The 109569-nt window shown below is 71.8% G+C and carries 112 protein-coding genes, 8 tRNA genes and 1 other RNA gene (2 of these 121 running past the window's edge); 49 read left to right on the top strand and 72 right to left on the bottom strand.

Features of this window, described 5'->3' with window-relative positions:
* A protein-coding gene (locus tag ACFWUY_RS03975; protein WP_384101700.1) for an aminopeptidase P family protein crosses the window boundary here: on the bottom strand, nt 1-1393 show its 5' portion. 68 nt of this gene lie to the left of the window's left edge; 1393 of the gene's 1461 nt are visible here — the first part of the coding sequence; its start codon is at nt 1391-1393; its stop codon lies beyond the left edge, outside the window.
* A 103-nt stretch (nt 1394-1496) separates the two neighbouring features.
* Nucleotides 1497-2948, bottom strand: a complete 1452-nt coding sequence (locus tag ACFWUY_RS03970) for a PP2C family protein-serine/threonine phosphatase (protein WP_384101698.1) — start codon at nt 2946-2948, stop codon at nt 1497-1499.
* Between the two features lie 568 nt (nt 2949-3516).
* On the opposite strand from ACFWUY_RS03970, the gene ACFWUY_RS03965 reads away from it, so the two are divergent.
* Together ACFWUY_RS03965 and ACFWUY_RS03960 are read left to right on the top strand one after the other, a co-directional pair.
* Nucleotides 3517-4197: a bifunctional DNA primase/polymerase gene (locus ACFWUY_RS03965; protein ID WP_384101696.1), complete on the top strand. Its 681-nt coding sequence runs from the start codon at nt 3517-3519 to the stop codon at nt 4195-4197.
* A gap of 187 nt (nt 4198-4384) precedes the next feature.
* Nucleotides 4385-5098, top strand: coding sequence for a hypothetical protein (locus tag ACFWUY_RS03960; protein WP_384101694.1), 714 nt, complete (start codon nt 4385-4387; stop codon nt 5096-5098).
* Between the two features lie 220 nt (nt 5099-5318).
* Here the strand turns inward: ACFWUY_RS03960 and ACFWUY_RS03955 are convergent, their stop codons facing one another.
* From ACFWUY_RS03955 to ACFWUY_RS03945, 3 genes are all read right to left on the bottom strand, one after another.
* Nucleotides 5319-6296 (bottom strand): DUF5926 family protein, encoded by a 978-nt coding sequence (locus ACFWUY_RS03955; RefSeq protein ID WP_384101692.1) that lies wholly within the window; start codon nt 6294-6296, stop codon nt 5319-5321.
* A 202-nt stretch (nt 6297-6498) separates the two neighbouring features.
* Nucleotides 6499-7149 carry an ATP-binding protein gene (locus ACFWUY_RS03950; protein WP_384101690.1) on the bottom strand — a complete coding sequence of 217 codons (651 nt, stop codon included), beginning with the start codon at nt 7147-7149 and terminating at the stop codon, nt 6499-6501.
* A gap of 55 nt (nt 7150-7204) precedes the next feature.
* Nucleotides 7205-8026 carry a glycerophosphodiester phosphodiesterase gene (locus ACFWUY_RS03945; protein WP_384101688.1) on the bottom strand — a complete coding sequence of 274 codons (822 nt, stop codon included), beginning with the start codon at nt 8024-8026 and terminating at the stop codon, nt 7205-7207.
* A gap of 212 nt (nt 8027-8238) precedes the next feature.
* Between ACFWUY_RS03945 and ACFWUY_RS03940 the strand changes: the two genes are divergently transcribed.
* The gene (locus ACFWUY_RS03940; protein WP_384101686.1) at nt 8239-9714 is read left to right on the top strand and encodes a S1C family serine protease; all 1476 of its coding nucleotides are present in this window, start codon (nt 8239-8241) and stop codon (nt 9712-9714) included.
* Nucleotides 9715-9760: 46 nt separating this feature from the next.
* A tRNA-Ser gene (locus ACFWUY_RS03935) sits at nt 9761-9845 on the top strand.
* A gap of 439 nt (nt 9846-10284) precedes the next feature.
* Here the strand turns inward: ACFWUY_RS03935 and ACFWUY_RS03930 are convergent.
* Complete coding sequence (locus tag ACFWUY_RS03930) at nt 10285-11520, bottom strand: hypothetical protein (RefSeq protein ID WP_384101684.1); 1236 nt, start codon at nt 11518-11520, stop codon at nt 10285-10287.
* A gap of 556 nt (nt 11521-12076) precedes the next feature.
* On the opposite strand from ACFWUY_RS03930, the gene ACFWUY_RS03925 reads away from it, so the two are divergent.
* The 11 genes from ACFWUY_RS03925 to ACFWUY_RS03875 all read left to right on the top strand — a co-directional run bounded on the left by ACFWUY_RS03925 (nt 12077) and on the right by ACFWUY_RS03875 (nt 22143).
* Nucleotides 12077-12289 (top strand): antitoxin, encoded by a 213-nt coding sequence (locus ACFWUY_RS03925; protein ID WP_384101682.1) that lies wholly within the window; start codon nt 12077-12079, stop codon nt 12287-12289.
* A 136-nt stretch (nt 12290-12425) separates the two neighbouring features.
* The gene (locus tag ACFWUY_RS03920; RefSeq protein ID WP_384101680.1) at nt 12426-12950 is read left to right on the top strand and encodes an O-acetyl-ADP-ribose deacetylase; all 525 of its coding nucleotides are present in this window, start codon (nt 12426-12428) and stop codon (nt 12948-12950) included.
* Nucleotides 12951-13362: 412 nt separating this feature from the next.
* Nucleotides 13363-13668 carry a hypothetical protein gene (locus ACFWUY_RS03915; RefSeq protein WP_384101678.1) on the top strand — a complete coding sequence of 102 codons (306 nt, stop codon included), beginning with the start codon at nt 13363-13365 and terminating at the stop codon, nt 13666-13668.
* Nucleotides 13669-13865: 197 nt separating this feature from the next.
* A complete protein-coding gene (locus ACFWUY_RS03910) occupies nt 13866-15032 on the top strand; it encodes an acyl-CoA dehydrogenase family protein (protein WP_384101676.1) in 1167 nt (388 codons plus the stop codon).
* Nucleotides 15029-16069: a bifunctional MaoC family dehydratase N-terminal/OB-fold nucleic acid binding domain-containing protein gene (locus tag ACFWUY_RS03905; protein ID WP_384101674.1), complete on the top strand. Its 1041-nt coding sequence runs from the start codon at nt 15029-15031 to the stop codon at nt 16067-16069. The genes ACFWUY_RS03910 and ACFWUY_RS03905 overlap by 4 nt, the downstream gene beginning before the upstream one ends.
* A gap of 1 nt (nt 16070) precedes the next feature.
* Nucleotides 16071-17099: an acyl-CoA dehydrogenase family protein gene (locus ACFWUY_RS03900; protein WP_384101672.1), complete on the top strand. Its 1029-nt coding sequence runs from the start codon at nt 16071-16073 to the stop codon at nt 17097-17099.
* A complete protein-coding gene (locus ACFWUY_RS03895; RefSeq protein ID WP_384101670.1) occupies nt 17096-17479 on the top strand; it encodes a MaoC family dehydratase in 384 nt (127 codons plus the stop codon). Before ACFWUY_RS03900 ends, ACFWUY_RS03895 begins: the two co-directional genes overlap by 4 nt.
* Entirely contained in the window at nt 17476-18642 is a 1167-nt protein-coding gene (locus ACFWUY_RS03890; protein ID WP_384101668.1) for a lipid-transfer protein, read from the top strand. The genes ACFWUY_RS03895 and ACFWUY_RS03890 overlap by 4 nt, the downstream gene beginning before the upstream one ends.
* A 16-nt stretch (nt 18643-18658) precedes the next feature.
* Nucleotides 18659-19669: a DUF1906 domain-containing protein gene (locus tag ACFWUY_RS03885; RefSeq protein WP_384101666.1), complete on the top strand. Its 1011-nt coding sequence runs from the start codon at nt 18659-18661 to the stop codon at nt 19667-19669.
* Nucleotides 19670-19807: 138 nt separating this feature from the next.
* The gene (locus tag ACFWUY_RS03880; protein WP_384101664.1) at nt 19808-20353 is read left to right on the top strand and encodes a SigE family RNA polymerase sigma factor; all 546 of its coding nucleotides are present in this window, start codon (nt 19808-19810) and stop codon (nt 20351-20353) included.
* Between the two features lie 137 nt (nt 20354-20490).
* Entirely contained in the window at nt 20491-22143 is a 1653-nt protein-coding gene (locus tag ACFWUY_RS03875; protein ID WP_384101662.1) for a long-chain fatty acid--CoA ligase, read from the top strand.
* A 49-nt stretch (nt 22144-22192) separates the two neighbouring features.
* Here the strand turns inward: ACFWUY_RS03875 and ACFWUY_RS03870 are convergent, their stop codons facing one another.
* A complete protein-coding gene (locus ACFWUY_RS03870) occupies nt 22193-26047 on the bottom strand; it encodes a PAS domain-containing protein (protein WP_384101660.1) in 3855 nt (1284 codons plus the stop codon).
* A gap of 191 nt (nt 26048-26238) precedes the next feature.
* Nucleotides 26239-26664: an SSI family serine proteinase inhibitor gene (locus ACFWUY_RS03865; protein WP_384101658.1), complete on the bottom strand. Its 426-nt coding sequence runs from the start codon at nt 26662-26664 to the stop codon at nt 26239-26241.
* Between the two features lie 278 nt (nt 26665-26942).
* Between ACFWUY_RS03865 and ACFWUY_RS03860 the strand changes: the two genes are divergently transcribed.
* Nucleotides 26943-27033: transfer RNA gene (locus ACFWUY_RS03860), tRNA-Ser, on the top strand.
* Nucleotides 27034-27338: 305 nt separating this feature from the next.
* A tRNA-Arg gene (locus tag ACFWUY_RS03855) sits at nt 27339-27411 on the top strand.
* A gap of 99 nt (nt 27412-27510) precedes the next feature.
* Here ACFWUY_RS03855 and ACFWUY_RS03850 read toward each other — a convergent pair.
* The 12 genes from ACFWUY_RS03850 to ACFWUY_RS03795 form a co-directional block, all read right to left on the bottom strand.
* Nucleotides 27511-28677 carry a tyrosine-type recombinase/integrase gene (locus tag ACFWUY_RS03850; protein WP_384101656.1) on the bottom strand — a complete coding sequence of 389 codons (1167 nt, stop codon included), beginning with the start codon at nt 28675-28677 and terminating at the stop codon, nt 27511-27513.
* A gap of 416 nt (nt 28678-29093) precedes the next feature.
* Entirely contained in the window at nt 29094-29480 is a 387-nt protein-coding gene (locus ACFWUY_RS03845) for a hypothetical protein (protein ID WP_384101654.1), read from the bottom strand.
* A gap of 513 nt (nt 29481-29993) precedes the next feature.
* On the bottom strand, nt 29994-30833 hold the full coding sequence (locus ACFWUY_RS03840) for a hypothetical protein (protein ID WP_384101652.1): 840 nt from the start codon (nt 30831-30833) through the stop codon (nt 29994-29996).
* Nucleotides 30830-31408, bottom strand: a complete 579-nt coding sequence (locus ACFWUY_RS03835) for a hypothetical protein (RefSeq protein WP_384101650.1) — start codon at nt 31406-31408, stop codon at nt 30830-30832. Before ACFWUY_RS03835 ends, ACFWUY_RS03840 begins: the two co-directional genes overlap by 4 nt.
* Nucleotides 31405-31608: a hypothetical protein gene (locus ACFWUY_RS03830; RefSeq protein WP_384101648.1), complete on the bottom strand. Its 204-nt coding sequence runs from the start codon at nt 31606-31608 to the stop codon at nt 31405-31407. Before ACFWUY_RS03830 ends, ACFWUY_RS03835 begins: the two co-directional genes overlap by 4 nt.
* Nucleotides 31605-31763: a hypothetical protein gene (locus ACFWUY_RS03825; RefSeq protein ID WP_384101646.1), complete on the bottom strand. Its 159-nt coding sequence runs from the start codon at nt 31761-31763 to the stop codon at nt 31605-31607. The genes ACFWUY_RS03830 and ACFWUY_RS03825 overlap by 4 nt, the downstream gene beginning before the upstream one ends.
* A gap of 181 nt (nt 31764-31944) precedes the next feature.
* Nucleotides 31945-33354 carry a phage/plasmid primase, P4 family gene (locus ACFWUY_RS03820; protein ID WP_384101644.1) on the bottom strand — a complete coding sequence of 470 codons (1410 nt, stop codon included), beginning with the start codon at nt 33352-33354 and terminating at the stop codon, nt 31945-31947.
* Nucleotides 33351-34226: a bifunctional DNA primase/polymerase gene (locus tag ACFWUY_RS03815; protein ID WP_384101642.1), complete on the bottom strand. Its 876-nt coding sequence runs from the start codon at nt 34224-34226 to the stop codon at nt 33351-33353. The genes ACFWUY_RS03820 and ACFWUY_RS03815 overlap by 4 nt, the downstream gene beginning before the upstream one ends.
* A complete protein-coding gene (locus ACFWUY_RS03810; RefSeq protein WP_384101640.1) occupies nt 34223-34468 on the bottom strand; it encodes a hypothetical protein in 246 nt (81 codons plus the stop codon). The genes ACFWUY_RS03815 and ACFWUY_RS03810 overlap by 4 nt, the downstream gene beginning before the upstream one ends.
* Nucleotides 34465-34716, bottom strand: a complete 252-nt coding sequence (locus ACFWUY_RS03805; RefSeq protein WP_384101638.1) for a hypothetical protein — start codon at nt 34714-34716, stop codon at nt 34465-34467. Before ACFWUY_RS03805 ends, ACFWUY_RS03810 begins: the two co-directional genes overlap by 4 nt.
* The gene (locus ACFWUY_RS03800; protein ID WP_384101636.1) at nt 34713-34952 is read right to left on the bottom strand and encodes a helix-turn-helix transcriptional regulator; all 240 of its coding nucleotides are present in this window, start codon (nt 34950-34952) and stop codon (nt 34713-34715) included. Before ACFWUY_RS03800 ends, ACFWUY_RS03805 begins: the two co-directional genes overlap by 4 nt.
* Nucleotides 34949-35155, bottom strand: coding sequence for a helix-turn-helix domain-containing protein (locus tag ACFWUY_RS03795; RefSeq protein WP_384101634.1), 207 nt, complete (start codon nt 35153-35155; stop codon nt 34949-34951). The genes ACFWUY_RS03800 and ACFWUY_RS03795 overlap by 4 nt, the downstream gene beginning before the upstream one ends.
* A gap of 96 nt (nt 35156-35251) precedes the next feature.
* Here ACFWUY_RS03795 and ACFWUY_RS03790 point away from each other — a divergent pair, with 96 nt between their 5' ends.
* Nucleotides 35252-35686 carry a helix-turn-helix domain-containing protein gene (locus tag ACFWUY_RS03790; protein WP_384101632.1) on the top strand — a complete coding sequence of 145 codons (435 nt, stop codon included), beginning with the start codon at nt 35252-35254 and terminating at the stop codon, nt 35684-35686.
* 209 nt (nt 35687-35895) lie between these two features.
* Here the strand turns inward: ACFWUY_RS03790 and ACFWUY_RS03785 are convergent, their stop codons facing one another.
* From ACFWUY_RS03785 to ACFWUY_RS03740, 10 genes are all read right to left on the bottom strand, one after another.
* Nucleotides 35896-38058, bottom strand: coding sequence for a cell division protein FtsK (locus ACFWUY_RS03785; protein ID WP_384101630.1), 2163 nt, complete (start codon nt 38056-38058; stop codon nt 35896-35898).
* Nucleotides 38059-38145: 87 nt separating this feature from the next.
* Nucleotides 38146-38337, bottom strand: coding sequence for a DUF6257 family protein (locus ACFWUY_RS03780; protein ID WP_384101628.1), 192 nt, complete (start codon nt 38335-38337; stop codon nt 38146-38148).
* A gap of 25 nt (nt 38338-38362) precedes the next feature.
* On the bottom strand, nt 38363-38581 hold the full coding sequence (locus ACFWUY_RS03775) for a hypothetical protein (RefSeq protein ID WP_384101626.1): 219 nt from the start codon (nt 38579-38581) through the stop codon (nt 38363-38365).
* Between the two features lie 73 nt (nt 38582-38654).
* A complete protein-coding gene (locus ACFWUY_RS03770) occupies nt 38655-39032 on the bottom strand; it encodes a DUF6251 family protein (protein ID WP_384101624.1) in 378 nt (125 codons plus the stop codon).
* Nucleotides 39032-40189, bottom strand: a complete 1158-nt coding sequence (locus tag ACFWUY_RS03765) for a hypothetical protein (protein WP_384101622.1) — start codon at nt 40187-40189, stop codon at nt 39032-39034. Before ACFWUY_RS03765 ends, ACFWUY_RS03770 begins: the two co-directional genes overlap by 1 nt.
* On the bottom strand, nt 40186-40386 hold the full coding sequence (locus tag ACFWUY_RS03760; RefSeq protein WP_384101620.1) for a hypothetical protein: 201 nt from the start codon (nt 40384-40386) through the stop codon (nt 40186-40188). Before ACFWUY_RS03760 ends, ACFWUY_RS03765 begins: the two co-directional genes overlap by 4 nt.
* The gene (locus ACFWUY_RS03755) at nt 40383-40970 is read right to left on the bottom strand and encodes a DUF6907 domain-containing protein (protein ID WP_384101618.1); all 588 of its coding nucleotides are present in this window, start codon (nt 40968-40970) and stop codon (nt 40383-40385) included. The genes ACFWUY_RS03760 and ACFWUY_RS03755 overlap by 4 nt, the downstream gene beginning before the upstream one ends.
* Entirely contained in the window at nt 40967-41182 is a 216-nt protein-coding gene (locus ACFWUY_RS03750; RefSeq protein WP_384101616.1) for a hypothetical protein, read from the bottom strand. The genes ACFWUY_RS03755 and ACFWUY_RS03750 overlap by 4 nt, the downstream gene beginning before the upstream one ends.
* Nucleotides 41179-41922, bottom strand: a complete 744-nt coding sequence (locus ACFWUY_RS03745) for a DUF6907 domain-containing protein (RefSeq protein ID WP_384101614.1) — start codon at nt 41920-41922, stop codon at nt 41179-41181. The genes ACFWUY_RS03750 and ACFWUY_RS03745 overlap by 4 nt, the downstream gene beginning before the upstream one ends.
* Nucleotides 41919-42152, bottom strand: a complete 234-nt coding sequence (locus tag ACFWUY_RS03740; protein WP_384101612.1) for a helix-turn-helix domain-containing protein — start codon at nt 42150-42152, stop codon at nt 41919-41921. Before ACFWUY_RS03740 ends, ACFWUY_RS03745 begins: the two co-directional genes overlap by 4 nt.
* Nucleotides 42153-42344: 192 nt before the next feature.
* Here ACFWUY_RS03740 and ACFWUY_RS03735 point away from each other — a divergent pair, with 192 nt between their 5' ends.
* The gene (locus ACFWUY_RS03735) at nt 42345-43082 is read left to right on the top strand and encodes a GntR family transcriptional regulator (protein ID WP_384101610.1); all 738 of its coding nucleotides are present in this window, start codon (nt 42345-42347) and stop codon (nt 43080-43082) included.
* A gap of 339 nt (nt 43083-43421) precedes the next feature.
* Here ACFWUY_RS03735 and ACFWUY_RS03730 read toward each other — a convergent pair whose 3' ends face one another.
* The 3 genes from ACFWUY_RS03730 to ACFWUY_RS03720 all read right to left on the bottom strand — a co-directional run bounded on the left by ACFWUY_RS03730 (nt 43422) and on the right by ACFWUY_RS03720 (nt 46778).
* Entirely contained in the window at nt 43422-44333 is a 912-nt protein-coding gene (locus tag ACFWUY_RS03730; RefSeq protein WP_384101608.1) for a hypothetical protein, read from the bottom strand.
* A gap of 204 nt (nt 44334-44537) precedes the next feature.
* Nucleotides 44538-45740, bottom strand: a complete 1203-nt coding sequence (locus tag ACFWUY_RS03725; protein WP_384101606.1) for an NAD(P)/FAD-dependent oxidoreductase — start codon at nt 45738-45740, stop codon at nt 44538-44540.
* A 93-nt stretch (nt 45741-45833) separates the two neighbouring features.
* On the bottom strand, nt 45834-46778 hold the full coding sequence (locus tag ACFWUY_RS03720) for an RNA polymerase sigma-70 factor (protein ID WP_384101604.1): 945 nt from the start codon (nt 46776-46778) through the stop codon (nt 45834-45836).
* Between the two features lie 242 nt (nt 46779-47020).
* Here ACFWUY_RS03720 and ACFWUY_RS03715 point away from each other — a divergent pair, with 242 nt between their 5' ends.
* The 11 genes from ACFWUY_RS03715 to ACFWUY_RS03665 all read left to right on the top strand — a co-directional run bounded on the left by ACFWUY_RS03715 (nt 47021) and on the right by ACFWUY_RS03665 (nt 59067).
* Complete coding sequence (locus tag ACFWUY_RS03715) at nt 47021-47386, top strand: PH domain-containing protein (protein WP_017240499.1); 366 nt, start codon at nt 47021-47023, stop codon at nt 47384-47386.
* Nucleotides 47387-47526: 140 nt separating this feature from the next.
* Nucleotides 47527-48351, top strand: coding sequence for a BRO family protein (locus ACFWUY_RS03710; RefSeq protein ID WP_384101602.1), 825 nt, complete (start codon nt 47527-47529; stop codon nt 48349-48351).
* Between the two features lie 146 nt (nt 48352-48497).
* Nucleotides 48498-49391, top strand: coding sequence for a DUF2797 domain-containing protein (locus tag ACFWUY_RS03705; protein WP_384101600.1), 894 nt, complete (start codon nt 48498-48500; stop codon nt 49389-49391).
* A gap of 85 nt (nt 49392-49476) precedes the next feature.
* The gene (locus ACFWUY_RS03700; RefSeq protein WP_384101598.1) at nt 49477-49812 is read left to right on the top strand and encodes an antibiotic biosynthesis monooxygenase family protein; all 336 of its coding nucleotides are present in this window, start codon (nt 49477-49479) and stop codon (nt 49810-49812) included.
* Nucleotides 49799-50722 (top strand): amidohydrolase family protein, encoded by a 924-nt coding sequence (locus ACFWUY_RS03695; RefSeq protein WP_384101596.1) that lies wholly within the window; start codon nt 49799-49801, stop codon nt 50720-50722. Before ACFWUY_RS03700 ends, ACFWUY_RS03695 begins: the two co-directional genes overlap by 14 nt.
* A 115-nt stretch (nt 50723-50837) precedes the next feature.
* Nucleotides 50838-51581 (top strand): response regulator transcription factor, encoded by a 744-nt coding sequence (locus ACFWUY_RS03690; RefSeq protein ID WP_384101594.1) that lies wholly within the window; start codon nt 50838-50840, stop codon nt 51579-51581.
* Between the two features lie 6 nt (nt 51582-51587).
* Nucleotides 51588-53162, top strand: coding sequence for a sensor histidine kinase (locus tag ACFWUY_RS03685; RefSeq protein WP_384101592.1), 1575 nt, complete (start codon nt 51588-51590; stop codon nt 53160-53162).
* A 26-nt stretch (nt 53163-53188) separates the two neighbouring features.
* Complete coding sequence (locus ACFWUY_RS03680; protein WP_384101590.1) at nt 53189-54478, top strand: glycosyltransferase; 1290 nt, start codon at nt 53189-53191, stop codon at nt 54476-54478.
* Entirely contained in the window at nt 54475-56640 is a 2166-nt protein-coding gene (locus ACFWUY_RS03675; RefSeq protein WP_384101588.1) for an ArnT family glycosyltransferase, read from the top strand. The genes ACFWUY_RS03680 and ACFWUY_RS03675 overlap by 4 nt, the downstream gene beginning before the upstream one ends.
* Before the next feature lie 76 nt (nt 56641-56716).
* On the top strand, nt 56717-58243 hold the full coding sequence (locus ACFWUY_RS03670; protein ID WP_384101586.1) for an MFS transporter: 1527 nt from the start codon (nt 56717-56719) through the stop codon (nt 58241-58243).
* Between the two features lie 35 nt (nt 58244-58278).
* Complete coding sequence (locus tag ACFWUY_RS03665) at nt 58279-59067, top strand: TetR/AcrR family transcriptional regulator (RefSeq protein ID WP_384101584.1); 789 nt, start codon at nt 58279-58281, stop codon at nt 59065-59067.
* Between the two features lie 81 nt (nt 59068-59148).
* On the opposite strand, the gene ACFWUY_RS03660 is transcribed toward ACFWUY_RS03665, so the two are convergent.
* Both ACFWUY_RS03660 and ACFWUY_RS03655 read right to left on the bottom strand, forming a co-directional pair.
* A complete protein-coding gene (locus ACFWUY_RS03660) occupies nt 59149-60759 on the bottom strand; it encodes an MDR family MFS transporter (protein ID WP_384101582.1) in 1611 nt (536 codons plus the stop codon).
* 15 nt (nt 60760-60774) lie between these two features.
* Entirely contained in the window at nt 60775-61218 is a 444-nt protein-coding gene (locus ACFWUY_RS03655; RefSeq protein WP_384101580.1) for a MarR family winged helix-turn-helix transcriptional regulator, read from the bottom strand.
* 160 nt (nt 61219-61378) lie between these two features.
* Between ACFWUY_RS03655 and ACFWUY_RS03650 the strand changes: the two genes are divergently transcribed.
* Nucleotides 61379-61615, top strand: coding sequence for a hypothetical protein (locus tag ACFWUY_RS03650; protein WP_384101578.1), 237 nt, complete (start codon nt 61379-61381; stop codon nt 61613-61615).
* A gap of 143 nt (nt 61616-61758) precedes the next feature.
* On the opposite strand, the gene ACFWUY_RS03645 is transcribed toward ACFWUY_RS03650, so the two are convergent.
* Nucleotides 61759-62379, bottom strand: coding sequence for a TetR family transcriptional regulator (locus ACFWUY_RS03645; RefSeq protein WP_384101576.1), 621 nt, complete (start codon nt 62377-62379; stop codon nt 61759-61761).
* Between the two features lie 81 nt (nt 62380-62460).
* Here ACFWUY_RS03645 and ACFWUY_RS03640 point away from each other — a divergent pair, with 81 nt between their 5' ends.
* The gene (locus ACFWUY_RS03640) at nt 62461-63417 is read left to right on the top strand and encodes an oxidoreductase (RefSeq protein ID WP_384101574.1); all 957 of its coding nucleotides are present in this window, start codon (nt 62461-62463) and stop codon (nt 63415-63417) included.
* Here ACFWUY_RS03640 and ACFWUY_RS03635 read toward each other — a convergent pair.
* The 9 genes from ACFWUY_RS03635 to ACFWUY_RS03595 all read right to left on the bottom strand — a co-directional run bounded on the left by ACFWUY_RS03635 (nt 63398) and on the right by ACFWUY_RS03595 (nt 69136).
* On the bottom strand, nt 63398-64192 hold the full coding sequence (locus tag ACFWUY_RS03635) for a hypothetical protein (RefSeq protein ID WP_384101572.1): 795 nt from the start codon (nt 64190-64192) through the stop codon (nt 63398-63400). The two genes, ACFWUY_RS03640 and ACFWUY_RS03635, sit on opposite strands and share 20 nt — an antisense overlap.
* A gap of 63 nt (nt 64193-64255) precedes the next feature.
* The gene (locus tag ACFWUY_RS03630; RefSeq protein WP_384101570.1) at nt 64256-65170 is read right to left on the bottom strand and encodes an RNA polymerase sigma factor SigF; all 915 of its coding nucleotides are present in this window, start codon (nt 65168-65170) and stop codon (nt 64256-64258) included.
* A gap of 235 nt (nt 65171-65405) precedes the next feature.
* On the bottom strand, nt 65406-66266 hold the full coding sequence (locus ACFWUY_RS03625) for an RNA polymerase sigma factor SigF (protein WP_384101568.1): 861 nt from the start codon (nt 66264-66266) through the stop codon (nt 65406-65408).
* A 224-nt stretch (nt 66267-66490) separates the two neighbouring features.
* On the bottom strand, nt 66491-66784 hold the full coding sequence (locus ACFWUY_RS03620) for a Dabb family protein (RefSeq protein ID WP_384101566.1): 294 nt from the start codon (nt 66782-66784) through the stop codon (nt 66491-66493).
* 10 nt (nt 66785-66794) lie between these two features.
* Nucleotides 66795-66959 carry a hypothetical protein gene (locus ACFWUY_RS03615; RefSeq protein WP_384101564.1) on the bottom strand — a complete coding sequence of 55 codons (165 nt, stop codon included), beginning with the start codon at nt 66957-66959 and terminating at the stop codon, nt 66795-66797.
* Nucleotides 66960-67366: 407 nt separating this feature from the next.
* Nucleotides 67367-67451 (bottom strand) — tRNA-Ser (locus ACFWUY_RS03610).
* Between the two features lie 101 nt (nt 67452-67552).
* Complete coding sequence (tadA, locus tag ACFWUY_RS03605; RefSeq protein ID WP_384101934.1) at nt 67553-67981, bottom strand: tRNA adenosine(34) deaminase TadA; 429 nt, start codon at nt 67979-67981, stop codon at nt 67553-67555.
* 173 nt (nt 67982-68154) lie between these two features.
* On the bottom strand, nt 68155-68688 hold the full coding sequence (locus tag ACFWUY_RS03600; RefSeq protein ID WP_384101932.1) for a hypothetical protein: 534 nt from the start codon (nt 68686-68688) through the stop codon (nt 68155-68157).
* Nucleotides 68689-68938: 250 nt separating this feature from the next.
* The gene (locus tag ACFWUY_RS03595) at nt 68939-69136 is read right to left on the bottom strand and encodes a hypothetical protein (RefSeq protein WP_384101562.1); all 198 of its coding nucleotides are present in this window, start codon (nt 69134-69136) and stop codon (nt 68939-68941) included.
* A 93-nt stretch (nt 69137-69229) separates the two neighbouring features.
* Here ACFWUY_RS03595 and upp point away from each other — a divergent pair, with 93 nt between their 5' ends.
* On the top strand, nt 69230-69865 hold the full coding sequence (gene upp, locus ACFWUY_RS03590; RefSeq protein WP_266894353.1) for a uracil phosphoribosyltransferase: 636 nt from the start codon (nt 69230-69232) through the stop codon (nt 69863-69865).
* A 90-nt stretch (nt 69866-69955) separates the two neighbouring features.
* Here upp and ACFWUY_RS03585 read toward each other — a convergent pair whose 3' ends face one another.
* Nucleotides 69956-70594 carry a LytR C-terminal domain-containing protein gene (locus tag ACFWUY_RS03585; RefSeq protein WP_384101560.1) on the bottom strand — a complete coding sequence of 213 codons (639 nt, stop codon included), beginning with the start codon at nt 70592-70594 and terminating at the stop codon, nt 69956-69958.
* Nucleotides 70595-70701: 107 nt separating this feature from the next.
* Nucleotides 70702-70998, bottom strand: a complete 297-nt coding sequence (locus ACFWUY_RS03580; RefSeq protein ID WP_015034993.1) for a type II toxin-antitoxin system VapB family antitoxin — start codon at nt 70996-70998, stop codon at nt 70702-70704.
* 97 nt (nt 70999-71095) lie between these two features.
* Between ACFWUY_RS03580 and ACFWUY_RS03575 the strand changes: the two genes are divergently transcribed.
* Complete coding sequence (locus ACFWUY_RS03575) at nt 71096-72760, top strand: helicase HerA-like domain-containing protein (RefSeq protein WP_384101557.1); 1665 nt, start codon at nt 71096-71098, stop codon at nt 72758-72760.
* Here the strand turns inward: ACFWUY_RS03575 and ACFWUY_RS03570 are convergent, their stop codons facing one another.
* The 4 genes from ACFWUY_RS03570 to ACFWUY_RS03555 all read right to left on the bottom strand — a co-directional run bounded on the left by ACFWUY_RS03570 (nt 72761) and on the right by ACFWUY_RS03555 (nt 78841).
* Nucleotides 72761-74314: a M28 family metallopeptidase gene (locus tag ACFWUY_RS03570; RefSeq protein WP_384101555.1), complete on the bottom strand. Its 1554-nt coding sequence runs from the start codon at nt 74312-74314 to the stop codon at nt 72761-72763. It lies immediately after the preceding gene.
* Nucleotides 74315-74585: 271 nt separating this feature from the next.
* On the bottom strand, nt 74586-75641 hold the full coding sequence (locus ACFWUY_RS03565) for an alpha/beta fold hydrolase (RefSeq protein ID WP_384101553.1): 1056 nt from the start codon (nt 75639-75641) through the stop codon (nt 74586-74588).
* 152 nt (nt 75642-75793) lie between these two features.
* Nucleotides 75794-76366, bottom strand: a complete 573-nt coding sequence (locus ACFWUY_RS03560) for an RBBP9/YdeN family alpha/beta hydrolase (RefSeq protein ID WP_384101551.1) — start codon at nt 76364-76366, stop codon at nt 75794-75796.
* 195 nt (nt 76367-76561) lie between these two features.
* Nucleotides 76562-78841, bottom strand: coding sequence for an ATP-binding cassette domain-containing protein (locus ACFWUY_RS03555; RefSeq protein WP_384101549.1), 2280 nt, complete (start codon nt 78839-78841; stop codon nt 76562-76564).
* A 100-nt stretch (nt 78842-78941) separates the two neighbouring features.
* Between ACFWUY_RS03555 and ACFWUY_RS03550 the strand changes: the two genes are divergently transcribed.
* The gene (locus tag ACFWUY_RS03550; RefSeq protein ID WP_384101547.1) at nt 78942-79736 is read left to right on the top strand and encodes a TetR/AcrR family transcriptional regulator; all 795 of its coding nucleotides are present in this window, start codon (nt 78942-78944) and stop codon (nt 79734-79736) included.
* A gap of 87 nt (nt 79737-79823) precedes the next feature.
* Here ACFWUY_RS03550 and ACFWUY_RS03545 read toward each other — a convergent pair whose 3' ends face one another.
* Nucleotides 79824-80459: a TetR/AcrR family transcriptional regulator gene (locus ACFWUY_RS03545; RefSeq protein ID WP_384101545.1), complete on the bottom strand. Its 636-nt coding sequence runs from the start codon at nt 80457-80459 to the stop codon at nt 79824-79826.
* Nucleotides 80460-80675: 216 nt separating this feature from the next.
* A complete protein-coding gene (locus ACFWUY_RS03540; protein WP_384101543.1) occupies nt 80676-80963 on the bottom strand; it encodes a metal-sensitive transcriptional regulator in 288 nt (95 codons plus the stop codon).
* 78 nt (nt 80964-81041) lie between these two features.
* Between ACFWUY_RS03540 and ACFWUY_RS03535 the strand changes: the two genes are divergently transcribed.
* A complete protein-coding gene (locus tag ACFWUY_RS03535; RefSeq protein WP_384101541.1) occupies nt 81042-81644 on the top strand; it encodes a rhodanese-like domain-containing protein in 603 nt (200 codons plus the stop codon).
* Here ACFWUY_RS03535 and ACFWUY_RS03530 read toward each other — a convergent pair.
* The gene (locus ACFWUY_RS03530) at nt 81620-82288 is read right to left on the bottom strand and encodes a TetR/AcrR family transcriptional regulator (protein WP_384101539.1); all 669 of its coding nucleotides are present in this window, start codon (nt 82286-82288) and stop codon (nt 81620-81622) included. The two genes, ACFWUY_RS03535 and ACFWUY_RS03530, sit on opposite strands and share 25 nt — an antisense overlap.
* Before the next feature lie 64 nt (nt 82289-82352).
* Between ACFWUY_RS03530 and ACFWUY_RS03525 the strand changes: the two genes are divergently transcribed.
* Nucleotides 82353-83867 (top strand): DHA2 family efflux MFS transporter permease subunit, encoded by a 1515-nt coding sequence (locus tag ACFWUY_RS03525; RefSeq protein ID WP_384101537.1) that lies wholly within the window; start codon nt 82353-82355, stop codon nt 83865-83867.
* A 91-nt stretch (nt 83868-83958) separates the two neighbouring features.
* On the opposite strand, the gene ACFWUY_RS03520 is transcribed toward ACFWUY_RS03525, so the two are convergent.
* From ACFWUY_RS03520 to ACFWUY_RS03510, 3 genes are all read right to left on the bottom strand, one after another.
* The gene (locus ACFWUY_RS03520) at nt 83959-84501 is read right to left on the bottom strand and encodes a GNAT family N-acetyltransferase (RefSeq protein WP_384101535.1); all 543 of its coding nucleotides are present in this window, start codon (nt 84499-84501) and stop codon (nt 83959-83961) included.
* 62 nt (nt 84502-84563) lie between these two features.
* Entirely contained in the window at nt 84564-84980 is a 417-nt protein-coding gene (locus ACFWUY_RS03515; RefSeq protein ID WP_384101533.1) for a YciI family protein, read from the bottom strand.
* 180 nt (nt 84981-85160) lie between these two features.
* A complete protein-coding gene (locus tag ACFWUY_RS03510) occupies nt 85161-85961 on the bottom strand; it encodes an alpha/beta fold hydrolase (protein WP_384101531.1) in 801 nt (266 codons plus the stop codon).
* 358 nt (nt 85962-86319) lie between these two features.
* Here ACFWUY_RS03510 and ACFWUY_RS03505 point away from each other — a divergent pair, with 358 nt between their 5' ends.
* Nucleotides 86320-87177, top strand: a complete 858-nt coding sequence (locus ACFWUY_RS03505) for a helix-turn-helix transcriptional regulator (protein WP_384101529.1) — start codon at nt 86320-86322, stop codon at nt 87175-87177.
* A 102-nt stretch (nt 87178-87279) separates the two neighbouring features.
* On the opposite strand, the gene ACFWUY_RS03500 is transcribed toward ACFWUY_RS03505, so the two are convergent.
* From ACFWUY_RS03500 to ACFWUY_RS03490, 3 genes are all read right to left on the bottom strand, one after another.
* The gene (locus ACFWUY_RS03500) at nt 87280-88338 is read right to left on the bottom strand and encodes an aldo/keto reductase (protein ID WP_384101527.1); all 1059 of its coding nucleotides are present in this window, start codon (nt 88336-88338) and stop codon (nt 87280-87282) included.
* A 116-nt stretch (nt 88339-88454) separates the two neighbouring features.
* Nucleotides 88455-89306: an alpha/beta fold hydrolase gene (locus ACFWUY_RS03495; RefSeq protein WP_384101526.1), complete on the bottom strand. Its 852-nt coding sequence runs from the start codon at nt 89304-89306 to the stop codon at nt 88455-88457.
* Nucleotides 89307-89338: 32 nt separating this feature from the next.
* Entirely contained in the window at nt 89339-90319 is a 981-nt protein-coding gene (locus ACFWUY_RS03490; RefSeq protein ID WP_384101525.1) for a DUF5937 family protein, read from the bottom strand.
* 125 nt (nt 90320-90444) lie between these two features.
* Here ACFWUY_RS03490 and ACFWUY_RS03485 point away from each other — a divergent pair, with 125 nt between their 5' ends.
* Nucleotides 90445-91689 (top strand): MFS transporter, encoded by a 1245-nt coding sequence (locus ACFWUY_RS03485; protein WP_384101523.1) that lies wholly within the window; start codon nt 90445-90447, stop codon nt 91687-91689.
* Nucleotides 91690-91699: 10 nt separating this feature from the next.
* Here ACFWUY_RS03485 and ACFWUY_RS03480 read toward each other — a convergent pair whose 3' ends face one another.
* From ACFWUY_RS03480 to ACFWUY_RS03460, 5 genes are all read right to left on the bottom strand, one after another.
* The gene (locus ACFWUY_RS03480; RefSeq protein ID WP_384101521.1) at nt 91700-91909 is read right to left on the bottom strand and encodes a DUF4287 domain-containing protein; all 210 of its coding nucleotides are present in this window, start codon (nt 91907-91909) and stop codon (nt 91700-91702) included.
* A gap of 95 nt (nt 91910-92004) precedes the next feature.
* Complete coding sequence (locus ACFWUY_RS03475) at nt 92005-94257, bottom strand: FtsX-like permease family protein (protein WP_384101519.1); 2253 nt, start codon at nt 94255-94257, stop codon at nt 92005-92007.
* On the bottom strand, nt 94254-94928 hold the full coding sequence (locus tag ACFWUY_RS03470; RefSeq protein ID WP_384101517.1) for an ABC transporter ATP-binding protein: 675 nt from the start codon (nt 94926-94928) through the stop codon (nt 94254-94256). The genes ACFWUY_RS03475 and ACFWUY_RS03470 overlap by 4 nt, the downstream gene beginning before the upstream one ends.
* 64 nt (nt 94929-94992) lie before the next feature.
* Nucleotides 94993-95406, bottom strand: a complete 414-nt coding sequence (locus tag ACFWUY_RS03465) for a hypothetical protein (RefSeq protein WP_384101515.1) — start codon at nt 95404-95406, stop codon at nt 94993-94995.
* Nucleotides 95407-95870: 464 nt separating this feature from the next.
* Nucleotides 95871-95993 (bottom strand): hypothetical protein, encoded by a 123-nt coding sequence (locus ACFWUY_RS03460; RefSeq protein WP_384101513.1) that lies wholly within the window; start codon nt 95991-95993, stop codon nt 95871-95873.
* Nucleotides 95994-96071: 78 nt separating this feature from the next.
* Between ACFWUY_RS03460 and ACFWUY_RS03455 the strand changes: the two genes are divergently transcribed.
* Nucleotides 96072-96647 carry a hypothetical protein gene (locus ACFWUY_RS03455; protein ID WP_384101511.1) on the top strand — a complete coding sequence of 192 codons (576 nt, stop codon included), beginning with the start codon at nt 96072-96074 and terminating at the stop codon, nt 96645-96647.
* 106 nt (nt 96648-96753) lie between these two features.
* Here the strand turns inward: ACFWUY_RS03455 and ACFWUY_RS03450 are convergent, their stop codons facing one another.
* Together ACFWUY_RS03450 and ACFWUY_RS03445 are read right to left on the bottom strand one after the other, a co-directional pair.
* On the bottom strand, nt 96754-97155 hold the full coding sequence (locus ACFWUY_RS03450; RefSeq protein ID WP_384101509.1) for a VOC family protein: 402 nt from the start codon (nt 97153-97155) through the stop codon (nt 96754-96756).
* A gap of 154 nt (nt 97156-97309) precedes the next feature.
* Complete coding sequence (locus ACFWUY_RS03445) at nt 97310-97531, bottom strand: hypothetical protein (protein ID WP_384101507.1); 222 nt, start codon at nt 97529-97531, stop codon at nt 97310-97312.
* Nucleotides 97532-97641: 110 nt separating this feature from the next.
* Between ACFWUY_RS03445 and ACFWUY_RS03440 the strand changes: the two genes are divergently transcribed.
* A complete protein-coding gene (locus ACFWUY_RS03440; protein WP_384101505.1) occupies nt 97642-98286 on the top strand; it encodes a TetR/AcrR family transcriptional regulator in 645 nt (214 codons plus the stop codon).
* Between the two features lie 239 nt (nt 98287-98525).
* Here the strand turns inward: ACFWUY_RS03440 and ACFWUY_RS03435 are convergent.
* Nucleotides 98526-98613: transfer RNA gene (locus tag ACFWUY_RS03435), tRNA-Ser, on the bottom strand.
* 107 nt (nt 98614-98720) lie between these two features.
* Between ACFWUY_RS03435 and ffs the strand changes: the two genes are divergently transcribed.
* The 6 genes from ffs (at nt 98721) to ACFWUY_RS03405 (ending at nt 107468) form a co-directional block, all read left to right on the top strand.
* Nucleotides 98721-98819, top strand: an RNA gene (gene ffs / locus ACFWUY_RS03430) — signal recognition particle sRNA small type.
* Between the two features lie 113 nt (nt 98820-98932).
* A complete protein-coding gene (locus tag ACFWUY_RS03425; protein WP_384101503.1) occupies nt 98933-101107 on the top strand; it encodes a DNA polymerase III subunit gamma and tau in 2175 nt (724 codons plus the stop codon).
* Nucleotides 101108-101168: 61 nt separating this feature from the next.
* Complete coding sequence (gene purD, locus ACFWUY_RS03420; RefSeq protein WP_384101501.1) at nt 101169-102419, top strand: phosphoribosylamine--glycine ligase; 1251 nt, start codon at nt 101169-101171, stop codon at nt 102417-102419.
* Nucleotides 102420-102670: 251 nt separating this feature from the next.
* Entirely contained in the window at nt 102671-104761 is a 2091-nt protein-coding gene (locus tag ACFWUY_RS03415; RefSeq protein ID WP_384101499.1) for a hypothetical protein, read from the top strand.
* Nucleotides 104762-105012: 251 nt separating this feature from the next.
* Nucleotides 105013-106473: a N,N-dimethylformamidase beta subunit family domain-containing protein gene (locus tag ACFWUY_RS03410; protein ID WP_384101497.1), complete on the top strand. Its 1461-nt coding sequence runs from the start codon at nt 105013-105015 to the stop codon at nt 106471-106473.
* Between the two features lie 86 nt (nt 106474-106559).
* Nucleotides 106560-107468 carry a phosphoribosylaminoimidazolesuccinocarboxamide synthase gene (locus ACFWUY_RS03405; protein WP_384101495.1) on the top strand — a complete coding sequence of 303 codons (909 nt, stop codon included), beginning with the start codon at nt 106560-106562 and terminating at the stop codon, nt 107466-107468.
* A 56-nt stretch (nt 107469-107524) separates the two neighbouring features.
* Here the strand turns inward: ACFWUY_RS03405 and ACFWUY_RS03400 are convergent.
* The 4 genes from ACFWUY_RS03400 to ACFWUY_RS03385 form a co-directional block, all read right to left on the bottom strand.
* Nucleotides 107525-107600, bottom strand: a tRNA-Gly gene (locus ACFWUY_RS03400).
* 180 nt (nt 107601-107780) lie between these two features.
* A tRNA-Gly gene (locus ACFWUY_RS03395) sits at nt 107781-107853 on the bottom strand.
* A gap of 80 nt (nt 107854-107933) precedes the next feature.
* Nucleotides 107934-108005: transfer RNA gene (locus ACFWUY_RS03390), tRNA-Gly, on the bottom strand.
* A 155-nt stretch (nt 108006-108160) separates the two neighbouring features.
* Nucleotides 108161-108502 carry an Lsr2 family protein gene (locus ACFWUY_RS03385; RefSeq protein ID WP_384101493.1) on the bottom strand — a complete coding sequence of 114 codons (342 nt, stop codon included), beginning with the start codon at nt 108500-108502 and terminating at the stop codon, nt 108161-108163.
* Between the two features lie 364 nt (nt 108503-108866).
* Here ACFWUY_RS03385 and purS point away from each other — a divergent pair, with 364 nt between their 5' ends.
* Together purS and purQ are read left to right on the top strand one after the other, a co-directional pair.
* A complete protein-coding gene (gene purS, locus ACFWUY_RS03380) occupies nt 108867-109112 on the top strand; it encodes a phosphoribosylformylglycinamidine synthase subunit PurS (RefSeq protein ID WP_015035032.1) in 246 nt (81 codons plus the stop codon).
* Nucleotides 109109-109569, top strand: the 5' portion of a protein-coding gene (gene purQ / locus ACFWUY_RS03375; RefSeq protein WP_327163303.1) for a phosphoribosylformylglycinamidine synthase subunit PurQ. 220 nt of this gene lie beyond the right edge of the window; only the first 461 of its 681 coding nucleotides appear in the window; the start codon lies at nt 109109-109111; its stop codon lies beyond the right edge, outside the window. Before purS ends, purQ begins: the two co-directional genes overlap by 4 nt.

The following is a 109569-nucleotide window of genomic DNA, read 5'->3' as shown; positions in this document are numbered from 1 at the left end:
TCCGGTTGCCGTCCTCGGTGACGAGGATGTCGTCCTCGATCCGGACGCCGATGCCGCGGTACTCCTCGGGCACGGTCAGGTCGTCGGCCTGGAAGTACAGGCCCGGCTCGACGGTCAGGCACATGCCCGGCGCGAGGGTCGTGTCGACATAGGCCTCGGTGCGCGCGGCGGCGCAGTCGTGGACGTCCATGCCGAGCATGTGACCGGTGCCGTGGAGGGTCCAGCGGCGCTGGAGGCCGAGCTCCAGGACGCGCTCGACCGGGCCCTCGACGAGGCCCCACTCGACGAGCTTCTCGGCGAGGACGCGCTGGGCGGCGTCGTGGAAGTCGCGGTAGGCGGCGCCGGGCTTCACCGCGGCGATGCCGGCCTCCTGCGCCTCGTACACGGCGTCGTAGATCTTGCGCTGGAGCTCGGTGTACCGGCCGTTGATCGGCAGGGTGCGGGTGATGTCGGCGGTGTAGAGCTCGGTGGTCTCCACGCCGGCGTCGAGCAGCAGCAGGTCGCCGGAGCGCACGTCGCCGTCGTTGCGCACCCAGTGCAGGGTGGTGGCGTGCGGTCCCGCGGCGCAGATGGAGCCGTAGCCGATGTCGTTGCCCTCGACGCGGGCGCGCAGGAAGAAGGTGCCCTCGATGTAGCGCTCGCTGGTGGCCTCGGCCTTGTCGAGGACCTTGACGACGTCCTCGAAGCCGCGGGCGGTGGCGGCGCAGGCCTTCTCCAGCTCGGCGATCTCGAAGGAGTCCTTGACGAGGCGGGCCTCGGAGAGGTGGACGCGGAGTTCCTCGTCGCGCTCGGCGGTGACCTTGTCGGTCAGCGCGGCCTCGATGCCGGCGTCGTGGCCGCGGACGGCACGGACGGGGCCGGTGGCCTCCTTGAGCGCGGCGGCGAGCTCGCGGACGTCCTTCGCGGGGATGCCGAGGAGCTGCTCGGCCTCGGTGAGGGAGTGGCGGCGGCCGACCCACAGCTCGCCCTGGCCGTCGAGCCAGAACTCGCCGTTCTCGCGGTCGGAGCGCGGCAGCAGGTAGATCGTCGCCTCGTGGCCGTCGGCCGTGGGCTCCAGGACGAGGACGCCGTCCTGGGTCTGGTCGCCGGTGAGGTACGCGTACTCGGTGGAGGCGCGGAAGCTGTACTCGGTGTCGTTCGACCGGGTCTTCAGGTTGCCGGCGGGGATCACCAGGCGCTCGCCCGGGAAGCGGGCGGACAGCGCGGCGCGGCGCGCGGCGGTCTTGTCGGCCTGCGCGATCGGTGCCAGATCACGCAGCTCGGTGTCGGCCCAGCCGGACTTCATGTTCTCGGCCAGCTCGTCGGACACGCCCGGGTACAGGCCGTTCTTCCGCTGCTTGATCGCCTGCTCTTCGGTCTCTTCCGGGGTCTCCGGCGTGAGCTCCTCGGCCACGGGTCTGCCTCCTCTTGGTACGACACTGAACCCCCACCATCGTACGGTCGTACGGAAGGGGGCACAGGGCCGGAAGACCCATTACCGCTGTGTCACCCGCCGGTCACTCGAAGCGGGCGGCGAGCAGGACCACGTCCTCCTCGTCGGCGGCGGTGCCGAGGCCCTCGGGCAGCAGCGTCCGCAGGACGTGGTCGGCGACGGCGCCCGGGTCGCCCCGTTCGGCCTTCGGCACGCTCGCGGCCGCCGCGTGGAGCCGGGCGAAGGCGCGGTCCATGGCGTCACCGGTACGGCGCAGCAGCCCGTCCGTGTAGAGAAGCACCGTTTCTCCGGGTGCCGGGGACAGCTCCACGCTCGGCGCCTCCCAGCAGGAGAGCATCCCGAGCGGGGCGGAGAGCGAGGTCTCGACGAACTCGGTGCGCCGTTCGCCGACGACCAGCGGCGGGGCGTGCCCCGCTCCGGCGAGGACGATCCGGCGCCGCGCGGGTTCGGCGTACGCGAAGAGCGCGGTCGCCGAGCGGGCGGGTTCGGTGATCCGGAGCAGGAGTTCCAGGTCGGAGAGGACGGCGACGGGGTCCTCGCCCTCCATCACCGCGTACGCCCGGAGGGAGGCGCGCAGCCGGCCCATGGCGGCGAGCGCGCTGGGTCCGGTCCCGGAGACGGAGCCGACGGAGAGGCCGAGGGCGCCGTCGGGCAGCGGCAGCGCGTCGTACCAGTCGCCGCCGCCGCGCGGGCCGGTGCGGTGGCGGGCGGCGAGCTGGACGCCGGGGACGCGGGGGAGGCGGCTGGGGAGCAGCTCCTCGGCGATGGTGGCGATCCGGACGCGGGCGCGCTCGACCTGGAGGAGACGGGCGAGGTGTTCGGTGGCGAAGCGGCCGTAGAGCCCGATGAGGTGGCGCTGGCGGTCGGTGGGTTCGGCGGGCTCGTCGTAGAACCAGACGGCCGCGCCGAGCCGGCCGGCCTCCTCGGTGGCGAGGGGGAGGGCGTAGCTGGCGGCGTAGCCGAGGCGGGCGGCGACCTCGCGGTGGCGCGGGTCGAGGCCCTCCTCGGTGCGTACGTCGCGGATGGCGATCGGGTCGGGGACGCGCTCGGGACGGCCCGGGTCGGGGAGGCCGTCGAGGAGCCGGCCGTAGCTGCTGGTGTCGCGCGGGACGGTCTCGATGGTGCCGAGGTCGGAGTGGGCGAGGCCGAGGCCGATGGTGGCGGTGGGGCCGAGTCCGTCGGCGGGTTCGAGAACGGCCATGCCGCGGCGGGCGCCGACGAGGGCGGCGCCGGCGCCGAGCGTCTCGCGGAGGGCCTCGTCGAGGGAGGCGGTCTTGACGAGGCGCTCGGTGAGTTCCTGGAAGGTGGTGAGGTCGGAGACCCAGGCGGCGAGCCTGTCCTGGATCAGCGCTCCGGGCGGTGGGACCGGGTCGGAGGGCGCCGCCGCCGCGGGTACTCCGGGGTGGGGCGCCGTAGTGTGCGGGGGCCCGGGAGCTGTGGAATCGATTCCAGCCACTTTCGGCATGTGTGGGGCGCTCATCTCAGTCGGCTTTCCGACCGGTGCGTTTGACGCCATAGCATCGCAAACCCCCATGTCATTCTGAGCCGCTCGATGCATCCACATGTACACGCACAAGAGGAACGATGTCCAGCATTGTCCCCACGGGACTTGTGGTGTCCGAGAGGTCGTGCGCAAGGGTTGAAGTGCGGGCGAAGTTGGCCGAAAATTGTCCCCGGTGTGCACCTTTTGCGGTCGACTGGCGTCGTTTGAAAGCGCGTCATTCCGAGCGTGCTGGGTACGTAATCGGTGACTGGCAGGGGCAGTTGGAGCTGCCTCGGAACGCGACGCGGAACCCCGGCGTCTTCCATGCCGCAGGCCGCGGCCCGTCACCGAGTGGCGGGGAACGTGTTCTGACCCGCCCTGGTTCCGACCCGGCTCCCTCTCGTTCTGACCTGGCTCCACCTGGTTCCGGTCCCGCTCCATCCGGCCCGGCTCCGCGTGGCTCCACCTGATGACGGCCCGGCCGGCCCCGCACCGACGGGGGCCGCACCCCGCCGACCCGGTACGCGCTGATACGCACGGTGAGAAGTCCTGCACATGATGTGAAGTGGATTCGGCGTTCAACGGAAAGGAACGAGCGCTCATGCGCGAGATCCTCGGAAGGCGACGCAGGCTGCGGTTCCGGCGCAAGGCGAGGACCGCCCGGCTCGATGCGGCGGTCACCTTCGCCGTCGAGTGGAACTGGCCCGTCCTGCCCGGAGCAGGCCTGAGAGCGACGACCCGTACGGCCGTCGGGGCCGCCTGTCGCTGCCCCGACCCCGACTGCGTGGTGCCCGGCGCCCACCCCTACGACCCCGGGCTGCTCGCGGCCACCACGGACGAGCGGATGATCCGCTGGTGGTGGACCCGGCGCCCGGACGCCCCGGTGGTCCTCGCCACGGGCGGCGACGCGCCCTGCGCGGTCAGCCTGCCCGCGGTGGCGGGGGTCCGGGCGCTCGCCGCGCTCGACGCGACCGGTATGCGGCTCGGCCCGGTGGTGGCGACCCCGACCCGGTGGTCGATCCTCGTCGCCCCCTACGGCCTCGAACGGCTCGGTGAGCTCCTGTACGCGAAGGACAGCGTGCCGAGCTCGCTGCGGTTCCACGGCGAGGGCGGCTACCTGCTGCTGCCACCGTCGGTCGCCGGCACCGGTCAGGTGCGGTGGGAGCGGGCGCCGCTCGCGGGCTCGGCCCGGCCGTGGCTGCCGGACGTGGAGGCGGTGGTCGACGCCCTGGTGGAGGCGAGCACGAGCGCGCCGGGCGGCGGAAGCCGACTCGCGTACTGACGGACGAGGGCGCCGGGGCGCCGGGGCTCCGAGGCTCCGGCCGTTCACCCGAACGGGTGTGTCGTGGTCCCACTTCTCCGGGAAACGGGCGCGCGACCGGCCGGGCGCCCGCCGTCCGCCGTTATGTTCACCCCACCGTTCGACATCTCCGGCGACATCTCCGGCCGAGCAGGAACAGGTGGGGCGCATGAGTCCGGTGAACCTCCGCGTGGTCGGTCTCGGGGTCGCCGTCACGGTCGCCGTCCTGCTGCCGCTCGTCGCGACGGCGGGGCAGACGGGCGATCCCGTACGACCGGCCGGGACGGCGGGCGACGTGGGCGGCGTGATCGGCGCGGGTGATGCCGGTGACGCGGGCGACGCGGGTGACGCCAAGCCCGGGGACCCGCTGACGGGGCTCGGCCCGGTCCCCCGTACGCCGACGTCCCCGGCCCGCACCGCCGCTCCGGCCGCTCGGCCCGCCCCGCCCGCTCGGCCCGTTCCGGCCGCCACGCCTGCCCGGCCCGTCCCGTCCGCCCCGGCCGCCGTCCCCGCTGCCCCGGTGTCGCCGGAACGGGTCTCCCGCTGTGGGCCGGAACTCGCCTCCCCCGAGGGGGTCGAGGCGCAGACCTGTGTGCTGGCCGAGGGACCCGACACCTGGGCGCGTACGTACTACCGGAATGCCACCGGCCAGGAACTCGACGCGTTTCTGACCCTCATGGCCCCCGGCGGGCGGACCGTGCAAGTCCGTTGCCCGGTTCCGGCGCAGGACGAACCGGGGACCTGTGAAACGCCCGTGGAGCGCGGTCGGGGTGAGGTCACGGCGTATACGGCGGTCGCGGAATTCGCGGGCGCGGGCGAGGGTGACAGCACTCCGCTGCTGCTGCGGGCCGGTAGCAACACGGCGGAGCCAGAAGGAAGTTGAGCGTCGACGCCCCGGAGGCCACCGGAAGCGGACATGGAAAGGCCCGATCGCTGGCGACGGGGGATGCACCAGCGACCGGGCTTCCAGAACGGTAACAAGAGATCTGCTGTTCGCAAATTCGATCTCGGTTATTCGGACAGGGATTTACCCGCCCGCGGACCCTGCTGTGGCGGAAGTCACCGACCAGTCGGTCTGCCGGTCACCGGTACCGCCTGGGGTATCAGCTGAGAGTGACCTGACGGTTCGTGAGGCCGCCGCGCGCCCGCCGCTCCTCCGCGGTGAGCGGGGCGTCCGAGGCGAGCGCCCCGGCCAGCCGCTCGGCGAACTCGGCGGCCGGCTTCTCGCACTCCTCGGCGGTCATCGACGTCGGCAGGTCCCAGACCGGCACCATCAGACCGTGGGCGCGGAACGAACCGACGAGCCGGGTGTCCTGGCCGAGAGAGGTGCCTTCGCCGGCCTGGAGGCGGGCGAGCGCGTCGAGGAGCTTCTCCTCCGGGTGCGGCATGACCCAGCGCAGGTGGTTCTTGTCCGGGGTCTCGCACCAGTACGCGGAGTCGACGCCCGCCAGCTTCACGGTCGGGATCGCGGCCGCGTTGGCCCGCTCCAGGGAGGCGGCGACCTCCGGGTCGGCACCGTCCGCGGACTGCGGGATCCAGAACTCGAAGCCCGAGTGGACCTCCGGGGCGAACGGGGCGTCCGGGTCGAGCAGGTCCTGGAGGCGCGGGCCCTCGGCCGGCACGCGGCGCGCGGGGACCGGGGTGCCCGGCTCGGTCTCCAGGGCGCGCTGGAGGGTGTCGGCGAGGTCGCGGGCGAGGTCGCCCGAGGTGGAGTCGTTCTGCAGGGCGAGCAGGACGGAGCCGTCGTCACGGCGCAGCGCCGGCCACGCCATCGGCAGCACGGTCGCGAGCGTCACGGACGGAACGCCCTCCGGGAGCCCGCCCTTCAGGGTGAGCGGCACGGTCGCGGCGGGCACCAGCTCGCGCAGCGCGACCCAGTCGCACTCGCCCGGCAGGCCCTCGAAGGGGCGCTGGACGAGCTCGGTCACGGCGTGCGAGGCGGCCCGGCCGTGACACGCCTTGTAGCGGCGGCCCGAGCCGCACGGGCAGGGCTCGCGCGCGCCGACGACCGGGATCTCCCCGCTCGTGACCTGTGCCTGGCCGGCCTTGCCGGCCTTCGTCTGGGGGCGCTTCTTGGCCATGGTGTGGCTTTCTCCCGATCGCGGCGGTGCGGTGCTTGTTCCGGGCGCGAGCCTAGCCGCCCCGGACACCGACACCCCTCAGCCGGGCCGCGCCGCCCCACGGGGGCCACGCGACCCCGGCACCCGGCCCACCCCATGGACGCGGCCCCGCGCACCGCGCGGGGCCCGCCGTCCACCGCACCGGCCGAGGCCGTCGTACGCGTCAGTCGAGATCGTCGTACGCGTCCAGGATGTCGAAGCGCGAGCCGCCGCCGACGCGGGCCGCGAAGTCCTCGCCGCGGTGTCCCTCGGTGACCACCACCCAGACCGTGACCTCGCCGGTCGCGCTGTCCCGTACCCCCCAGTCCTGGGCCAGCGCGCTGATGATGTTCAGCCCGCGGCCTCCCCGTGCGGTGACCGAGGGCGTCGACGGAACGGGCCGTGTCGGCCCACCGCCGTCCGTGACCTCGACCCGGAGGCCTCCCGCGGAGTCCACCCGCCAGGCCGCCCGTACATCTCCGTCTCCCCGATCCGCCCGTCCCAGCGGCCTGCCGTACCGGCAGGCATTGCTGAGCAGCTCCGAAAGGATCAGTACCGCGTCGTCGACGACCGAGTCGGACACCCCGCTGCGGTACAGCTCGTCCCGCATCCGGTGTCTCGCCTCACCCACGCCCGCAGGGCCATGGGGTACGGCCATGCTCGACGACGTGGGCACCTCCTGTGCCACCACCAACGCCACCCCCGAGACCTCCTTTGCCCCACGCCACCGTGTGGATGCCCCAATGGCCTGGACCGGAAACCGGCCAATCCGCGTTCGATGAGGCACTCGTGACGATCGCGTAGGTACGGAACGCGCCGGTGCACGCCCCGTCATCCCCGTAAACCCTTGTGACGTAAGGGAAAGGAGGGGTTCAGGGGGCGGAGAGGGATCAGCCGCGGCCCAGCTGGGCGAGCACCTGCTTGGGGCGGTTCGTGATGATCGCGTCCACGCCGAGGCGCTCGCAGAGTTCGACGTCCTCGGCCTCGTCCACGGTCCAGACGTGGACCTGGTGCCCGGCCTTCCGGAGCCGGAGGATCACGGCGGGGTGGTGCCGGACGATCCGGATCGAGGGGCCCGCGATGCGCGCGCCCGCGGGAAGCCGTCCGTCGCGCAGCCTCGGCGAGACGAACTGGGCGAGGGAGACGGTGGGCAGCGTCGGCGCCGCCAAGGCGATCCGCTGCAGGGAGCGGGCGGAGAAGCTCATGACGCGTACGGGGGAGTCGTCGGGGGACGCGGGCGCGTCGAGGCCGAACCGCTTGAGGAGCTGGAGGAGCCGTTCCTCGACCTGGCCCGCCCAGCGGGTGGGGTGCTTGGTCTCGATGGCCAGCTCGACCCGGCGCCCGGCGTCGGAGACCAGCTCCAGGAGGCGCTCGAGGGTGAGGACGGAGGTGTACCCGGGGTCCCGCCAGTCGGGGACCTCACCGGACTCGTCGCGGCCCTTCCAGGTGCCGAAGTCGAGGGCGGTGAGATGGGCGAGTTCGAGGGCGGACACCGCTCCGCGGCCGTTCGAGGTGCGGTCGACGCGGCGGTCGTGGACACACACCAGATGACCGTCGGCGGTGAGCCGGACGTCGCACTCCAGGGCGTCGGCGCCGTCCTCGATGGCCTTCACATAGGCGGCCAGGGTGTGTTCCGGTGCGTCCTCGGATGCTCCACGGTGAGCGACGACCTGGAGGGGGACGCGGTTCGGGTGCTGCCGTGCGTGAGTCACGGCGTCATGGTGCCATTGGCGGGGCGCGGCGGGCACACCGGAAGGAGTCCGTTGTGTCCGTATATAAAGGAAAGAGCGCGAACGCACAGCTCCGCCTTACAGCGGCCTGACGTCCGGTGGGAAAAGCTGGTGGAGCACCCTGGACCCAGTAGGTGATCCTTAGGCACCCCTTAGGCACCACCATCCCGCGCAGTCAACGAGGAGAGCGAGCTGTGAGCACCGAGAACGAGGGCACGGCGGTTCCGGCGGACCCGACTGCCCCGTCCGCCCCGCCGACACCTCCCTCGACGACGACCCCGTCCCCGGCCCGGGAACCGGCGACGCCCCCGACCTCCCCTCCGCCCCCGACCGACGACGCCCCGACGGTGGCCCAGGCACCCACCCCGGAGCCGGCGCCGGTCGCTGCCACCCCGGCCGCCCCGGCCGCTCCTGCCCACGCGCACACCCCCGCCCCGGCCCCCGCCGGCGCGGCGGGTGGCTGGCCTCCTCCTCCGCCGGCCGTGCCGGCCTGGGGCGCCCCGCCGCCGCCCGCGCACCCCGCTCCCGCGGCACCGCGCGGGCGGGCCGGCGGCCTCGTGGCATCCGTGCTCGCCGCGGCGCTCGTCGCGGGCGGCATCGGCGGCGGCATCGGCTACTGGGCGGCCCAGCGCGGCGACGAAGGCGTCAGCTCGACGACGGTCTCCTCGGGCGAGGCCCCAACGGCCTTCAAGCGGGACCCGGGCACGGTCGCCGCGGTCGCCGCGCAGGCGCTGCCGAGCGTGGTCACGATCCAGGCGAAGTCCGGCGCTTCGCAGGGCGAGGGCGAGGGCGAGGGCGGCACGGGCACCGGCTTCGTGTACGACCAGGAGGGCCACATCGTCACCAACAACCACGTGGTGGCGTCGGCGGCGGACGGCGGCACGCTCTCCGTCACCTTCCCGGACGGCAAGTCGTACGACGCGGAGGTCGTCGGCCGGGCCGAGGGCTACGACGTGGCCGTGCTGAAGCTCACGAACGCGCCGAAGAGCCTGAAGCCGCTGCCGCTCGGAGACTCCGACAAGGTGGCGGTCGGCGACTCGACGATCGCGATCGGCGCGCCCTTCGGCCTGTCGAACACGGTGACGACGGGCATCATCAGCGCCAAGAACCGCCCGGTCGCCTCGGGCGACGGCTCCGGCGGCGGCAACTCGTACATGAGCGCGCTGCAGACGGACGCGTCGATCAACCCGGGCAACTCCGGCGGCCCGCTGCTCGACGCGAGCGGCGCGGTGATCGGCATCAACTCGGCCATCCAGTCCGCGGGGAACGGCTTCGGCCAGTCCCAGGCGGGCTCGATCGGCCTGGGCTTCGCGATCCCGGTGAACCAGGCGAAGAACGTGGCCCAGCAGCTGATCAAGACGGGCAAGCCGGTCTACCCGGTGATCGGCGCGACGGTGAACATGAACGAGCGGGGCGAGGGCGCCACGATCGCCGCCCAGGGCTCCGGCGGCACCCCCTCGGTCGTCCCCGACGGCCCCGCGGCGAAGGCGGGCCTGAAGGCCGGCGACGTGATCACGGGCTTCGGCGCCCGCCAGATCGACAGCGGCCCGACGCTGATCAGCGAGATCTGGACCCACCAGCCGGGCGACACCGTCAAGATCACCTACGAGCGCGACGGCAAGACCTCCACGGCCACGGTCACCCTCGGCGAGCGCACCGGCGACAGCTGACCGGCTAGGCTGTCCCCCGCGCGCCCGTGGACACACCGGCGCGCGGGGTGGGTTGCCCGAGCGGCCTAAGGGAACGGTCTTGAAAACCGTCGTGGCGAGAGTCACCGTGGGTTCAAATCCCACACCCACCGCGTATGGGAAAGGCCCCTGACCAGGTCATACGGTCAGGGGCCTTTCCCATGCGCGATGCCCGTCGGCCGGGCACGGAAGGGCGCGCGGGGTGGGCGGTCGCGGTGCTCCACGGAGGCAGGGGCCGGCGGGGCCGGTCGGTGATCGTCGGTGTCACCGCACGGCGGCGGCCACGGCAGGGGAGGGGCGTCACCGACGCGCCTCGCTCCTTGAACCCCTGCCCGTGCCCACGCGGTGCGTGGAGCGGTCCGGAAGGGCCTGCCGCTCTTCCTTCAGCGCGTACACACAGGCAGCGCGTACGGAGGCAGCGCGTGCACAGGGCTCCGCGCGGGGAGGAGCCGGCCGGGGAGCGGGAAGCGGAGGATCCCGAGCGGGCCGGTGGGCGTGAGCGCACGGGTGCGCACGGGCGCGCCGGGCCGGGAGCGTTCGCGTACGGCCGGGTCAGGAGCGTTCGCGGGCGGCCGGGTTGTTGAGGCAGAGCGCGATGTTCCGGACCGCGGCGGTGAGTTCCTCGATCACCCGGGCCGCCTGCTCGGCGTTGTGGAAGGCCGGCCGTTCCGCCAGGGCGAGGCCCAGTTCCTGGGCGGACCGGAGAGCCGGTTCGACGACCTCCGCGTGAGCGGAGGGCGTGGGGGCGGGGGCGGGGGCGGGCGTCTCGGCCGCCGGGAGGAGCCACGACCCCGCGGGGTCCGCCGCCGGCGCCCCGGAGGCCGCGGGCGCCGGCTGGTACGCCGGGTCGGGAACGGCCTTCGCCGGTGCGGCGGTTGTCGGCGCGGTGGTCCCCGGCGTCTCACGGTGCCCGGTCTCGCGATGCCCGGTCTCACGGTGTCCGAGCTCACGGTGCCCGGTCTCCCGGTGCCCGTCGAACCGGGTGTGGGCGGCGCCGAAGTCACCCGTCGTGGAGGCGCATTCCTCCTCCGGCCGTGTCGACGCGCTCGGCAGGGACTGCCCGGGGCGGGGGTCCCGGGAGGGCCGCTGGAGGTGCGGGGGCGCGTCCTGCGCCTGCCGCGTCCGGGGGAGCACGAAGTGCTCGAAACCCGGGAACGCGGAAGCGTTGGGGGGCGCGGAGGAACGCGGGTTGTACTCGGTCTGCCACTGCATGCGGTAGCAGTCGACCTGGTCGGCGCAGGAGGCGCGGGCGTGGAAGACGGCCGTGTCCTCCCCCAGGTCCGGGTACCAGAGGTTGGGGCCGGGGAAGCGCACGGTCCGCACCCGCGGCCTGATCGACTCGGCGCATCCCATGCAGCAGTCCTCCGGCACCATGAGCGGGATGCCGCCGTTCTGCTCCGGCCAGCGGGGGCCGCCCTCCCAGCGGTACTCCCCGTGGCGGCAGGGCGGCAGTTCGCCGCAGGCGCGGCAGACGGCGTGGTGCTCGGGGAGCACCTGCCAGTCGTGGCTCGCGGGAGCGCACCAGTGCTTCGGCGAGGAGCGGGGCAGGTTCTCGTTGCGCAGCACCAGGACCACCGGACGCTTGTAGAACTCGGCGCGTTCGGGGGCCGGGTTGGCCGTCTGGTTGTTGGCCCGCCGGAGTTCGTTGGCGTGCCACCACAGCTCCACGTGGTCGCGCCACGCCTTCTCGTAGGAGTCCGGCCACCGGTCGCTCGGGTACCCGTTGATTTCCAGGATCCGCCATGCCTGCCGGTCGAGTACCACGATGGAGCCGGCTCGCAGTTGCATGTGCGTTCCGTTGTCCCCCTCGTCCGGCCAGTCGTGTCGGCCGATACGAGTGGGCTGGTCTGGGAGCCACCTGCGAACCTGCATGTCATGCTCCTCGGCAAGGAAACTTCATCATTCCAACGGGGCAGTTGGGAACATTCTGAACAATCGGGATGTTTAGGTCGGCGTAGACACGCGCACGTTGCTGACCGAAGGTGATCGGAAACGCCTTCCGTGTCACCGCTCCCTTTCACACGCAGCGCCGCTGCCAGGGCTTTTGATCCCGAGAACGGTCGGCTGACCCGGTTTTCCAGCGGCGCGTGGACAGCCGCTTCGTACCCTGCTGACCAGGCCCGACACTCACCCGCACGTGTGATGTCGTGTGTCAGGGCACCAATCCGTACGTGTGCATCGGCTCGCGCGCCGACCGGAAGGGGCGCTCCGACGCCCGCCCCGTCCCTTCGCCGTAAGCACGGGCTCCAGCACGGGCTCCGACGGCGTCCGGCAGGACTCGGGATGCGCTCCTCGGGCGGTGCCGTGATGCTGGAAGGGCTGGAACAGCCGCTAGGAGGGCCAGATGTCTATGTTGGACAAGCTCAAGGGGATGCTGAAGGGCCACGAGGATCAGGCCTCCAAGGGCGTCGACAAGGCCGGTGACTACGTCGACGGAAGGACCCAGGGCAAGTACAGCGGCCACGTCGACACCGCCCAGGAGAAGCTCAGGCAGCAGCTGGGTGACACGGGCCAGGGGCCGGCCTCTCCCCCGCCGGACTCTCCGCCCCAGCGGTAGCGCGGAGGCGCGTACCGCCGGTCAGGGGCGCCCCGGAGTCATATCCGGTGGCGCCCCTTCGGTTCGTCGCGTTTCCATGGCCTCCCGGGGGGTTTCCACGGCCTCCTGGGAAGGCGACCGGAGAAAGGGTTCTGCCGTGGTGCGGATCGTGCTCGTGCAGGGGGACATCACCGCCGAGCCGGCGGACGCGATCGTCAACGCCGCGAACTCCTCGCTCCTCGGCGGCGGCGGAGTCGACGGAGCCGTCCACCGGAAGGGCGGTCCCGAGATCCTCGCCGCCTGTCAGGACCTGCGCCGCTCGCACTACGGCAAGGGGCTGCCGACCGGGCGGGCCGTGGCGACCACGGCGGGGCGGCTGCCGGCCCGGCACGTGATCCACACGGTGGGGCCGGTCTGGTCGCGGGAGGTGGACCGCTCGGAGTCGCTGGCCTCCTGCTACCGGGAATCGCTCCGGGTCGCCGACGAGCTGGGCGACCGTACGGTCGCGTTCCCCGCCATCAGTACCGGGATCTACGGCTGGCCGATGGAGGACGGCGCCCGGATCGCCGTGGAGACGGTACGGGCGACCCGTACCGAGGTGGTGGAGGAGGTGCGGTTCGTGCTGTTCGACGCGCACGCGTACGCGGCCTTCGAGACGGCTGTGGGGCAGGAGAGCCCGTAAGGGACAGCCCTCGATCGAACTCTTCTTCCCTTCCGTTCGCGTGTTCGGCCGCCGTGCCGGGGGGCTCGCCGTCACGATCTTCCGAGGGAGGGATGGGCGGAAAATCTGCCGGAACGCTTCCTCCCTTGGGGCGCAACGGCTCTGCCTGCCCTGAACCCGCCCCGTCGGGTGAGCTGGGCCTTTCCTCGTACTGACCGGGTTTATCTGCTTGTCCTCACGCTTGCGAGGGAATCAGCCGCTCCGGTGTGGTTCGCCGGGGATTCGGTGGGCAATTCTGGATTCGCGACGTCGAGCAGAACAACCGGGGCGGTCGGCCAACCGCCTTGGGAGCGGCCGTACTTCAGATCACTTCTGAGTGGTTCAGAGCAGTTCCGTGCACCAGCACCAGCTTTCAGTTCCCGGAGGAACACACATGGCAAGCATCCGTACCGCCCGCGTCCTCGCCGTCGCCGCCGCCCTGCCCCTCGCCGCCGCGCTCTTCACCGGGGTGGCCCAGGCCGACAACGGCGGGTTCGCGGACGACGGATCGAACACGAGCGTCGCCACGATCATCGGCAGCGGCGTGGGCGGGGACAACTACGGCAACTCGACCACGACGCAACAGGTGGCGACCGGTTCCGGTGCCTCGAACCAGAACAACACGGCCAGCGTGAACGGCTCCGCCTTCACGCACATCGCCCAGAACAACGCGGTCGTCAACTTCAACCCGTGGTGGTGACCGACAGCACGGCAGCCGGCCCGACGGGGGGCGTGACCACAGTGTGAACGACGGCCCGCGCGCCGGTACTTCGGTACCGGCGCGCGGGCCCTCACGCGTTCGCGCGCCGGGGCGCGTGAACGGTCGTCGACCTTGACAGGGGCACCGAATCTGACGGACAGTCAGAAATCTCAGTCGTCCCACGGGAGGCCGTCGCCGTGCACCTCGCCCCGACCGAGCGGCAGCTGCGGCTGCGCGCCGAACTCCGCGCTTACTTCCGGGACGTGATGCCCGAAGGCCCGCCACCCGCCACCGACGCCGCCGCCCAGCGCCGACTGCTCCGCCGGATCGGCGCGGACGGGCTCCTCGGACTCGGCTGGCCCGAGGAGTACGGCGGACAGGGGCGCGGCCCCGACGAGCAGTTCGTCTTCTTCGACGAGGCGTACCGCGCGGGCGCCCCCGTCTCGATGGTCACGCTCAACACCGTCGGACCCACCCTCATGGCCCACGGGACCGAGGAGCAGAAGGCTTTCTTCCTGCCCCGGATCCTGCGCGGGGAGACCGTCTTCGCCATCGGGTACAGCGAGCCCGAGGCCGGTACGGACCTCGCCTCCCTCCGGACGCGGGCGGTCCGGGACGGGGACTCCTGGCGGATCGACGGCCAGAAGGTCTTCACCTCCAACGCCCAGAACGCCGACTGGATCTGGCTCGCCTGCCGCACCGACCCCGACGCGCCCCCGCACCGGGGCATCTCGATCGTCCTCGTGCCCACCGACGCCCCGGGTTTCTCCTGGACCCCGATCGCGACCGTGGGCGGGCTGACGACGACGGCCACCCACTACGACGGGATACGGGTGCCGGCCGGCCATCTCGTCGGCCCGGAGCACGGCGGCTGGGGGCTCATCACCAGCCAGCTCAACCACGAGCGGGTCGCGCTCGCCGCGATCGGCATGCAGGCCGAGGACTTCTTCGCGGCCGTGCTCGACCGGGCCCGTACCCCCGATCCGGTGACGGGAAAGCGCCGCGTTGACGAGCCGTGGGTACGGATCCGAGCCGCCGAAGCGCACGCCCGGCTGGCCGCGACACGCCTGCTGAACTGGCGTTTGGTGGGGGACGTGGGGGCCGGCCGACTGGCCCCGGGGGACGCGAGCGGCGTGAAGTTCATGGGAACCGAATCGGCGGTGGAGGTGTATCGAATATGTCAGGAGATCGCGGGCGGGGCGGGGACGGTGCGAGCGGGATCGCCGGGGGAGTTCGACGGCGGTGAGCTGGAGCGCATGAACCGGGCCGCGCAGATCAACACCTTCGGGGGAGGGGTGAGCGAGGTGCAGCGCGAGATCGTCGCGAGGATGCGGCTCGGCATGAAGGGGAGGGGGCGGCGATGACCCTCACGGAGCGGAACGACACGGCGGGGAAGCCGGTGGGGGAGCCGGCGGGAGCGGGGAAGGCGGTGGGGGAGCCGGGCGTGTCAGGCGCGCCGGGCGCCCCGGGCGCCCTGGACGAGCGGCTCGCGGGGTTCGCGGGGCGGGCCGCCGCCACCACGGGCCTCGGCAAGGACCCGGTCAACCTGCCCATGATCCGGCACTGGTGCGAGGCCATGGGCGACGCCCACCCCGCCTACCGGGGGCCGGAGGCCGTAGCGCCGCCGACGATGCTCCAGGCCTGGACGATGGGCGGGCTCTCGGGGCACACCGGCCGCTCCTCCGCGTACGAGGAGCTGTTCGCCCTGCTCGACGGCGCGGGATACACCTCCGTGGTCGCGACCGACTGCGAGCAGGAGTACCTGCGGCCGCTGCGGCCCGGCGACGAGATCACCTTCGACACCGTCATCGAGTCCGTGTCGGCGCGCAAGACCACCAAGCTCGGGACGGGGCACTTCGTCACCACCAGGACGGACGTCCGCGCCGGCGGCGAGCCGGCCGGCACCCACCGCTTCCGCATCCTCAAGTACGCGCCGGCCGCCAGGCCCCCGAAGCCCGCCGCACAGGAGTCCGCCGCCCCGGAGCCCACCGACCAGACCCCCAGGCGGTCCCGTCCCGTGATCAACCGGGACAATGCCGGGTTCTGGGACGGGGTGGCCGCGCACCGGCTGCTCATCCAGCGCTGCGGGGAGTGCTCCGCCCTCCGCTTCCCCTGGCTGCCGGGGTGCGCCGACTGCGGCTCGCCGGAGTGGGACACGGTCGAGGCGAGCGGCGCCGGGACGGTCTTCTCGTACGTGGTGATGCACCACCCTCCCTTCCCGGCCCACGACCCGCCGTACGCGGTCGGGCTCATCGAACTCGCCGAGGGGGTACGGATGATCAGCAACGTGGTGGGGGTCCCGTACGACAAGGTGCGGATCGGGATGCCGGTGCGGCTGGAGTTCCTGCGGGCCGACGAGGAGCTCGAGCTTCCCGTCTTCCGCGCGGGAGGGGAGGACTGACATGGACTTCACCCCCACCGAGGAGCAGGCGGCCGCCCGCGAGCTGGCCGCCCGGATCTTCACGGACCTCGCCACCCACGAGCGGCTCAGGGCGGCCGGCACCGGCACCGACGCCGAGCTCTGGAAGGCGCTCTGCGCCGCCGGCCTCCCCGGCGCGGTCGAGGAGACGGGCCTGCTCGGCCTGGTCCTCCTCCTGGAGGAGCAGGGGCGCGTGACGGCCCAGGTGCCCTTCGCCACGAGCTGTGCGTACGGGATCCTCGCCGTCGCCCGGCACGGTACGGACGAGCAGCGGGCCCGGCTGCTTCCGGGCCTCCGCGACGGCACGACGGTGGTGGCCGGGGCGTTCCCGGCGCCCGGCACGGTCTCCTCGCGCGACGGGCGGCTCGCCGGGACCGTGGACTGGGTGCCGTGGCTGAGGGACGCCACCCACGTCCTCGTACCGGACGGGGACCACGCCCTGTGGCTGGTCCGGGCCGAGGACGCCGCCCGCGTCGATCCCGTCGAGCTCACCGCGCCCTGGTCCGCCGGCCGGCTCGTCCTCGACGGGGCGGCGGGCGAGCGGCTCGGGGAGCGCGGGGCCTACGAGGACGTGCTCGCCGCCGCCCGGATCGCCTTCGCCGGCCTGCAGGCGGGGGTCTGTGCCGGATCCCTTGCCAGGGCCGTGGAGTACACCGCCGTACGGGAGCAGTTCGGCCGCCCGCTCTCCACCCACCAGGCCGTGCAACTGCGCGCTGCCGACGCCCACATGGACACGGAGGCCATCCGGGTCACCGCCTACGAGGCCGCCTGGCGCCTCGACGAGGGCCTGGACGCCGCCGGGGCCGCCCTGACGGCCGCCTGGTGGGCCTCCGAGGCGGGGAAACGGGTCGTGCACGCGGGCCAGCATCTGCACGGCGGCCTGGGCGCGGACCTGGACCACCCCGTCCACCGGCACTTCCTGTGGGGCCGCCAGCTCGACGCCTACCTCGGCGCCGGCACCGAACTCCTCGCCGAACTCGGCGGACTGCTCGCGGAAGGAGACCTGTCATGAAGCCCGGGGACGAGCTGCCGCCGCTGACGATTCCGATCACCCGCACCCTGATCGTCGCCGGGGCCGTCGCCTCCCGCGACTACCAGGACGTCCACCACGACGCCGAGCTGGCCCGGGAGAAGGGCTCCCCGGACATCTTCATGAACATCCTCACCACCAACGGACTCGTCGGCCGCTACATCACCGACCACTTCGGCCCCCGCGCGGTCCTCCGCAGGGTCGCCATCCGGCTCGGCGCCCCCAACCACCCCGGCGACACCATGGTCCTGACCGGCACGGTCACCGAGGTGGCGGGGGACACGGCGCACGTCCGGGTCGTCGGCGCCAACGGACTCGGACACCACGTCACCGGGACCGTCACCGTGGAGGTGCCCCGATGAGCCTCCGCGAGCGGGACGGACTCGGCGGCCGGGCGGCCGTCGTGGGCATCGGCGCGACCGAGTTCTCCAAGGACTCGGGCCGCAGCGAACTCTCCCTCGCCGCCGAGGCCGTGCGCGCGGCCCTCGACGACGCCGGACTCGCCCCCGCCGACGTCGACGGTCTGGTCACCTTCACCATGGACACCAACCCGGAGATCACCGTCGCCCAGGCCTCCGGCATCGGCGAACTGTCGTTCTTCTCCCGCGTGCACTACGGGGGCGGCGCCGCCTGCGCCACCGTGCAGCAGGCCGCGCTCGCCGTGGCCACCGGGATCGCCGAGGTCGTCGTCTGCTACCGCGCGTTCAACGAGCGCTCCGGGCGCCGCTTCGGCTCCGGTGTCACGCGGCGCGAGCCCTCCGCCGAGGGCGCCGCGCTCGGCTGGCAGCTGCCCTTCGGGCTGCTCACCCCGGCCTCCTGGGTCGCCATGGCCGCCCAGCGGTACCTGCACACCTACGGGTTGACCCCGGACGCCTTCGGTCATGTCGCCGTCACCGACCGGCGTCACGCGGCCCGCAACCCCGCCGCGTACTTCCACGGGAAGCCGATCACCCTCGCCGACCACGCCGCCTCCCGCTGGATCGTCGAACCGCTCCGGCTGCTCGACTGCTGCCAGGAGACCGACGGCGGTCAGGCGATCGTGGTCACCACCGTCGAGCGCGCCCGCGACCTGCCGAACCCGCCCGCCGTGATCCTGGCGGCGGCGCAGGGCGCCGGGCGGAAGCAGGAGGCCATGACCAGCTTCTACCGGGACGGGCTGACCGGGCTTCCGGAGATGGGCGTGGTGGCCCGGCAGCTCTGGCGTACCTCCGGGCTCGCACCGTCCGACATCGACGTGGGCGTCCTCTACGACCACTTCACCCCGTTCGTGCTCATGCAGTTGGAGGAGTTCGGGTTCTGCGGCCCGGGGGAGGCGGCCGACTTCGTCGCGGCCGACGCGCTCCCGCTGAACACGCACGGAGGGCAGCTCGGCGAGGCCTATCTGCACGGCATGAACGGCATAGCGGAGGCGGTACGGCAGCTGCGCGGGACCTCGGTGAACCAGGTACCCGGCGCGGAGCGGAGCCTGGTCACGGCGGGCACCGGGGTTCCCACGTCCGGGTTGATCCTGGGCACGGACGGCTGAGGCGACGGCCCCAGCGGTGGCCGGGCGCGCCGGGCGGACCTTCACTCGCGCCATGAGCACACACGCGTCACCCGTACCCGGACCCGTACGCCCCTCTCCGTCCACGCCCACGCCCACATCCCCGTCCCCGGCGCCCACGAGCGCGCGGTCGCGGTCCGCGCCGCCTCCCGGGGTGCGGGCCGTGGTCGCCGTCCTGGCGGCCGTACTGGCGGGGGCGGTCCTGCTCACCGCCCCCGTCCCGGCGTCGGCGGCCCGGCCGGCCGGCGGCGACCCGGCCGTGCCCACCGCCCCCACCGCCCCCGCGCGCTTCACCGGACGGGCCTTCGACACCTGCGACGCCCCCTCCCTCGCGGTGATGAAGGCCTGGCGCAGTTCCCCGTACGGGGCCGTCGGGATCTACTTCGGCGGCCGGGGCCGGGGCTGCCCCGTCCAACGGGAGCTGAACCCCGCCTGGGTCGCTTCCGCGCACGCCATGGGCTGGCGGCTGCTGCCCCTCTTCGTCGGCTCCCAGGCGCCGTGCGTCCTCTCCCCCGCGAAGCGGCCCTTCGCCATCGGCAGCAGCCCCTGGAGCCAGGGCACCCGGGAGGGCGGCGAGGCGGTACGGGCGGCGCGGGCCCTCGGCCTCGACGCGAGCAGCCCGCTCTACCTCGACATCGAGGCGTACCGGTCCGGTGACGCGCGCTGCGCCGCGACCACCCTCTCCTTCGTCCGGGCCTGGAACCGGGAGGTACGGCGGCTCGGCTACGTCCCGGGCTTCTACAGCAGCGTCGACACGGGGGTGCGGGACATCGAGGCGCAGCGGCGGGCGGGTACGGAGGACCTGCCGGCCGTGATGTGGTTCGCGCGCTGGAGCGGGAGGCCCGGGCTGTACTCCGAGTCGGTGCTGCACCCGGAGGCGTGGATGCCGCACGGCCGGATCCACCAGTACAGGGGCAACGTCGCCGAGTCGTACGGCGGGCACCGGCTCCTCATCGACCGGAACGCGATGGACGCGCCCGTCGCCCGCGTCACGACCGCGACAGGGTGACGGCCGACCCTGAGCCGTCCCCGACGGGTCTCCACCCAGAGGAGGTGGAGCGGTCCCCACCCCTACAACCTGAGGCGGACGGCGGGTCGGGACCTGGGGCCGATCCGCCGGGTGTCCCTCCCCTCCTAGCGTGGAGTCATGACTCCGCCACCCTCTGGCCCCGTCTGTGCCGGTGCCTCGCAGTACGCGTCGTACTCGACCTTCTCGTCGTACGTACGGGCCCGTGGGCCCGTGCTCCTGCGCACCGCGCGCTCCCTGACCGCCAACCCCTGCGACGCCGAGGACCTGCTCCAGACGGCGTTGGCCAAGACCTTCATGGCCTGGGAGCGCATCGAGGACCACCGCGCCCTGGACGGCTACGTCCGCCGCGCGCTGCTGAACACCCGGACGTCCCAGTGGCGCAAGCGCAAGGTCGACGAGTTCGCCTGCGAGGAGCTGCCCGAGCCCGCCGGTCTCCCCGAGCCGGACCCGGCCGAGCGGCAGGTGCTGCACGACGCGATGTGGCGCGCGGTGATGAACCTGCCGGAGCGGCAGCGTCAGATGGTGGTCCTCAGGTACTACGAGGACCTCAGCGAGGCGCAGACCGCCGAGGTGCTCGGGGTGTCGGTCGGTACGGTGAAGAGCGCGGTGTCCAGGGCGCTCGGCAAGCTCCGCGAGGACCCGGAACTGACCCCCGTACGGTAGGCGAACCGGGACAGAGCGGCCCCCGCGCCAGTGAACACTGGCAATTTCCCTACCCCTGGGTAGTGACATACCGCGCGGTACGTGCGCAGAATCTCCACACCCTTTCTGCCACGTAGCGCCCACCGGGAGGACGCCCCGTGTACAGCACCATGCAGGACGTACAGCTGACCGTGAGCCGCATCCTCAAGCACGGGATGACGATCCACGGAAAGTCCATCATCACCACCTGGACGGGCGAGCCCGAGCCGCACCGCCGCACCTTCGCGGAGGCCGGAGCACGCGCGCACCAGCTGGCCAACGCCCTGCGCGACGAACTCGGGGTCACCGGCGACCAGCGCGTCGCCACGCTCATGTGGAACAACTCCGAGCACGTCGAGGCGTACTTCGCGATCCCCTCCATGGGCGCGGTGCTCCACACCCTCAACCTCCGACTGCCCCCCGAGCAGCTGGTGTGGATCGTCAACCACGCCGCCGACCGGGTCGTGCTCGTCAACGGCTCGCTGCTCCCCCTCCTCGCCCCGCTGCTTCCGCACCTGCCGACGATCGAGCACATCGTGGTGGCGGGCCCCGGTGACCGTTCCGTCCTGGACGGCGCGGCCCCGCGCGTGCACGACTACGAGGAGCTGATCGCCGGCCGTCCGACCACGTACGACTGGCCCGAGCTCGACGAGCGTTCGGCCGCCGCCATGTGCTACACCTCCGGCACCACCGGTGACCCGAAGGGCGTCGTCTACTCCCACCGCTCGATCTACCTGCACTCGATGCAGGTGAACATGGCCGAGTCGATGGGCCTCACCGCCAAGGACACGACCCTCGTCGTCGTCCCGCAGTTCCACGTCAACGCCTGGGGCCTGCCGCACGCCACCTTCATGACCGGCATCAACATGCTCATGCCGGACCGTTTCCTCCAGCCGGCCCCGCTCGCCGACATGATCGAGCGCGAGAAGCCGACCCACGCGGCCGCCGTCCCCACCATCTGGCAGGGCCTGCTCGCCGAGGTCACCGCCAACCCCCGCGACCTCTCCTCGATGGCCCAGGTCACCATCGGCGGCGCGGCCTGTCCGCCCTCCCTCATGGAGGCGTACGACCGGCTCGGCGTCCGCCTCTGCCACGCCTGGGGCATGACCGAGACCTCCCCGCTCGGCACGATGGCCCACCCGCCGGCCGGTCTGACCGCCGAGGAGGAGTGGCCGTACCGGATCACGCAGGGCCGCTTCCCGGCCGGCGTCGAGGCGCGCCTGGTCGGCCCCGGCGGCGACCACCTGCCCTGGGACGGCGAGTCGGCCGGTGAGCTGGAGGTGCGCGGCACCTGGATCGCGGGCTCGTACTTCGGCGGCGTCGACGGCGAGGCCATCCGCCCGGCCGACAAGTTCAGCGAGGACGGCTGGCTCAAGACCGGTGACGTCGGCGTGATCAGCCCCGACGGCTTCCTGACCCTCACCGACCGCGCCAAGGACGTCATCAAGTCGGGCGGTGAGTGGATCTCCAGCGTCGAGCTGGAGAACGCGCTGATGGCGCACCCCGAGGTCGCCGAGGCCGCCGTCGTCGCCGTGCCGGACGAGAAGTGGGGCGAGCGCCCGCTGGCGACCGTCGTGCTCAAGGAGGGGGCGACGGCGGACTACGAGACGCTGAAGGCCTTCCTCGCCGACGAGGGCGGCATCGCCAAGTGGCAGCTGCCGGAGCGCTGGGCGATCGTGCCGGCGGTGCCGAAGACCAGCGTCGGCAAGTTCGACAAGAAGGTCATCCGCAAGCAGTACGCGGAGGGCGAGCTCGACGTGACCCAGCTCTGACCCACCGGCAACGACCACCAGTCGGCACCGACCGGCCCTGCGAAAGGGGCTAGTTGGTGCCGATCTTCGCGAGCAGGTCGACGATCCGGGCCTGGACCTCGGGGCTGTTCGACCGCTCGGCGAGGAAGAGGACCGTCTCGCCGGAGGACAGCTTCGGCAGCTCCTCCTCGACGAGGTCGGCCGAGGTGTAGACGACGAGCGGGGTGCGGTTGAGCTGCCCGTTCGCCCGCAGCCAGTCGATGATCCCGGCCCGGCGGCGGCGCACCTGCATCAGGTCCATCACGACCAGGTTCGGCCTCGTCCGGGTGGCGAGCGCGACCGCTTCCGTGTCCGTGGCCGCCCGCTCGACGTGCATCCCGCGCCGCTCCAGGGTGGCCGCGAGCGCCTCCGCGATGTCCTCGTTCTCCTCGATCAGCAGGACCCGTGACGGGTGCTGCTCGCTGTCGCGCGGCGCGAGCGCCTTGAGGAGTACGGCCGGATCGGCGCCGTACGCGGCCTCCCGGGTCGCCTGCCCGAGCCCGGCCGCGAGCAGCACGGGCACCTCGGCGGCGACGGCGGCCTGGCGCAGCGACTGGAGCGCGGTACGGGTGATGGGGCCGGTCAGCGGGTCGACGAAGAGCGCGGCCGGGAAGGCGGCGATCTGGGCGTCGACCTCCTCACGGGAGTGCACGATCACCGGCCGGTAGCCCCGGTCGCTCAGCGCCTGCTGGGTCGAGACGTCGGGCGCGGGCCAGACGAGCAGCCTGCGCGGGTTGTCGAGGGGCTCGGGGGGCAGTTCGTCGTCGACCGGGCGCGGGGCGGGCCGGTTGGCGACCTCGACGGCTCCGCCGGGCCCGTCGAGCGGCTCGGGGCCCTCGGCCGAGCCCTCCGCGGGCGCTCCTATGGCGTACGAGCGGCCTTCGGAGGCGGCGGGGACGAGCCCGAGCGCGGCCTCGGACTGCGCGGACGCTTCTGCCTGCTGCGGGTGCGGCCCGGCCTCGCCCGCGGTGGGTGCGGGGAGCGCGGCGGAGGCCGGCGGGTCGACCTCCGGCGGGGCGGCGAGCTTACGCCGCCGACCGGAACCGTTGGAGGGCGTCGCACCCGGAGGCACCGGGCCTGCCGGGGCCTGCGGGACAACCGGTGTCTGCGGGACCACCGGGGCCGGGGAGACCACCGGGGCCGGGGGGACGAAGGGAACGCCCTGTCCGAGGGTACGGACGCTGAACGCCCGCCCCTGGGTGGAGTCCTTGGACATCGGCAACTCGGGCGGAAGCGGTACGGAACCGGTACCGGTTCCGGAACCCGTGCTGTTGCGGGGTCCGGGCTGCGGCTGCGGGTGGACGCCCGGCTCCGACGGAGGCGTGACGGCCCGGCGCCGCCCGGTCGGTTCGGCCGGCGGTACGGCAGTGGGCGCGACCGGGGGGACGGCGGACGGGACAGGCCCCTGCGGCTGCGCGTGCGGATGAGGCTGCGGAGGCGTGTGGTCGGCGCCCGGGACACCTCCTCGTACGGCCTCGTGCTGTCCCTCGTCGGAGACCGGCAGCGGCCCGGCGAACGGAGCACCCGCGGAAGCGCCGTCCGGCGTGGCGACCGGCTCGGGGCGGTCGGCGTCGGCGGGCGGGAGCGCGAACGGCGTCCGCGGACCGGCCTCGGCCGCGGCCGCCCGCTCCTGGGCGGCGGCCAGCGCACGACGACGGCGCCCGCTCGGCCGCGCCTCCGGCACCCCCTCACCGGGAACGGAACCGGAAGCGACGGCAGGCAGGGCACGGGCGAGGGCGGGAGCGCCCGAGGGCTCGACGGCGACACCCTGCGGCGGCACGGCGGCGCCGAGCGCGGCCCGCCCCTGCGCGCCCTCGGCGGCGGTCACCACGGACCCCTCGGCCGGCCGACCACGCCGACGCCCGGTCGGCTCGACGCCAGGGGCACCAGGGGCGCCAGGGACACCGGACATGCTGGAGACGCCGGACACGGACGTCACAGCGGCGGCAGGGGGCGCAGGAGACACCGGAGGCGCAGGGGGGACGTCGACGGCCGTGTTCTGCTGGGCCGGGATCAGCTCGGCGGCACCGGTGGCCTCCCCCGTACGGGCACGGCGGCGCCCACGGGGCTCCGCACCGCCGCCCTCGGGGGCGACCGAGCTCTCCAGGAAGGCGTCCGTGGACCCGCGCCGGGCCCGGCGCCTTCCCCCGCCGGAGGTCTCCCCGCCGGAGGTCTCCAGGGCGTCCGCCGGAGCCGCCGTGACGGGCGCGACGGGCGCGCCGGCCTGCGCGGGCAGCGCGAGGGCCTCGCGGCCACCGCCGGCCGGTGCCGCTGTCCTGGTCTCCGCCGCGGGGACGGTGCCCCGCCCGGCGCCGACGGGGACCTCGAGGACGTACGCGCCGCCGCTCGTCCCCGGTACCTCGTGGGTCTGCACGACACCGCCGTGCGCCGCCACGATCCCGCGCACCACGGGTCCGTGGACGGGGCCGCCACCGGCGTACGGGCCGCGGACCTCGATCCGGACGACGTCACCGCGCTGGGCGGCGGCGACCACGATCGTGGAGTCGGCGGGCGCGGAGCCCGGGGCGGTGGCCCGGTTCTTGCCGGTCGCGTCGACGCCGGCGACGTCCGCGACGAGGTGCGCGAGCGCCGTCGCGAGCCGGGCCGCGTCGACCTCGGCCTCGATGGGCGGGGCGTGCACGGCGAACTGGGCGCGGCCGGGCCCGATCAGCTCGACGGCCGCGTCGATGCCGGCCGTCACGACCCCGTCGAGGAGCGCGACGCGCTTGTCGAGCCGCTCCGCGCCGGCGTCCAGGCGCTGGTAGCCCAGGACGTTGTCGACGAGCGCCGTCATCCGGGCGTACCCGGCGGCCAGGTGGTGCAGGACCCGGTTGGCCTCGGGCCACAGCTGGCCGGCGTCGTCGGCGGCGAGGACGCCCAGCTGGGTGCGCAACTCCTCCAAGGGGCCGCGCAGGGACTCGGCGAGGACGGCCGTGAGCTGTTCGTGCCGGGCGGCGAGGGAGGCGTACCGCTCCTGCTGCACCTCCCGCTCGGCCGCGTTCCGCTCGGCGCGGTCGGCGAGCTCGGCGGCGTTCCGCTCCGTGATTTCGGCGAGTTCGGCGGCGTGCTGCTCTTCGAGCTGCTCGTACGGCCTGCGGTCGGTGAAGGTCATGACGGCGCCGACGAGCTGGTCGCCGTCGCGCACCGGGGCGGTCGTCAGGTCGACGGGGACCCGCTCGCCCTTCTTCGACCACAGGACCTGCCCGCGCACGCGGTGCTTGCGGCCCGACTTGAGGGTGTCGGCGAGCGGCGACCCCTCGTACGGGAAGGGTTCGCCGTCGGCCCGCTTGGCGAGGATCAGCGGGTGCAGTTCCTGGCCGCCGAGTTCGCCGGCGCGGTAGCCGAGGATCTGTGCGGCGGCGGGGTTGACCAGGACGACCCGGCCGTCGGTGTCCGTGCCGACGACGCCCTCGGCCGCCGCGCGCAGGATCATCTCGGTCTGCCGTCGCGAGCGGGCGAGCTCGGCCTCGGTGTCGAGGGTGCCGGTGAGGTCCCGCACGACCAGCATGAGCAGCTCGTCGCCGGTGTAGCCGCTGTACGAGTCGTAGGCCTCGCGCCCGTCCTCCAGGCTGGCGCTGGTCACCTCGACGGGGAACTCGCCGCCGTCCGTACGGCGGGCGATCATCCGGGTCGGCTTGGTGCGGCCGCGCTCGTCGGTGCCCTCGGGGCGGCGCATCGAGCCGGGGATGAGGCGCGAGTCGAAGCCGGGCAGCAGGTCGAGCAGGCCGCGCCCGACGAGTGCGGTGCCCGGCGTCTCGAACATGCCGAGGGCGATGGTGTTGGCGTTGACGACCGTGCCGTTGCAGTTGACGAGCACGAGGCCGTCGGGGAGGGCGTCGAGTATGGCTGCGAGGCGAGCAGCGCCTCGGGATGGCCTGCTGCTCACGAGACGCTTCCTCCCTGACCCACTGCACTTGCCTGTCGCACTTGCCTATCGGCCGGCCGGTCCCATCTTGCCCCTCGGGCCGCAGCCTGTCACTGAGGGGAGTCTAAGGGAGCCTCCGGGGGTGCTTCCTGCCTCCGCCCCTGCCTCGTCCCCTCTCCATCCCTCCCCGTCCATCCCTCCCCATCTCCTCCTCATCCCCCGAGGAGGGGAAGGACGGGCTCCAGGTTCTCCCAGCGGTCGATCTCGCAGCCGTCGGCCCGGGAGAAGCGGGCGTCGACCTCGCGGCCCTGCCAGGTGCCGGTGATGTGCGCGACGGCGGGTCCGCCGTACACCTGGGTGCAGAACCGGTCCTCGGGAACGGGCAGGAACGGGTTCCCGCCCGCCTCCGCGAGCCGGTCGAGCCGCTCGCAGGCGCTCTCACGGTCCGGATGGTTCCCGCCGGCCCGGCCGTCGCAGGTCAGCTCGAAGGTGCCGTCGGCGTCCGGACGGCCGCTCTCGGCGACCGTCACGGTCAGGGTGCCCGGCGAGGAGAGCAGGGGCGGCGACGGCAGCGGGCCGAGCCCGGCGGCGCCGGCGGCGGCGGTGGCGAGGGTCGCGAGGACGAGGCTGCGCAGCATGGGGATCTCCCGGAGCGGTGGCGGAACGGCGGTGGGGCGGCGGGGCACGACGTGCGCGGGCGCACGTCGTGCCCCGCCTCCTCTAACGCTCCGGGCGCCACGGCGTTGCGCAACCGGGGTACGCCGGGCGGCGGCTTCGGTGGACGCGCGGGACGGCGCGGCCGCCCTCGGGCTTTGCCCTCGACCCCGGAGGGCTAGTACGGTGAGAATCAATTGGTGACAGCAGGTTCGCCTGTGTCATCATCTGCACGCACCACTCGCGTATGCGCGGGGTGCATGGAGGCGTCGCCTAGTCCGGTCTATGGCGCCGCACTGCTAATGCGGTTTGGGTCTTAAAGCCCATCGAGGGTTCAAATCCCTCCGCCTCCGCCCCTACCGAAGCCCCGGCCCCAGGCCGGGGCTTCGGCCGTTCCGGCCCGGCTTCACCCCTCGGCTTTTTCATGCGCCCCGGGTTTCGTGTGACCCCGGTCTCTTTCCGCGCCCCACCGCCCGCACGAGCCCCCTCGACGCGACTCCGCCGCCGACTCCCCGGGAACCCCTCGCAGAGCGTTTTCGCAGGTCACAAGGGGTGGGGGGAATGGATTTCACATGGCGGCGGCAGTCATGTAATGTTCTTCCTGTCGCCGCGAGCGGGCCGAAAGGCCGGGGAGCGAAGGCAAGAAACAAAAGAACAAGCACTCGTAGCTTAACGGATAGAGCATCTGACTACGGATCAGAAGGTTGCAGGTTCGAATCCTGCCGAGTGCACAGCAAAGTAGCAGCTCAGGGCCCATGTCTCACCTCGTGTGAGACGGGGCCCTGACTGCTTTCTCTCACGTTTTCTCACGGCCGCACGGTATGGCCACCTCACCCGAGCAGCTCGCCCAGCTTCTCCGAACCAGCCCTCAGCGCGTCCGGATCGCTGTGGACATAGATTCGCTTCGTGAAGCCGAGGTCGGCGTGTCCGGCCCATGCACTGACGACGACGTCCGGCACTCCGTTGTTCGCCATCCAGGACAGGCAGGCGTGCCGCGCGTCGTACAGCCTCACCTTCCGTACCTCGGCCGTCGCCATCGCCTTGTACGCCCGACGCCGCAGCCAATCCGTCTTCACCGCCTGGCCCAGCTCGTCGCACGCGACCCGCCCGGAGTTGTGCCACCCCTCGCCAGCCTCCAACTGCTCCTTGATCTGGCGCCGGCGGAAGGCCCGGAGTGCCTGCCGGACGATCTCGGGCAGCGGCAGGCCGCGCTCACCCGCGCCCGACTTGGCGTCCTTCTCCACCACGACGCCAGCGACCATGGTGCGGGTCGTCTCCACCCGCAGCGTGCCGGCCTCGAGGTCGACGTCAATCCAGCGAAGGCCTGCTACTTCGGCCGGGCGCAAGCCGATCAGAGACAGCAGCCACACGGCGTACAGCCGGTCCGTGGCGACGTGTCCGAGGAACTGCTGCACCTCCTGCTGAGTCCACGGGATGTACGTCTTCTTCCTGGCCTTCGCCTCCTTCCTCGCCGCCCGGGGGATCGTGACGTGCTCGGCAACGTTCCGCGTCACCAGCTGGCGGCGGACGGCCAGAGTCAGCGCGGCACGCAGACGGCCGAGCGTGAGGCTCACGGTGCGCTCACCAACCCCGGTGCCCGGCTTCCCGCCGCGACGCCGGGCGCTGGTCAGCATCCAGTCGATAAGCCCCTCGATGTCCTCCTCGGTGAGCTCCTGCAGCCGCTTCCCGCCGAGGAAGGTCTGCACGTACCGCATGGCGTCCTCGTAAGAACGCTTCGTCGCCGCCTCGACGTCGCGGGTCGCAGAGTTCAGCCAGGTGTCCACCAGGTCGTTCACAGTGAGCTTGTTCGGTGGCACAAGGGTGCCGGCGCTCCGCTGGTGCAGGATGCGGGCCCGCTCGTCGACGACCTCCTTGCGGGTGTCCTTCGTGATGGTCAGCTGCTTACGCCTACCGTGTGCGTCCCTGCCGACGTCCACGACGGTGCGGTATCGCACCTTGCCGTTCTGCAGGGTGATCCGCTTGATCGAATCCGTCATTGCGTGCCTATCTCTCGTGTAGCGCTACCGCGGGTTCCGGTGCGCCTCAGTGGTTGTCATGTCGCCCCTTTCAGGCAGTCCTGGCGCGGGCCCTTGAAAGGTCAGACGGTGGTGCGGGCGGTTCTACAGCAGGCCGGGATGTCCCTCGGCCGGCCGCCTACGTCCCGGTCTCTGGGCGGCCGTAGACGTATTGACGCTGGCTTCTTGTACGGGACTGGGGATCTGGATCTTCGGCGGCATCAGAACCCCGCGAGTCCATGCCTCGCGGGCCGCCTGCCAGTCGGACAGGCCCAGGTACCACGTCCTGTACTCCGGGAACGGATCGTCCGGCGCGGCTGGCTCTCTCCACTCGCGCCAGTCGTACCGGGCCAGGTGCGAGGGAAGTTCGCCGCGTGCCCGGCTCCGCCTCGGTCGGCTCATCCGGCACCATGCCAGCGCGTCACGGCGGCCCGCCTCGCCTGGCTCTGACGAGCACGGGCATCACGCTCCTCGTCCTCGTCGTCCCGCAGCTTCAACGATGCGAGCAGGCGGGCGACCAGGCCGCGGTGCTGCCGGAGTTCCTGGACGAGCGGGTTCGCGACGTCCTGACCCATCGAGCCCTTCACCACCAGCGGCGCGTTCTGCAGCTCGAGGTGCATCCGCTCGATGAGGTCGATCTCCCGGCAGGCGTCCTCGAGGATGCGGAGCTCATCGGAACGCAAGTCCTGCTCGTCGACAATGTCCTGCCACAGCTGCGCGGCCTGCCGGCCAAGCCCCTCGGGTGGTTCCGGGGGCGGCACGAAGGCTCCTTCCAGCACTTCCATGATCACTTCCTAGGGGTTGAAAAACACAGGGCGCCGAGCACGCAGACAGTCAGGTGCTATACGGCCCCGATAGCCCGACGGCGGGGGGAGGGGAGGGGGTGCCAGGGTGCCGACCATCCTCGGGGTGTCGACTGAGCCGTCCGCCCGGCCCGCTGGCCGGAGTGACAGCGGCCGATGGAGAGGACTCGGCTGGCCGTCGCGTCTGCTGCTCGTCTCGCTCGATGCTGTTGTTGATGTTGCTTTGCTTCGTTGATCAATCAAGTTGTTGAACTCGAACTTCGATCTTCGATCTTCGATCTTTGATCTTTGTTCTTTGTCTTGTCTCTGCCCTTGCCCCCACCCCCCGGGGGGGAGGGGGTGGGGTGAGGGGTGGCCCCGGCCGGCGGACGTGGGGTGCGCCTGGCCGGGACCGTCGGCGCTGGCGCGTGAGGCTGGCTGCTGCCCCTCGCACCATCGGTCTGCTGCTCGCCCATGAGCCATCGAGAGCAGTGCCGTTGACGCCGAGCCTGTGGGTCATGCGGTCTCTGCGAGGTACTGCTCGGCAGCTGCCTCGCCGCCTTGAAGGGTCATCGCCGACCGCCGTGCGTGGCCCGCGTCCCTCCACCGTTCGACCTGTGCCGACCGCTGCCTCACCTCACCCGGTGTGGCCAGCGACAGCGACAGGTCTGTCTGCCTGACCAGGTACACCCATCGTGCGACCGGTGCCTGCCTGAACTCACGCCACCGCGAGATGGCAGGAGACAGGCGGGCCCAGTCGTCCGCCATGACCCCGGCGATGGTGGGTTCGGGTACGGCGGCGACAGCGAACAGAGCGTTGTCCCTGCCCCCGTCGCTACCCGCCACCTTCACGATGTCGTCCCGGTCGTGGATGAGCTGCTCGAGCTGGGCGACCGCACCTTCGGCCTTGTTGTAGGCCGTCGCGTGGACCGGGTTGTTCCAGTCCAGCCGGCCGGAGTCGACGAGGTCGAGGGACTCGGGCAGCTTGGCCGCGGCCTTGGTGACGACGCCGACGAGGGTGGCGAACTCCTTCTGCAGTGCGGCGATCCAGGCGGGGACGGCGGCGCGGGCGGCGTCCACGTACCGCTGGTCGGCCTCGTCCGTGAACAGACTGGCGGCCCTGCGGGTGACGTCGGCGAGGCGGAGCGCTTCGGCGTGCTGTCGGATGACCTGCTCGGTCTCGGCGGCCAGGTCGGGCAGGTCGGGCCGTTCGGGGTCGGGCATGTGGCTGGTGTCGAAGACGGCGCCCCGGATCTTCCGGGCCTCTCTCACGCCGTCGGGGACGGGGAGCTTGCGCCGCTCGGCCGCGGTGACGGCCTTCTCGGCGTCGGACACGTGGACTCCGAAGTGCATCACGCTGCCTCCAGGTCCTGCTCGGCGAGGCCGGAGATGTGCGTCGTCGACAGGTTGCCGAGAATGCCGGGGGTGGGAACGACGTGGGCGAAGCCGTGACTGATGCTCCATTGCGTGGCCTGGTCGGGGTCGGGGAGTTCGTTGTACTCGGTGACGTGGTCGCGGAAGCCGGGCTGGTAGTCGGCGTAGGCCTCGAGGACGCCGTCCCACTGCATGCTGGCGGCGTGCTGGGCGAGGGCCTGGGCCATGGTGTGGTCGCCCTGGCGGATGGCGTCGCGCAGCTGGTCGGCGGCGACGCGCGGGTTGTCAAGCTTGGCGACGCGGTCGTTGGCGTCGCGGCGGGCGATGACGGTCTGGGCGTCGGCGGCGTTCTCGCGGCCGAACATCTTGCGCTGCAGCTGCTCGCGCCGGCCCCGGATGGCGTCGACTTCGCCCTGTCGGAGCTTCTCCATCTCGCTCTGGGCGGCCTTCCATGTCTTGGCGGCCATGACCTGCTTGGCGTGGCTGCTGTAGACGTTGCTGCCCTCGATGCGGGCGATCTCCTGCTGGTAGCGGACCATGATCTGTTCGCGGTTCATGGGGTTCCTCCGGTGGTGGTGAGGGTGAAGCCCTGTAGGGGCTCGAACTTGGGGCACTGTCCGGCGTGGAGGTCGGTGCAGCGCGGGATGTGGGGCTTGCGGCAGAGGCGGGCGCCGCAGTCGGCGACGCACAGCCGGTAGCGGCCTCGGGGCAGACACCGGTCACAGGCGGCGCAGCGGGGTCGCGGGCGGGCTGTCACCGCTGGTCCTTGTTCCAGCGGCGCATCTTGGCCGCATGCCTGGCCTGCAGCCCGTACTTACGGCGTTCCGCCAGTTCCTCCCGGCGACGCTTCCGCTGCTCGTCCTTCCGCTTCGCCGCCGCTATGCGCTCCTGCACGATGTCGTCGACGTTCATTGGCGTGTCCTCCTGGTCTGTGGCTGGTGTCTGAGACGGACATCAGCGGGCGATCCGGCGGGGTCTTGAAGGCCCGCTGCCGGGCGGAAGTGGAGGGTTGTGGAGGGTTTTCCGAAACTCCCTACACGTGTGCGCATGGAGAGAAATCGGGAGACCCTCCACAACCCTCCACTTCCGCAGGTCAGGGGCTTTCGTCCTCCTCGCTTCCGGCGAGCATCAGGCCGAGATAGACGCGCCCGATGTTGCGGTCCTTCTTGTCGAAGCCGCGGGTCTTCATCGAGGCCGCGAACGAGACCTCAGAACCGATCTCCTCGGTCTTGAGCCCGTTGGCGTGGCACCAGTTGGACCAGGCGGTGAAGAGCTCCCGAGCCTTGACGACGCCGTGTCGGTTTTCGATGGCCCGTTCCTTCAGGAAGCGGCCGAGTGCGTCGCTTTCCTCGCGGTACTCCTCGGTCTTCGCGCGAACGGCGGGCGGCGGGTTGAGCCCCTGCTGCTGGTAGTCCTGCCACCCCTCGTAGGCCCACGCGAGGATGGCCGGCGCGGCAGCCTTCAGGCGTCCGGGCAGTCCGCCGTCGCGCTCCTTTTCCGGGATCACCACGTCGAAGGGGACGACGAGGATGCGGCGCCACACAGCGGGGTCGTCGCCGCTGACCGCCGGGAGGTGGTTGGTCAGCATGATGAGCGTGTGGGACGGGTCGAACGTGATGGGGTTCTTGTGCATGTAGTTCGCCTCGATGGGGTCGCCACCGACGAGCCGCTTCATGGTGGCCTCGGCGAACTTGCGGCCCTTCTCGGTCTCCGAGCAGAAGGCCAGTCGGGCGCCCCGTAGGCGCATCTTGAACGCCCCGTGCTTTTCGTGCTTGGACTCCATGAGCAAGGAGGGGTCGACCTCGATGGCGTAGTCCCCGTAGGCGTGCATTACCGCGTCGCGGATGGTGCCCTTACCGTTGGCGCCGGTGCCGGTGAAGATCGGCATGACGTGCTCGGTCTGCTTGCCGAGCATGGCGTAGCCGAAGAGCCGTCGGACGAAGTCGCGAACGTCGGGGTCGGGCAGGATCCGCTCGAGGAACTTCTCCCACTCGGCGTTCAGCTCCTCGCCGATCGGTCCGCCGGCCACCTTGGTGATGAGGTCGGCCCGGTCGTTCTCGCCGATGGTGCCTTCGCGGAGGTCGACGGTTCCGGCCGGCGTGTTGAACAGGTACGGGTCGGCGTCCAGTGCCCGGGAGGCGACGGAGATCGGCTTGAGCGCGGATGCCAGCTTGAGCATCCCGTCGATGCCGGACGCGCTCTCGGACTTCCGGACGTCGGCGTACAGCTCGTCGCGTTCCTTGGTGCTGGGCATGTTGAGGACGTCGGCGAGGGCCTTCTTGGTGGTCGCGATGGCGGCCTCGATGTCGACGCGCTCCTCGTCGGCCTTCCAGCGGGCGCCGTCCCAGTGGTGCCAGCCGATGCCGTGGACGTGTCGCAGGCTGTCTGCGTGGTCCTCGACGAACCGCTCGGCCATGCGCAGGTGCCCGCGGTGGGAGTTGCGGGGCAGGGGGACGACCCGCAGCTTCGGTGCCGGGGCCGGCGTGATGGCGGGTTCGGTCACGCTCCCGCTCCCTTCTGTGCTGAGGCGACCGTGCGCCGCGCTTCGTTCTCGCCCAGTCCCGTGCCGACGGCCGCCGAAACCAGGGCAGGCTCGACGTCGCTGGCCGCGAGATGTCCGTCCCTTACGTGAGCCCACGCCTTTGCTGCGGCCCAGAACAAGCGGTCGTTCCGGCTGCCTTCGGCCGAGGTGGTGACGACGCGCACCAGGCCGTCGAGGACGCGGCCGTTCTGGCTGGAGTTCGGCGAGGGGCGGGCGGCGGGGCGGGGTTCGGTCTTCGGCGGTGCGAGCAGCCGGAGTAGCTGCCCGGGGATGGGGTGAACGGTCGGGTCGGTGATGCCGGGGTGGATGGTGTACTCGCCGGTCTTGCCACGGCTGCCGGGGCCGACGAGGTAGCCGCGGGTGCCGCGCACGTCGATGCCGGGACCGACACGTCCGACGCTGTTGGAGATGTGGGCGCCAGCGGGTCCGGTGAACCAGAGGTGGAAGCCGCCGGAGGGGGTACATACGGTCACGGTGCGGGGGATGGTGAACCCGTGCCGGTCGGCCAGCTGGTTGAGGGTGGCACAGCCGTCGACGCCGTTCTTGCGGTCGAGGTCGAGGCCGATGAGCGGCAGGGTTCCGGCGCCGCACGCGATGCCGTATCCGGCGGCGTGCGGGGCCTGGTCGAATCCGGCGCGGATGGTGTCGGGGTCGTTGCTGGCGTCACCGACGCCGTGCCCGAAGCTGCCGCACTGGGTGAGGCCGGTGCAGCGGTGCCCCTTGTCGTGGGGTGAGGGGATGGCGGGCACCTTGTTGCGTGACAGGGGGAAGACGGCGAAACCACGGGCCGCGGCCTGGAGGGCGTTGTCGAGGGCGTTGTCCCAGCGGTTCATTCGTCCCCCTTCAGCCACGATGCGGCGGTGATGATGGCGGCGAGGACGGGTTCGTCGTCATCGCGGTGCAGGTCGCCGAGGGCGGCGATGTACTCGGCGCGGTTGGGGTTGTTGTCGCGCCAGCAGAGCGCGGTGATGAGGTGGCTCAGCGCCTTGTGGCCGTGGTGGGTGATGGATTCCTCGGCGTGTTCAGGGCCGAGGGCTTCCTGCAGCAGGTCGAGGACGTGGCGGTCGTCGCTCATGCCGCCCTCCTGATCTGAGCCCTCGGCTCGAGGCGGTAGACGGTGCCGCAGGGGCCGGTGACCTTGCCGAGGTGAACGTGTCGGTGCCAGTCGCCGCAGTGCGGACAGTGGGCCAGGAACTCGACGCGTCCTCGGGTGACGAGGACGAGGGGCCGCGCTACGCTGGGCTTGTTCTCGTCGCTAGCAGCAAAGAGGACTTCCTGAGGGGCCCCGGGTCGCATCCGGGGCTTCTTTGCGTTCTGGGTCATGCCGCTGCCTCACTCCTCGTGGCGCTCGGCTCTCCAGACAGCAGCCGGACGAGGTCGGCGGTGATGACGACGTGCCGGGCGCCGAGCGGGATGGTCTTGACCGGTGCCGCGCCGCGCCTGACCAGTTCGTAAAGGTGGCTCTTGCTGCAGCCGATTGCAGCGGCGGCCTGCGGGACGCTGACGGTGGCCGGCCACTTACGGACGTCGGCGAGCGTGGGCTGAACGAGCTTCTTCACGCGGCACGCTCGCTCTCGTTCTGCGGCGTGTCCCACTGGTCCAGCAGGTCGGGGTCGTACAGCCACTTCCGCCCACGCTTGACGCCCTCGGGGATGTAGCCGATGTGGCGCCAGTAGCGGACGGTGCCGGGCGCGACGCGGTAGCGCCTGGCCACTTCCTCGGTTGTCAGGTACTTGTCGATCTTGGAAGCGAGAGAGTCCATGATCTTCCTTCTTCAGGTGAAGGTGTCGCCTTCACGTGACGATGATTGGAAGTTACCACTGTTGAAGTCGTGAGGGGAAGTCGCTACCTTCATCTCATGAAGTTTGAAGACGTTGGGCAGTCATTCGGAGCGCTAGTTCGTTCGGCGCGAGAGAACCGGCAGTGGACGCAGGCAGACCTGGCCAAGCGCCTCGGTGCCCTGATGGGCAAGGAGGTCAACCCGCTCGCCGTCACGAGGACGGAGACCGGCAAGCGGCCGGTGCCGTTCGACGAGGTTGCGGCGCTCGCGCAGCTGCTGAACCTGCAGCTGGACCCTCTGCTGAATCCGTCCCCGACGAGCGGTTCGGCTGACGAGCTTCAGCAGCGGGCCGCCGACCTTCGTAGGCAGATCGACGAGAGCTACCAGAGGGAAGTGCAGTTGATGGCCACCTACGCGTCTGTGAGCCAGCAACTGCAGTCCACCCGCACACGAAAGGACGAGCTTGAGCGTGAACTGCAGGCCGTCGAACGGGCGGCGAAGAACGCCGAGTAGGTTCACGCGAGGACGGCGCGAGCACCCTCTGCGCGGCCTCCCCGACCGCCCGGACGCCCCCCTTTACCCGCACTACCTTGCAGGTCAGGGCCCTTTACCCCCCTCTCTACCGGGGTAAAGGGCCCCCGCTACTTTCGGGCCCTCCGGCGAAGTGGCGAAGGAGCCGTAGCGGGGGGTGCGGAACGGGGGCGGGTAGGGGGACTCCCCCTCTACCCCGGCTGCTCGGTGAAGGGGACGGCGCCTTCAATATCGCGCCGCTGGTAGCCGGCCCCGTTCTCGCCGTTGATCTTCACCTGCTTGCTGGAGCGCTTCACGCCGGCCAGCTCCAGTTCCTTGGCGAGCTTCTCGGCGTCCCAGTCGCCGTAGGTGTCCTCGTCGATGGCGACGAGCCGCTGCAGCAGGTCACGGGTGAACATGCGCGGGGCGTGCCGCATGGCCTCCATGACGTCGGAGAGGACGGCCGGGATGCGGTGCCCGTGCTCGGCGGCCTCGGTGACGACGTCGCCGGCCGCGTCGCCGGTGAGCTGTCCGGCTTCCTTGCGCAGGGCCCGGCCCTTGGCGCACAGTGCGTTGAACTCGGCGGTGGTCAGCAAGTCGTTCTTGACGGTGGCGAATGACGCCGGGCCGGTGACGAGAACGACGACACCCTTGTGGTCCTCGGACAGCACGGACGCGTCGGCGCCCATGGCGGCCTTGCCCTTGCCGAGCACCATGTCGGAGGACGTCTGGTCGGTGACCTGCGTGCACGCCCGGATGGTGATGATCTCCCGCAGCTTCGTCGGCACCGACTCCGCGTCGGGGCGCTGGGAGGCGTAGTTGGAGACGAACCCGGCGGCCGGCCCGCGGCGGGCGATGCGCGCCATGTCGTCGATGATGGCCTTGCGCTCCTTCTCCTCGGACACGGCGATGAAGCATTCCTGCAGCTCATCGACCGTGAAGAAGATGAACGGCATGTTGTAGCGGGTCACGATCTCCGGGGTCAGCTTCCCCTCCGGGCAGATGGACGTCGGCAGCTCCCGCAGGATCGCGAACCGGCGCTCCATCTCCCGCAGCAGCTCATCGAGCATGGCCTTGAACGCCTCGATGGCGTCATCCTCGGCACCGAGGACGAGCCGGTGGGCGACCTGCCGCATCTGCATCCAGTCCTGCCCGCCCTTGAAGTCGGCGACGTAGTGCCGCACGTAGGGGTCGAGCAGGCCGGCCGCGGTCATGAGCCGCTGCGTGAACGTCTTGCCCCGGCGCGGGAGCCCGCCGAAGAACATCGACTGCCACACGACCGGCACGGCGATCCGGTTGCCGCGCGCGTCGTGCCCGAACGGGATCGGGTCCCAGATGGAGAACCGCTCCATCTTCGCCAGCGGGGAGGGCACCGGGTCGGCCAGGTACGGGTCATCGTCGGCGACCCACATCGACACCCGGGACGCGTTGCCTCCCTGCGCGGCCCGGACGCGGGACATGACGACCTGGATCTCATCTACGCCGAGCTCGGCGGCGATGGTGGTCCGCTTCGCCAGGACGTCGGCAGCAGTCTTTCCACCGCCCTTCGGCAGGTCGAAGACCACCGCCCAGCCGCGGCCGTCACGGACGGGGCCCATGACGCAAGTGACCTTCGGTCCTTCGTCGTCGCCCTTGCCGCTTTTCAGGAGGCCAGAGGCGCGCAACGCGTCGTTGAGCTGCTGCGCGGACATGTCGACGCGGATCGGCGGCGCGGCGTGGTCGAGCAGCTGGACGTTCTCACCGCGGCCGAGGTAGGCCAGCGGGGCGGCGATGGCCCCGGTGATGCCGGTCTGCAGCAGCGGAGGGGCCAGGTAGATGCCCAGGGCGGCGGTGGCGACGCCGACGGCGGCCGCGCCGAACCGCCAGCGCCGGGTCTGGGTACGGGCGGCGTGCGCGGCCTGCAGCCGCACGGCCAGGTCGACATCCTCCGGCTTGGCCTTGCTCTGCGCCTTGAGCGCTTCGACGGCCGCCGTGTGGTCCTGCGCGGACAGGGTCGGCCACAGACCCATGGCTGCCCGGTAGAACCCGCGGGCGGCCAGCCACACTGTCTTCACCGCGTACTTCGGCACCCGGATGCCGTGGAAACGGGTGTGCCACCAGCACAGGCGGCCGAGCGCGACCGTGTTGGCCTTGAGCAGGGCGGGGGTGCGGGCCCACACGGGCAGCACGGGAATGTCGGGGACGGTCAGCCAGTCGGCGAGCGGGTTGTCCTCGCGGTCGACGGCCTCAACGACGTCGGCCTCGGTGGTCTCGGGGTCCGCGACGGCCGGCGCTTCGGTCGGCTGCTCGGCGGTCACGGTGTACTGCGGTTTCAGCAGGTTCGCGACGGTGGGGACCGGGTGCCCGTTGACGGGCCGGTCGACGATCTCGGTCATGATGGGTACTCCTTGCTGCTCTGAGAGCGGTCAGGGGACCCGGGGCGGCCGGTTGTCTTGGCGGATTGCGGCCGCCCCGGGGCGTAGCTACTTGCTCTTCTCGGCCCGCTTACGGGCGCCGTCGATGATCCGGTCGACTTTGGCCTCCAAGTCGCCCTGGTAGACGGTCTCGCCGGCGATTCCCCGCTTTGCCATGCGGACCACGTTCCACGCGATCCGGGCGTGCTCGCCGGCGGTAAGTGGGGGGTAGTTCGGGTCGTACTCGGTGTTCTTGGCCATGGGATTCCTCCTGGGAAAGGGGCGGTTAGAGGTCGTTGGGCTCGAGCGAGAAGAACAGGACGCTGGCGCGGGCCAGCTGCGGGTGCTGCTCGATGAAGCTCTCCCGGATGACCGTGAAGGCGTCGTGCCGGGTGGTGTTGGGCAGCGGGGTGTAGGTGCCGAAGTCGGTGACCCTCACCGAGTTGGGGAGGTCGAGCGTCAGCACCCAGTGGTGGGTGCCCTGCTGCGGGATCTGGCTCTCCATGGCTGTCCTCTCCGGCCGGGACTGTCCCGGCTCCCCTTGGCCCCTGTGCGAGACAGGGGCCGCGGGCAGCCGGTCAGCTGCGGCGCTTGCGGGCCTTGGCCAGGGTGTTGGCGGCGGCCTTGCCGTCCGTGCCGCCGACCGACTTCACGACGCTCACGACGCCCCAGGCCATGACAGCGGCGAGGAACGCCAGCAGGGCGAGGTTCGCGGCGATCGCGGTGAGCGCGCCGACGAGCAGCGGGCCGAAGTAAACCCCCGCCGCGACGGTGCCGGCGCCGATGCCGGAGCCGAGCGCGATCCGCTGTACGGTGCGGTCCGGCGGCGCCTGATGGATGTGGACAACCTGCGGCGCGGTCTGCGCGGCCGGAACAGCCGGCGCCTGCTCGACGTAGGCCCACGTGCCATCCGGAAGCTGGGTCACGGTCTGGAGAGCGGGCAGGCGTTCGGCCATCACAGGGCTCCTTCAGTCTTCGCGGTGACGACGGACCGGCGGGCGGTCTCGGCGGCGGCGACGCGGGCAGCGGCGCTGTAGCGGGGGGTGTCGCCCTTGCGCCGTCGCGGCGGAGACGGGCGCTTGACGGGGGCCGTGCGGGTCTTACCGGGGGCGGGGGGCATTTGGGCGTCCACCTGCGCCGATCCGCGCCGGATCGGCACCACAGTGGCGTCGGTCGGCAGCACCCAGTCGACGTCGCGGAACCCTGCGGAGATACGCTCCCGGATGTCGTCGGCGCCAGGGCGGCGGGCGGCGGCGAGCGCCGTCGCGGACTTCACCGCGTACCGGTGCAGCTTCGGCGTCATGCCGGGTTCCTCGGTGCCGTGGACGATCCCCCACGCGCGCGCCCACGCATCCTCGGTGGTGAGGCTGCCGAGCGGCGCGGCGGACAAGAGGCGGTCGGCCAACTTGGCGACGGTGCGGTGGTCGCGGCGGCGGCGGCGAGCGTGACGGCGCTGTTCCCGCTGCTCCCCACCCCCGGCCGTCGCGGACAGGGTGCTCACCCACTGGCGGACCTCGAAAAGCAGGGGGCCGAGCAGGGTCACGGCGGCGAGTCCGATACCGGCAGTCTGCGCGTCGGCCGGGGAAAGGCCCGCGGCCTCGAGGCCGCGGCCGTACCCGTAGTTGATGAACGCGGCGAACCCGGCGGCGACGGCGACCAGTCCCCGGAGCAGCCACCGCACCCATCCGGGCAGCTGCCGCTCGTCGGCGAACGCAACTCCGGCAGCCATCACCCAGGCGGCGCCCTCAATGGCGAGCGGGAGGGGGAGCAGCATCGGGCTGATATGGACGAAGTGGAGGACCTGCGCGGGCAGGGAGCCGAGCGCGGACGCGGCGACCAGGGCGAGCGTCCCCTTGCGGTACACGTTCCCCGCGGTGAGCGCTACGCTCCGGCGGGCGGCCCGCTCGGTGCGCCGGCGCTCCTTCTCGATGCGCTGCTGCTCGGTCACCTGCTGCTGCTCGGCCCGCTGCTGCTCGCGGAGTCGGGCGGCGCGCTCGTCGGCGGTCCGCTCCCGCTCGGCACGGCGCTGGTCGGCAGCGGCACGGTCGATGCGGCGCTGCTCGGCGGCTGCGGCCTGGTCGGCGCGACGCTCGGCCGCACGGTCGATGCTCACTGCTCGCCCACCTTTCCAAGGGCCACGCGCGCAGCACGGTGCGCGCAGAGATTGACGCCGTGCCTGTCGCCCAGATGGTTGGCGGTGAGGAGATCGGCGAGGACCACCTGGATCGGTGGGACGGGCCGGGACCCGAGGTCCGTCGCGCGGATGGCGGCGGCCTCGGTCGGCCGGGGGATAGGCCACTTGGAGGTCATCGGGGCACCTCCAGCGCAGCAAGCTTGCGGGCCAGGTGCCGCAGCTGCGCGGCGTGCTCGACGAGGATTCCCGCCGCCACGTCAAGGCCGGCCGAGTTCAGGGCGTGCATGTCCTCCGACATGTTCAGCACCGCGTGCACCCGCGGCTCCGACGGGGAGAACGGCCGCTGGACCAGCTGTACGGCCAGCACGTCCGCCGGACCGTGGCACAGCGTGGGGATCGTCGCGGCCAGCTCGGCGCCCTGGTGCTCGATGTCCTCCCGGTACGGCTCCGCCGCCTTGTGCCCGGTGCACCAGGTCGGCTCCGGCAGCGTCACGGCCCCGTGGTCGCCGGTCTTCACCGTCACCATGCCGTCGACCACCGGCGCCCGGTGCGCCACCGCGAGACGCCCCTCGAACGCGAACGGCCACGTGCGGCCGAGGACGTCCTCGTGGACCTCGTGGAAGAACTTCGGGCGCAGGCAGGGGAAGCCGGGCTGTCCGGGCTGCTCGTCGGCGCACACGGCCGGGTCCCGGTCCAGCGCGCCCTGGTGCCAGGCGAGGCGGTCGGGGCTGATGCCCTCGAGCGGGTCACGGTCGCTCATCGCTGCACCTGCTCGGCGTCGAGGGCGGCAACAAGGCCGCGGAGGCGCATCTCGAGGGAGATGGCCGCTCGGATCATCTCGTTGTGGTCGTGGATGTTCGCGCTGGCGTACTCCTCGAGGACTTCGCGGGCCCTCTGGATCGCGGAGTCGACGGGCTGGACGAGAGACGCAGGGTCACGTTCGGGGTCGTACAAGGGGCTGCAGGCGCTCATCGCTGGCCCCCGCCCTGGTTGAAGCGGCGGGCGATGGCCGCCTGCTCGCGGAGTCGGGCGGCGAGGGTGATCAGCTCGTCGGCCGCCTCGTCCGCCAGGTCGGGCGTGAGGACTGCCGAGCCAGCGATACCGCCGAGCTCGATGTGCGCGGCCCGCCGATCCGCGTCGGCCGACGCCGGGTCGGCGCTCAGGGTGGCGGTCAGCTCCGGCATGTCGCCGTCCAGCGTCTCCAGTTCGGCCGCGCACTGGTACGAGGCGTGCATCAGGTCGTCGAGCGATCCGATCCGCTTGCTGTGATCGACGGTGCACCACCACGGGCATTCGGCGTGCACGGTCTGAACGCGGCCGCGGGGCCCGACCTTGGCCGGGACCAGACGGATGCGGGCCCGGTTGGCGGAGTGCCCGGGGTTCTGCCCCACCGGCGGAACGTTGTGGTTCGTGATGAAGGTACGGACGGCCTGCAGGGCTTCGGACAGGTCCGCGTCCGGCCCCAGGTACAGGGCGTGGTCGCCGAGGAAGTTGGTGGCGGTGGCGATGTAGTCGGGCTCCCGGCGGTGCCCCATGCGCTGCAGCTCGATGCCGTACTCGTCGAGCAGGGCCAGCAGCTCGGCCTCGACGGTGGACGGCTTGGTCAGGCTGACCGGGGAACTGCTGCGGTCGGCGGCCGTGGGCTGGGACGGAACGGCCTGCAGCTTCGCCGGCCGGAACGCGGACGGCAGGAAGGCGGGGAGCGCGCTCACAGCTCCACCCCCAGCGTCTCGGCGGGGATGCCACGCTCGGCGGCGTAGGACTTGAGGGCGGAGCGAGGGATCCGGATGGTGCCGCGGCCGGCGCCGACCCGGAACGAGCCGAGAAGGCCGGTCCGCACGGCCACGTAGACGGTGGAGGCGTCGACGCCGAGGGCGACGGCCACGTCCTTCACCTTGAGGGGGGAGCCCAACGGGCTCCTGAGGGTAGAGTTCTCCTGCATCGGTTTCCTCCAAGTCACCTGATGCGCGGCCCTGACGGGCTCGGTGTTGACGCACCGAGACACCCCCGTCGGGGCCTTAGTCATGTCTGACTTGTACCGACCTGTCTTTCCGGTGGGCACGGGACTACGATGTCTTAAGACACTTGGTGAGTCAAGGGAAATCACTAAGACCCTTAAGACGGGAGAGTTTGGATGGTTGGGGACCCTCGGCGTCTGCCCGCATACAGGCAGGTCGCGAACGAGATCATCGAGCGCATCGAGCGTGGAGAACTCCGCCCAGGGGATCGCATTCCCTCGGCCCGCGAGATCGTCGAGCAGAAGGGCATCAGCAGCGCTACGGCAGCGCGCGTGCTCGGCACCCTGCGCGACGAGGGGTGGGCGGACACCTCCCCCGGGAGGTTCACGGTCGTTCGTGAGCGATCCCCGCTAACACAGGGGTCCAGCCGGATCGGCATGGTTCGCCGCGGTGGCTCGGGCCTCCTCGACGGTGAGACGGTCGAGTTCGTCGAGGCCCGCACCGAGCTGGCCGCCCAGGAGGTAGCCGACGCCCTCGGCATCGAGGCGGGCGAGGAAGTCGTCCTGCGCCGACGCCGCTACCTTGACGCGGCCGGCGTCTCGGTCGTCTCCACCACGTGGGTCACCGCTGCCCTGGCCGAGCGCCTGCCCGCCTTCACACAGCCGGAGAAGCTGCCCAAGATGTCGATGGGCTACATCGAGGACCAGACCGGCAGGAAGGCGACCCGGCAGCGCGCGACGCACTCCGTCGGAACCGTCCCCGAGGGCATCGCCACGCAGCTCGGTGTCGAGGCCGGCACCCCCGCCCTGAAGGTCACCAACCGATACCTCGACCAGGACGGCGAGCCCACGGAGTACGCCGTCGACTGGCACGCCCCGGGCCGGAGCTGGGTCGAAGAGAGTTCGGTCGACTGAGGCGGCGGGCAGATGAGGGAACCTGCGCCGCACGCACAGAAGGCCCCGCCGGGCATCCGGCGGGGCCTTCGTCATGTGCATCCGTCTCACCGACGTCTCACAGGCCGTGTGAATCGGGATGCGCCGTAGGCCGCTGACCTGCTTTCTACGGCCTTTCTCCGCACCGTATGGACGCTGTGGACGCCGTTCAGATCACTACGGATCAGAAGGTTGCAGGTTCGAATCCTGCCGAGTGCACACAGACGAGAGGCCCGGACGAGAGTCCGGGCCTCTCGCGTTGTCGGGGCGTACAGCGGCGACGTGCGGCGACCGTGCCCGGTCGCCGTCGGCCGGTGGTGGTCATCCCTGTTTCGCCGGGTCGACTCCGTGGAGGGCGGAGGCGGCCACGGCCTGCTGGACGCCGCACGTCTCCTGTTCGTCGGCCGGGGCGGCCCACAGCGGTATCAGGCGTGACGCGGTGGGCGAGGGGTCCATCCGCAGGTAGTGGCAGGCGCCGTTGACGCGCAGGGCGAGGACGTACACGCCACCGCTGCCGGCCTTGCCGGAGACCACGCTCACCGTGTCCCCGGTGGCGACCAGACGTTTGCCCTTCAGGAAATCCACGGCGCCCCGCGGGGTGTGCGCGTATCCCGTGGTCGCCATCGGCCGGTGGGCGAACGCGCCGGTGGGCCGCTGCGAGAGCAGCACGCCCATCTGCGCCGTGAGGCTGCCGGGCCTGCCGTCGGTCCGCGAAGCCGGACACGTCGTGCCGGACTGTTTCACGCTGTGCGTACCGATGCCGAACGTGTAGCGGTAGCAGCGGACCGGATAGGCGTCCGCGGCGACGGCCTCCGTGCCCGGTGGCACCAACCCCAGCATCACCTCTGCCGTGTGGACGTTTCCGGCGGCCTGGTTCCGCTCGGTGTCGGCGCTCAGCAGTACTCCGCCGCGGGCCTCGACCTGGGCGACGAGCGTGCCCTCGGTGAACTGGCCCCCGTAGGGCTGACCCCCCGAGTAGAAGCCCGCGTTCAGATCTCCACGCAGGTCCTCGGCGATCCCGGCGGCCTGGGCGTCGACCGCGGACGTGTCCGGGGCGGTGGTCCTCTGGTGGAGCAAGGTGCCGGCCACTCCCGCGGCTCCGGCGACGAGTGCGGTCGCCGCGAGCAGCAGGATCCGCGACCCGGCGCCGCGTTCCCGTTTCTGTCCGGAACCGGGCCGTCGGCCCTGCCGGCCCTGCTGGTCCTGTTGAGCTTTGGTGACCGGCATCGTCATGTCTTCTCCCGTCGGCAGGACACCTCCGGATGTTTCCGGGCCGCCGATGTCCGCATCCCTGTGCTGTTCGACGTCGTGCCGCCCACCGTGCCCGAGCGCCCGACGCGTGCCGCCCGATCCTACGGATCGGAAGGCCGCGCGTTCGAATTCCTCCGGGCGTCCATGGGCGAGAGGCCCCGGGCGAGGGTGGCGGGGCCTCCCGCGTCAGGCCGGGACCTGGGCGGGGGCGTCCGTTCGGGGCCGGTCGCGCAGGACGGGGCGGCGGCGGGTCGGGAGGCCGAGGGTGGGCTTGCCGACGCTCCAGGCCGCGCCCTTGCAGACCAGTTCCTTGTAGGTGGCGGCGAGCCGGCCCGTCAGGGCCGATCGGACGGCGCGGTCGTCGGCGGTGACGTACTGGATCAGGCCGTCCTTGCGGCCGAGCGAGATGCACTGGTTGAAGTAGCGGAGCGGCACCGTCGGGATCTTGCCACCGGTCAGGCGGGCCGCGATGGCGTCGGCCGCCTGCCAGGCCATGGGGCTGCCCGTGGCGCAGCACATCCGCAGCGGCTTGTCGCCGGGGCCCATGGCCATGGCGGCGTCACCTGCGGCGTACACGTCGGGGTGCGAGACCGAGCGCATGGTCCCGTCGACCACGATCTGGCCGGTGTCGGTGACCTCCAGGGCGGTGGACCGCGCGATCGGGTGGACCGCGAAGCCGGTGGTCCACACGGTGGCCTCGGCCGGCAGGGACGTGCCGTCGGCGGTCATGACCCGGTCGGCCGACACACCGGTGACGGCGGCCCGCTCGTGCACGGTGATCCCGAGCCCGTCGACGACCTTCCGCAGATGCCGGCGGCCCTTGGGGGAGAGCCAGTCGCCGAGGTCCCCGCGGACGGCGAGGGAGACGTCGAGGTCAGGGCGGGCCTCGGCGATCTCGGTGACGGCCTCCACGCCGGTGAGACCGCCGCCGACCACGACCACGTGCTGTCCGGCGCCCAGCCGCGCCAGGCGGTCGCGCAGCCGGAGCGCTCCGGGGCGGCCGGCGATCTCATGGGCGTGTTCGGCGGTGCCGGGGACGCCCTGGCTGTTCCAGCCGCTGCCGAGGGCGTACACGAGGGTGTCGTAGGTGAGTTCCTCCGCCTGCTCGCCCCCCGTGGTGGTGACGGTGACGGTCTTGCGGTCCACGTCGACGCCGGTGACCTTCGCGATCTTCAGTTCGACGCCGGTGCCCGCGAACATCTCGCCGAGGGGCCGGGGCGCGAGGTCCTGGCCGACCGCCAGCTGGTGCATCCGGACGCGCTCGACGAAGTCCGGTTCGGCGTTGACCAGGGTGATGGCGACGTCCTCGCGGCGCAGCCGCTTGGCGAGGCGCCCGGCGGCGATGGTTCCGGCGTATCCGGCTCCGAGAACGATGATGCGGTGCTGCATGTCCGTGCTCCTGTCTTCCGCGGGTTCGCCACCTGAACCGGGTAGCCCGAGGATTCCTGACAGGAGTCCGGTGTGAAGCAGGTCACATCGCGATCAGAAGGCCGTGAACAGGGGCTTTCCGTGGTCGGTGGCAGCCCACTGGCGGGTCGCGCGGACGAGTTTGTCGGGGTTGACCTGGTTGCGGAAGGCGACGATGCCCTCGGCGTCGATCTCCGGGCACATGACGCCGACCACCCGGCCGTCGACGACGGCCACCACGGCGGGGGCGCCGTTGGCGGTGGTGGTGTGGATCTCGGCCGAGCCGCCGACGAGGGCCCGCTTCGCCGGACCGGGCCGGAACAGGCCCCGCATGAACTTGGCGACCGCGACGGCGCCCTCGAACGCCTTGGCGCGGGCCGGGACCTTCCCGCCGCCGTCGCCGATCGAGACGGCGTCCGCGGTGAGCATCCGTACGAGTGCGTCGGTCTGCCCGCTGGTGGCCGCCGCGAGGAACTCCTCGACGATCCGCCGGGCCGCCGCCTCGTCGATCTCGGTGCGGGACCTCCCGTCCGCGACGTGCTTCTTGGCGCGGTGGAAGATCTGCTGGCTGGCCGCCTCCGTGAGGTCGAGGATCTCGGCGATCTCCCGGTGCGGGTAGCCGAAGGCCTCCCGCAGGACGTACACCGCCCGCTCGTTGGGAGAGAGGCGTTCGAGCAGGGTGAGCACCGCGTACGAGACCGATTCGCGCTGCTCGGCGGTCTCGGCGGGGCCGAGCATCGGGTCGCCGGCGAGCAGCGGCTCGGGGAGCCACTGGCCCACGTAGCTCTCGCGCCGCGCGCGGGCGGAGGTGAGCTGGTTGAGGCACAGATTGGTGAGGACCTTCGTCAGCCAGGCCTCGGGGACCTCGATGCGGTCCACGTCGGCGGCCTGCCAGCGCAGGAACGTCTCCTGCACGGCGTCCTCCGCCTCGCTCGCGGAACCGAGGAGGCGGTAGGCGATGGCCTCCAGGCGAGGCCTGGAGGCGGTGAACAGGTCCACGTCGTTCACGGTCAGGGCCATGCTCAGGATCCTAGCTCCCGTCCTCGCCGCCGGGCCGGTCGGCGCCTGACCCGTCGGCGGCTGACCGGGCGGGCGGCTGACCGGGCGGCGTCTGACGGCCGCCGCCGACCGGTCGCAGCCCGACCGGCGGGCACGCGGCCGGAGTTGTTCCGTCGGTGCGTCATGTGTCGGACGGGCGCCTTGCCTTGACGAGCCTCGGAGTCGGATGATCGTTCTTTCACTTCGAACGTGGGGGTTGGGGCATGGCACTCTTCGGGAACGCGCACGCGATCGATCCGGCGCAGGCGCAGCAGGACTTCGCGCGGCTGCTCGGCCAGGGGGAGCAGGTGCACGCCGCGTACCTGCTGATCCGCGACACGATCTTCTTCACCGACCGGCGGCTCGTGCTGGTCGACAAGCAGGGGATCACCGGCAAGAAGGTCGAGTACCACTCGATCCCGTACCGGAGCATCACGCACTTCGCCGTCGAGACCGCCGGCACCTTCGATCTGGACGCCGAACTGAAGATCTGGATCTCGGGCAGCCAGCTGCCCGTGCAGAAGACCTTCACCAAGGGCGTCGACATCTACGAGGTGCAGGCGATCCTGACGCAGTTCGTCGCGAAGTAGGCGTACGCGCAGGACGCACGCGCGGGGGAGGGGGTCTCGGGGAAATCCTGAGAACCCCTCCCCTTTTGGGTGAACCTGTCTGATTTGCATGTCAGTTGAATATGCCTTCGGCCTAACTTGCGTGGCGGAGGTGATGATCGATGGACGCGATCGACATCGATGACTTGGTGCACGCCGCCACCGGTACGCCCCTGCGGCGGCTGACCGCCCCCGACGGGACCCACTGGTTCCCGGTGGTGGACGTGGCGAGACGGCTGGGATACGCGGGGACCCGGCAGGTCCTGCGGACGGTGGAGCTGCCCGACGCGTGCCTGGCGTCCGCGCGGGAGCTCGCCGGAGGCGAGGAGTTCCCCGGCCGGAACGGGATCAGGGCGTCGACGCGGATGGTGAGCCTCCAGGGGCTCGTCCAGCTCGTCGGCGCGTGCCGGAGACCGGAGGCCGGGCCCTTCCGGGCGTGGGTGGCGGAGGTCGTGGCGGCGGTCCAGCGGTACGGCGGATACGGCCTCGAACCCTCCCCCGTGCACGCCGGGTTCGTCCTCCCGCCGGAGCTCGTCGACGTCCTCGTACGGCTTGAGGGGCGGTTCGACGAGCGGGCCCCCGCGTACGCCGAGCACACCGAGTACGCGGAGCTGCTCCGCGAGACCCGGCGGAGCCTCTCAAGGGTCGCCGACTCCCTTGAGCGGCTTTCCGTGCCCCGCCAGCGCACCGGCGCCGCCGTCGCGCTCACCCCGCAGGCGCTCGTCGAGTCCTGGGCCATCACCGGGGACGCGCGGACGGTCGCCGACTTCCTCGCGCCCGCCCTGATCCGGGGCGGGGTCCGCTACCGGACCCAGGACGTCACCCGGCGCACGGGTCTGTCCTGCGAGCGCGTCCGGGACTGCGTACGCCTCCTCATCGAGCGCGGCTGCATACGGGAGGTCGGCGGCCCGGACGCGGACGGGGCGCGGATCTACGTCCTGCCGTGAGGCACCCGCCGGTCCGGTGGCGCCCCCGGAGGCACCGTCCCGGGGGCGGGAGCGGATGTGGCGGAGACTGGACGGTGGCGGGGGAGCTCGCGTGGAGGCGGCTCGCACCGGAAGCGCCCGAGGAGCGGGTGCGGAGGAGGAGCGGCGTGGAGTGGCGGTGCCGGGGGATCACCTGGAACGGCGGGACACCCGGGCTGCGGTGGCAGGGCGGGAAGGTCAGCCCCCTCTCGTACGGGCAGGGGCTCGCCTTCCGGGCCGTGGGGACGCGGCGGTGCCCCGGCGCCCGGGGCAACCCCTGCCCGCTGGAGGCCGTCGTGCCCGGCCGGGTCACCGGCGGGCGGTGCGCGGAGTGCGCGCGGCTCGACCGGGCCCACTCGGTCGCCGCCGACACCTTCCTGGACGATCCGCAGCCGTACCGCGTGTACCTCGCCTGGTTCGGGCCCGGCATGGCCAAGGTGGGCATCACCGCCGAAGCCCGGGGCGCGGCCCGGCTCCTCGAACAGGGCGCCGTCACGTTCAGCTGGCTCGGGCGGGGTCCGCTGATGGCCGCCCGGCGGACCGAGGAGGTGCTGCGGCAGACGCTGGGGATCCCCGACCGGGTGGCGTACGAGCGGAAGCGGGCCGCCCGGCACGCCCTGCCGCCGGCCCCGGTCCGGGCCGGGGAGGTCGAGGAGCTGCACCGGCGCGCTCGGGCGGTCGGCGGCTGGACGGAGACCCTGAAGCCGCTGGAGTTCGCCCCGCGCGACCACGTCGAAGCCTTCGGCCTCGACGGGCTCCCGCCGCTCGCCGGCACCGTCACCGAACTGGTCGACGGGGGTGCCGTCAGCGGGCGGCTGCTCGCCGCCGCCGGACCCGATCTGCACCTGCTCGACCCCGGCGGGCGCTGTCTCGCCCTCGACACCCGGCTGATGGGCGGGTGGGTGCTCCAGGGAGCCGGGACAGGAACCGGGACAGGAGCCGGGGCGGAGGCGGAGTTCTCGGTGCCCGTGACGCCGGTGACGGCGGCAGAGCCCGAGAGCACCCAGGGGGAGCTCTTCTGAAGGCCGGCGAGCCCTTCGTAAAGTCTTGGATCCCTTTCCCCTGCGGCCGTGGACAGCCCGGCCCGGCCCCAGCGAGGGTGATCACATGACCCCGAAGCTGGTGGCGGGCATCGAACCGCCCTACTACACGGCCCTGTTCACATCCGTACGCCCCGAGGCGCCCGAGGGATACGCCGAGACCTCCTCCCGCATGCAGGAGATCGTCAAGGAGATCCCCGGCTTCCTCGGCTACGAGAGCGCCCGCACCCCCGGCGGCATCGGCATCACCGTCGCCTACTTCCGTGACCTGGAGTCCCTCGACGCCTGGCGCCTCGACACGGAGCACCAGGCCGCGAAGGCGTACGGACGGGAGCACTGGTACGAGAGCTACAGCGTCCACATCGGCAAGGTCGAACGGAGCTACAGCTATGAGCGGGAGTGACACCCCAACGGACACCGCAGTGGACACCCCGGCCGACACCACGACGGACATCGCCGCGCTGCTCGCGCGCCTCGGGATTCCCGGGCTCGTCGACGTGCACACGCACTTCATGCCGCAGAACGTCCTCGACAAGGTCTGGGCCTACTTCGACGCCGTCGGCCCCCTGACCGGCCTGGAGTGGCCCATCACCTACCGCGAGGAGGAGGAACGCCGGCTCGCCCTCCTGCGCGGCTTCGGGGCGGTCGCCTTCACCGCGATGCTCTACCCGCACAAGCCCGGCATGGCCGCCTGGCTGAACTCCTGGGCCGTCGACTTCGCCGCCCGTACCCCCGACTGTCTCCACACGGCGACCTTCTTCCCCGAGCCGGAAGCCGTCCGGTACGTCCACGAGGCGCTCGGCGCCGGGGCCCGCGTCTTCAAGGTGCACCTCCAGGTCGGCGGCTTCGATCCGACCGACATCCAGCTGGACGGTGTCTGGGGAGCCCTCGCCGACAGCGGCACCCCCGTCGTCGTGCACTGCGGCTCCGGGCCCGCCCCGGGCAGGTTCACCGGCCCCGGGCCCATGAGGCGGCTGCTCGCCCGTCACCCCCGGCTGCGGGTGATCGTCGCGCACATGGGGATGCCCGAGTACAGCGACTTCCTCGACCTCGCCCAGCGGTACGAGGGTGTCCACCTCGACACCACCATGTCCTTCACCGACTTCAGCGAGCGGCTCGCGCCCTTTCCCGAGGTGGAGCTCAAGCGGCTCGTCGACCTGGGCGACCGGATCCTCCTCGGTTCGGACTTCCCGAACATCCCGTATCCGTACGCGCACCAGCTCCACGCCCTCGAACGGCTCGGACTCGGGGACGACTGGCTGCGACGGGTCCTCTACGAGAACGGGGCCGCGTTGTTTCACGTGAAACCGTGAGTGCCCTGGCCCGCAGTTTCACGTGAAACCGGCCAGGGATCGCCGAGGCCCTTTCTCAGGGAATTCACAGGAAAGGGAAAGAGAGCTTTCAGCGGTGGCCGCGAGCGTGGATGCCATGACCGTCACCACACGCCGCCCCGGCACCCGCGCCGACATGCTCCGTGCCGACGGCACCGCCGTCCGTGTCCTCGTCGTCGACGACGAGGCCTCGCTCGCCGAACTCCTCTCCATGGCCCTGCGGTACGAGGGCTGGCAGGTGCGGAGCGCGGGCGACGGCGCCGCCGCCCTGCGCGCCGTACGCGAGTTCCGGCCCGATGCCGTGATCCTCGACATGATGCTCCCCGACGCCGACGGGCTCAGCCTGCTGGGCTCGGTCCGGCGTGAGCTCCCCGACGTTCCGGTGCTCTTCCTGACGGCGAAGGACGCCGTCGAGGACCGGATCGCCGGACTCACCGCCGGCGGCGACGACTACGTCACCAAGCCCTTCAGCCTGGAGGAGGTCGTCGCCCGGCTGCGCGGTCTCATCCGCAGGTCCGGGGCGGCGCAGGCGCGCAGTGAGTCGCTGCTCGTCGTCGGGGACCTGACCCTCGACGAGGACAGCCACGAGGTCACCCGGGGCGGGGAGTCGATCCACCTCACGGCGACCGAGTTCGAGCTGCTGCGCTACCTCATGCGCAATCCGCGCCGGGTGCTCAGCAAGGCCCAGATTCTCGACCGGGTCTGGTCGTACGACTTCGGCGGCCAGGCCAACGTGGTCGAGCTCTACATCTCGTACCTCCGGCGGAAGATCGACGCGGGGCGCGCCCCGATGATCCACACCCGGCGCGGGGCCGGGTACCTCATCAAGCCCGGGGAGTAGCGGTCCGTGTTCCGGCGCGCATGGCGGCGGCCGTGGTCGCTGCGGACCCGGCTCGTCGTCGCGGCGGTCGCGCTGATCGCGGTCGTCGCGGCCGTCATCGGCACGGTCACGACGATCGCGTTCCGCTCGTACCTGTACGACCGGGCCGACGAACAGGTCCGTACGGTCTCCAACCGGGCCGTGGGCCCGCCGGTTCCCATGGGCCTCGGCCCTGACCCGGGCCTGGGCCAGGACCTGCTCTGGTTCGTCGAGGGGCCCGTCCCGACCGGCACCCTCGGCGCGGTCCTGGTGGACGGTGAAATGACGTCGGCCGGATACTCGGCCGAGGCCGAGACCGAGAACGGCGGTCTGTACGGGCGGAACGTCCGGACCGAACTCGACGCGGCTCAGCGGGCCGCGCTCGCCGCCGTTCCGCGTGACGGGGAGCCGCACACCGTCGATCTGCCCGGCGGACTCGGCGCGTACCGGGTCGAGTACGCGGAGGGCAGCAAAGGGAAGTTCCTCACTGGCATTCCGCTCGCCGAGGTCGAGGACGCCCTCTCCACCCTCGTCCTCGTCGAGCTGAGCGTCACCGGCGCCGGGCTCGTCGCGGCCTCGCTCGCCGGGACCGTGCTCGTCGGGGTGGCCCTGCGGCCGCTGCGCCGGGTCGCCGCCATCGCCGGCCAGGTCGCCAAGCTGCCGCTGCACAGCGGCGAGGTGGCGCTCCACCAGCGGGTCCCGGAGGCGCAGGCCGATCCGCGCACCGAGGTCGGCCAGGTCGGCGCGGCACTCAACCGGATGCTCGACCACGTCCACTCGGCGCTCGACGCCCGGCAGCAGAGCGAGACCCGGGTCCGGCAGTTCGTCGCGGACGCCAGCCACGAACTGCGCACCCCGCTGGCCTCGATCCGGGGGTACGCGGAGCTGACCCGGCGCGGCCGGGAGGAGTGCGGGCCCGACACCCGGCACGCGCTCGGCCGGATCGAGTCCGAGGCGACCCGGATGACGGGTCTGGTGGAGGACCTGCTGCTGCTGGCCCGGCTGGACGCCGGACGCCCGCTGTCGTACGGGACCACCGACCTCGTGCCCCTCGTCGTGGACGCGGTCGGCGACGCCCGCGCCGCCGGACCCGAGCACCACTGGCGCCTCGAACTCCCCTCGGAGCAGGCGGTCCTACGGGCCGACGGCGCCCGGCTCCAGCAGGTGCTCGTCAACCTCCTCGCCAACGCCCGTACCCACACCCCGCCCGGCACGAAGGTCACCGCCCGCGTCCGTACGGAGCACGGCGCGGCGCTCGTCGACATCGAGGACGACGGGCCCGGCATCCCGTCCGAGCTGCTGCCCTTCGTCTTCGAGCGGTTCGCGCGCGGCGACGCCTCCCGCTCCCGGCACGCCGGATCCACCGGCCTCGGGCTCGCCATCGTGCGCGCGGTCGTCCTCGCCCACGGCGGCGAGGTGGCCGTCACGAGCGCCCCCGGCCGGACCGTCTTCACCGTCCGGCTGCCCGCCGACGAGGTGCCCCGCACGTACGCACAGGCGCCCGCCGACGAGGCCCCCCGCGCGTACTCACAGGCAGGCCACAGGCGCATCACACAGCCGTGACAGCGGCCCCGGCGAGTGTCGGTGTCATGCGAACCCCAACGATCGCGGACCCCGCGCCCGTGGCCTCCGGAAGGCCCGACGCCCTCCCCGCCCGGGAACACCTGCCGGTGAACATCGCGGGACGGCCCGTCCTGGACGTGGTGATCCCCGTCCACAACGAGGAGAAGGACCTGGAGCCGTGCGTCCGCCGGCTCCACGAGCACCTCCTCCGGACCTTCCCTTACGGCTTCCGCATCACCGTCGCCGACAACGCCTCCACCGACACCACCCCCGCCGTCGCCGCCGGCCTCGCCGCCGAGGTGCCCGAGGTGCGGTCCGTACGGCTCGAGGAGAAGGGGCGCGGCCGGGCGCTGCGGACGGTGTGGTCGGGCTCGGACGCGCCCGTCCTCGCCTATATGGACGTCGACCTGTCCACCGATCTGAACGCCCTGCTCCCGCTGGTCGCGCCGCTCATCTCCGGCCACTCCGACCTGGCGATCGGGTCCCGGCTGGCCCGCTCCTCGCGAGTGGTGCGTGGGCCGAAGCGGGAGTTGATCTCGCGGGCCTACAACCTGATCCTGCGCGGCTCGCTCGCCGCCCGGTTCTCCGACGCGCAGTGCGGATTCAAGGCGATACGACGGGACGTCGCCGAGCGGCTGCTGCCGATGGTCGAGGACACCGGCTGGTTCTTCGACACCGAACTCCTCGTCCTCGCCGAGCGGGCCGGGCTGCGCATCCACGAGGTGCCGGTCGACTGGGTCGACGACCCGGACTCGACCGTGCACATCGTCAGCACGGCGACCGACGACCTCAAGGGCGTCTGGCGGGTGGGGCGGGCCCTCGCGACGGGATCGCTGCCCCTCGACCGGCTGGCCAGGCCCTTCGGGGACGATCCCCGGGACCGCGAACTCACCGGTGTGCCGGGCGGTCTGGCCCGGCAGCTGGTGGGCTTCTGCGTGGTCGGGGTGCTCTCCACGCTCTTCTACCTCGCCCTGTACTCGGCCTTCCGGCTCGGCGTCGGCCCACAGTTCGCCAACGCCGCCGCCCTTCTCGTCTCCGCCGTCGCCAACACGGCGGCCAACCGGCGCCTCACCTTCGGGGTACGGGGCCGGGACCGGGCCGTCCGCCACCAGGCGCAGGGGCTCGTGGTCTTCGCCATCGGCCTCGCCCTGACCAGCGGTTCGCTCGCCGCCCTCGGCGCGGCGAGCGGTGATCCGGCGCACTCGACCGAGCTGGCCGTCCTGGTCGTCGCCAATCTCGCCGCGACCGTCCTGCGTTTCCTCCTCTTCCGGCTCTGGGTCTTCCCGGACCGCGTCTCCCCAAGGAACGAACGATGACCACCCCGTCCACCGCCGTCCATGCCGTGCCCCGTGCCCGCCGGCCCGCCCGGCTGTGGCGCGGACGCGCCGAGGACGCGCCCTGGGTCCGGCCCGCCCTCCTCGGCCTGCTCGCCGTGACCACCGTGCTCTACCTCTGGAACCTGAGCGCCTCCGGTTACGCCAACTCCTTCTACTCCGCCGCCGTCCAGGCGGGCGGCGAGAGCTGGAAGGCCTTCTTCTTCGGCTCGCTCGACGCGGCCGACGCCATCACCGTCGACAAGCCGCCGGCCGCCCTCTGGCCGATGGCCCTCTCCGTCCGGCTCTTCGGCCTCGGGTCCTGGCAGATCCTCGCGCCCGAGGTGTTCATGGGCGTGGCGACCGTCGCCGTGCTCTACGCGGCCGTACGGCGCCGGTTCGGCGCGGGCGCGGGCCTGATCGCGGGGGTGGTGCTCGCGCTCACACCCGTCGCCGCGCTGATGTTCCGCTTCAACAACCCGGACGCGCTGCTCGCGCTGCTGATGACGGTCGCCGTGTACTGCGTGCTGCGCGCCCTCGAACAGGAGGAGGGCGCGGCGAAGTGGCTCGTGTGGGCCGGGGTGGCCTTCGGGTTCGCGTTCCTCGCGAAGACCCTCCAGGCCTTCCTGATCCTGCCGCCGCTCGCGCTCGTCCACGCGGTCTGCGCGCCGGGCGCGATCGGGCGCCGGATCGGCCGGCTGGCCCTCGGCGGGCTCGCGATGCTCGTGTCGGCGGGCTGGTGGGTGGCCCTGGTCGAGCTGTGGCCTGCGTCCTCCCGGCCGTACGTCGGAGGATCGCAGAACAACAGCTTCCTGGAGCTGACCTTCGGCTACAACGGCCTCGGCCGGATCAACGGCAACGAGACCGGCAGTGTCGGCGGTGGCGGTGGCGGTGGCGGTCGCGGCGGCGGCCAGGGCGGCGGCTGGGGCGAGACCGGGATCGGCCGGATGTTCAACGACTCGGTCGGCGGCCAGATCTCCTGGCTCCTGCCGGCCGCGCTGTTCCTGCTCGTGGCGGGGCTCGTCGTCACCCGGCGGGCGCCCCGGACGGACACGGCGCGCTCCGCGTTCCTGGTGTGGGGCGGTTCGCTGCTGATCACGCTTGCCGTGTTCAGCTTCATGGCCGGCATCTTCCACGAGTACTACACGGTGGCCCTGGCCCCGTACCTCGCGGCGCTCGTCGGCATGGGCGCGGCCGTGCTGTGGGAGGAACGCACCCGTTGGCAGGCCTCGGCGGCCCTCGCCGCGACGGTGGCGGTGACGGCCTGGTGGTCCTTCACCCTTCTCGGGCGCACGCCGGACTGGCTGCCGTGGCTGCGCTGGGCGGTCCTGGTGGCGGGCGCGGCGGCCGCGCTCGGGCTGCTGTTCGCGGGCCGGGTGGACCGGCGGTTCGGGCTCGCGGTCGCGGGCCTCGGCCTGGCGGCGGGGCTCGCGGGCCCGTTCGCGTACACCCTGGCGACGGTGGGCACGGGACACCAGGGCTCGATCGTTACGGCGGGCCCGGCGGGCGCGGGCTTCGGCGGGATGCGCGGCGGACCCGGTGGATCCGGCGGGCGCGGGGACGGCGGGACGCGGATGCCGTACGGCCTCCCGGGCACCGGTCAGGCCCCCGCAGGCCAGGCCCCCGCCGACCAGGCCCCTGGCGGCCAGATCCGTGGTGGACAGGACCAAGGCCAGGGCCAGATGCCTCCGGGCCAGGGCTTCATGCCCGCGGGCCAGGGGCAGGCCCGGCCGCCCGGCACCGCCGGCGGCAACACCCCCGACGGTGAGCGAGGCGGCATGGGCGGCGCCATGGGAGGTCTCCTCGACGGCGCCAATGTCGGGACGGAGGCGAAGGCGGCCCTGCTCAAGGACGCCGACGACTACACCTGGGTCGCCGCCGCGGTGGGTTCCCAGAACGCGGCCAGTTATCAGCTCGCCACCGAGAAGCCGGTCATGGCGATCGGCGGCTTCAACGGCAGCGACCCGTCGCCGACGCTCGACCGGTTCAAGCAGTACGTCGCCGAGGGCAGGATCCACTACTTCATCTCGTCCGGAGGGGGCGGCGGAGGTGGCGGCATGGGCGGCGACGGCACCAGCGCCGAGATCGTCGCCTGGGTTCAGGACACCTTCGAGGCGGTCACCGTCGGCAGCTCCACGTTCTACGACCTGACGGCCGGGAAGTAATCGCTATACAGCGTACGAGAAGCCCTTGTACGGTGTACGAGACTCAGTCCCGTACACCGTACAAGGAGCTCTGCCCATGACGGCGCCGACCGCCGCGACCGAACCGACCGCCACCGGCGGCCACCCGCAGCGCTGGCTGATCCTCGGCGTCATCTGCCTCGCCCAGCTCACCGTGCTGCTCGACAACACCGTGCTCAGCGTCGCCATCCCCGCGCTGACCACCGAACTGCACGCCTCCACCAGCGACATCCAGTGGATGATCAACGCCTACTCGCTCGTCCAGTCCGGCCTGCTCCTGACCGCGGGCAACGCCGCCGACCGCTACGGCCGCAAGAAGCTCCTCGCCGCCGGCCTCGCGCTCTTCGGTCTCGGCTCGCTCGCCGCGGGACTCGCCGACTCCACCGCCCAGCTGATCGCCGCCCGCGCGGGCATGGGCGTCGGCGGCGCGCTCCTGATGACCACGACCCTCGCCGTCGTCATGCAGATCTTCGACGACTCCGAGCGGGTCAAGGCCATCGCGCTCTGGGCCACCGTCAGCTCGCTCGGCTTCGCCGCCGGGCCGCTCATCGGTGGCGTCATCATCGAGCACTTCTCCTGGGGAACGATCTTCCTCATCAACATCCCGGTGGCGCTGATCGGCCTGATCGCCGTCCTCAAGCTCGTACCGGAGTCGAAGAACCCCCAGGGCGACCGTCCCGACCTGCTCGGCGCGCTGCTCTCCACCATCGGCATGACCGCCGCCGTGTACGCGATCATCACGGGCCCCGAACACGGCTGGACCTCCGCCGAGGTGCTCGTCCCGGCCGCGATCGGCGTCGTCGTCCTCGCCGCCTTCGCCCTGTGGGAGCTGCGCGTCCCGTACCCGATGCTCGACATGCACTTCTTCCGCAACCAGAAGTTCGTCGGCGCCGTCGCCGGCGCGATCCTGGTCATGTTCGGCATGGGCGGCTCGCTCTTCCTCCTCACCCAGCACCTGCAGTTCGTCCTCGGCTACGAGCCGCTCGAAGCCGGTCTGCGGATGGCACCGCTCGCGCTGACCGTCGTCGCGCTCAACCTCACCGGCGTCGGCCCGCGCATCGTGACGAAGCTCGGCACCCCGCCCACCGTGGCCGTCGGCATGACCCTGGTCGCGGCCGGTCTCGGCTCGATCGCCGTGATCGGCGGCGGCACGGACGGCACCTACTGGGGCATGCTCCTCGGCCTGGTCCTGATGGGCATCGGCCTCGCCGTCTCCAACCCGGCCATGGCCAACGCGATCATGAGCGCGATCCCGCCGGAGAAGGCGGGCGTGGGCGCCGGCGTCAACGGCACCCTCGCCGAGTTCGGCAACGGTCTCGGCGTCGCCGTCCTCGGCGCCGTGCTCAACGCCCGCTTCGCCGCGCTCGTCGCCGTCACCGCGACCTCGCTGCCCGCGGCCCTCGCGGCTGCCGGGAGCGACGCCGAACGGGCGGAGATCTCCGACGCCTTCGCCTCCGGCCTGCAGACCAGCCAGCTGGTGGGCGCCGTCGCCGTCTTCGCCGGCGGTCTGCTCGCGGCGGCCCTGCTCAGGCGGGCCGAGCGCACGGAGAAGACCCCGGCCGCCGGGAGGACGCTCGCTGCCTAGCATGGTCACGGACCACTGACAGACGGAGGAACGCGATGGTCAAGGCAGCGGATCGGGCGAAGAACCCGGCGCGTTCCAGCGTCTGGCTGGAGAACCGGGCCGCCCGCAGCGGGGGCGGCCCGGCCGGGCTCGACCGGGACCGGATCGTCGCCGCCGCGATCCGGATGCTCGACGAGGAGGGCCTGGCCGGACTCTCGATGCGCAAGCTCGCGACGGATCTCGGCGTCACGGCGATGTCCCTGTACTGGTACGTGGACACCAAGGACGACATCATCGAGTACGCCATCGACACCGTCTACGGGGAGATCGACCTCGCGGCGGTCGACGCCGCCGGGGGCTGGCGGGAGCGGACCAGGGTGCTCGCCCTCGACTACCGCCACATGCTGGTGCGCCACCCGTGGATGTCACCGTGCGCCGGGCAGTACCTGAACATCGGTCCGCACGCGATCGCCGTCGGGGGCAAGATCCAGGAGGCGATCAAGGACACCGGCCTGCCGACGGACCGCCAGCCCAGCGCCATGTCGGCGGTCTTCCAGTTCGTGTACGGCTACGGGACGATCCAGTCCCAGTTCGAGCGCCGTGCGGCGGAGGCCGGCATGTCGCAGGACGACTTCTACGTGGAGTCGATCAAGGCCTTCCGCGACGACCCGGCGTTCCTGGAGACCCTCGAACCCATGGCGGAGATCCTCGACGAACGGGCCTCGCACGGCACCGTCAGCCAGATCTGGGACCGCGACTTCGACTACGCCCTGGACGTCCTGGTCGCCGGCATCGAGGCCATGGTTTCACGTGGAACCGAAGAGCCGGGCGGTACGGAGAGATGACGGAGCGGCGGGCCGTCCCCTGCCCGCCGCTCCGTACCGGCCCGGCCGCGCCTCCGCTCGAAGCGCGGCCGGGAGTCTTTCTCAGCTCTCCTTCGACGAGCCGCTCTCCTTCGACGAGCCGCTCTTCAGGGCGACCTCCTTGATGAACAGCGTCACCAGGAAGGCGAGCAGCGCGAAGGGCGCCGAGTAGAGGAAGACGTCGGCGACACCGTGGCCGTACGCGTCCTCCATGACCGTGCGGATCGGGGCCGGCAGCTTGTCCATGTCGGGGATGGAGCCGCCCGAGCCGCCCTGGCCCATGGCGCCCGCGGCCTTCGGACCGAGGTCGGCCAGGCCCTCCTTGACGTAGTTCGTGACCCGGTGGGCCATGACCGCGCCGAGCGCCGAGACACCGATCGCACCGCCGAGGGAGCGGAAGAAGGTGACGACGGAGGAGGCGGCGCCGAGGTCGGCGGGGGCCACCTGGTTCTGCGTGCAGAGCACCAGGTTCTGCATCATCATGCCGATGCCGAGGCCGAGGACCGCCATGAAGAGCGCGATGTGCCAGTACGCCGTGTCGTAGCGGATCGTGCCGAGCAGACCGAGCCCGCCGGTGGTCAGGGCGCCACCGCTGACCAGCCACGCCTTCCACTTTCCGGTCCTGGTGATGATCAGGCCGGAGGCGGTGGAGGAGACGAACAGGCCCGCGATCATCGGGATGGTGAGGACGCCGGACATCGTCGGCGACTCGTTCCGGGCCAGCTGGAAGTACTGGCTGAAGAAGACCGTGCCGGCGAACATCGCGACGCCCACGAAGAGCGAGGCGAGCGAGGCGAGGGTGATCGTGCGGTTGCGGAAGAGGCGGAGCGGGATGATCGGCTCGCTCGCCTTCGACTCGACGAGGACGAAGACCCCGCCGAGGGCGATCGAGCCGAGCACCATCGCGGCCGTCTGCCAGGACATCCAGTCGTACTTGTCGCCCGCGAAGGTGACCCAGATGAGGAGCAGGGAGACGGCGGCGCTGATGAGGAGGGCACCGGCCCAGTCGACCTTGACCTGACGCTTCACGACGGGGAGCTTGAGGGTCTTCTGCAGGACGAAGAGCGCGAAGATCGCGAACGGCACGCCGACGTAGAAGCACCAGCGCCAGCCGAGCCAGTCGGTGTCGGTGATGACGCCGCCGAGCAGCGGGCCGCCGACGGTGGCGACGGCGAAGGTCGCGCCCAGGTAGCCGCTGTACCGGCCGCGCTCACGCGGGGCGATCATCGCGGCCAGGATGATCTGGGAGAGGGCGGTCAGACCGCCGACGCCGATGCCCTGCACGACACGGCAGGCGATGAGCATGCCGGTGCTCTGTGAGAGGCCGGCCACGATCGAGCCCGCGACGTAGATGAGCAGGGCTGCCTGGACGAGCAGCTTCTTGGAGAAGAGGTCCGCGAGCTTGCCCCAGAGCGGGGTGGTCGCGGTCATCGAAAGCAGCGCGGCGGTGACCACCCAGGTGTAGGCGGACTGGCCGCCTCCCAGGTCGGTGATGATCTGGGGGAGGGCGTTGGAGACGATCGTCGAGGACAGGATGGCGACGAACATGCCGAGCAGCAGCCCGGACAGCGCCTCCATGATCTGCTTGTGCGTCATCGGTGCGGTCTCGCCGCCGCCGGTTCCGGTGCCGGTGAGACCGTCCCGCGCACCGGTGTCGGGCGTGGTCGTAGCCATGAACTTCCTTTGTTCTCAAGCGTGGTGGGCCCGGCAGTCCCCGAAGGAGTCGCGGAGGCGGGCGAGCAGGTGGGCGAGGTGTTCGACGTCGTCGTCGGACCACTCCGCGAGGTGGCGGGAGAAGGCCTGCGTGACCCGGCGGTCGAGTTCGCCGAGCATCGCGTGGCCCGGCCCCGTGAGTCGGAGGATGCGGGAGCGCCGGTCGTCCGGGTCGGGCAGACGCTCGATCCAGCCGTGTTCCACGGTGTGGGCCACATGGCGGCTGCACACGGACATGTCGACGGCCATGAGTTCGGCGAGCCGGCTCATCCGCATGTCGCCGTGGTGCTTGACCAGGGCGAGCACGGCCGCCGAGCCGCCCTGGCATTCGACGGGCAGGGCGCGGGCCAGTCCGCGCTTCACGGCTCCGATCGCGCTCACCGAGCGGGCGAGCTCCTCGTACCGGCTCCGTGTCTCCATCGGGTACCTCCGGGCCATCTTGTTGCTTAGGGCAACCATAGAGATGGATGGTTGCTTCAGGCAAACTAAATCGGTCAAACAGCGCTAAAGAATCGGCAAAGGAGCGCGGGGCGGCCGGAGGGTTGGGGGCCCCGCCCCGACTTCGCTAGGGTCCTGGCCCATGGCACACAACCCGCAAGCACCGTACGGCCAGGGCCAGGCTCCTCAGGGCCAGAACCCCCAGGGTTACGACCCCGCCGGCAACACGCAGATGTTCCGCGCCTTCGTCGACGAGGGTGCCCCGCAGCAGCAGCCGCAGGCCGTGGCCTCCTCGGGCGGCCCGCGGGTCGGCCTGATCGTGGGCGTGATCGCGGCGATCGTCGTCCTGGCGGTGGCCGCCTGGCTGGCCCTGAGCTGACCGCTCCCCTCGTTCCCCGCACCCCGGTGGGCCGGATCCGCGTCACGCGGACCCGGCCCACCTTGCTTTTACGGGGAGGGGCCAGGGGATGCGGCGGCTCCGGCCGCCACGCCGTCGCACCGCCATGGCGATACGGAGTACCGCTATGGCGATGCGGAGTCGAGTGCGGGCGCGAGCACCGCGAAGGCCTCTCCTATGAGCACCCTCGCGTCCGCGGTGCTCTCCCGTCCCTGCCCCTCGCTCCACCGGTGCAGCACGGCGTCGAAGGCGGCCAGCGCCATGCCCGCGGCGAGCCGGGGGTAGAGGTCGGTGCCGGGATCGAGGCCCCGGCGGGCCGCCAGCTCCTGTGTGAGCTCCTCGCGCCATTCCGCCTGGTGCTCCAGGAAGCGGGCGAGCAGCGCGGGCGTCCGCAGGATCAGCCGGACCACCGGCAGGGCGCGCTCGGAGTGCTCCTCGCAGGTGGCCAGGGGGACGGAGACGGCGTGCAGCAGCGCCTCGGAAGGGCGCTCCCCGGCAGGTCTGGCGGCGAGCCCGGCCCGCATGTCGGCGCCGAGGTCGGCCAGGAACTGGACGACGACGTCCTCCTTGGACGCGAAGTACCGGAAGAAGGTCCGCTTGGACACCCCGGCGGCGGTCGCGATCTCGTCGACGGTCACCGCGTCGAAGCCCTTGCGGGCGAGCAGCTGGAGGGCCGCTTCGGTGAGCTCGGTCGCGACGAGCTGTCGTTTGCGCTGAGCGAGGCAGGACTCGGGGCGGGTGGTCACGGGCCGATGGTAACGCCGTGCCCTCCACGGCACCCACTGTCATGCTTGACACTCGGTGACACAGACGGCAACGTGTGCCGCATGACCAAGAAGCAGAGCTGGACCGCCGACCGGATCCCGGACCAGACCGGGCGGGTCTTCGTCGTCACCGGAGCCACCAGCGGCCTCGGCCTCAGCACCACCCGGGAGCTCGTCCGGCGCGGCGGGCGCGTCATCCTGGCCGTACGGGACGAGGCGAGGGGCCGCGCGGTCGTCGACGGCCTCACGGCGGGCGGGGTGCCGGCGGGCCTCCTCGACGTGCGCCGGCTCGACCTCGCCGACCTCGATTCGGTGCGGGTCTTCGCCGACCGGATGCGCGCGGAGCACCCACGTCTCGACGTGCTCGTCAACAACGCCGGCGTGATGGCCCCGCCCCGCACCCTCAGTCGCCAGGGCCACGAGCTCCAGTTCGCCGTCAACCACCTCGGCCACTTCGCGCTCACCGGGCTGCTGCTCGACCTGCTCACCGCCAATGGAGGGCACGGCCGGGATCCCCGGGTGGTCACCGTCAGCTCGATCAAGCACCGCCAGGGCCGTCTCCGCTTCGACGACCTCACCGGTGCGCACGGGTACGCACCGATGGCCTTCTACGACCAGTCGAAGTTCGCCAACGCCGTCTTCGGGCAGGAGCTGCACCGCCGCCTGACCGAGGCCGGCAGTCCGGTCCGCAGCGTCCTCGCCCACCCCGGCTACACCGCCACGCGCCTCCAGACCCGGGACACGAGCGGTCTGACCCGGCTGTTCTTCGGGTACGTCGCGAATCCCCTGATCGCCCAGACGCCGGAACGGGGCGCGCTGCCGCAGCTGTACGCGGCCACCGCACCGGACGTCACGGGCGGCGAGTTCATCGGCCCCGACGGCCCGGGGGAGTTGCGCGGCGCCCCGACCCGCGTACGCCTCTCGGACGCGGCGGCCGACCCCGAGACGGGCCGCAGGCTGTGGGAACTCTCCGAACGCCTGACCGGGGTGCGCTTCCCGGTCACTGCCAGACGGCGGTGACCTTCCGGGTGTCGATCCGCATGCCCAGCGGCACCCGCCAGGAGTCGACGCAGACGGTGTACGTCTCCGTCCGCGCCGTCCCGGCGGCGATCGGCGCGGGCAGCGGCCGGGTGGAGGTGAGCGTCGCCCAGTCGACGCCCAGGGCGCCGATGACGTGCGTGGCGAAGGTGGCCGTCCCCGAGCGGACCGCCGTGCCGCCGCTGTTCCGGAAGGTGACCGTCACCCGCTCGCACCAGCGCCGGTCCCCGTCCGCGAGGACGGGCGCGGAGACGGTGAGCAGGGCGGGTCCGGGTGCGGGCGTGGGGGACGGCGTGGGCGTGCCGGTGCCGGGGGCCGGCCCGGTGGGCGGCGGTGCGGAGGGGGTACGGGGAGGGGTGCTGCCGCCGGGGCGCGGAGTCGGCCCGCCGGTGGCCCCGGGCGCGATCGTCGGAGCCGTACTCGACCCCGTATCCGTGCCCGTACTCGTATCCGTACCGGAGGGCCCGGAAGCGCCGGAGGTGCCCGAGGGGGCGGCCGCTGCCGGCGTACCCGGGACCGGGACGGGGAGCGGGTCCGGGGCCGGTGACGGGGAAAACGTGCTGGACGTCGTCTCGTCGGCGCCCGGGCTGTCCAGGGGGATCAGGGTGACCGCGCCCGAGGGAGTGGCCGCGCCTTTCGGTGAGGGCCCGGCGCCCACCGCCGCGTACCCCTCGCCGTCTCCTCCGCCGCCGCAGGCGGTCAGCGCTCCACCGAGGCAGAGCGCCACCGCCACGAGTCCCGGCTTCCTTCGCCTCATGGGCGCCAGTGTGACTGACGCTCCGTCAGCAAGGGAGTCCTTTCGCGGAAGTTCCTCCCGCACTCAGTCGGCGATGAGCCCCTCGCGCAGCTGGGCGAGGGTGCGGGTGAGCAGTCGCGAGACGTGCATCTGGGAGATGCCGACCTCTTCGCCGATCTGCGACTGGGTCATGTTGGCGAAGAAGCGCAGCATGATGATCTGCCGCTCGCGGGGCGGCAGTTTGGCGAGCAGCGGCTTGAGCGACTCGCGGTACTCGACGCCTTCGAGCGCCGTGTCCTCGTAGCCGAGGCGGTCGGCGAGCGAGCCCTCGCCGCCGTCGTCCTCGGGCGAGGGGGAGTCGAGCGAGGAGGCGGTGTACGCGTTGCCGACGGCGAGCCCGTCGACGACGTCCTCCTCCGACACCCCGAGCACGGCGGCGAGTTCGGGCACGGTGGGCGAGCGGTCGAGCTTCTGCGCGAGCTCGTCGCTGGCCTTGGTGAGGGCCAGGCGCAGCTCCTGGAGCCGGCGCGGGACCCGCACCGACCAGGAGGTGTCGCGGAAGAAGCGCTTGATCTCACCGACGACCGTCGGCATGGCGAACGTCGGGAACTCCACGCCCCGTTCGCAGTCGAAGCGGTCGATCGCCTTGATCAGGCCGATGGTGCCGACCTGGACGATGTCCTCCATCGGCTCGTTGCGGGAGCGGAAGCGGGCCGCCGCGTACCGCACGAGGGGGAGGTTGAGCTCGATGAGCGTGTCGCGGACGTAGGTCCGCTCCGGGCTGTCGCCGGCGGCACCGTCGGCGTCGAGGGCGCGCAGCCGCAGGAAGAGGGAGCGGGAGAGGGTGCGGGTGTCGAGGGCTCCCGACGTGACGGCCATCGGCGGAGGCGCGGTCGGGGGCGTCTCCGTGCTGTCGGTCGCGGTCGGCGCCGTCGTCTGCGTGGGCACAGGGACGGGCGTGAGCGTGAGCACCTTCGAGCTGCCCAGTTCTGTGGACATGCCACCCCCTTGAGGTCGCGGACGGTCGCGGTGGCCGCGACCATCTGAGGAACGCAGCCTCCACCTGAATACCGGCGGCGGGGCTGCGGCAAACTCGGTTCCAGCAGAATGTCACATGTCGGCAACACGCTGTAGTGACTTGTCGACAAGAGGAGAGTGCATTTCCGCAGGAAACAAGGGGTGTACGGCATTTGGGGCGCGGCGGAACTACTCCGAACCGGTCTACCCGTTCTGATTACGCCTCGATCCTGTTTGCGGATCTCAATCGTGCGAAGCTGCGGGCGAGGAGCCTTGACACGTGCATCTGGGAGACGCCGAGCTCCTGGCTGATCTGGGACTGCGTCAGATTGCTGTAGTAGCGCAGCATCAGGATCCGCTGCTCCCGTTCGGGCAGTTGTACGAGCAGGTGCCGGACGAGGTCGCGGTGCTCGACCCCGGCGAGGGCCGGGTCCTCGTAACCGAGCCGGTCGAGCAGTCCGGGCAGCCCGTCACCCTCCTGCGCGGCCTCCAGGGAGGTGGCGTGGTACGAGCGTCCCGCCTCGATGCAGGCGAGCACCTCGTCCTCGCCGATCCGCAGCCGCTCGGCGATCTCCGCCGTCGTGGGGGAGCGGCCGTGCGCGGTCGTCAGGTCCTCGGTGGCGCCGTTCACCTGCACCCAGAGCTCGTGCAGCCGGCGCGGCACGTGCACGGTGCGGACGTTGTCGCGGAAGTACCGCTTGATCTCGCCGACGACGGTCGGCATCGCGAAGGTGGGGAACTGCACGCCCCGGTCGGGGTCGAAGCGGTCGATGGCGTTGATCAGGCCGATGGTGCCGACCTGGACGACGTCCTCCATCGGCTCGTTGCGCGAGCGGAAGCGGGCCGCCGCGTACCGCACGAGCGGCAGGTTGGCCTCGATGAGGGCGCCGCGCACCCGGTGGTGCTCCGGAGTGCCCGGCTCCAGGTTCTTGAGCTGCCCGAAGAGCACCTGGGTGAGGGCTCGGGTGTCCGCGCCGCGGGTGCTCTGGGGCCGGGTGTTCTGGGGCCGGGGGCGCGGGGCCTCCGCGCCCCCGGCCTCGTGCTGGGGCGGGACTTGAGGTGCTGTACTGGCCGGCACGTTCACGCCACCCCTTTGGCTGGTCTTGCTGGTCGACTGGGTCAACTACGGTCAACTCATCCATCAAAAGCGGTCATAGCATCACAAGACATGTCCACTGTGTGCAAGCACCGCATAGTGACGTGTTGAGGGCATGATGGCGGAGAAAGGGGAGGTCACACACGAGGTCACCCATGGAAAAAGCCCCCCGCCTCGACGGCAGGGGGCCTCAGGACGAAGGAGGACTAGAAGGCGTAGTCCGCGATCACCCAGGTGGCGAACTCGCGCCACTGCGCGACACCGGCCTGGTGTGCGGGGTGCTCCAGGTACCGCTGGAGCGCGTCCGTGTCCTCGACGGCCGAGTTGATGGCGAAGTCGTACGCGATCGGCCGGTCCGTGATGTTCCAGTCGCACTCCCAGAAGCGCAGCTCCGGAATCTGCCCGCCGAGCGCGCGGAACGCCTCGACACCCGCGACGACACGCGGCTCGTCGCGGGCGACGCCCTCGTTGAGCTTGAAGAGGACCAGATGGCGGATCACGGAGGGGCTCCTAGTTGATGAGTTCTGTCATGAACTGGCCGACTCCTTGAGCGGCGCTGGCTATGCCCTCGAACCCTACCTGCACGAGATCGGCGGCCCTTTCCGGAGACGTGACGATCGTGTACAGCACAAAGACCGAGACCGCGTACAGAACGGCCTTCTTCGCTTGCACCACTGACCAGCCCTCCCCAGTTCCCCCGCCGTACGACCGCGCCACTCTAACCGAGCCTTTACGGACCAAGGGCCCGGAGATCGAGGCCTTTTGCCGCCTCCCGGAAGGGTGACGGGCGAGCAGTATGGATGTCGAGCCCGGCGGATCCGGCAGGAATCCGAAGGGCTCCAGGAACCGGCCCGCACTGCGGGGTCCGTGCCGTCCGCTTCCCCCGATCGCGGCGCAGGACCTGGAGGACCGGTTCTCATCGGGGGGAGCGGCTTGTCCCCCCGATGCCGCTCCCCCCGTCCTACGAAGAGGGCCCCGGCCCGCGCCTCGAGCGCGGTCCGGGGCCTTTCGCGTACGCGGCCACGCTGTTGGGGGATACGCCGAAGGGCCCGGTGCTGGTGCACCGGGCCCTTCGATCGAAGCGGTAGCGGAGGGATTTGAACCCTCGGTGACTTGCGCCACACTCGCTTTCGAGGCGAGCTCCTTCGGCCGCTCGGACACGCTACCGAGAGAGAGCTTAGCCGAAACTCCCGCTGCGATGAAATCCGTATCCCGGCGCAGGTCGGAGCGCCGTCGGGACCGGTACCGGGGCCGGGACCGGGCAGGGGTCAGCGGGTGCGGAAGAAGGCCGTCAGCTGCTGCGCGCACTCCTCGCCGAGCACGCCGTGGATCACCTCGGGGCGGTGGTTGAGCCGGCGGTCCCGTACGAGGTCCCAGAGCGAACCGGCCGCGCCCGCCTTCTCGTCCACGGCGCCGAACACCACCCGATCGACCCGCGACTGGACGAGCGCGCCCGCGCACATCACGCACGGCTCCAGGGTCACGACGAGCGTGCACCCCGTCAGACGCCACTCGCCGGTCGCCTCGGCGGCCCGGCGGAGCGCGAGCACCTCGGCGTGCGCGGTGGGGTCGCCGGTCGCCTCCCGCTCGTTGTGCGCCCGGGCGATCACCGTGCCGCCGGGGGAGAGCACGACCGCGCCGACCGGTACGTCACCGGCCGACACGGCCGCGTCGGCCTCGGCGAGAGCGAGCCGCATGGCCTCCCGCCAGGGATCCCGCACGGGATCGCCGGACGAACCGCCCAGGGGTTCGCCGGACGAGCCGCCCGAAGGTTCGCCGGCCGGGGTGTCCGTGAGGTCGCCCGCCGGGGTGCTCCCGGGCTCCCCGGGCGGGTCGGTCGTCGGGCCGGGGGACGGTACCGCGCGTGCCACTAGCGGACGGCCTCCAGGACCTCGGCCGCGCCCAGGGCGTCCGCGATCTCCGAGAGGGCGTCGCTCTCGAGCGCCAGCAGGTCGGCCGGAGCCATGCCCAGGTCGGCCAGGATCAGCCGGTCGCCGACCGGCGCGGCCGGCACGGCCTCGGCGGCGACGCCGGTGTCCTCGTCGTCGTCCGTGTCGTCGTCGAGCGCCTCCCCGTCCTCCGTGCCGTCCAGGTCCAGTGACTCGAGCTCGTCGACGATGTCGTCCAGGTCGTCGCCGAGGATCTCCCGGGTGAGGATCTCCCCGTACGAGGAACGGGCTGCGGCGGCGCCGTCCGAGACGTAGATACGAGGGTCTTCCTCACCCTCGATCCGTACGATCCCGAACCACGCGTCCTCCTGCTCGATGAAGACGATCACCGTGTCGTCGTCCGAGGCCTCGCGGGCCAGTTCGGTCAGATCCGACAGGGTCTCCACGTCGTCGAGCTCCGTGTCGCTCGCTTCCCACCCGTTTTCGGTGCGCGCGAGCAGTGCGGCGAAGTACACCTGACTCTCTCCCACTGATCAGAGGTGTGACGTTCCGGCGGCGCGCTCCTGATGCCCCGCCCAATCGGCATCGTGACAGAAACGACGCCCACAGGAGAGGTCTTCTGCTCTTGCGTCGTGCATCAGTCTGAACGACCCCGCGATCGGGTGGGCGTGCGACCCCGGCGCGCGGAGGGGGCGCACAACGGGCGGGACCGGGGCCGTTCACCGGCGGGGAGGCGGGGGCGGGGCGTGCCGCCCCGTGGGGCCCTCACCAGCGAAAGGTGCGCATCCGCATCTGCTGCCGCATCCGGGCGGCCCGCGCGCGTCTCGGCTGCACGCGCTCGCGGAGTGCCTTCGCCTCGTTCAGCTCGCGCAGGAACTGGGCGCGGCGCCTGCGGCGCTCCGTGTCGGTCTCGGGGCGAGGTTCCTCGGGGGGCTCGCCACGCTTCTCTGCAAGGTCGGGCATCGAACACTCCACCCCATCGCTGGGTCCCCGTGCTCCCCACCTTCCCCCAGCGGCGTGGATCGATGCCAGTGCGCGGCGGGCTACTGTTGAGTCATGCGTCTCCACGTCGTCGATCACCCGCTGGTCGCCCACAAGCTCACCACGCTGCGCGACAAGCGCACGGACTCCGCGACCTTCCGTCGGCTCTCCGACGAGCTGGTCACCCTGCTCGCCTACGAGGCCACCAGGGACGTCCGGACCGAGCAGGTCGACATCGAGACCCCCGTCACGCCCACGACCGGCGTCAAGCTGTCGTACCCGCGTCCGCTGGTGGTCCCGATCCTGCGCGCCGGGCTCGGCATGCTCGACGGCATGGTCCGGCTGCTCCCGACCGCCGAGGTCGGCTTCCTCGGCATGATCCGCAACGAGGAGACGCTGGAGGCGTCGACCTACGCCACGCGGATGCCGGAGGACCTCTCGGGCCGCCAGGTCTACGTCCTGGACCCGATGCTGGCGACCGGCGGCACGCTGGTCGCGGCGATCCAGGAGCTCATCAAGCGTGGCGCGGACGACGTGACCGCGGTGGTGCTCCTCGCCGCCCCCGAGGGCGTCGAGGTCATGGAGCGGGAACTCGCGGGCACCCCCGTCACCGTCGTGACGGCCTCGGTCGACGAGCGCCTCAACGAGAACGGCTACATCGTCCCGGGCCTGGGCGACGCGGGCGACCGCATGTACGGCTCTGCCGAGTAGACGTCACGGCGGCTCCGCCGAGTAGACGTCACGTCACGGCGCACGGCGCCGCCGGACAGACGTCACGGCGGCGCCGCCGAGCAGGAACTCCTAGCCCTGGGTGCAGGGCTTGGCCGCGGGCGCGGGCTTGGTCAGGGCGACCAGGGCCGCGTCCGCCGTCGCTTTCGGGGCCAGGGCCTTGAAGGCGGTCCCGATGATCAGGTCCACGTCCGCCGTGGCCCGGGTGTCCGTCTTGGTCGTGGCGCCCTTGAGCTGGGTGCCGAGGACCGGGAAGGCGCCCTTGGCGGCGGTCGTGGCGCCGAGCAGCAGCCCGGCGCCGGGGACCTTCTTGTCGTAGGCGGTGGGCGCGTTCCCCACCTTTCCGATCTTGAAGCCGCGCTTCTTGAGCTCGTCCGCGGTCGTCTTGGCGAGACCGCTGCGCGGGGTCGCGTTGTAGACGTTGACCGTGATCTGGGCGGGCTTGGGGAGGGTGGCGGCGGGCGGGGCGGTCGCCCTCGCGACGGGTTTGCAGTCGGTCTGTTTCCCGGCGGCGGTCGTCTTCTTCCCCTCGTCGCCGGAGAAGACGTCGACGAGCTGGAGCGTGCCCCAGCCGGCCGCGCCGAGCACGACCACGGCGGCTGCGCTCGCGAGGATGATCCTGCGCCGGCGGTGGGGGCGGCGCATGCGCGGGTAGACGTCCCCCGTGATGCGGTACTTTCCGCCCATTCCAGGGGGAGTGAGCATGCTCATGAGCGCAGCGTAATGCCGCCCGTCGGCGATGCCTACTTGATGATCATGTGATCGCGTCCGGATGGGGGCGAACTGACCCCGAAAGGGTCAGTGGAAGCGGAGCCGGCTCAGTCCATTTCCAGGACGCGGGCGTGCAGCACCTGGCGCTGCTGGAGCGCCGCGCGGACGGCGCGGTGCAGTCCGTCCTCGAGGTAGAGATCGCCCTGCCACTTCACGACGTGCGCGAAGAGGTCGCCGTAGAAGGTGGAGTCCTCGGCGAGCAGCGTCTCCAGGTCCAGCTGGCCCTTGGTGGTGACCAGCTGATCGAGGCGGACCGGGCGCGGGGCGACGTCCGCCCACTGCCGGGTGCTTTCCCGGCCGTGGTCGGGATACGGCTTTCCGTTTCCGATGCGCTTGAAGATCACACGGAAAGCCTACCGGGCGAGCGGCTCCCGGCGCAGCCACGCGAGGCCGGTGGGATGCTGGTGCGAACCGTGACATAAGGGAAATCGGGGTGCCGTCATGAGCGTGAGCGAGCGGAGCGAGCAGCCGGGGGAGGCACCGGGCGGGGCGACGGGTGAGGCCCCGGCCGTCCCGGCGGCCGCCCCGGCCGCCCTCGCCGGACCCGCCGCCGGGATCGCCGCCGGATACGCCTTCGACGGCGCGGCACTCGATCTGGGGGCCCTGCTCTGGGACGGTGTCTGTCACCCGGACGCGCCGGTCCGCATCCCGCTGCCCGTCCTCAACCGCCACGGCCTGGTGGCCGGCGCGACCGGCACCGGCAAGACGAAGACGCTCCAGTTGATCGCCGAGCAGCTGTCCTCGCACGGGGTGCCGGTCTTCCTCGCCGACATCAAGGGCGACGTCTCCGGGATCGCGGCCCCCGGCGAGGGCGGAGAGAGGGTCGGGGAGCGGGCGTCCCAGGTCGGGCAGAGCTGGGCGGCGAAGGGCTTCCCCTGCGAGTTCTACGGGCTCGGCGGCACCGGCCCCGGCGTCCCGGTGCGCGCCACGGTGACCAGTTTCGGCCCCGTACTGCTCTCCAAGGTGCTCCGGCTCAACCGGACGCAGGAGCAGTCGCTCGGCCTGATCTTCCACTACGCGGATTCCAAGGGCCTCGAGCTGGTGGACCTCAAGGACCTGCGGGCGGTGGTGGCCTTCCTCGTATCGGACACCGGGAAGCCCGAGCTGAAGGGGATCGGCGGGATCTCGACGGCGACGGCCGGGGTGATCCTGCGGGCGCTCACGGCCTTCGAGCAGCAGGGCGCGGGCGGTTTCTTCGGGGAGCCGGAGTTCGACACCGCCGAGCTCCTGCGGACGGCGGCGGACGGGCGCGGGATCGTCTCGGTCCTGGAGCTGCCGTCGGTGCAGGACAAGCCGCAGCTCTTCTCGACGTTCCTGATGTGGATGCTCGCGGACCTCTTCCACGACCTTCCGGAGGTCGGCGACCTGGAGAAGCCGAAGCTGGTCTTCTTCTTCGACGAGGCGCACCTGCTCTTCGACGGGGCGTCGAAGGCGTTCCTGGAGTCGATCACCCGGACGGTGCGGCTGATCCGCTCGAAGGGGGTCGGCGTCTTCTTCGTGACGCAGACGCCGAAGGACGTCCCCCCGGACGTGCTCGCCCAGCTCGGCAACCGGGTGCAGCACGCGCTGCGCGCCTTCACCCCGGACGACGCGAAGGCCCTCAAGGCGACCGTACGGACGTTCCCGAACTCGCCGTACGACCTGGAGGAGGTGCTCACGGGCCTCGGTACGGGCGAGGCGGTGGTCACCGTACTGAGCGAGGAGGGCGCCCCGACCCCGGTGGCGGCGACCCGGCTGCGGGCGCCGGAGTCGCTGATGGGCCCGCTCGACGCGGCGGCGCTCGACGCGGCGGTGCGGAGCTCGCCGCTGTACGGGCGGTACGCGGAGGCGGTGGACCGGGAGTCGGCGTACGAGAAGCTGACGGCCGAGCAGCGGGCGGCGGAGGCGGCGGCCCTGGAGGCGGCGACCGATGCGGAGGCCGCGAAGACGGCGGCGGAGGCCGCGAAGACGCCGGCGAGGGCTCCCCGACAGAAGGAGGAGCCCTCGCCGGCCGAACAGGTGGTGGGCAGCGGGGTGTTCACGTCCCTGGCTCGGTCGATCGGCACCCAGCTGGGCCGGGAGATCAGCCGCTCGCTCTTCGGGACCGCCCGCCGCCGCCGGAGGTGACTACTCGGTGACCTCGTGGTGGTCGTCGTGCAGGCCGCCGCCGCTGCCCGCGTCGCCCTCGGTCGGGACGGAGACGACCGGCTTGCGCAGGGAGGAGATGTCGTGGGCGTAGGTGCCCACGGCGTTGGCGATGACGTCGATGTTCACGTCGAAGGCCGTCATGTCGATGTTGCCGAGGTCGTCGCCCGCGGCGTGGTAGTTCACGTCGTACGCGACGCCCGCCTCGCCGCCGTACTTGGCGGCCTGGGCGGCGGTCTTGATGCCCTCGGCGCCGGTGAAGGTGCCGCCGGAGGGGATGCCGACCCCGATGAACGGGCCGTAGTCGGAGCGGCCGGTGAAGTCGGTGCCCTCGTGCGGGACCCCGCGCCTGTCCATGAAGTCGGTGATGTCCCGCTCCAGCTGGGCCGAGCCCTCGGGTCCCGCGCCGGCGCCGACGCCGTCGGAGTTGTCGCCGTCGTAGACGAACAGGCCGTAGTTCGGCGAGGCGATCATGTCGAAGTTGAGGTAGAGCTTGATCTCCTTCTTGTCGAGCGCCGTGCGGGTGTTCACGTAGTGCGTGGAGCCCAGGAGGCCGTTCTCCTCCGCCGACCACCAGGCGAAGCGGACCTTGTTGCGGACCTTGTCCTTCGACTCGGCGAGCTCCAGGGCGGCCTGGAGGAGGCCGGCGGAGCCGGAGCCGTTGTCGTTGATGCCGGGCCCCGCGGTGACGGAGTCGAGGTGCGAGCCGAGCATCACGGTGTTGGCGGCGTTGCCGCCCCTGGTCTCCGCGATGACGTTGTTGGTGACGCGCTTCTCCTGGAGCTGGCGGATCTCCAGGGAGAGCGAGACCGGGCCCTTCGCGAGGTCGGCGGCGAGCTGCTCGCCCTCGGCCTGGGTGAGACCGCCGGTCGGGATCTTGCCGGCGGCCGGGTCGCCGAGGGTGCCGGAGAGGACGCCCTCGACGTTGTTGTAGACGACGGCGGCGGCGGCGCCGGCCGCGGCGGCCTGCTGCTGCTTGATCGCGAAGGAGCAGCCGCCGCGCTTGATCAGCGCGATCTTCCCGGTGAAGGTGTCGGAGGCGTAGTCGGCCGGCTCGCAGCCGGTGGTGCCGTCGGCGTCGACGGGCACGGCCACGAGGTCGGTGGTGATGCCGCCGACGGGGGTGGACTTGGTGTACGTCATCGCCTTGACGCCGAGCGTCCGGGGCGCGGGGGCGACGACGGAGGCCTTCTCCGCGAGCGTCTCCGTGTAGATGAAGTCGAACTTCTGGTACGAGACGTCGTAGCCGGCCTTCTTGAGTTGCGTGTACACGTACGCGGCCGAGGCGTCGTGCCCGAGCGTGCCGGCGGCGCGGTTGCCGCCGGCCGAGTCGGCTATCGCCTGGAACTTCTGCAGGTGCCTGTAGGCGCCCTGCGCGGAGGTTTCGCGGACCAGCTTCTTCGCCAGCTTGGCGGCATCGCGGGCGGGTGCCGCCGCCGGGTCCTGCCCCGCGGTGGCAGGGGAGGAGAGGACCAGGGGGGTGGCGAGAGCGGCGGCGGCCAGAATGGCCGCGGCTCGGCGCTGGGTGGCGTTCACAGAAGTCCTTCCCGTTACGGACGAGGTTGAGGGGAAGTTAGCGATCCGCCGGGCCTTCTGTGAACACCTTCTCCACAATTCCTGTCCTACGAAGCAGGATTGAAATCTGGAATTGTCAATTCCTGGAAGGTTCGGGATAATTTGTGGGCTTCACCGCTTTCGTCGCTTTCACTGCTTTCACGGCCGCCGAACGGGGGCCGGCCGGGCGGGAGGGGTCCCGGTGCTCATACCCCCGATCATCCCGCCGGGGCGGGCCGCCCGCCCGGTGGACTCACCCCTTCGCGAAGCCGTCGAGGGCGTCCAGGAGATGCCTCCGAGTCTCCTCGCCACCCAGGTGACCTGCGCCTTCGACCACCCGGAGCTCGGCGTCCGGCCAGGCCCTGGCCAGCTCCCAGGCGGTGCCGAGGGGGCCCGCGAGGTCGGCGCGGCCGTGGACGAGGACGCCGGGGACGCCGGCGAGCCGGTGGGCGTCCCGGAGCAGCGCCCCCTCCTCGAGCCAGGCGCCGTGCGCGAAGTAGTGGGAGCAGATACGGACGAAGCCGAGCCGGGTGTCGTCGACGCGATCGGTGTACGGGGTGCCCATGCCTTCGAGGGAGAGCACGGCGTCCTCCCAGGCGCACCAGTCGGCGGCGGCCCTCTGCCGTACGGCGAGGTCGGGGTGGTTCATGAGAGCGGCGTACGCGGCGACGAGCCGAGCGGCGCCGGCTCCGGCCTCGACCGGACCTCCCGCCTCGACCGGACCTCCCGCCTCGACCGGACCTCCCGCCTCGACCGGACCTCCCGCCTCGACCGGGTCCCCGGCCCCCACCAGGCCGCCGGCCCGCCCGGCGCCCGCGCGGAAGCGCTCGTGGGCCTCCGGGAAGAAGCGGCCGACCCCCTCGTACAGCCAGTGGATCTCGGAGCGGCGGGTGGTGGTCACGCCGTTGAGGACGATCGCGGAGACCCTCCCGGGGTGGGCTTCGGCGTACGCCAGGATCAGGGTCGAGCCCCACGAGCCGCCGAACAGCAGCCACCGGTCGATCCCGAGGTGCTCGCGCAGCCGCTCCATGTCGGCGACCAGGTGCGCGGTGGTGTTCACGGCCATGTCGGTGGCGGGGTCGCTCGCGTGCGGGGTGGAGCGGCCGCAGCCGCGCTGGTCGAAGAGGACGAGCCGGTACGCCTCCGGGTCGAAGTACCGCCGACCGCGCGCGGAGGACCCGGAGCCCGGCCCGCCGTGGACGATGAGCGCGGCCCGGCCCGCCGGGTTGCCGGAGACCTCCCAGTGGACGCGGTTCCCGTCGCCCACGTCGAGCAGGCCCTGGTCGTACGGTGCGGTCTCCGGATACATCCGGCCGAGCCTACCGACCGGCCACGGCGGGTGTCCGGGCGTTCACGAACGGTCCTGCCGACGGGCCACGGCGGGCGTCCGGGCGTTCACGAACGGTCCTGCCGACGGGCCACGGCGGGCGTCCGGGTGACGACGGCGGTCGCCGGACCGCTCTACCGGCCCTTGATCCGTACCGTCGGGTCCTCGCACCACTCCAGGAGCGACGCCCACTCCCCGTACCCCGAGTCGGGGGTGAAGTGCTCGCCGCCCGGTACGTGGTCCAGGTCGAGGCCGAGGGGGACGCCGTAGTGCAGGTCGGCGCCCTCCGGGCAGTACGGGTCGCCGTCGCCGTACACGAGCCGTGCGTCGATCCCCGGCTCCGTCAGGTCGAGCCCGTCCGCGAAGGAGGCGATCTCGGGAATGGACGCGGTCACGGGCGGTGAGGGCGGGGCGACGAACAGCACCCGGTCGGCGTCCGGTCTGCGCCCGCCCGCCCGCAGCCAGAGCAGCACGGCCAGGCTGTGCGCGAGGACGACGAACTCACCCTCGGCCGGCCGCTCCCCGTGCTCGTCGAGGGCCGCGAGCCACTCCGCGAGAACGGGCGCGTCCGGCGCGGGCAGCTGCGGGTAGCGCACCTCGTGCCCCCGCGCCCGCAGCTCCCCGGCGAGCCAGTGCTGCCAGTGGCCGGGCGGGCGGTGGTTCTGGTAGCCGTGCAGGATCAGGAAGGTCCTGGAATCGTTCGTCATGGCGTGATCGTGCGCCCCGTCGCGCGGTTCGGTCCAGACGGTTTCAGCGGGTGGACGGGTCGGCGGACCGGGGCGGGGTGCCGGGCGCGCACGTGGTGGGCCCGCGCTCCCGTGCGGACGGCGCCGGGGGGACGAGTGCGACGGTCTCGCGTGCGTACCCGTCCCGACGCCCTCGCGGCCCCTCCGAGGCCCGGATCAGCCGCCCACGTACTCCCGGAGGTGACGTGCGGTCAGCGTGTCACCCTTCTCGACGAGTTGCGCGGGGGTGCCCTCGAAGACGATCCGGCCGCCGTCGTGGCCCGCGCCGGGGCCCAGGTCGATCAGCCAGTCGGCGTGGGCCATGACGGCCTGGTGGTGCTCGATCACGACGACCGTGTTGCCGGCCTCGACGAGGCGGTCGAGGAGGGCGAGGAGCTGGTCGACGTCGGCGAGGTGCAGGCCGGTGGTCGGCTCGTCGAGGACGTAGACGGCGGCCTTCTCCGCCATGTGGATGGCGAGCTTGAGGCGCTGGCGCTCGCCGCCGGAGAGCGTGTTGAGCGGCTGGCCGAGGCGGAGGTAGCCGAGGCCGACGTCCTTCAGGCGGCCGAGGATCGTGCGGGCCTGGCTCTTCGCCGAGAGGGCCGTGAAGAAGTCGTACGCCTCCTCGATCGACAGCGACAGGACCTCGTGGATGTTCTTCCCGTCCAGCCGGTAGGTGAGGACCTCGGGCGTGAACCGCCTGCCCTCGCACTCCTCGCAGACCGAGGCCACGCCGGCCGCGATCGCCAGGTCGGTGTAGACGAGCCCGAGGCCGTTGCAGCGCGGGCAGGCGCCCTCCGAGTTGGCGCTGAAGAGGGCGGCCTTGACGCCGTTGGCCTTGGCGAAGGCCGTACGGATCGGGCCGAGGAGCCCCGTGTACGTCGCCGGGTTCGAGCGGCGCGAGCCGCGGATGGGGGACTGGTCGGCGACGACGACCCCCTCGCGGCCCGGCAGGTTGCCGTGGATGAGGGAGGACTTGCCGGAGCCCGCCACGCCCGTGACCACGGTCAGCACCCCGGTCGGGATCTCGACGCTCACGTCCTTCAGGTTGTGCTGCGTGGCGCCGCTGATGGCGAGGGCGCCGGTGGGGACGCGTACCTCGGGGCGGAGCTTCGCCCGGTGCGCGAGGTGGTTCCCGGTGAGGGTGCCGGAGGTGCGCAGGCCCGGCACGTTCCCGCTGTAGCAGATCTCGCCGCCCGCGGTCCCGGCCCGCGGCCCGAGGTCGACGACGTGGTCGGCGATCTCGATGACCTCGGGCTTGTGCTCGACGACGAGGACGGTGTTGCCCTTGTCGCGCAGCCGCAGGAGCAGGTCGTTCATGCGCCGGACGTCGTGCGGGTGCAGTCCGGTGGTGGGCTCGTCGAAGACGTACGTGACGTCGGTGAGCGGGGAGCCGAGGTGACGGACCATCTTCACGCGCTGCGCCTCGCCGCCGGAGAGCGTGCCGGAGGACCGGTCGAGGGAGAGGTAGCCGAGGCCGATCTCGACGAGCGAGTCGAGCAGTTCGCGCAGGCCGGCGAGGAGCGGGGCGACGGAGGGCTCCTCGATCCGGCGGACGAACGCGGCGAGGTCGCTGATCTGCATCGCCGAGCACTCGGCGATGTTCACCCCGTCGATGCGGGAGGACAGCGCGGCCCTGGTGAGCCGGGCGCCCTCGCACTCGGGGCAGGCGCGGAAGACGACCGCCCGGTCGACGAAGGCCTTGATGTGGGCCTGCAGCGACTCCCGGTCCTTGGCGAGGAAGAGCCGCTGGACCTTCGGCACGAGCCCTTCGTAGGTGAAGGAGTTGCTGCCCACCTTCACCTTGCAGGACGGCTTGTGGAGGAAGTCCTCCCACTCCCGCTCGGTGAAGTCCGCGAGCTTCTTGTCGCGGGGGTAGAAGCCGGACTCGGCCATGATCCGCCAGTACCAGGAGTCCACCGCGAAGTTGGGGACGGTGATCGCGCCCTCGTCGAGGGACCTGGACCGGTCGACGAGCTCGTCGACGTCGATGTCGGAGACCTCGCCGGCGCCCTCGCAGCGCGGGCACATGCCCTCGGGCAGGTTGAAGCTGAAGGCGCCGGAGGTGCCGATGTGCGGGGTGCCGAGGCGGCTGAAGACGATCCGCAGCATCGTGTACGCGTCGGTGGCGGTGCCCACGGTGGACCGGGAGTTGGCCCCCATCCGCTCCTGGTCGACGACGATCGCCGCGCTCAGGTTGTGGAGTCCGTCCACGTCGGGGCGGGCGAGGGTCGGCATGAAGGACTGGAGGAACGCGCTGTAGGTCTCGTTGATGAGGCGCTGCGACTCGGCGGCGATGGTGCCGAAGACGAGGGAGGACTTCCCGGAGCCGGAGACTCCGGTGAAGACGGTGAGGCGGCGCTTGGGTAGGTCGACGTCGACGTTCCTGAGGTTGTTCTCCCGGGCCCCGCGGACCTGGATGACGTGGTGGCTGTCCGCTGCGACGGGGTGGTTCATGCGTGCGCCCTCCGATGGCCGTCCTCTGGAACGGAGAAGGGTACTCTATACAGCGTATAAAGTTAGCAAGAATGGTCCTGACCTGCGAGAACGGAACGACATGGCGGCCTCGAAGGACTCGAAGGGAAAGAGCAGCAGCGGCGGGGGCGACCCGGCGCGCACCCTGGAACTCCTGTGGCGCGACGACACCGGGGCCCCGGCCGGACGCCGTGGCCCCCGGCAGGGCCTCACCGTCGACGCGGTCGTCGACGCCGCCCTCGCCCTCGCGGACGGCGGCGGACTCGACGCGCTCACCATGCGCGCGGTGGCCCAGCACCTCGGCGTGACCCCGATGACGCTCTACACCTACGTGCCCGGCAAGGCCGAGCTCCTCGACCTCATGCTCGACGCCGTCTTCCTGCGGATGGACCGGCCGCCGTTCGGCCCCGACGAGCCCTGGCGGTCCCGGGTCACGGCGGTCGCCGACGCCAACCGGGCACTGCACCTGCGCCACCCCTGGCTGGTCGAACTCCGGATCGTACGGGCGCCGTTGGGCCCCGGCGTGATGACCAAGTACGAGTACGAGCTCGGCGCCTTCGAAGGGCTGGGGCTCGACGACGTGGCCCGCGACTCGGCCCTGACGTACGTCCTCGGCTTCGTGCAGTCCGGCGCGCGGGCCGAACTGGACGCCCGGGCGGTGGCGCGCGAGAGCGCGATGTCCGACGGCGAGTGGTGGGCCGCCCACGAGCCCCTGCTGGCCCGGGTCCTCGACGAGACCCGGTTCCCGCTGGCGGCGCGGGTGGGGGAGGCGTCGGCGATCGCGTACGAGGGCCTGTACGACGCGGAACACGCGTACCGCTTCGGCCTGGGAAGGGTGCTGGACGGCCTTGCGGCACTGGGGCGGCGGGGCCCCTGATGCCTCGTACCCGCACCCGCGGCCGGAGCGGCTCCCGTACGCCCGCCTTCGGGCTCGCGGCCGGAGAGCGGCTCCCGTCCCCTGCCTTCAGGCCCGCAACCGGAGCAGCTCCCGTACTCCCGCCTTCAGCCGGTCCGCCGGTAGTTCCTGCTCGGTCGTCAGGTGGTGCATGACGTCGGGGGAGAACGGAGCGAGCAGCAGGTGGGCCAGGAGCGTGCTGTCGGACCCGGGCCTGAGCCGCCCGATCAGCAGGGCGACGTGCGTGTGCATCACCCGGTAGGCGCCGCCGTGGTAGCGGGCGCGGGGCGCGGCGGAGTGCGCGGCGAGCAGGATCGCGCGCTGCTCGCCGACCCGGTCGACGAGCGCGTCGAGGAAGGCGTCGAGCCGTTCCGCGTCGGGCGCGCCCGGTCCGAGCGGCGGCGGTCCGCTCATGTACGCCTCCTGGAACTGGCGCTCGCGGTCGTCGAGGAGCGCCCACAGGAGCTGGGAGACGTCGCCGAAGCGGCGGTAGACGGTGCCGACGCCGATGCCGCTGGCGTGCGCGACCTGGTTCATGGTGACGGCGTCGGGGCCGTCCTCGGCGACGATCCGGGCGGCGGCGTCGAGGATCTTGCGCCGGTTGCGGGCCGCGTCGGCGCGCTCGGGGGCGGGGGCGCCGACGGTGGGAAGCAGACCGAGCAGCGCCGCCGCCGCGCCTCCGGCCCGAGGGTTCTCCGTGCTCATCTGGTCGGCTCCTCTGCCCTTCGTACGCGTCCCGTCCCCCTGCTCCGACCGCTCTCTGTTCCGAGCATACCCGCCCCTCCTGTCAAACGGATAGAATTCCGCTTGAGTTGGAGCGGATGGACGCGTACGCGCTCGGCCTCCCGACCCGCTTCGGCGACGTGGTGGCCCGGCGAGGGCGTCGCGCCACCGTCCCGAGGCCCGGACCCGGCGGCGCGGCTACGCCAGCGACAGGAAGAGCTTCTCCAGCCGGGCGCGCATCGCCTCGCGGTCCTCGCCGTTCGCGCGCCCGTCCTCGGCCTCGGTCAGGCACTGCTGGAGCCCGGTCGCGATGATCGCGAACCCGGCCCGGTCGAGGGCGCGGGAGGCGGCGGCCAGCTGGGTGACGACCTCCTCGCAGTCCCTGCCCTCCTCGATCATCCGGATCACGCCGGCGATCTGGCCCTGGGCGCGTCGCAGCCGGTTCAGGACCGCCTTGAGCTCCGTACCCGCGAGATCCAGTTCCACAGCCGCTCCTCCATAGATACCCCAGGGGGTAATTTATCCCCGCACGGGGTTCCTCGAAGACCAAGGATGACAGCTGCCATGAACGCACCCCTCCTGCTCGACCCCGACCAGGCCCGCGCCCGGCTGGCCGGGCTCACCGTCGTCGACGTGCGCACACCCGCGGAGTACGCCTCCGGGCACGTGCCCGGCGCGTTCAACGTCCCGCTCGACCGGCTCGACCGGGCCGTTCCCGCGCTCCGGGAGGCGGCGGACCGCGGCGGGCTGCTCGTCGTCTGCCAGTCCGGCGGCCGCTCGGCCGCCGCCTGCGCCCGGCTCGCCGGGCACGGCATCACCGTGCACGACCTCGACGGCGGTACGAGCGGCTGGGCGGCCCGCGGCCACGGCCTCGATCGCCCGGCGGGCGGCCCGGCGAAGCCGGTGTGGGCGATGGACCGCCAGGTCAGACTGGTCGCGGGGTCGCTCGTCCTGCTCGGTCTCGCGCTCGGGCTCCTCGTCCACCCCGCGTTCCAGCTGCTCTCGGCGGGCATCGCGGGCGGACTGGTCTTCTCGGCGCTCACCCACACCTGCGGCATGGCCCTGATGCTGGGCAGGCTCCCGTACAACCGGGGAAGCGCGTGCGCCGCGGACGACCTGGACGCGACGCTGGCCCGGATCCGTCAGGGGGCGGGAGCGGGGGCGTAGCGGCGGAGGAACATCTCCACCCCGTCGGCGACGAGCCGTTCGCTCAGCTCCTCGCCGATCTCCGTCCCGTACTGCTCCATGACCATCTGCGGGAAGACGAGCAGCGAGTAGAGCTGGAGGACGGCGACCTCCAGGTCCGGGATGTCGAGGCGGCCCCGGTCCGCGAGGGTGCGCAGGGCGTCCGCGACGGCGGGGTGGTGGCCGGCGGGGCCGTGCGCGCGCCAGGCGCGGCCCAGTTCGGGGAAGCGGTGGAGTTCGGTGGCGACGAGGGTCCGCAGGGCGCGGCCCTCGGCGTCGCCGCGCACGGCCAGGACCCAGGCGCGGCCGGCCTCGGTGAGCGCGGCCCTGAGCTCCTCGGGCCCCTCGGCCTCGACGAGCCGCGCGAGGTCGGGCCCGCCGGCCGGCCCGCCGTCGGCCAGGGGCTCGTCGAGGGCGCCGGCGACGACGGCGGTGAAGAGGGCTTCCTTGCTGCCGAAGTGGTTGTAGACGGTCACCTTGGAGACGCCCGCCTCGGCGGCGATGGCGTCCATGCCGACACCGAAGCCCTCGCGGAGGAAGAGGTCGCGGGCGGCCCGTACGACGGCCTGCCGCTTGCGGGCGGCGCGGGCGCCGGTGGGGGCGGGCTTGGCGGGCTGGGCGTCCATGGCCTCACCCTACCAACGGAACTGTACCGTTGAGTTCAGCTGTACTGTCCCGTACAGTTCAGTTATGCCCACTCCTTCCGCCGTGCCCTCCCCTGCCCACGACCCGGACCACGTCCCTGCCCACGACCCGGGTCACGCTCCGGACCATGCCCCGGGTCACGTCCCGGACCCGCGCCGCTGGACCGCCCTCGCGATGATCTGCGCGGCCCAGTTCATGCTGGTCCTCGACGTGACGGTCGTGAACGTCGCCCTGCCCGCCCTCGCGACCGACCTCGACCTCGATCGCACCGCCCTGACCTGGGTCGTCACCGCGTACACCCTCTGCTTCGGCGGGCTCATGCTCCTCGGCGGCCGGCTCGCCGACGCCCTCGGCGCCCGCCGGGTCCTGCTCACCGGCCTCGCCCTGTTCACCGCCGCGTCCCTGGCCTGTGGCCTGGCGCCGAACGCCACCGTCCTGCTCGGCGGCCGTGTCACCCAGGGCATCGGCGCCGCACTCCTCTCCCCCGCAGCACTCGCCCTGGTCACCACCCTGTTCCCCGGCCGCGAGCGGCCCAGGGCGCTGGGCGTCTGGGCGGCCATCGGCGGCACCGGCTCAGCGGTCGGCGTCCTCCTCGGCGGCGCCCTCACGGCCGGCCCCGGCTGGCCCTGGGTCTTCTACGTGAACGTCCCGGTGGGCGTCGCCCTGCTGGTCGCCCTCCCGAAGTCCCTTCCAACGGCCACGATGAAGCGGCACGGAGGCGTGGGCGAGAAGGAAGGCGCGACCCGAGGCGGCCTTGACGTCCCCGGCGCACTCCTCGTCACGACGGCGACCGGCGCCCTCGTGTACGGCCTCGTCCGCGCCGGCGACTCCGGCTGGACGTCCGCCGCGACGCTCCTGACCCTGCTCGGCGCGTTCGCCCTCTACGGGGCCTTCGCGGCGGCCGAGCGAAGGAGCCGCACTCCGCTGATGGACCTCCGGATGCTCACCAGGCGGCCGGTCGTCGCGGGGTCACTGCTCATGCTGGTCGCGACGGCGCTCCTCATCTCGTTCTTCTTCCTGGGCTCGATGCGGCTCCAGCACGTCCACGGCCTCGACGCCCTCCGCACCGGCCTCTTCTTCCTCCCGGTCGCGCTCACCACGGCGATCGGTGCCCACCTGGGCTCCCGTCTGGTGACGACGGCCGGACCGCGCGCCTGCGCGACGGGAGGCATGGCGGTCGCGGCCCTGGGCTGTCTGCCGCCTGCGCTCCTGGAGCCCGGCTCCGGCCCCTGGACCACGTTCCTGCCGGCCCTCGCGACGGCGGCGCTCGGACTCGGCGCGGTCTTCGTCACGGCGACGACGACGGCCCTCGGCCTGATCACCCCGCACGAGGCGGGCCTCGCGTCCGGCATCGTGAACACGTTCCACGAGCTGGGCGGCTCCATCGGCGTGGCGGTCGTCTCCACCGTCGCCCTGGGTGCCAAGGCCCCCACCCCGGACGGCCTCACGACCGCCTTCGCCCTCTGCGTCCTGGCGGCGGCGGCCACCGCCCTCGCCTCGCCCTTCCTCATCCCCCGGGGCCGGCCCCACATCGCGGGCGGCCCGCACGGAATGCACTGACGGAACGCACGGAACGCACGGAACGCACGGAAGAATCTGTGACGGAAGAAGAATCTGTGACGGAAGAACCTGTGACGCCGGGCCGCCCGGGTCAGAGCGGTCCGAGGACCATCAGGATCTCGTCGCGGTCGTCCCCGGGCGCCAGCCGGAGGGCCCCGGGCCAGCGACCGGTCTCCCGCCAGCCGAGGCGGCCGTAGAACTCCTCGAGGCCGACACCGCCGCGCGCGGCCAGACGGAGCTGTTCCAGGCCCATCTCGTCGCGGGCGACCTCCCGTACGCGGTGCATGAGGGCGGCCCCGATGCCGCGTCCGCGCAGGCCCGTCCGGGTCTGCACATGGTGCAGCGTCCCCCAGTGGGCGATGAGTTCGAAGGGGTCACGGCGCACGTTCAGCCACCCGGCGAGGCCGCCGTCGACCCTCGCGACCACGAGGCGGCTCGTCTCGGGCGCGAGGCCCGCGACGAGCGCGTCGACGGCCGGGGCGGCCAGGCTCGCGTCGATGGGAGGGAACGGGAATCCCGCTGCCCCGCCGGCGTTGGTCACCTCTGTCCAGCAGTCGACGAGCTCCCGCCGCAGCTCGGGGGAGACGCCGTCGGGAGCTGTGACCTGCTGGAAGTCGAGGGGTCCGCTGTTCATACGGGGATCCTCGCACCCGGCACCGACAGTGCCGGGTGCGTGCCACCGACCCGGGCCCGCCGTCAGTCCTGGGCCGGCCCCGTCTCGTCGATCGGGCGGATGACGACCGGGTACTCCGGTGCGCCGGCCGGCTGCGGACAGCGGGCCACCTGGGCGGCGATCTCCGTCACCCGTTCCAGGGAGGCGCAGTCGAGGACCCAGTAGCCGGCGATGACCTCCTTGGTCTCCGCGTACGGGCCGTCCGTGACGAGCGGCTTGCCGTCTCCGTCCACCGTCACGAACCGGGTCGTGGCCGGGGCGGCGAGGCCCTGGGCGTCGAGCATCTCGCCGGACGCCGTCAGCTCCTCGTTGATCGCGTTCATGTGGTCGAACATCGCCTTGAGGTCCGGCTTGCTCCAGGCGGGACTGTTCGCGGTGGGGCGGCCCACCATGGCCTCGTAGTCGGCCTGCGCGCCCTGCACCATCACCAGGTACTTCATGACGTCCTCCTCACGTGGATACTGCCTCTCGCAGGAGAGTCGGAGCCGTGGGCCGGTTCTCGACACCGCGCGGATGCCGGCCGGGAAAAAAGAAGAAATCACCCGCCCGCAGCACGGTTCCGCCCCGGGGAGGTACGCGCGCCACCGAGCAGCCGACCCGTCCCTACGGACGGCCAGGCGTCACGCACCGGCGAGGACGAGGAAGTCCGCCACCGTCTTCACGAACTCGTCCTCCTTCTCGAAGAAGACCACGTGACCGGCGTCGATCTCGGCGTACGAGCTGCCGGCGATCGCCGCGTGCAGGTCCCGGCTGTTCTCCACCGGGACGGTGGCGTCCTGCGAGCACCCCACGACCAGCGTCTCCGCCGTGATCCAGGGCAGCAGCCCACGGATGTCGACCTCCAGGTCGAGCGCCACGTGCCGCAGGGTGCCGGGGGTGGGCGGCATGTTCGGGACGAGAGCCTCGACGCCCTCGCGGCCGATCGCGTTGAGGAAGCCCCGGCTGAACCCGGTCATCGTCACGCTCCGCCCGAAGCCCGCCGGGTCGAACTCGCCGAGCCGCTGCCACAGCGTGAACAGGTTCCGCAGGTACTCGTCGCCGTCGGTGTACGCCCACCCCGCCACCAGCACCAGCCGGCCGACCAGGTCGGGGCGGAGGGCGGCGACGGCCGCCGACACCACGGACCCCATGGAGAAGCCGAGCAGGTCGACGGGGCCGGTGCCGGCGTCCTCGATGACCGCGATCACCTGCGCGGCGAGCGCCTCGACGGTCAGCGGCCCGCCGTCGTCGGTGGTCCGGTCGGCGCCGGACAGGTCCAGGGTGATGACCGTACGGCCGGCGGTGAAGCGGGGCGCGGTCTGCCCCCAGTTGACGACGGCGCCACCGGAACCGGTGCCGTGGACGAGGAGAAGGGCGGGCCCGGGGTCCGAGCCCTCGACGTCGTAGCGGACGTGGGCGGTGCCGACGGTGACGGTGGCCATGATCGCTGCTCCCGGTGGTGGGGTGAGGGGGTGTCGTTGGCTGACACCGAGGACCCTGCCGACCCCCGAGGACAGACGGGAGAGCCCTTCCGACCCTGGGATCGCGAGTCCCTGGCTGAACGCGTGACCGCCCCGGAGGCGGACCCTCGGACCCTCGGGCCCTCGGACTTTCGGGCCCTCGGACTTTCGGGCCCTCGGACTTTCGGACCCTCGGGCCCTCGGGTCTCTGGGTTTTCGGCCCTCCCGGCCGCGCAGGAGCCTCAATCCCTCCAGGCCACACAAGGCCTTCAACCCCCGAGCCCGCACACGCCCCTCAGGTCCCGGAAGGCCCGGGAAGACCCCGGACCGATCCGGCAGGATGAGCCGCATGACGATCAACCGCCGCGAACTCGCCGACTTCCTGCGCCGTTCCCGCGAGCGGGTTCGACCGCAGGACGCGGGCCTCACGGCCGGTCCCCGGCGCCGTACGCCAGGACTGCGCCGCGAGGAGGTCGCCCAGCTCGCCGGCATGTCCGCCGACTACTACATCCGCCTCGAACAGGCCCGAGGCCCGCAGCCCTCACCGCAGATGCTCGCGGCGCTCGCCCGCGCGCTGCGGCTCGACACCGACGAACGCGACCACCTCCACCTCCTCGCCGGCCACCGCCCGCCCGCCGGCCCGGTGGCCGGCGACCACGTCGCGCCCGGGCTGCTGCACCTCCTCGACCAGCTGGAGACGACTCCGGCACAGGTCCTGAGCGACCTCGGGGACGTCCTCGCGCAGAACGCGATGGCCCGTGCGCTGCTCGGCGGGGTGTGCACGGTGTCGGAGCACGGCCGGAACGTCGTCTGGCGCTGGTTCGCCGACCCGGAGGCCCGTACGGCGTACCCGGCCGAGGAGCACACGTACTACAGCCGGCTCCATGTCGCCGACCTGCGCGCGGCGTTCGGCCGCCGTTCCGGAGACCCGGCCGCGACCCGGCTGGTGGAGCGGCTGCGCGGGGCGAGCGAGGAGTTCGCGGAGCTGTGGGACCGGCACGAGGTGGCGGTCCGCCGGCACAGCCGGATGCGGGTAGCGCACCCGGTGATCGGCCCGGTGGACCTGGACTGCCAGGTGCTGCTCGCCCCGGAGGGTGAGCAGCGCCTTGTCCTGTTCACCCCGCCGCCCGGCACGGACGCGGGGGAGCGGCTCGCACTGCTCGGGGTGGTGGGCACGGAGCAGTTCAGCACGTCCTGACGCCCCTTCCGGAAAGCACCAAGTCGACCCGACCCGAGCCGACCCGACCCGTCCCGACCCCCTCCAGCAACCTGTTCGCCCCTCCGCCGCCCTCCGTCGCCCTTACTCGGCAGCCCGTTCCTCCAACGGCCGTCGCCGGGCCGCGATTTCGGTGAGGGAGGGGGACCGCCAGGCCCCGTCCGGCTGGTAGAGGTTCGTCCCCGGCGGCACGATCGCGTCGATCCGGTCCAGGACGTCGTCCGTGAGCAGGAGGGGCGCGCCCTTCAACAGGCCTTCCAGCTGCTCCATCGTCCGGGGTCCGATGATGACGGAGGTCACGGCCGGGTGCGCGGCGGCGAAGGCGATCGCGAGCTCGGGCAGGGAGCAGCCGATCTCGTCGGCGAGCGCGACGAACTCCTCGACGGCGTCGAGCTTCGCGGCGTTTCCGGGGACCGACGGGTCGAATCGGTGCGGGGTGAGGGCGGCGCGTCCGCTGGTGAGGTCGACCGGCTGCCCCTTGCGGTGCTTGCCGCTGAGGAAGCCGGAGGCGAGCGGGCTCCAGGTCAGCACCCCCATCCCGTACCGCCGCGCGACCGGCAGGACGGACGCCTCGACGCCCCGCGCGAGCAGCGAGTACGGCGGCTGTTCGGAGCGGAAGCGGCGCAGCCCGCGCCGCTCGGCGACGGCGTGGGCCTCGACGATCTCCTCGGCGGGGAAGGTGGAGCAGCCGAAGGCCCGGATCTTCCCCTGGGAGACGAGGTCGCCGAGGACGTCGAGGGTCTCCTCGATGTCCGTACGGTGGTCGGACCGGTGGACCTGGTAGAGGTCGATCCAGTCGGTACCGAGCCGCTTGAGGCTGCCCTCGACGGCCCGGGTGATCCACCGGCGGGAGGTACCGCCCCGGTTGGGGCCTTCGCCGCCGAACGGGAAGTACACCTTGGTGGCGAGCACGGTCTCGTCGCGGCGGCGGGGGTCGCGCAGCGCCTTTCCGACGATCTCCTCGGACTCGCCGGCCGAGTACATGTCGGCGGTGTCGACGAAGTTGATGCCCCGGTCGAGGGCGGCGTGGATGACCCGTACGGACTCCTGATGGTCCGGATTGCCGACGGCACCGAACATCATCGTGCCGAGGCAGTACGTACTGACTTCGATCCCGGTCCCGCCGAGTACCCGATAGCGCATGGCCGCACTCTAGGAACTGGAGTGCACTCCAAGGCAAGAAGAGGGGGAACAACAGAAGTTGGGGAGAGAAGCCGGGAAAGAACCCGGCGGAGGAGTCAGGAGCCAGGAGCCAGGAGTCAGGAATCCCGAAGGAACCCGACGATCAGCCGGTGCAGGAGCTCGGGCCGCTCCAGGTGCAGGTCGTGCCCGGTGCCGGGCAGGCTGACGCCGCGCAGCGCGGGTTGGAGCCGGACCATCTCCGCGTACTCCTCGCCGCCGATGATCCCGCCCCGTTCGCCCTGGCCGAGGACCGCGAGGGTGGGGCAGGCGAGGGCGGCCCATTCGTCCCAGAAGGCGCGGGTGGCGTTCTCGTCGAGGGACCGCACCATGACCTCGGGGTCGAAACGCGGCCACAGCCCGTCGACGCGCTCTTCGAGCCCGCGGGCCCAGCCGTCCCCTACGGATTCCGTGCCGCCACCCAGGTACGCGGCGGCCGCTTCCCGCGACGGGAACGGCACCGGCCACGCCCGCAGCCAGCCACCGATCCGCTCCTGGACGCCGGGGTCGGATCCGCCGGGTCCGGCCTCGACGAGGACGAGGGCGCGCGGCAGCTCGGGGTGGGCGGCCGCGGTGAGGAGAGCGGTGCTCCCGCCGAGCGACTGTCCGACCAACACGGGTCGGCGGAGCCCGAGTTCGTCGATGACGGCGACGGCGTCGGCGACGTACGAGGCCCGTGAGACGTCCCCGGGGTGCCGCTCGCTGCCGCCGTGTCCGCGCTGGTCGAGAGCGACGACGCGGTGACCGGATTCCCGCAGCAGCCGGGCGGTGGCGTCCCATTCGCCGGCGTGCCCGGCGAGCCCGTGCAGCAGGAGTACGTCGGCCCCGGAGCCGCCCCGACTGCCTCGGCCGCCCCAGTCGCGGCAGATCAGCCGTACCCCGTCCCGTACCACGGAACGCTCTGACCAGAAGGGATGGAAAGGAGAGTCCATCCCCTCATGATCTCTCACGTCCCGCTGTTCCCTCAGGGGTTGAGGAGCTGGTCGGCGACGGCGGTGCGGGCGTACAGCACGGAGCGCCCGCTGCGGTGCGCGGTGACCAGCCCGGCGTTCCGGAGGGCGATGAGGTGCTGGGAGACCCCGGCCGCGGACAGGCCGCAGTGCGTGGCGAGCTGGGTGGTGGAGGCGGGGGTGTCGAGCTCGGTGAGGAGCAGGGCGCGGGAGCGCCCGAGAACGGCGGCGACGGCCTCCGTGGCGGCGCCGGCGGTACGGGGTTCCCATACGGAGCCGAATCCGCGGGCCGGGTAGGCGAGTTGGGGCGGGTCGGGGTGAACGGAGCGGGTGAGGACCTGGGGCCAGGCGAAGACGGACGGAACGAGCAGCAGCCCGGAACCGGCCTGGTCACGGCTGAGCGAGCAGTGTCGCCGTACGAGACGCAGGGTGCCGTCGTCCCACCGCACGGTCTCGTGGAGCTCGCTCAGGACCCGGGCCGAACCGTGCTCGGCGACCTGCCGGGCCCGGTGGAAGACATCGGCTTCGAGTACGTGCTGGATCCGCGCCCAGTAGGGGGCGAGAGCGAGTTCCCAGTAGGTCTCGATCTCGTCCGCGACCTTCGGAAGGGCGGCAGCGGGATCGTCGTACAGCAGGCGGGTCCTGGCTCCGGCCTCGTTCTCCTTCGCCAGCATGCCGAGATCGGTCCGTACCTGCTCGGCGGGGGTGCGGCGGACGGCGTCGAGTTCGGCGCCGAGGGTGGGGAAGGGCCCGGCTGGGGTGGGGTTGAGGAAATCGGCGAGATAGCCGTGGGCGGGCACGAGCGCGGCGAGCCAGCCCCGGTCGAGCCCGGCCCGCACGATCCGCGGCCGGACCTGGGCGGCCCAGCGCCGGTGGGGAACGGAGTCGGGCAGGCGGGCGAGGACGCGGTAGCTGGTGACGACCTCCCACAGGGGGGAGACGGCGAAGCGCGTCTGGGCGAGGTCGGCGGCGGAGAAGCTGAGCCCGGATTCCACAGTTCACCTGTCCCTTGGCGTGCGGCGCGCGAGCGGCCTGACCGTCCCGACCGGCCTGACCGGGTTGGATTCGGTCTGAGCTTAATCAATGGAGGTCGGTGGGGATGCTCCCGCAGTCTCCTCCCATGCCCTCACCGATCCCGTCCTCCTTCCGCGGCCTCCCGCCCGTCGTCTGGACGATCTTCGCCGGAACGATCGTCAACCGCCTCGGCTACCTCGTCACCCCGTTCCTGGTCTTCTTCCTCGCCTCGCGCGGAGTGACCGGCGCCGAGACCTCGTACGTCCTCGGCGCACTCGGCGCGGGCAACCTCCTCGGCCCCGCCGTCGGCGGCATCCTCGCCGACCGCATCGGGCGCCGCCCCACCATGCTCATCGGACTGATCGGCGCGTCCGCGGCGCAGGGCGCGCTCTTCCTCGCCCCCGGCGTATGGACGATGGCAACGGCGGCGCTGCTGATCAGCGCGGCGGGCGGCACGGTGTCCCCGGCGGCGTACGCGCTGCTCGCGGACGCCGTCGACAGCGGACGCCGCCAACGCGCGTACGCCCTCTTCGGCTGGGGCGTGAACATCGGCACCGCCGTCGCGGGCGTCCTCGGCGGCTACCTCGCCGCGCAGGGTTACTGGCTGCTCTTCGCCGTGGACGCGGGCTCGATGCTCGCGTACGCGCTGGTCGTGGCGGTCCGCCTGCCCGAACCGAGGCGCACGACGACCCCGCGGAAGCCGGACGGAAAGGGCGACGACGGAAAGAAGCGGAACGAAAGGAGAAAGGACGGCATCGGCTACGGAGTGGTCCTCCGCGACCGCCTGGCACTCCTGCTGCTCCCGCTCTTCGGCGTCCAGCTCTTCGTGTACTCGCTCACCGAGGTCGCCCTGCCGCTCGCCGTCCGCGACAGCGGCCTCTCGCCCGCGGTGTACGGGGCGATGGCGGCGGTCAACGCGATCATGGTCGTGGCCCTGCAGCCCTTCGCGACGGCCTGGCTGGCCCGGTTCCCGCAGCTCGCCGTCCAGGGCGCGGGAAGCACGCTGATCGCCGTGGGGGTGGCGCTCACCGGCCTGGCCGACGGAGTCGTCGGCTACACCGTGTCGGTCGTGGTCTGGTCCCTGGGCGAGGTCGTCGTCGCCGGCATCGCCGCCGGGGTCGTCGCCAACCTGGCCCCGGCCCACGCCCGGGGCCGCTACCAGGGCGCCTTCAGCTGGACGTGGGGGACGGCCCGCTTCGCGGCCCTCACCCTGGGCGTCGCGACCTACACGGCCGTCGGCCCGGCGGCCCTGTGGTGGACGGCCCTGGTGGCGGGAACGGCGACGGCGGCGGCGACGGTGACGCTGACGAGCCGGGTGAAGGCCCGCACGGCCCACGAACTGGCGGCGTGAAGCCGGCAGGTCACTTCGCCCCGGCAAGCGTGTGGGCCACGAGCGCGTTGGCGTGCCCGTGGCCCAGCCCGTGCTCGGCCTTCAGCCAGGCGACGAGCTCCATGTGCTGGGTGAGCGGCGAGGAACGGATGAGCTCCTGCCACTCGGAGACCGGCCGGCCGTACTTCTTCTCGATGGAGGGGAAGTAACTGGCGGGACCCTTGACGACGTTCTCGGCCATGGAGATCTCCTGGGGTGGCGGTACGGGGCGGGCATCTGAGAAATACGACCCCCGCCGGGCCCGGAACTCATCGCCCCGGACGAGATCAATCCCGATCAATCCCGCCGGATGTGCTCGGGATCGATGTGCCGCCGCACCATCGGCACGGAGGCCACACCGGCCGCGAACAGCACCCCCAGCGCACAGGCGAACAGCAACGGCAACCCTTCCCAGTCCCAGTGCACGGCACCACCGCCGGTGATCAGATAACTGGACTCGGCAAGCCACCCGGTAACAATCGCCGCCCCCAGCCCCACCACCAACGGCAGCAACACCTGCACAACCTGCACCACCCGCAACGTCCCGGCCCGAGCCCCCAACAAGGCAAGCGCGGTCACCTGCCCCCGCCGCTCCATGGCCCGATCGGCCACGGACACGACAAAGGCGGCAACCCCGATAACGAGCCCGAGCACCATGCCGACGGCGAGAAGACTGCGGATGACGGTGAGCTGAGCGAGAGCGTCGATGCCGATCCCTATGGGGTCGACGGAGGAAGTGGGGGCGATAGCGCCGATGTCGTCGAGGACGGAACGGACGGTGTCGGGGTCGGCGTCGCTGACAAGAACGAGATTGCCTTCTGCAAGGACAGTTCCGTCAGGGATCAGTGACGGTGGAATGAGAAGACTGGGTCCGGAGAAGTACGAAGGCTGGTAGGACTGAACCGTTACACTCTCCTTTGGGACAGTGACGTCAAGCTTCCGTCCATTGCTCAATAGGAAAGGGAAGCTTCTGCCCGGGACGGCTTCGGCGTCGATGGAGAAATTATGATCCTGGAGTCGGAGCACCTTGTTCTCGGTGCATCCCTCCGCCTTCTCCACGAAGACGGCGAACTGCTGACATGTAGCAACCACGGCGTATGTACTGGGATTGTTGTCCCCACCGGGTGCGCTCCATGACTGCGAGAACATGGCATGAGTTTGCACACCTCCCACCTTGACTGCCTCAAGCAGCTGACGGTCACTTAGGTGATTGAACGGAAGGCCGTACTCCTGGACAGGGCTTGTGGAGCGGCTCACTTGGTCCAGTTCGACGAGCACACCTTGAGTGAGCGAGGCTCCGAATACCAGCACCACGAGGCCCGTGACCACCCGCAACGATGAGCCCGGGTCAACCTCCGTACGCCGCATAGCCAGCGCCACCGGCAGGGACTTGGCCGCTCCCGCCAGGCGCCGCGCCAACCATGCAGTGCTCGGCGCCAGCCCGAAGACGAGTCCCGCACCGGTCAACAGCACGGCACCAGGAACCAACAGGGAATTGGCCGATCCACCTGAGGGGTCTCGCCCCATCAGGCTGAGCATGCAGTAACCGCCAATGACCCCGACCCCCGGGATCAACAGCAGCATTCCCCATTTCTTCGGAGCTTTCCGTTCCCCGGTTCGCCGCACGCTGATCGGGGACAGGGCGGCCCGGCGTGCGCTGTACTGCCCTACGACCCATGCGAGTGTCGGACAACCCAGCAGACACACCGCAAGGGTCAAAACCGGCGGCCGGCCATCCGCCGGGTACCAGTGCAGTCCGGGCAAGCCGACGCGCGCCATGACTTCGTTGGCGCCGAGGTATCCCACCACTCCGAGCACGGCTCCGACCGAGGCGGCGGCAACGCTTTCCCCAGCATTGACCCGCAGCGTGTCTTTGGCGCTGAGCCCGACGAGCCTCAGGGCGGCGAGCCGTCGGGCACGCGTCTCACCGGAGAGCCGCGCGCAGACGGAGAGGAAGATGACGAGGGGGAGCAGCACGATGCACCCGAGGGTGAATCGGAGAATGCTGAGAGTCGACGGGTCGACGATGGTTCGCCACGGCCGACCGGTGCCGAAGCCGCCCAGTTCCTCTGCTTCGGTCAGCTCGGCCGGAGTGGTGCCGATGTAGGCGTACAGGTCTTCGGTGTCGCCCAATCCCTCTGGTGCGATAGTTCCGATGACGCGGCCGGGGACAAGACCAGCTGTCCTCGGATTAGCGGCCAGAATCTCGGCGAGCTTCGGCGAAACGATTGCCTTGCCGGCGTCAGGAAGCCTCTCGATTCCCGGGGGGACAGGGGTGGGCCCGGAGCTCTTCCGTGCGACGAAGACGCGGTGGAGTGGTTGTGACCCGTAAGGATCCCGGAATTCCTGATACAGGACATTGCTTGTACCGGCGCTTGGTTCACGGGCAGCCGTGCGCGTGTCATGGGCGGTCAGGATCGACGGGATGGTGAGGACGGCGGCCAGGCACGCCACTCCGAGCGCCGAGCCCAGCGCCATCAGGAGGAAGCGGGCCTGCCCTCGACGTCCGCTTCCCCACAGCAAACGCACTCCGAGGACGAACGGGTTCACACCGCCACCCGTTGGGCCAGGACGCCGTCCGCCATCGTGTACTGCGTATCTGCTTTGCCCGCCACCTCCGCGTCGTGGGTGACGATGACGACGGCTGTCTTCTGCCTTCGAGCCAACTGAAGGAACTCGTCCAGCACGGCATCGGCGTTGGCGCTGTCGAGCGCCCCGGTCGGCTCGTCCGCGAACACCACGTCCGGCCGGTGGACCAGAGCCCGCGCAACCGCAACGCGCTGACTCTGACCTCCTGACAACTTCGAAGTCCTGCGCCGCAGCAGATCGCCCATCCCGAGCCGTCCCAGCACTTGGGCGGCCATCGCTTGGGCATGAGTTTTGCTGATCCCGGCGAGCCGGAGGGGAAGCGCCGCGTTCTCTTCGACGGTCAGTTCCGGCAACAGTTCCCCGTACTGGAAGACGAACCCGAGGCGGGTACGGCGCAGGGCGCTCAGTTCTCCGTCAGGAAGGCTTGAGAGCTGCACCCCGTCAAAGGTCACAGTGCCTTTGGAGGGCGGCAGAACACCGGCGAGGCAGTACAACAATGAGGACTTACCGGATCCACTGCTACCCATGATGGCGGCCACTTCGCCGCGCTTGAGCGTGAAGTCGGCGTTACTGACGGCCTGCTCGGTGCCGTAGAAGAGATCCACGCCGTCGGCGCGGAGAATGACGTCCATCGTGGTCCGCACTCCCTGTGGCGAAGGGGAGTCGCCGGTCGACGACTCCCCGAACCGTTGACTGTTAGCGACTGAAGGAGCGAATGGGCGAGCAGTTGTTCGGCCGAAGCGCCCCCCGGTCCCGGCAGACTCGCATGTCTGCGGAATTGGTGTAGCGAGTCGCGCCGTCCCAGACAGCTTCCTCAAGCTGGACGCTGCGCTTCTGCACGCCCTTGAAGCGCTGCCACCCGTAGGCGTGCGGCCTCACCTCCAGGTAGACGTTGTGGCCGTCGTTGTAATCGCCATCCCGCAAGGAACCCTTGAAGCGGAAGGCGCCGCGCTTGGCCCCAGCTGGCTCCCACCTGTACTCCACTTTTTCGAAGTGAGCGCCTTCGGTTTTGATGGGTTTTGCGAGGGAGTGCCACGAGTCCGCAACCGCCACCCCCATCCCCCCGACGAACAGCCCCACGGCCGCCACCGCCGTAACCAACTTCTTCATGGATAACCCCTGCTTGGTCGAGCCGACTGGTCATCACAGAAAGTATCGGCATCACTACACACTGGTGACCGCAGTAACGTCCCTCCCTCTCATCACCCCCCGATCCGGTGAACGACGCCCCCTTACGAGACGAGCAGCACCTTCCCCCGTACGCCCCCGGTCTCGGCTCGGCCTGTGTACCTCCGGCGCCTTCACCAGCCGCTTCGTCGCGCTGACGCCCACCCGCACCGTTCCGTTCCCCACCAGCCGGACCAGTGCGCCGAGTTGACTCACGTCATTACGCGCCACCATGTGCTGCGAGGTCACCGGCCTCCTCGGGTCCGGCGGTACAGCGCCGGCGACCGAGACGACGTGGCCGCCCGGGTCGACGAGTGAGGACAGCGTGGCGGTCTGGTCCGGTGGGAGGGGACCAGGTTGAGCAGGAGGTCGACCGGGGCATCGAGGGCCTTCGACATGGGTGAGCGTTACGAAGGCGGGGAGACGGTCAGCAGCTTCGCGGGGGCCGTCACGTACGTCGCGGCGGTCCCGTCGGCGAGCCGGCCCACGAGCTGGTCGCCGACCGAGAACTCCCGTACCCCATCACCCACGTCCGCGACGACTTCCCGTAAGAGTGATCACCGGTGCGCCTGCGTGAACGAGGCGTCGGTGCCTTCAAGGATGCGCGCATGCGTCCTTCCTCTCCCTCCTCTCCCTCTTCGCCGCTGCGCCGTGTCCTCGTGCCGTTCGTGGCAGCCGTCGCTCTGCTGGGTACGGCCGGGACCTCCGTCGCCGGCGCGGTGGAGGCCTGCGGCTCCGTCATCACGGCACCGCTCGCCCAGCCCGTGTCCGCCGACGACCCGTGTCCCAGCACCGACCCGGTCGTGTGCAGGATCCGTGTCCTGCCGATGGACGAGAAGGTCGAGGCCCAGCGGACCCGGATGCGGTACCACGGGCTCCTGGAGGACATGCGCCGCACGGAGGCCGCCATGCGTGAGGCGGGCGCCACGGACGAGGAGATCGCCCGGGAGATGGTCGACATGCGGAACCAGGCCAAGGAGATCACCCGCGCCGGTATGACCCCGGAGGAGGTGCGGATCCTGGAGCAGCGGAACATCGCCAAGTACGGCAACCCGCTCGGCCCCACCGCCGACCAGCTCTACACCAAGTACGGGTCCTGGCAGCAGGTGATCGACGCGTCGATGCGGACCAGCTACGCCGTCGACCGCGAACTCAGCCTGGAGTACCGCCCCTGCCCCGTATAGGACGAGCAGACGTACGCCGGAGGGCCGGACCGCATCGAGCGGTCCGGCCCTCCCGTATGTGGTCGTTCCGGTGGGACGGGCGGCCCACGCGTGCGCGTACCCGGGACTACTCCGGGGTGTCAGCGGCGGCGGGGGTGACCCATTCGACGAGCTGGACGACGACGCCGTTGGGGTCGGTGAGCTGGAAGAGGCGCTCGCCCCAGGGCTCTTCGCGCAGCGGCATGGTGATGGGAGCGCCGGCGGCGCGCAGGCGGGCTTCCTCCGCGGCGAGGTCGGTGACGGTGAGCGCCAGGATCAGTCCGGCAGCCCGCTGGTCGCGCTGCTCGGGCGGGAGGACGTCGGTTCCGCGCCGGAGCAGCACGATGTCGACGGCGGCGTCCGTCCGGGTCAGGGAGGCGAAGCCGTCAGCGGCCATGGCCACCTGGTAGCCGAGGTGGGTGGTGAGGAACTCCCGGGAGGCGTCCACGTCGGCGACGGTGAGGGAGAGGGTGGAGGTAGAGACGTTCACGGCGGCTCCTCGGCGGTGGGGCGTGCGGGCGACGGGCGGACGGGCATACGGGCCGGCCCGGCGGACGGCGTAAGGACATGCGGGCGGTACGGGCGTACGGGCGGGTCAAGTGCGCTTGCCGCGCCGAGCGCGGGCCTCGGGAGTGGCCGGCGAGTCAGTACGTACGGCGTGGCGCGTGGAATCGGTGGTGGGTCGACGGCGCCTGGCGGTGGCCGGCGCGCGGCAGTTCGCGGGCCCGGCGCTGGAGGTCGGGGGCCGGGCCGGTCTCACCGATCCTGCGGATCTCACCGGTCTCGCCGGTTTCCCGGATGGCGGGGGTGAGCTTGACGGTGGGGAACGGGGTCGCCGGGGAAGCGGCGCGGTCCAGCTTTCGCATACGCGGTCTCCGATCTCATCCTGCGGGGCGATTTTTGCGACGGACATAACTTTACGCACGGCGCATGAACTACGTCAAGCATATTTTTACTGCCGGTGTAAGATTCGCTCATGGGTACCGAGAGCATGGGACTCCGTGAGTCCAAGAAGCAGGAGACCAGGCAGCTGATCTCCGACCACGCCACCCGCCTCTTCATCGAGCAGGGCTTCGAGCGGACGACCATCGCCGAGATCGCCACGGCGGCCCGCGTCGCCAAGAAGACGGTCACCAACTACTTCCCGCGGAAGGAGGACCTGGCCCTCGACCACCACGAGGCGTTCACCGCGAGCCTGGCCCGCGCGGTCGCCGACCGGGCCGCCGGTGAGTCGGCGCTCACCGCGCTGCGGCGGGAGTTCGCCGCAGCGGTCGAGCAGTGCGACCCCGTCGCGGGCTTCGCGGGCCCGGAGTTCGCCCGCATGATCGCCGACAGCCCCACCCTGTCCGCCCGCCTGCGCGAACTGCACGACCAGCGGGAGGAGGCCCTCGCCGCGGCTCTCGCGGACGTCGTCCCCGCCGACGCGCCGGCCATCGCTCCCCGGGCCGCCGCCGCGCTCCTCGCGGCCGCGCACCGGCTGCTGTTCCAGCGCATCCAGGACCTCACCCTGGCCGGCGAGCCCAACGACCGGATCGCCGCCACTGTGGCACCCGAGGCCACGTACGTCTTCGACACCCTCGACACCGGCCTCGGCGACCACAGGACGACCACGAAGGCCTGACACCCCGGCGCAAGGGGCGGCACGGACCTCGGATCCATGAGGACCGCCGCCCGCAGGAACCCGCCCGCCCGCAGGAACCCGCCCGCCCGCGGGAGCCCGCCGGCCGCGGGATCCCGCCCGCCCGCAGGGACTCACCTGGCCCAGGGTGAACGGCCACCGGGACCGAAACCGAGACGGACAACGAAGAAGGGCCCCACCGCAAGCGGTGGGGCCCTTCGACATCGTGCCCGGTGAGGCACTGGCGGAGGATACGAGATTCGAACTCGTGAGGGGTTGCCCCCAACACGCTTTCCAAGCGTGCGCCCTAGGCCACTAGGCGAATCCTCCGCCGCAAACAATACAAGACGTTGAGGGGTGCTCGCGAACGTGATCCAGAAGAGCTTTCCTCGGTCCACCGCGGGGGGCCGTGTGGTCCTGGGATCGGGTACCCTTGGCGGAGCCCCTCACGCGGTGCTATCTGACTGAACTCCCCCAGGGCCGGAAGGCAGCAAGGGTAGGTCGGCTCTGGCAGGTGCGTGGGGGGCGCTTGCGTTCCCGGAGCGGGCCGGTTGTCGGTGGTCCCTGGTTCCCGGAGCGGGGCGGTCGTCCGTGGGCCCTGGCTCCCGGTGCGTCCCGGTTGTCGGTGGGCGCCTATAACCTCGTATGCGTGTCGTCTCTCGCGCTCTACCGCCGCTATCGCCCCGAGTCCTTCGCCGAGGTCATCGGGCAGGAGCATGTCACCGACCCGTTGCAGCAGGCCCTGCGGAACAACCGGGTCAATCACGCGTACCTGTTCAGCGGGCCCCGTGGCTGCGGCAAGACGACCAGCGCGCGGATTCTGGCGCGGTGTCTGAACTGCGAGCAGGGGCCCACCCCGACGCCGTGCGGCGAGTGCCAGTCCTGCCGTGACCTCGCGCGGAACGGGCCGGGGTCGATCGACGTCATCGAGATCGACGCCGCCTCGCACGGTGGTGTGGACGACGCCCGTGACCTGCGGGAGAAGGCCTTCTTCGGGCCTGCTTCCAGCCGGTACAAGATCTACATCATCGACGAGGCCCACATGGTCACCTCGGCGGGCTTCAACGCCCTCCTGAAGGTGGTCGAGGAGCCGCCGGAGCACCTCAAGTTCATCTTCGCCACGACCGAGCCCGAGAAGGTCATCGGCACCATCCGGTCCCGGACCCATCACTACCCCTTCCGGCTCGTGCCGCCCGGCACCCTGCGGGAGTACCTGGGCGAGGTCTGCGGGCACGAGGGCATCCCCGTCGAGGACGGCGTGCTGCCGCTCGTCGTGCGCGCCGGTGCCGGGTCCGTGCGTGACTCGATGTCCGTGATGGACCAGCTCCTGGCCGGCGCCGCCGCCGACGGTGTGACATACGCCATGGCCACCTCCCTGCTCGGCTATACGGACGGCTCGCTGCTCGACTCCGTGGTGGACGCCTTCGCCGCCGGGGACGGCGCCGCCGCCTTCGAGGTCGTCGACCGGGTCATCGAGGGCGGCAACGATCCGCGCCGGTTCGTCGCCGACCTCCTTGAGCGGCTGCGCGACCTGGTGATCCTGGCCGCCGTGCCGGACGCCGCCGAGAAGGGGCTCATCGACGCCCCGGTCGACGTGATCGAGCGCATGCAGGCCCAGGCCTCCGTGTTCGGTGCCGCCGAGCTCAGCAGGGCCGCCGACCTCGTCAACAGCGGATTGACCGAGATGCGGGGCGCCACCTCGCCCCGGCTCCAGCTGGAGCTGATCTGCGCGCGCGTGCTGCTGCCCGCCGCCTTCGACGACGAGCGCTCGGTCCAGGCGCGGCTCGACCGGCTGGAGCGCGGGGCCTCCGCCGCACCCGCGCCCGTCTTCACGCCCGGCCCTCCCGCGCCCGTCATGGGGTACGTCCCCGGGCCCGGCGCCCACACCCCGATGGCCCCGCCCCCGCTTCCGCCCGCGGCCGCTCCCGCTCCCGTACAGGCACCGCAGGCCCCCACTCCCGTACAGGCGCAGGCCGCCCCCGTACACGCGCAGCAGTCCGAGCCCGCCCCCCAGGCTCCCGCCGCGCCCCGGCCCGGGGCCTGGCCGGGCGCCGCCGCCCCGGGCGGCGGTGCGCCCGGTGCGTGGCCCGGCGCGTCAGCCCCTGCCCCCGCCCCGGCTCCGGCCGCGCCCGCTCCCGTACAGGCGCAGACCGCCCCCGCCCCGGCCGCCACGGGCGGTGGCGGGGACACCGCGCAGGTGCGGAACCTCTGGCCGCAGATCCTCGACGCCGTCAAGAACCGGCGCCGCTTCACCTGGATCCTGCTCAGCCAGAACGCCCAGGTCGCGGGCTTCGACGGCACGACGCTCCAGCTCGGCTTCCTCAACGCCGGGGCCCGGGACAACTTCGCGAGCAGCGGCAGCGAGGAGGTCCTGAAGCAGGCCCTCGCCGAGCAGTTCAACGTGAACTGGAAGATCGAGGCGATCATCGACCCCTCGGGCGGCGCCTCGCCCCCGCCCGCCGCCACCGGCTTCGGCGGCTCGGGCGGCACCGGCGGCTTCGGCAACTCGGGTGGCTCGGGCGGCACCGGAGGCTTCGGCGGCGGCCGGCCGCAGACGTCCGCCCCGGTCTTCCAGCAGGCCCCGCCGTCCGCCCCCGCGCAGGCTCCGGCCGCGCCCGCTCCCGCCTTCCCGCAGGCGTCGGCGCCCGCTCCGGCCCAGGCCTCCGCGCCCGCGTACACGCCGCCGGCACCCCAGCCCGTGGCGCCCGAGGACGACGTGCCGGAGGAGGACGATCCCGACCTCGTCGACTCCGCCCTGTCCGGTCACGACCTGATCGTGCGCGAGCTCGGAGCGACCGTTGTGGAGGAATACACGAACGAGTAGGGGCGTCTCGCTCGGTGGCCCGCACAAGGGGCATCCCGGTCGGCGGGCTACCCTGGCGAGCGTGAAGGTCCTCGTCATCGGCGGCGGCGCCCGCGAACACGCCCTGTGCCGCTCTCTCTCCCTCGATCCCGACGTCACCGCTCTGCACTGCGCGCCCGGCAACGCCGGAATCGCGGAGGTCGCCGAGCTGCACCCCGTCGACCAGCTGGACGGCGACGCCGTCGCGCGTCTCGCCACCGAACTCGGTGCCGAACTGGTCGTCGTCGGCCCGGAGGCCCCGCTGGTCGCCGGTGTCGCCGACGCCGTCCGCGCGGCCGGCATCCCCGCCTTCGGCCCGTCACGGGAAGCCGCGCAGCTGGAAGGCTCCAAGGCGTTCGCCAAGGACGTCATGGCCGGCGCCGGGGTTCCCACCGCCCGCAGCTACGTCTGCACGACCCCGGAGGAGATCGACGAGGCGCTCGACGCCTTCGGCGCTCCCTACGTGGTGAAGGACGACGGCCTCGCCGCCGGCAAGGGCGTCGTCGTCACCGACGACCTCGCGCAGGCCCGCGCCCACGCGCTCGCGTGCGACCGGGTGGTCATCGAGGAGTACCTGGACGGCCCCGAGGTCTCCCTCTTCGCGATCACCGACGGCGTCACCGTCCTCCCGCTCAAGCCCGCGCAGGACTTCAAGCGCGCGCTCGACGGCGACGAGGGCCCGAACACCGGCGGCATGGGCGCCTACTCGCCGCTGCCGTGGGCCGACCCGAAGCTGGTCGAGGAGGTCCTCGCGACCGTCCTGCAGCCGACGGTCGACGAGCTCCGCCGCCGTGGCACGCCGTTCTCCGGCCTGCTGTACGCGGGTCTGGCGATCACGAGCCGCGGTGTACGGGTCATCGAGTTCAACGCGCGCTTCGGCGACCCCGAGACCCAGGTGGTCCTGGCCCGTCTGAAGACCCCGCTGGCGGGCGTCCTGCTGAACTCCGCCAACGGCACCCTGGACGACCAGGCGCCGCTGAGCTGGAGCGACGACGCCGCCGTCACCGTGGTCATCGCCTCCCACAACTACCCGGACACCCCGCGCACCGGCGACCCGATCGAGGGCCTGGACGAGGTCGCGGAGAAGGACGCCCCGCACGCGTACGTGCTCCACGCCGGTACGAAGCGGGACGGCGACGCGATCGTGAGCGCGGGGGGCCGCGTCCTCTCGGTCACCGCCACCGGAACGGACCTGGAGCAGGCCCGCGAGCGCGCGTACGCGGCGGTCGGCCGCATCCGCCTTGACGGCTCCCAGCACCGTACGGACATCGCGCGCAAGGCCGCCGAGGCCTGACGGCGCCGCCGATTCCTCGCGCGGCCGTGCGGTTGACCGTACGGCCGCGCGAGCGCCATCACCTTTGCCCAAAGCCATTCCATCGAGTGACGGCTCGGCCATCCGGATGACGCCCGCCACAGCCCCAACTAGGGTGCGGCGGAGGCGTTCCGGCACTTGGCCCACCGGCATTGCGATGTCAGCGGCGGGTGCCACAGTGGGGGAGTGAGCAACACCGCCACAGGCAGTCCCGACGAGGGCAGGAGGGGGTGATGTACGGCGTGTCCGGTACTGGTGCCGTCGTCGGCGAGGAGTGGGGCGTGCGTGCCGCGCGCTCCCGGGCCCTCGGCGTCCTCCGTGTCCGTGGCAGGGCGCTCGGCCTCGCGATCCTTCCCGCCGCCGTCGCCGTCGTCCTGTACGCGGGCGGGATCACCGGCCACTTCACCGGCTCCGGCTGGGACGCGGCCCGCTGGGTGGTGACCGTGCTCGCGGTCCTCGTCCTCCTCGCCGCCACCGGTGTCGCCCTCGTCGTCGCCAGGGCCCGTCCGGCCGCGACGCCGACGGTGGAGCTCTCCGAGACCGCCGCACCCGATCTCTACCGGCTCGTCCGGGACCTGGCCGACCGGCTCGACGTCCCGGCACCCGCGGCGATAGCCCTGACGCCGGACTGCGACAGCTGGCTCGAGGACCGCACCCACCGGGCCCACCGCGCGCGGCACACGCCCGGCGGCGCCGGCGGGGACGAGGACGGCGCTCCCGTCCTCGTCGTGGGCTCGCCCTTCCTGTGGTGGATGCGCGTCGGTGAACTGCGGGCGGTCCTCGCTCCCGTCGTCGCCGGTACGGGCCCGGCCGCGCACCCCGACATAGCCGCCGCCCGCCGCTTCGTCCGAGGTCTGGACGCCGCCGTCGCCGTGCCGCTGACGCCGGGCCTCGACCCGCTCCGCAGATTCGGCGCCCACGGCGTCGGGCAGGTCGCCCGCGTCCTGCTGCGCGCCTGCCGCGGGCACGCCGCCGAGATGGAGCGCGGGGTCGCCGTCGCCGGTTCCGAGCGCGCCCAGGCCGTGGACTACGGCGTGCGGATCGTCGCGCAGGAGCAGGTCGGCCTGGCCTACGCGGGCTGGGACCGCCTCCTGACCCGGGTCGCGCTGCCCGCCTGGCGGATGGGCCGCTGGCCCGCCCGGCTGGACGCGGGCGTGGTCTCCGCCCTGACCGAGCTCTCGCGCCGGGACCGGCTCGCGGACGGCTTCTCGTCCCGCCTCGGCGAGCGCCCCGCCTGCGATCTCCTGGAGGAACCGGGAGCGGTCGACGAGGCCGTCTCCCTGCTCGCCGCCCGTCTCTTCCACGGCGGCCCGGCCGAGCCGGGTCCCGACTGGTCGCCGGTCGAGTGGAGCCAGTACCCGGAGGAGGTCGTCGACCGGAAGTGGCGCACCGACGCGGCCCGGCTGCACCAGGTCCTCGACGGCCTGGGCGTGACCGGCTCCGCCGCCGGAGCGGCGTCCACCGCCGCCGGCCCGACCCTGACCCGGGTGATCGCCCACCTGTCCATGGCCCCCGGAGCGATACGGTCCGCCCCGGCGCACACAGCCCCCGGAGCCGTGGGGGACGCCCCGGCGCACCCGACCGAGGAAGCCGTACGGACCGCCCCGAACGGCACCCCCGAGACGCCGACCGCCCCCGCCGACCCGGCCACCCTCGCCGACCCGGTCGATCCCGCCGCCCAGGCCATCCCCGCCGCCGCCCACGCCGACCCCGACGTCCACCACCCCGACGTCCACCACCCCGACGTCCACCACCCCGACGTCCTGGGGGACGCCGACCCCGACGCCACCGACATCCACGAAGCCCCCGGTCTCGATTCCGACGCCACCGACCTCGGCCCCGACGACCTCGATCCCGACGACGAGCCCGTCAACCCCGCCGCCGAAGCGCTCGCCGGCGCGCTCAGCGCGCTCCTCGCCCGCGAGGAGGCCGCGAGGGAGGCGCGCGTGGCAGCCGCCGCCCCGGCCGCCGAGGCCGCGGCCGGGAGCGCCCAGAAGGACGGTCGGCCGGGCGCCCCGGCCCCGGTGGTCGTCAGCGGCCCCGACGGGCCCCTGCCGCTCTTCCCGCTCCAGCCGCCCCGTTCCGGCCGTGATCTGCTCGCCGACCACGTCACCGCGATGGTCTGTTGCGCCGCCGTGGACACCGCCGAGGCCGCCCCCGGCCTCGACTGGCTCGACGGGCCCGCCCTCCTGGTCGGCGGCGAGCGGGCGGCGGACCTCGGGCCCCGGGTCCTCGCCCTCGTCGAGGAGGGCGACCCGGAACCGCTGCGGGTGTGGCTGGCCCGCACGGGAGTGCGCCCGGAGAAGCCCGTACGCCTGATCTGAGGCCGTCAGGGCGTGCCCGCACGGCACGGCTCCCCGGAGGCCCGGCTTCCGCTCTCGTCAATTCACGACGAACGGTGACGGAGTGCGTGCGTTATGTGATGTGCTGGAGACCGTCACTGACAGAGGCACGGACCGGCGGCATGATCCGCGGCAGCGCCGCGGCCGTACCGAAGCCGTATCAAGCCGTACCGAAGCAAATGAATCAGAGGCACTGACCAGCCGACCCGGGGGAGTCGAGGGAGGGGCGCAGCATGGGGGCGGAGCAGATCAGGCGGTGGGAGTCGGGCGCGCTCGCGCACGCGGTCAGCGATCCCTTCGGCCAGGGCCCGCTGCCCTGGCTTCGGGGTTCGGAGAACTACTTCGACGACACCGGCCAGATGGTCCCCTGGTACGCGGACGAGATCCTGGCCCGTGGCGGCAGGGGCGGCCCGCGCACGGCCGACGACGTCCGGCGCCAGATCAAGGGGTTCGCGTCCGTCGGGGCCGTGGCACCGGGCGAGTCGATCGACTTCCACATCACGGTGGACCCGCCGCAGCCGTTCTCGGTCGACATCTACCGGATCGGTCACTACGGCGGCGACGGCGCCGCGAAGATCGCCACCAGTCCACGGCTCTCCGGGATCGTCCAGCCGGCCCCGCTCATCGTCGACCGCACGGTCTCCTGCCACCACTGGTGGCAGTCGTGGCGGCTGCAGGTGCCCACCTACTGGTCGATCGGCGCGCACGTGGCCGTCCTCACGACCGCCGACGGCCACCGCTCGCACATCCCCTTCACGGTCAGGGACGACCACCCGGCCGATCTGCTCCTCGTTCTCCCGGACGTGACCTGGCAGGCGTACAACCTCTATCCGGAGGACGGCCGCACCGGCGCCAGCCTCTACCACGCCTGGGACGAGGACGGCCGGCTGCTCGGGGAGGAGGAGGCGGCCGTCACCGTCTCCTTCGACCGCCCGTACGCGGGCGCGGGCCTGCCGCTGCACGTCGGGCACGCCTACGACTTCATCCGCTGGGCCGAGCGCTACGGCTACGACCTGGCGTACGCGGAGACCCGCGACCTGCACGCGGGCCGGATCGATCCGAGCCGCTACCGGGGCCTGGTCTTCCCGGGCCACGACGAGTACTGGTCGGCGCCGATGCGCAGGACCGCGGAACTCGCCCGCGACCAGGGCACGTCGCTGGTCTTCCTCTCCGCCAACACCATGTACTGGCAGGTGGAGCTCGCCCCTTCGCCGTCCGGGGTGCCGGACCGGCTCCTCACCTGCCGGAAGCGGCGCGGCCCCGGCCGGCCCGCGCTCTGGCGCGAGGTCGACCGGTCCGAGCAGCAGCTCCTCGGCATCCAGTACGCGGGCCGGGTGCCCGAACCGCACCCGCTGGTCGTGCGGAACGCCGAGCACTGGCTCTGGGAGGCCACCGGTGCCGGTGACGGCGACGAGCTCCCCGGTCTGGTCGCGGGCGAGGCCGACCGCTACTTCCCGCGCACGGCGCTCCCCGAGCACCAGGGCCGCATCCTGCTCGCCCACTCGCCCTACCGGGACGGCGACGGCGCGCTGCGCCACCAGGAGACCTCGCTGTACCGGGCTCCCTCGGGCGCCTGGGTCTTCGCCTCCGGGACCTTCGCCTGGTCACCGGCACTGGACCGGCCGGGCCATGTCGACGCCAGGGTCCAGCGCGCCACCGCGAACCTTCTCGACCGGATCTGTAAGAGGGACTGACCAGGGCCGACCGGGCCCGCCCGCCGTCGGCCGGTCCCGGTGCGAGAGAATCGAAGCGCTCCTGGATCAACCTACGCGGAGGAACCGTGTCCGGATTCGTAGAAAAGCCCGAGCCTGTCCAGGTCCCGGGCCTCACCCATCTCCACACGGGCAAGGTGCGCGACCTGTACCGGAACGAGGCCGGTGACCTCGTGATGGTGGCGAGCGACCGCATGTCCGCGTACGACTGGGTCCTGCCCACCGAGATTCCCGACAAGGGCCGGGTCCTCACCCAGCTCTCCCTGTGGTGGTTCGACCGGCTCTCCGACCTGGTCCCGCACCACGTGCTGTCGACCGAGCTGCCGGCCGGCGCCCCCGCCGACTGGGCGGGCCGCACCCTGGTCTGCAAGTCGCTGGCCATGGTCCCGGTCGAGTGCGTGGCCCGCGGCTACCTCACGGGCTCCGGTCTCGTCGAGTACGACGAGTCCCGTACGGTCTGCGGTCTCGCGCTGCCCGAGGGTCTGAGCGACGGCTCCGAACTGCCCGCCCCGATCTTCACCCCGGCCACCAAGGCCGCCGTCGGCGACCACGACGAGAACGTGTCGTACGAGGAGGTCGCCCGTCAGGTCGGCGCCGAGACGGCCGCGGTGCTGCGTCAGACGACCCTCGCCGTGTACGGCAGGGCCCGGGACATCGCCCGCGACCGGGGGATCATCCTCGCCGACACGAAGTTCGAGTTCGGCTTCGACGGGGAGACGCTGGTGCTCGCCGACGAGGTCCTCACCCCGGACTCCTCGCGCTTCTGGCCGGCCGACCAGTGGCAGCCGGGCCGAGCCCAGCCCTCGTACGACAAGCAGTTCGTCCGGAACTGGCTGACGTCTCCGGCCTCCGGCTGGGACCGCAGGAGCGAGCAGCCGCCGCCGCCGCTCCCGCAGGAGATCGTGGAGGCCACGCGCGCCAAGTACCTGGAGGCGTACGAGCTGCTGACCGGCAAGCCCTGGTCCGACAGCTTCTAGCCCGGCCCGCAGAGGCACGAGGAAGCCCCCGGTCGATTCGACCGGGGGCTTCTTCATGGAGCGGACGACGAGATTCGAACTCGCGACCCTCACCTTGGCAAGGTGATGCTCTACCAACTGAGCCACGTCCGCATGCGCCGTAGCGCGGAGCCAACTATACCCAACCTTTCGGGTGCGTGTGCACACGGCCGTGTGGGCCTCTTCACAGCCTCTCCGGAAACTTCCCCCGCGGCTTCCCTGGAAGCTCCCCGGCAGTCCTCCCGGGTACGACGAAGGCCCCGGTTCCTGAGAACCGGGGCCTTCGCATTCCTGAGCGGACGACGAGATTCGAACTCGCGACCCTCACCTTGGCAAGGTGATGCTCTACCAACTGAGCCACGTCCGCATTGCTGCCGCTCGGCTTTCACCGGGCGGTGCGAGCACTACTCTACCTGATCCACAACAGTGGTCGGTCGAGCGATGCAGAGCGGGTGACAGGAATTGCACACTGCGCCTTCCCCCTGGAAGGGGGCTGTTCTGCTACTGAACTACACCCGCACGCTGCGTGGGGTTCGGCTTTTCGGCCTTGCCCCTCGGCGTGATCCAGACTCTACCTGATCATCCGGGGTGTCATGCAAATCGGCTTCCACGGCCGTGCGCGGCCCCGGCCGGTCGCTCGTGCGCTCCGGCCGGTCGCGCCGCGCGGCCCCGGCTCAGCTCGCCTCGCGGAAGGCCTCGTAGACCCGCTTCGGGATCCGCCCCCGGGCGGGCACCTCCATCTTGTTGGACTGGGCCCAGGCCCGGACCGCCGCCGGATCGGGGGCGAGGGAGGTGTGGGTGTACGTCTCCGCCGGGGCGCTCCGGCCGGTCACGGCCTTGGCCGGCAGCTTGCGGCCGGCGGCGAGGTACGGAGCGAGAGCCTTGCGGAGTTTCTCTGCATTGGCAGCATTCAGGTCGATCTCGTACATCTTCCCGTCAAGACCGAACGCGACCGTTTCAGCCGCTTCTCCGCCGTCCATGTCGTCGGAGAGAGTGACCACCACACGCTGAGCCACGGATATCGGTCCTTTCCTGCGGCCGACGCTGCGGAGAGGGCGCTTGTGGCGCCTCTGACGTGCGGCGATGTCGGCCTTGCGGCTGTTCCGGGACATTGCTGCTTTCTTCTGGAATCATTTGTACAGCGGTAGGCATCGCATTGTGAAGCCCTGGCAATTGTTTCAGCGTGTCCCGCCGCAATGAGGTCCCGTATTTCGCTCGAATTTTTGCGTGCGTGGGCTCGCGCGGGGGCGGGGTGGTGTTCGTGGGCCGAGACCCGTCGTGGCCTGGCTTTTGTAGGATCCTTCAGATCTCTACCCGCGTAGAATTTGGAGGCAGGTACGCTGAGGGAACCGCCCACGCAACACACCACCGGGAGTGCCAGTGGCACGCGTCGTAGTCGACGTCATGCTCAAGCCGGAGATCCTCGACCCTCAGGGGCAGGCGGTGCAGCGTGCACTGCCCCGCCTGGGATTCGCCGGAATCGCCGACGTCCGCCAGGGGAAGCGCTTCGAGTTGGAGGTGGAGGGACCGGTCGACGACGCCGCCCTCGCCCGCATCCATGAGATGGCCGAAACCTTCCTTGCCAACACCGTGATCGAAGACTTCGTCGTGAAGGTGGAATCGTGACCGCACGCATCGGCGTCGTCACCTTCCCCGGAACGCTCGACGACCAGGACGCGCTGCGTGCCGCCCGCCTCGCGGGCGCCGAGCCCGTCTCGCTGTGGCACCGCGACAAGGACCTCAAGCAGGTCGACGCCGTGGTCCTGGCCGGCGGCTTCTCCTACGGCGACTACCTGCGGGCCGGAGCCATCTCCCGCTTCTCGCCGGTGATGGAGACGATCATCGAGCAGGCGAAGGCGGGCATGCCCGTCCTCGGTATCTGCAACGGCTTCCAGATCCTCACCGAGGCCCATCTGCTGCCGGGAGCGATGCTGCGCAACAACCACCTGCACTTCATCTGCCGCGACCAGAAGCTGCGGGTGGAGAACGCGGGAACCGCCTGGACCTCGGACTACACCGAGGGCCAGGAGATCGAGGTCCCGCTCAAGAACATGGACGGCCGGTACGTCGCCGACGAGCGTGT

The organism is Streptomyces sp. NPDC058664, from assembly GCF_042716635.1.
Lineage (GTDB): Bacteria > Actinomycetota > Actinomycetes > Streptomycetales > Streptomycetaceae > Streptomyces.
The sequence above is the reverse complement of the archived record's forward strand: the minus strand, read 5'-3'. Positions and strand labels throughout refer to the sequence as shown.

Bases quoted from the DNA above. Each gene is read 5' to 3' on its own strand.
- ACFWUY_RS03495 (WP_384101526.1), bottom strand. From the start codon at position 89,306: ATGGACTCTCCTTTCCATCCCTTCTGGTCAGAGCGTTCCGTGGTACGG.
- ACFWUY_RS03575 (WP_384101557.1), top strand. From the start codon at position 71,096: ATGAGCGTGAGCGAGCGGAGCGAGCAGCCGGGGGAGGCACCGGGCGGG.
- ACFWUY_RS03480 (WP_384101521.1), bottom strand. From the start codon at position 91,909: ATGGCCGAGAACGTCGTCAAGGGTCCCGCCAGTTACTTCCCCTCCATC.
- ACFWUY_RS03415 (WP_384101499.1), top strand. From the start codon at position 102,671: ATGTACGGCGTGTCCGGTACTGGTGCCGTCGTCGGCGAGGAGTGGGGC.
- ACFWUY_RS03750 (WP_384101616.1), bottom strand. From the start codon at position 41,182: ATGAGCGCCTGCAGCCCCTTGTACGACCCCGAACGTGACCCTGCGTCT.
- ACFWUY_RS03485 (WP_384101523.1), top strand. From the start codon at position 90,445: ATGCCCTCACCGATCCCGTCCTCCTTCCGCGGCCTCCCGCCCGTCGTC.
- ACFWUY_RS03965 (WP_384101696.1), top strand. From the start codon at position 3,517: ATGCGCGAGATCCTCGGAAGGCGACGCAGGCTGCGGTTCCGGCGCAAG.
- ACFWUY_RS03810 (WP_384101640.1), bottom strand. From the start codon at position 34,468: ATGAGCGACGACCGCCACGTCCTCGACCTGCTGCAGGAAGCCCTCGGC.
- ACFWUY_RS03550 (WP_384101547.1), top strand. From the start codon at position 78,942: ATGGCGGCCTCGAAGGACTCGAAGGGAAAGAGCAGCAGCGGCGGGGGC.
- ACFWUY_RS03530 (WP_384101539.1), bottom strand. From the start codon at position 82,288: ATGGACGCCCAGCCCGCCAAGCCCGCCCCCACCGGCGCCCGCGCCGCC.
- ACFWUY_RS03835 (WP_384101650.1), bottom strand. From the start codon at position 31,408: ATGAACCGCGAACAGATCATGGTCCGCTACCAGCAGGAGATCGCCCGC.
- ACFWUY_RS03955 (WP_384101692.1), bottom strand. From the start codon at position 6,296: ATGGCCAAGAAGCGCCCCCAGACGAAGGCCGGCAAGGCCGGCCAGGCA.
- ACFWUY_RS03565 (WP_384101553.1), bottom strand. From the start codon at position 75,641: ATGTATCCGGAGACCGCACCGTACGACCAGGGCCTGCTCGACGTGGGC.
- ACFWUY_RS03960 (WP_384101694.1), top strand. From the start codon at position 4,385: ATGAGTCCGGTGAACCTCCGCGTGGTCGGTCTCGGGGTCGCCGTCACG.
- ACFWUY_RS03445 (WP_384101507.1), bottom strand. From the start codon at position 97,531: ATGCGAAAGCTGGACCGCGCCGCTTCCCCGGCGACCCCGTTCCCCACC.
- ACFWUY_RS03440 (WP_384101505.1), top strand. From the start codon at position 97,642: ATGGGTACCGAGAGCATGGGACTCCGTGAGTCCAAGAAGCAGGAGACC.
- ACFWUY_RS03760 (WP_384101620.1), bottom strand. From the start codon at position 40,386: ATGACCTCCAAGTGGCCTATCCCCCGGCCGACCGAGGCCGCCGCCATC.
- ACFWUY_RS03755 (WP_384101618.1), bottom strand. From the start codon at position 40,970: ATGAGCGACCGTGACCCGCTCGAGGGCATCAGCCCCGACCGCCTCGCC.
- ACFWUY_RS03410 (WP_384101497.1), top strand. From the start codon at position 105,013: ATGGGGGCGGAGCAGATCAGGCGGTGGGAGTCGGGCGCGCTCGCGCAC.
- ACFWUY_RS03790 (WP_384101632.1), top strand. From the start codon at position 35,252: ATGAAGTTTGAAGACGTTGGGCAGTCATTCGGAGCGCTAGTTCGTTCG.
- ACFWUY_RS03710 (WP_384101602.1), top strand. From the start codon at position 47,527: ATGGACGCGATCGACATCGATGACTTGGTGCACGCCGCCACCGGTACG.
- ACFWUY_RS03640 (WP_384101574.1), top strand. From the start codon at position 62,461: ATGACCAAGAAGCAGAGCTGGACCGCCGACCGGATCCCGGACCAGACC.
- ACFWUY_RS03950 (WP_384101690.1), bottom strand. From the start codon at position 7,149: ATGACGGGGCGTGCACCGGCGCGTTCCGTACCTACGCGATCGTCACGA.
- ACFWUY_RS03545 (WP_384101545.1), bottom strand. From the start codon at position 80,459: ATGAGCACGGAGAACCCTCGGGCCGGAGGCGCGGCGGCGGCGCTGCTC.
- ACFWUY_RS03895 (WP_384101670.1), top strand. From the start codon at position 17,096: ATGAAGCCCGGGGACGAGCTGCCGCCGCTGACGATTCCGATCACCCGC.
- ACFWUY_RS03930 (WP_384101684.1), bottom strand. From the start codon at position 11,520: ATGCAACTGCGAGCCGGCTCCATCGTGGTACTCGACCGGCAGGCATGG.
- ACFWUY_RS03740 (WP_384101612.1), bottom strand. From the start codon at position 42,152: ATGCAGGAGAACTCTACCCTCAGGAGCCCGTTGGGCTCCCCCCTCAAG.
- ACFWUY_RS03665 (WP_384101584.1), top strand. From the start codon at position 58,279: ATGGTCAAGGCAGCGGATCGGGCGAAGAACCCGGCGCGTTCCAGCGTC.
- ACFWUY_RS03690 (WP_384101594.1), top strand. From the start codon at position 50,838: ATGACCGTCACCACACGCCGCCCCGGCACCCGCGCCGACATGCTCCGT.
- ACFWUY_RS03845 (WP_384101654.1), bottom strand. From the start codon at position 29,480: ATGGAAGTGCTGGAAGGAGCCTTCGTGCCGCCCCCGGAACCACCCGAG.
- ACFWUY_RS03595 (WP_384101562.1), bottom strand. From the start codon at position 69,136: ATGCCCGACCTTGCAGAGAAGCGTGGCGAGCCCCCCGAGGAACCTCGC.
- ACFWUY_RS03510 (WP_384101531.1), bottom strand. From the start codon at position 85,961: ATGGCCACCGTCACCGTCGGCACCGCCCACGTCCGCTACGACGTCGAG.
- ACFWUY_RS03795 (WP_384101634.1), bottom strand. From the start codon at position 35,155: ATGGACTCTCTCGCTTCCAAGATCGACAAGTACCTGACAACCGAGGAA.
- ACFWUY_RS03525 (WP_384101537.1), top strand. From the start codon at position 82,353: ATGCCCACTCCTTCCGCCGTGCCCTCCCCTGCCCACGACCCGGACCAC.
- ACFWUY_RS03735 (WP_384101610.1), top strand. From the start codon at position 42,345: ATGGTTGGGGACCCTCGGCGTCTGCCCGCATACAGGCAGGTCGCGAAC.
- ACFWUY_RS03630 (WP_384101570.1), bottom strand. From the start codon at position 65,170: ATGTCCACAGAACTGGGCAGCTCGAAGGTGCTCACGCTCACGCCCGTC.
- ACFWUY_RS03560 (WP_384101551.1), bottom strand. From the start codon at position 76,366: ATGACGAACGATTCCAGGACCTTCCTGATCCTGCACGGCTACCAGAAC.
- ACFWUY_RS03505 (WP_384101529.1), top strand. From the start codon at position 86,320: ATGAGCCGCATGACGATCAACCGCCGCGAACTCGCCGACTTCCTGCGC.
- ACFWUY_RS03715 (WP_017240499.1), top strand. From the start codon at position 47,021: ATGGCACTCTTCGGGAACGCGCACGCGATCGATCCGGCGCAGGCGCAG.
- tadA (WP_384101934.1), bottom strand. From the start codon at position 67,981: ATGCGGCTCGCTCTCGCCGAGGCCGACGCGGCCGTGTCGGCCGGTGAC.
- ACFWUY_RS03730 (WP_384101608.1), bottom strand. From the start codon at position 44,333: ATGACGATGCCGGTCACCAAAGCTCAACAGGACCAGCAGGGCCGGCAG.
- ACFWUY_RS03805 (WP_384101638.1), bottom strand. From the start codon at position 34,716: ATGACCCAGAACGCAAAGAAGCCCCGGATGCGACCCGGGGCCCCTCAG.
- ACFWUY_RS03925 (WP_384101682.1), top strand. From the start codon at position 12,077: ATGTCTATGTTGGACAAGCTCAAGGGGATGCTGAAGGGCCACGAGGAT.
- ACFWUY_RS03555 (WP_384101549.1), bottom strand. From the start codon at position 78,841: ATGAACCACCCCGTCGCAGCGGACAGCCACCACGTCATCCAGGTCCGC.
- ACFWUY_RS03890 (WP_384101668.1), top strand. From the start codon at position 17,476: ATGAGCCTCCGCGAGCGGGACGGACTCGGCGGCCGGGCGGCCGTCGTG.
- ACFWUY_RS03865 (WP_384101658.1), bottom strand. From the start codon at position 26,664: ATGCTGCGCAGCCTCGTCCTCGCGACCCTCGCCACCGCCGCCGCCGGC.
- ACFWUY_RS03785 (WP_384101630.1), bottom strand. From the start codon at position 38,058: ATGACCGAGATCGTCGACCGGCCCGTCAACGGGCACCCGGTCCCCACC.
- ACFWUY_RS03680 (WP_384101590.1), top strand. From the start codon at position 53,189: ATGCGAACCCCAACGATCGCGGACCCCGCGCCCGTGGCCTCCGGAAGG.
- ACFWUY_RS03720 (WP_384101604.1), bottom strand. From the start codon at position 46,778: ATGGCCCTGACCGTGAACGACGTGGACCTGTTCACCGCCTCCAGGCCT.
- ACFWUY_RS03585 (WP_384101560.1), bottom strand. From the start codon at position 70,594: ATGAGCATGCTCACTCCCCCTGGAATGGGCGGAAAGTACCGCATCACG.
- ACFWUY_RS03825 (WP_384101646.1), bottom strand. From the start codon at position 31,763: ATGAACGTCGACGACATCGTGCAGGAGCGCATAGCGGCGGCGAAGCGG.
- ACFWUY_RS03915 (WP_384101678.1), top strand. From the start codon at position 13,363: ATGGCAAGCATCCGTACCGCCCGCGTCCTCGCCGTCGCCGCCGCCCTG.
- ACFWUY_RS03695 (WP_384101596.1), top strand. From the start codon at position 49,799: ATGAGCGGGAGTGACACCCCAACGGACACCGCAGTGGACACCCCGGCC.
- ACFWUY_RS03815 (WP_384101642.1), bottom strand. From the start codon at position 34,226: ATGAACCGCTGGGACAACGCCCTCGACAACGCCCTCCAGGCCGCGGCC.
- ACFWUY_RS03670 (WP_384101586.1), top strand. From the start codon at position 56,717: ATGACGGCGCCGACCGCCGCGACCGAACCGACCGCCACCGGCGGCCAC.
- ACFWUY_RS03725 (WP_384101606.1), bottom strand. From the start codon at position 45,740: ATGCAGCACCGCATCATCGTTCTCGGAGCCGGATACGCCGGAACCATC.
- ACFWUY_RS03535 (WP_384101541.1), top strand. From the start codon at position 81,042: ATGAACGCACCCCTCCTGCTCGACCCCGACCAGGCCCGCGCCCGGCTG.
- upp (WP_266894353.1), top strand. From the start codon at position 69,230: ATGCGTCTCCACGTCGTCGATCACCCGCTGGTCGCCCACAAGCTCACC.
- ACFWUY_RS03660 (WP_384101582.1), bottom strand. From the start codon at position 60,759: ATGGCTACGACCACGCCCGACACCGGTGCGCGGGACGGTCTCACCGGC.
- ACFWUY_RS03700 (WP_384101598.1), top strand. From the start codon at position 49,477: ATGACCCCGAAGCTGGTGGCGGGCATCGAACCGCCCTACTACACGGCC.
- ACFWUY_RS03520 (WP_384101535.1), bottom strand. From the start codon at position 84,501: ATGAACAGCGGACCCCTCGACTTCCAGCAGGTCACAGCTCCCGACGGC.
- ACFWUY_RS03470 (WP_384101517.1), bottom strand. From the start codon at position 94,928: ATGGACGTCATTCTCCGCGCCGACGGCGTGGATCTCTTCTACGGCACC.
- ACFWUY_RS03770 (WP_384101624.1), bottom strand. From the start codon at position 39,032: ATGGCCGAACGCCTGCCCGCTCTCCAGACCGTGACCCAGCTTCCGGAT.
- ACFWUY_RS03515 (WP_384101533.1), bottom strand. From the start codon at position 84,980: ATGAAGTACCTGGTGATGGTGCAGGGCGCGCAGGCCGACTACGAGGCC.
- ACFWUY_RS03780 (WP_384101628.1), bottom strand. From the start codon at position 38,337: ATGGCCAAGAACACCGAGTACGACCCGAACTACCCCCCACTTACCGCC.
- ACFWUY_RS03465 (WP_384101515.1), bottom strand. From the start codon at position 95,406: ATGAAGAAGTTGGTTACGGCGGTGGCGGCCGTGGGGCTGTTCGTCGGG.
- ACFWUY_RS03500 (WP_384101527.1), bottom strand. From the start codon at position 88,338: ATGCGCTATCGGGTACTCGGCGGGACCGGGATCGAAGTCAGTACGTAC.
- ACFWUY_RS03905 (WP_384101674.1), top strand. From the start codon at position 15,029: ATGACCCTCACGGAGCGGAACGACACGGCGGGGAAGCCGGTGGGGGAG.
- ACFWUY_RS03850 (WP_384101656.1), bottom strand. From the start codon at position 28,677: ATGACGGATTCGATCAAGCGGATCACCCTGCAGAACGGCAAGGTGCGA.
- ACFWUY_RS03775 (WP_384101626.1), bottom strand. From the start codon at position 38,581: ATGGAGAGCCAGATCCCGCAGCAGGGCACCCACCACTGGGTGCTGACG.
- ACFWUY_RS03880 (WP_384101664.1), top strand. From the start codon at position 19,808: ATGACTCCGCCACCCTCTGGCCCCGTCTGTGCCGGTGCCTCGCAGTAC.
- ACFWUY_RS03455 (WP_384101511.1), top strand. From the start codon at position 96,072: ATGCGTCCTTCCTCTCCCTCCTCTCCCTCTTCGCCGCTGCGCCGTGTC.
- ACFWUY_RS03655 (WP_384101580.1), bottom strand. From the start codon at position 61,218: ATGGAGACACGGAGCCGGTACGAGGAGCTCGCCCGCTCGGTGAGCGCG.
- ACFWUY_RS03650 (WP_384101578.1), top strand. From the start codon at position 61,379: ATGGCACACAACCCGCAAGCACCGTACGGCCAGGGCCAGGCTCCTCAG.
- ACFWUY_RS03675 (WP_384101588.1), top strand. From the start codon at position 54,475: ATGACCACCCCGTCCACCGCCGTCCATGCCGTGCCCCGTGCCCGCCGG.
- ACFWUY_RS03635 (WP_384101572.1), bottom strand. From the start codon at position 64,192: ATGAGGCGAAGGAAGCCGGGACTCGTGGCGGTGGCGCTCTGCCTCGGT.
- ACFWUY_RS03900 (WP_384101672.1), top strand. From the start codon at position 16,071: ATGGACTTCACCCCCACCGAGGAGCAGGCGGCCGCCCGCGAGCTGGCC.
- ACFWUY_RS03970 (WP_384101698.1), bottom strand. From the start codon at position 2,948: ATGGCGTCAAACGCACCGGTCGGAAAGCCGACTGAGATGAGCGCCCCA.